Here is a 101,448-nt window from a genome sequence, read left to right on the forward strand (position 1 = left end):
GTGATTTAATCACTCCTTTTCACTTCAACTTTCGTTATCGATAATCTTCACTTTAGTCGTCTTTATTTGGACTTAATATAGTTGGGCCTGAGTTCTCAACTCTGTCAGGATAGTCGAGTGTATAGTGCAATCCTCGGCTTTCTTTACGTTGCATGGCGCAACGAACCATCAATTCAGCCACTTGCAGTAGATTTCTCATCTCAAGTAAGTTATTCGATACTCTGAAATTGCTGTAATAGTCGTGCGTCTCTTGTTGCAACATTTGGATTCGTCGCATAGCACGCTCCAGGCGTTTATCTGTTCGAACTATTCCCATGTAATCCCACATGAATAATCTTAGTTCGTGCCAGTTATGTTGAATTACCACTTCTTCGTCTGAATTACATACTTGGCTCTCATCCCAAGCAGGCACTTCTGGAGGTAATTTAGCACCATTTATATTGGCTAGAATGTCTTTTGCTGCTGACCAAGCATACACAACGCATTCAAGTAGAGAATTCGACGCCATTCGGTTGGCTCCGTGGAGCCCAGTATAGCTAACTTCCCCAATCGCATATAACTGTTTAAGATCGGTTTGTCCCTGTTGATTAACCATCACTCCACCACAGGTATAGTGCGCAGCAGGAACAATCGGAATTGGCTCTTTGGTCATATCAATACCAAGATCTTGTAATCGTAGATGAATTGTCGGGAAATGTTTTTCGATAAAATCAGCCGGTTTATGGCTGATATCTAAAAACATACAATCCGCACCCAGACGTTTCATTTCAAAGTCGATTGCTCGGGCAACTACGTCTCTTGGTGCTAGTTCTCCTCTTTTATCGAAATCGGGCATAAAACGAGTGCCGTCAGGACGAAGAAGAAAGGCACCTTCACCTCTTAATGCTTCTGTAAGCAAAAAGTTACGAGCTTCAGGATGGTATAAACAAGTTGGATGAAATTGATTAAATTCCAAGTTAGCGACTCGACAACCTGCACGCCATGCCATGGCGATACCATCACCAGATGAAACATCCGGATTAGAAGTATATTGATACACTTTAGAGGCGCCGCCGGTTGCCAATACCACAAATTTAGCGCGTACAGATTCAACGTGTTCATCATTACGATTCCAGATGTAGGCTCCGATAACTTTATCTTTGTCACCGCCAACTTTATCTTCGGTAATAAGATCTAACGCGTTATAACGTTCGAATATGGTAATGTTTGGATGGTTAAGTACATTATCTTGCAGCGATGTTTGCATTGCCATTCCAGTCGCATCTGCTGCATGCAAAATGCGGCGATGGCTATGCCCACCTTCGCGAGTTAAATGGTAGCGAGGTTTTTCATCGGAATAATTTTCATCACGGTCAAAGGGCAGTCCGCCATCAATTAGCCACTGTACGCACTCTTTTGCGTTTTGAGCAATAAATTGAACGGTTTCTTTTTCGCAAAGATCCCCACCGGCAATAAGAGTGTCCTCCACATGCGATTCAATACTATCCGACTCATCAAATACTGCTGCAATTCCACCTTGAGCATAAAAGGTTGAACCCTCACTTCTAGGGCCCTTGCTTAATACGATGACTTTTGCATGTTCTGCTATACGCAGAGCTAATGAAAGACCGGCAGCTCCACTACCAACAACTAATACATCACACTGGTGATCTCTATTCGTGTCCATAAATTTATACAGTTCCTGTTTAGAGGCGAAAACGTCGCCCCCTCAAAATACCTCAGCTACATCACTGATTATGTGACTAAAAGGCTTTACCTTCAAATTTCTTTCATCAATTGAAGCTAAGAATAGTTGCATTTACTTATTTTCGCCCTCACTATCCTCATGAAATGGAACGTAGAGTTTTTGATAAGAGCAGTAACAATTTGTCTGTAATTATAACTCAGTTCCTTCCAAGCGAGTAAATTCATCACTAAGTTCAATAAAGTTGATATTATATTCAGAATTATTGAACTTTTTAAATTTGCTAGAGTCACAATAGTGCTCATGTAAGTGGTGGTGTCAACACTACATTTTGCATAATAAAAGCTCATATCTGAGAAGATAAGGCCGATAACATAGGAGTATGTGCTCGAATGAACGAGCAGTTGACAGATCAAGTACTCATTGAGCGAGTTCAGAATGGAGATAAACAAGCTTTTAATCTTTTGGTCATAAAATACCAAAATAAAGTATGTAATCTTATCTCTAGGTATGTAGGTAATTCTGGTGATGTACAAGACGTAGCACAAGAAGCGTTTATTAAAGCTTATCGTGCCATCCCTAACTTTAGAGGGGAAAGTGCGTTTTATACGTGGCTCTATAGAATTGCCGTTAATACTGCGAAGAATCACATCGTTGCACAAGGTCGAAGACCTCCTGCTAGTGATGTGGACGCTGATGACGCTGAATATTACGAAACAGGCAGTGCGTTAAAAGAAATATCGAACCCTGAGAACTTAGCGTTGTCCAAGGAACTGAAACGCGTCGTTTTTAATGCGATAGAAGCACTGCCGGAAGATTTAAAAACAGCAATGACGTTACGAGAGCTCGATGGTTTAAGTTATGAAGATATTGCTGAAGTTATGGATTGCCCTGTTGGGACAGTCCGTTCACGAATTTTTCGCGCAAGGGAAGCGGTAGAAAAGAAAATTCAACCGCTTTTGCAACATTAATGTTTTTTCTGGTATCAACCAGAATACTAATATGGTGAATCGAATGGCTGACAAAGAACTACTTTCAGCACTCATGGATGGACATACTGTTGATCAAGCTCTAATTGAAGAGCTAGAACAAAATGTTGAAAGTCAGGATACTTGGAAAAATTATCACCTCATTGGCGATGTTATGAGAGGTGAGTCTCCTGAAACAGTAAATTGGAATATTGCTGAAAGTGTCGCGGCCGCGTTAGATGCTGAACCTGCACATCGTTCCGACTCTTCTCGTGTCAGTGTTACCGACTCTACTATCAAACAGATACAATCTGATGAGGTCGGTGCTACGCCACATATAGAATCACAACCAACACCAGTTGAAGTAAGACGACAACTACCTGCATGGTTAACACAAATTGGTCAGGTCGGCGTTGCTGCTTGTGTCTCTTTAGTGGTTATAGTGGGTGTTCAGCAATACGGTGATTCAGAATCATCGAGTCGTGCTATCGCATCTCAACCGGTATTACAAACTATACCGTTAACAGGTAGTGTGGAGCCAGTTAGTTTAACTCGAGAATCTGTGTCAGTAGACAAGAATAATGATGCTCAGTTAACTGAACAACGACGTCGAATTAATGCTATGTTGCAAGATTATGAATTACAGCTTCGCTTATCATCTGAAAAATCGAGCGTAGATAAAACAGAAATAGAATCGGTAATTGAATGAACAAACTTCTGATCAGTGCTTTGACACTGTTCAGTTTGATTCCAACCCAAGCCTCCGCTGAGGAGATCTCAGCTGAGGCTTTGTTGCATCAAATGAACCATGCAAGTCAGCACTTAAATTATGAATTGTCGTATATCTTAATTAAGAAAAATAGCATTGAGCCATTGCGATATATGCATGCGCTAAATCAAGAGACTGAATATGCGCATTTAGTTTATCTAAGTGGACCGATTAGAGAAGTAATACGTCGCGATAACGAAGTAAGCTATATTGAACCAGGTGTCGAACCTTTTTCGATCGAATCAGGTAATATGATTGCTCCTCTAATTCCAATGATTGATAGTGACATAAATGCTTTGAGCGAGTTTTACGATTTCGTTCTTGTTGGTCGCTCAAGGGAAGCGGGTGCTGCCACTCAAGTGGTTCGTGTTGTACCTAAAGACGGCCAACGATATTCTTATGTAATGTGGATTGACGAAAAATCTAAATTACCTCTTAGAGCGGACTTACTGGATCGTGACGGAGAAATTATCGAGCAATATCGGACGATTTCTTATACAGTTAACCAACGTATTGCAGCTGTTCTCGAACAGTTAGACAGTGTCAAACTACCTGATGTGATTTCTATGCCTAAACAGCAATCTACAGAGTCATTTTGGTCTGTAAAATGGATTCCTGCTGGATTTGAATCGCACAGTTTAAATCGCTATAACATGGTTATTACACACAAAACTGTGGAAAGCCAAATGTATAGTGATGGTTTGTTTAGTTTTTCAGTGTACGTTTCTGATAGCGATGATCTATCGTTAAAGAGTCAATTAATTCGTCAGGGACGTAGGACGTTACATAGCGTTGTTAAAGGTGAACGAGAAATTACAGTGGTAGGTGATATTCCACCTGCTACGGCTGCTAAAATAGCAACGTCAGTTGTCTTTAGTATTGAAACCAAAGATCCAGACCAAGCAGCCTCTCCAGTTAAAGAGGAATAAATAAAATGATGACAGCACTCGCTACCGTTGTGTCCGTTTCAGAGACAAATAACGGGTACAAAATTGACTTGTCTTGTGAACAACAAACAAGCTGTAGTAGTTGTGCGTCTAAAAAAAGTTGCGGAACGGGGATGGTGTCTAAAGCCATTGGTAGTAAAAATCATAAATGGCAGCTCACTTCTTCGGTTGCAGTAAAACCTGGACAGGTAATAGAGATTGGTTTACCGGAAAAAGACTTAATTCAATTTGCTTCACTTGTATATCTATTGCCATTGTTCATGCTCATGCTTGGCGCTTTGTTCGGTGAGCAAGTGGTTAGACCAATGATAAGTGGAGGAGAAGGTTGGACTATTCTAGCATCTGCTTTGTTTATGTTTGCTGGTATATGGCTTGCGAAGGCGTTATCCACTAGACTTAAATCTGAATCAGAGCAGGTAATCACTTTACTCCGTGTTTTAGGTGAAACAATCACGCTGAGTGAATCAAAAAAATAAGCATTTTCTGCGACAAAAGAATCGCCTTTTTTCTAACGTTTATTGTTTGAAATTGTTTTATCTAATCAGGTTATTTTGAATGAAAATAACTTCAATTGACTATTTGCAGGTAAATGAAGATAGCGACAAAGACCGAAATTCGGTAGAATCGCCCAACTTGATCGAAATACCATCAAAGATGTGTATTTTTCCCATTCAATTTTACAAAGAGTTAACTCACGCCAACCTATGAAGCACATTCGCAATTTTTCGATTATCGCCCATATCGACCATGGTAAGTCGACACTATCTGACCGTTTAATCCAAGTTTGTGGAGGATTAAGTGAACGGGAAATGGATGTACAAGTTCTTGATTCTATGGATATAGAACGCGAACGCGGTATAACCATTAAGGCTCAAAGTGTCACATTAGACTATACTGCGCAAGATGGTGAAACCTATCAGCTTAATTTCATCGATACTCCTGGTCACGTAGATTTTTCTTATGAAGTTTCTCGTTCGCTTGCTGCTTGTGAAGGTGCACTACTGGTGGTTGATGCTGGCCAAGGTGTTGAGGCACAGACCGTAGCAAATTGCTATACAGCGATTGATATGGACTTAGAAGTCGTTCCAATTCTAAATAAAATAGATTTACCTGCTGCTGATCCAGAGCGCGTTTCTGAAGAAATAGAAGAAATTGTTGGTATTGATTCACTTGAAGCGACTCGCTGTTCCGCTAAAACAGGTATTGGCGTTGATCTGGTATTAGAAAATATTGTTCGAGCAATTCCTGCCCCAGAAGGGGATCCAAACGCACCACTACAAGCGTTAATTATTGACTCTTGGTTTGATAATTATCTTGGCGTTGTTTCTTTAGTGCGTATTAAAAATGGCGTATTGAAGAAAAATGATAAAATAAAAGTGATGAGTACTGGTCAAGATTGGGGGGTAGATCGAATTGGTATATTTACACCTAAGCGATTAGATACTGAACAGTTGAGTACTGGTGAAGTTGGTTGGGTAGTTTGTGGTATAAAAGATATCTTAGGGGCTCCTGTTGGTGATACGCTAACACACGCGAAAAAAGGTTGCGAAGAAGCATTACCTGGCTTCCAACGAGTTAAACCTCAGGTTTATGCTGGTCTTTTCCCTGTGTCGTCAGATGATTATGAAAATTTCCGTGATGCATTAGGTAAATTAAGCTTAAACGATGCGTCATTATTCTATGAGCCAGAAAGTTCCGCAGCTCTTGGCTTTGGTTTCCGTTGTGGATTTTTGGGTATGCTCCACATGGAAATTATCCAAGAACGTTTAGAGCGTGAATATGACCTCGATCTGATCACTACAGCACCAACCGTTGTGTACGAAGTGAAGACCAATAGCGGTGATATTCTGTATGTTGATAGCCCAGCGAAGCTTCCTGCAATTAACGATATTGACGAAATTCGTGAACCAATCGCACGTTGTAATATTCTAGTACCATCAGAATATCTCGGTAATGTAATTACACTGTGTGTTGAAAAACGTGGTGTTCAGGTTGATATGGTTTATCACGGTAATCAAGTGGCCGTGACTTATGATGTGCCAATGGCAGAAGTGGTTTTAGACTTCTTTGACCGTTTGAAGTCAACATCTCGTGGTTACGCTTCTCTAGATTATAATTTTCAACGTTTTGAAGCATCAAATATGGTTCGAGTTGATGTATTACTTAATGGTGAAACGGTTGATGCTCTTGCGATTATTACTCATAAAGACATCGCTCAATCTAGAGGACGTTTGTTAGTTGAGAAAATGAAGGAATTTATTCCTCGTCAAATGTTTGATATTGCCATTCAAGCTGCAATTGGTAGTCATATTATTGCTCGTTCAACAGTAAAACAGCTGCGCAAAAACGTAATTGCTAAGTGTTATGGTGGTGATATTAGCCGTAAGAAAAAATTGTTGAAGAAACAGAAAGAGGGTAAGAAGCGCATGAAACAGATTGGTAACGTAGAGTTACCACAAGAAGCGTTTTTAGCTATTCTTCACGTAGGTAAAGATTAATCCTACATCGATAAATAAATAGTAATAAAGAAAGGGTATTGAATTGAATGCCCTTTCTTCTTTTTGGAAATAAAGGGAAACCCATGGCTAATACATTTTCACTCATCTTGGTTCTGGTTACTTTGGTTACCGGTGTTATTTGGTTGCTAGAAAAATTAGTATGGGGAAAAAAGCGACAATTAAAAGCATCAGAAGTACAAGCGCAAACTAGCGGGCTATCTGATGATGTAGCAAATAAGATCACTGCACAACCTTGGTGGGTAGAGAACAGCGTTTCTATTTTTCCTGTTATCGGGTTTGTACTGATTCTTCGCTCTTTTATCTATGAACCTTTCCAAATTCCATCTGGTTCTATGATGCCAACTTTACTAGTTGGTGATTTTATCCTAGTGGAAAAATTTTCCTACGGTATTAAAGATCCTGTGTTTCGTTCTAAATTGATTGAAACAGGTAAACCAGAGCGTGGTGATGTGGTGGTATTCAAATATCCCCCTCAACCTAATATTGATTATATAAAGCGCGTAGTTGGTATGCCAGGTGATACTGTGCGTTATAATAGTAAAAAAGAAATATGTATTCAGCCTCAGGGAGAGACAAGCTGCACACAAGTTGCACTATCTAACGTTGTAAAAAGTCAGTTTCAGCAACAAGGTGTTCCGCTTATTCAATTGGATGAGAAACTTGGTAGTGTAGAGCATCAAATTTTGGTTAATCCACTACGTCAAGATCAGACTGCGGCTTATCATCCGCGCAGTGGTGTTGGTGAGTGGGTTGTGCCTAAAGAACAGTACTTTGTGATGGGGGATAACCGTGACAATAGTGCAGATAGCCGCTTTTGGGGCTTTGTACCTGAAGCGAATTTAGTTGGTAAAGCTGTCGGTATTTGGATTAGCTTTGAGTTTGAACGTAGTGCAAGCAGTGTACTGCCTTCATGGATCCCTACCGGTGTGCGTTTTAGTCGCGTCGGTGGCATAGATTAATAGAGAGAGCATGGTTACTATTCCTATCTCCAAGTTAGAGAACAAGATCGGTTATCATTTTAATGATGCTGGTCTTCTTCATTTGGCGTTAACACATCGTAGCGCCAATGGAACACATAATGAACGTCTTGAATTCTTGGGCGATTCAATTTTAAGTTTTGTCATTGCAGATGATCTCTATCATCGTTTCCCTAAAATAGACGAAGGGGACATGAGCCGCATGCGTGCCACTCTAGTCCGAGGAAAAACCCTAGCCGAGCTTGGGCGAGAATTTGTCTTAGGAGATTACTTAAAATTAGGTCCAGGTGAGTTAAAAAGTGGTGGTTTTCGCCGTGATTCAATTCTTGCTGATGCAGTAGAAGCAATTATTGGTTCAATCTACCTTGATAGTGATATTGAGGTAGTAAGAGGAATCATTCTCGCTTGGTACAAATCTCGTCTTGATTCGATTGAACCAGGTGTGTCACAAAAAGATCCGAAAACACGGCTGCAAGAATTTTTACAAGGGCGTAAAAAACCTTTACCCGTTTACACTGTGACGAATATAAAAGGTGAAGCTCATAATCAAGAGTTTACCGTATCTTGTAACTTATCCGGTGTAGATAGACCGGTTATTGGAGTAGGGACTAGTCGTCGCAAAGCAGAGCAAGCCGCTGCGCAACTTGCTCTGGAGAAAATATCCAATGTCTGATGATAATAACGAATTCGATTTAGATGCTTATTTTGCTAAAAATGAGCAAGAGACGGTATCTACAGAAAACCAACATTGCGGTTTTATCGCCATTGTTGGTCGTCCTAACGTGGGCAAGTCAACGTTACTTAATCATTTGTTAGGGCAAAAAATATCGATAACATCTCGTAAGCCACAAACGACTCGTCATCGAATTATGGGTGTTGAAACCGAAGGTGATTTTCAAGCGATTTATGTCGATACGCCAGGACTGCATATTGAAGAAAAACGAGCGATAAACCGGTTAATGAACCGTGCTGCGAACAGCTCATTAAGTGATGTTAATTTGGTGTTATTCTTGGTTGACGGAACGCATTGGACTGATGACGATGAAATGGTGTTAACGAAGCTGAACAAAGCTAACTTTCCTGTTGTTTTGTGCGTGAATAAAGTCGATAACGTCAAAGATCCGAATGATGTTATGCGCCATATGCACGAACTTTCTAGCAAAATGGAATTTGTCGACGTTGTGCCTATTTCTGCCAAAAATGGTAAAAATACTGATGTATTGCGTAAACATGTACGAGAGCATTTACCTAAAGCTGAACATCATTTTCCTGAAGAGTATGTAACTGACCGTTCACAACGCTTTATGGCTTCGGAAATAGTACGAGAAAAATTAATGCGTTTTACCGGTGACGAGCTTCCGTATTCGGTAACAGTGGAAATAGAGCTATTTGACTACAACCCTGATACGGATGGCTTCCACATTAATGCTCTGATTTTGGTTGAGCGTAGTGGTCAGAAGAAGATGGTTATTGGTAAAGGTGGCGAAAAAATAAAAACGATTGGTCGTGAAGCTAGACTGGATATGGAAGAATTATTTGGTCGTAAAGTGTATTTAGAAACATGGGTAAAAGTGAAATCTGGATGGGCAGACGACGAGAGAGCACTTCGTTCTCTTGGCTATATGGATGATGTTTAATCAGTTACGTATCTATTAGTTAGACTTGGCCTCTGTTTTATGAGGCCAAATATCTAAAGTTAGGGCGATTCTATGAGTGATAATTTACAACGATGCTTTGTTCTTCACCGACGTCCTTACAGTGAGTCCAGTTTAATTTTAGACGTGTTTAGCGAAGAATATGGACGTGTCACTTTGATGTCGAAAGGTGCTCGTGGTAAGCGCTCAAACCTCAAAGGTGCACTGCAACCCTTTACTCCTTTATTGATGAAATGGTCTGGCAAAAGTGGAATGAAGACACTTCGCCAGGCTGAACCGATAAGTTTGGGGCTTCCTATACATGGAATAAATCTCTATTCTGCATTATATGTCAATGAGTTACTTGGCCGTGTTATAGAAAATGAAACACCATATCCTGCCCTTTTTCATGATTATCTACACGCATTAACAGAGCTTGCCCAAGCAGAGAACCCAGAACCCGCCCTTCGACGTTTTGAATTATCATTGTTATCTGCATTAGGTTACGGTGTTGATTTTATGCACTGTGCAGGCAGTGGTGAACCGGTTGATCCCGATATGACTTATCGATTTCGTGAGCAAAAAGGATTTATTGCCAGCGTTCGTTATGACAACCTTACCTTTTATGGTAACGAACTGATTGCTATAGCAGAAAGACGTTTTTTGACTAGAGATCAGTTAAAAGCGGCAAAACGCTTTACACGAATAGCCTTAAAGCCTTATCTTGGCGGAAAACCATTAAAGAGTAGGGAACTATTTGTTGTTAGAGCAGCAAATCCCAAATTACGGAGTATAGAAAAATGAGCTCTATTTTATTAGGGGTCAATATTGACCATATTGCGACTTTACGAAATGCACGCGGTACGAAGTACCCTGATCCTATTCATGCCGCAGAAATAGCTGAAAGAGCAGGAGCGGACGGCATAACTATTCACTTACGTGAAGATCGTCGTCATATATTAGATCGTGATGTTCGAATTCTAAGAGAGACAATTCAAACGCGCATGAACTTAGAAATGGCCGTAACAGATGAAATGGTCGATATTGCCGTTCAAACTCAGCCTGAATTTGTTTGTTTAGTACCAGAAAAACGTGAAGAGTTAACCACAGAAGGTGGTTTAGACGTAAAAGGCCAGCTTGAAAAAATTAAAACCGCTACCGAAAAATTAACTGCAGCAGGTATTAAAGTTTCATTGTTTATTGATGCTGATCGTGAACAAATCGATGCTGCAAAAGCGTGCCAAGCACCATTTATCGAACTTCATACCGGTCATTATGCTGATGCAAGCACAGAACAAGATCAACAAGATGAACTTAAGAAAATTGCAGCGGCCGCAAGTTACGCTGATGATCTAGGTATAACAGTGAATGCGGGTCATGGCCTGACTTATCATAATGTCGCCGCTATTGCTGCTCTGCCTGAAGTGTATGAGTTAAACATTGGTCACTCTATTATGGGAAGAGCAGTGTTTGATGGCCTAGACAAGGCTGTCGCAGATATGAAATCAATTATGATAGAAGCTAGACGATAAGCTAATGGCGATTGTTGGGCTGGGTACAGATATAGCAGAAATTGAGCGAATAGAAAAAGCGCTGGCTAGAAATAGCCATGCTTTTGCTGAACGAATTTTATCGGTATCTGAATTGCAGACTTATTCCACGCACAAGCAGCAAGGTCGCTATTTAGCTAAACGCTTTGCTGCAAAAGAAGCCGCTGCAAAAGCTCTGGGAACTGGTATTGCCCATGGTGTAACATTCCATGATTTCGTTGTGAGCAATGATGACAATGGCAAGCCGATTCTGGTACTTTGTAACAAAGCGCAGCAAATCGCACAAAGTAAACAGGTAGCAAGTATCCATCTTTCTATTTCAGATGAAAGGCATTATGCGGTAGCCACAGTAGTTATGGAGTCAAAAGCATAATTGCCTCAAAGATATAATTGTTAACGAGATAACCATATAATTCAAATCGCGTAATCTAGGTACGTTATAACTAACGTAAATAATAACTAACGCAAATAATAACTAACGCAAATAAAGTTGCGCTGTTGTGGTCACTTTATGCATCTCATCTTGTAATTCAAACAGTTCAGGTTCAATTTCTTCTAAACTGCTTCCTGAACGTAACAGTCTTTCTATTTCCGCACATACCGCTTTAAGTTTTGGTACACCACTGTATGAACAGCTACCATGAAGTTTGTGTATATGGTGCAATAGATCTTCTATCGGATAATTACTATCGTCTAATGCTTGTTGTGCCACGATTGTTACCTCAGCGATATAATCCATCAGCATCTGCAACATTTCTTTGGCTAGATCAGCTTTATTAGCGGCTTGTTTTAATGCCATTTGCCAATCAATAATGATGTCATATTCTGCATCTACTGACTGGGTGTCTGTGATGACTTCATCAGGAATATCTAGTTTATTTACCGTTTCATTTTCATTAGGGTTCCAGTGAACTAACACTTGCTGCAATATGTGTTCTTCGATCGGCTTGGTTAAGTAATCGTCCATTCCTGCATTGAGTAAACGATCGCGTTCACCGCTCATTGCATGCGCTGTTACTGCGATAACAGGTGTTTGACTGTTGAGTTCGGTTTGTTTGATTTTTTTGCTTGCTGTCACACCATCCATATGTGGCATTTGGATATCCATTAGTACCATGTCAAATTTTTGTTTCTCTGCTTCTTCAACGGCTTGTTGGCCACTTGAACATGAAGTGACATGTTTTACTCGTTCACTCAGTAAGGCGGTAATCAGTTTCAAGTTAGCTGGATTATCATCGACAGCCATCACATTAAGCTCTAACTGATGGTTTATGGTTGGTTGTGCTATGACTGATTGTTCTAATAGCGCGCCTGTTTGTTGTTGATGCTTCGCTAGAGAGCTGAGTAGTTTTCTGCGCGATAAAGGCTTAGTCATACATTGAACTTGATAAGTCGCGGAAATTTTTTCAGCCAATGCTAGCTCTGTACTTGGTATTGCTACGATAACTTGATCTGTATAAGTTTGAGTGATAGCCACCCATTGGCTGACTTCTTCAAAGCTATTTTCTTTTTTTGGAGAAAGACTAATAAGAACACAATCTTGCTTTTCAAAATTATCTGGCACACTAGTTTGGTAGGTCACTAGTAAGCCTTCCAGACCTAATTGTTGCTGAACAATAGAGGCAGCTTGCATATTGGGTTCTATTAGTAGAACGCGTTTATTGCGTAAATATTGGCTTTCTACTTGATGCAGTTGAGGCAGATCTGTACTGGCTAAGCGAAGAGTAAACCAAAAGGTTGATCCTTGATGTAATCGACTGGTTAAGCTTATTTCACCGCCCATTTGACCAACCAGTTTTTGGGTAATAACCAAACCTAATCCAGTACCACCATAGCGTCTTGAAATACTGGCGTCAGCTTGGCTAAATGCCTGAAATAACTGAGCTTGTTGTCTTTCTGATATACCTATTCCCGTGTCTCTAACCATAAATTGCAATTCGACAATGTCATCTTTTTGCGCTCGCAATTCAACACTAATGTCGATATTGCCTCGTTCAGTAAACTTAATGGAGTTGCCCATTAAGTTTGTTAGAACTTGTTGAATCCTTAATGGATCGCCTATCAGTCCAGCTGGGATTTTAGGATCAACTTTTAAGGTGATTTCTAAGCCTTTTTCATGTGCGCTTGTGGCTTGTAAACTCACCACTTCTTCTAAGCTTTCTTGGAATTCAAAAGGAATGTTTTCTAACAGTAGTTTGCCAGCTTCGAGTTTAGAAAAATCTAAAATATCATTGATGATATTCAGTAGATTATTAGCTGAACGTTCAATGGTTTGTAAATAATCGGTTTGACTGGAAGTAAGTTGAGTTTTCAACATTTGTCGAGTAAAACCAATCACCCCATTTAGTGGTGTTCTTAGCTCATGTGACATATTTGCTAAAAATTCTGATTTTACCCTTGCCGCTTCTTGGGCGCGTTTTTTTGCAATATCTAATTCAACATTTTGTATCTCTAATTGTTCTAAGGTTTCTCTTAAATCTGATGTGGCTTGATCGATACTATGTTGCATTTCAACATGATATTCAGATAACGACATCGCCATGGCGTTAATACCATTTTTAAGCGAATCTAGTTCACCATGCATAGTGCCTTCAATACGAGAATCGAGGTGTCCTCGACGTATACGATCCACGGTTTCTTGCATGTTGGTTATTGGTTTCGTGACATCATGCATTAATCGATAAGCAAAAACACTGGAAAGTCCTAGCCCCAAGGCTAATACAACCAACGCAGTAAAGATCTCTTGGTATTGTTGCAGACGCAATGAAGAAAGATCCAACTCCATAGAAATATAACCGAGCGGTAAATTAGGGTCAGTTGCGGTTTCATTTTGTAAAGAAAACTTCCCTTCAGCAATAATTGGAGCACGTAAGATTAAATGAGAATCGACCAATTCTATATTAGTTAAAAGCGGAATAGGTTTATCATTGGGAAAAGTTAAAGAGTCAAAATTTGGATGGAAGTTTGAGGTCACGAATAGTTGATGGTTGGCATCGAATACCGCGATACTGCGTACTATGTTTGAGTTTTTCCTATGAGCATAACTGATGATGCGTCGAACGGCTTCATGGCTTTGTTCTGTCATGCCATACTCACTAGCAATAGCTAATGGTTCTAAAATACTGGTTCCAGACGATATTAATTGTGTTTCCAAGTCGTTGTAACGATTGGACGTAAAAAAAGTACTCAACAGCAAGCCTACGATGAGAGTAGGGGCTAAAGTTAGAGTGATTACACGGGCACGCAAGCCATATCTTGTCATTTTTACCTGATTACTTATTCTCTGATTACAATAGAGTCTGGATATGGGAAAATATCTTAATAGCTTAAACAAAGCATTAATATTCCACAATCACGCAGCGTTAGAATAGTGATACTAGGACAAAAGAGACCCACATGGCACGTTTTTATCAACCAAAAAAGAAAATTGTACTGGATACTAAGCATCAACAGTTTGATGTAGAAAGGTTAGATCACCACGGAGCGGGGATAGCTTGGTTAAAAAATAAACCAGTATTTATTGAAGGTACATTGCCTGGTGAAAAAGTGTTGGCTCAGTTGACCGAAAATAAAAGTAAATTTTCTCGAGCTAAATTAATTAAAATTTTAACGCCAAGTCCACAAAGAATAGAGCCGTTTTGTCCTCACTACCAAGATTGTGGTGGCTGCAATATGCAGCATTTGAGCTATGACGCGCAAATTGAATATAAACAACAATCATTAAGTCAGCTAATTACTCAGTTTTCTACTAAAAAAAATGAACCTAGAGAACAAGTGCCTTTTATCTCAGGTGATCCGCTAGGTTATCGCAGAAGAGCTAGGATCAGTCTGTATCTAAATAAAAAAAATGCTCAACTTGAATTTGGTTTTCGGAAAAAGCAAAGTAAACAGATTGTGCAAGTTAGCCAGTGTGCTGCGTTAGAGCCTAAATTAAATCAACTGCTTCCTGAACTTTACACGTTACTGTCACTTTTTAAAAAGCCAGGAGAGTTAGGGCATGTTGAACTGGCCTTAGGTGACAACCAACCTGTTGTTACTTTACGAGTAATGAAAACCTTGCCAGAACAAGATTTGTCCGCATTAATCCAGTTCGCCAAAACCCATCAGTTGAGCATGTATTTATTGGTAGAAAAAGAGCCATTGCAGCTTATTTTCGGTGAAAAACCGTCCTACAGTGAAGGGGGTTTTACTATTCCTTTTTTACCGACTAATTTTATTCAGGTGAATAGGAAAGTGAATCAACAGATGGTTGAACAAGCGATAAAATGGTTAAGTCTTGAACCGAAAGATCGAGTGCTCGACTTATTCTGTGGTCTTGGTAATTTTAGCTTACCTATTGCATTAAAAGCACATTCAGTGGTGGGAGTAGAAGGTGTTCAGGAAATGGTTGAGCAGGCTGAAGATAATGCTAAGCTCAACAATATTGATAATATTCAGTTTTACCATGCTAATTTAGAAAACGACATAATTGAAAATGATTGGGCGCAATCAAAGTTTGATAAAGTGTTGTTAGACCCAGCGAGAGCGGGTGCGGCAAGTGTTGTTGAACAACTGTCAAAGTTAGGAGTACATAGAGTAGTGTACGTTTCTTGTAATCCTGCTACGCTTGCCAGAGATAGTAAAGTTTTACTTGAACAAGGTTTCAAATTGATTCGACTAGGGATGTTGGATATGTTTCCTCATACTAGCCATTTCGAATCGATGGCTTTATTTGAACAACAGAAGGTTAAACGAACTCGCTGAATAAATGAATTTTAAACTAAGTCTAAAAATCGAGTAGTAAATACATAAAATATTTAGTGTTGTCGATATTGTGCAGGTTTTAGGTAATTAACAAACATGGCGGGTGACAATAGATACAGCGGTAATGCCTGTCTTGAATTGAAAAGTTGGGAAATGACATGGTTGCGGTACGCAGTGCGCACTTAAATAAAGATGAAAAGTTTGAACTAGAAGCTTGGGTGACCAGCTTAGAGCAAGATCAAAAAACCAGCAAACGACTAGTAGAAGTCTATAAGCAGTGCCAAGCTCATTTAGAAGGACGAGAACAAGCACCGTTATTGCTTTGGCGTGGTCGTGAAATGATCGAAATTTTGATCACTTTATCTATGGATAGAGCGACCCTGATTGCCGCACAGTTATTTCCTGTCGTCTCTAGTGGTTTTTTCGAAAAAGAAGAACTAGAAGAGGTTTACGGTAAAGAGATCATTAAGCTCATCGATGGTGTGGAAGAAATGGCGGCTATCGGTCAGCTGAATGTAACATTTGAAGGTGCAGCAGCATCTGGCCAAATAGATAATGTGCGCAGAATGTTGCTGGCAATGGTAGATGATTTTCGCTGCGTGATTATTAAATTAGCGGAACGTATTTGTAATCTACGTGAAGTAAAAGATAAACCAGAAGAAGTTCGTCAAATAGCCGCTAAAGAGTGCGCTAATATATATGCTCCTCTTGCTAATCGTTTAGGTATAGGTCAGTTGAAATGGGAGATTGAAGATTACGCTTTCCGTTATCAGCAATCTGATATTTACAAGCAAATAGCAAAACAGCTCTCAGAACGACGAATTGTGCGTGAAAAATATATCGATGACTTTGTTACCGATTTAATGTCTGAGATGAAAGCGACCAATATCAACGCGGAAGTAAGTGGACGGCCAAAACATATTTACAGTATTTGGCGCAAGATGCAGAAAAAAAATCTCGCTTTTGATGAACTATTTGATGTCCGTGCAGTGCGTATCATTGCTGATCAGATACAAGATTGTTATGCCGCTTTAGGAATTGTACATACAAAATACAAGCACCTTCCTAGCGAGTTTGACGACTATGTTGCTAACCCTAAACCTAATGGTTATCAATCTATTCATACCGTTATTCTTGGGCCTGAAGGAAAAACGATAGAAATTCAGATTAGAACCAAGCAAATGCATGAAGATTCTGAACTGGGTGTTGCTGCGCACTGGAAATACAAAGAAGGAGCGTCAAGTGGTGGACGTAGTGGCTACGACGAGAAAATCACTTGGCTCCGTAAGCTGATTGATTGGCAAGAAGAAATGTCAGATTCTGGTGAGATGCTAGATGAACTGCGTAGCCAAGTATTCGATGATAGAGTATATGCCTTTACGCCAAGAGGGGATGTGGTTGATTTGCCAATGGGTGCAACACCCCTTGATTTTGCTTACCACATTCACTCTGAAGTTGGACATCGTTGTATCGGAACCAAAGTCGGTGGACGAATTGTTCCATTTACGCACAAATTAGAAATGGGCGATCAGGTTGAAATTATTACCCAAAAAGAACCCAATCCATCGCGAGATTGGTTGAACTCATCTTTAGGTTTTGTCCATTCAAGTCGAGCTAGAGCGAAGATTAATGCTTGGTTTAGAAAAGAAAGTCGCGAGAAAAATATTGAAGCGGGTCGAGAAATTTTAGAGCTAGAGCTTACCAAAATAGGGGCAACATTAAAACATGCTGATGATTACGCCCTCAAGCGTTTTAATGTTAATACACCCGATGAGCTCTATGCAGGTATTGGTAGTGGTGATTTACGAATTAACCAAGTCATTAATCATATTAATGCATTAGTCAATAAGCCAACTGCCGAAGAGGAAGATAAGCAAGCTTTAGAGAAACTGCAAGAGCAAGGGGCTAAATCGTCTGTTCAAAATCGACCTCATAAAGATGCCATTGTAGTTGAAGGGGTTGATAACTTAATGTCGCATTTAGCAAGATGCTGTCAGCCAATTCCAGGAGATATCATTGCTGGGTATATTACCCAAGGTAGAGGTATTTCTGTGCATAGAAGTGATTGTGAGCAATTGGCTGAGCTACGATTACATGCTCCGGAGCGTATTATTGATACTGTTTGGGGGGGCTCTTATTCGGGGAACTTTATTCTCACTCTTCGAGTGGATGCGCTAGAACGCGGTGGATTACTTAAGGATATAACGACACTGTTAGCCAATGAGAAGCTAACAGTGTCGAGTATGAAAAGTCGGCATGATTATAAACGTCAGATGCTTATTATGGACTTCAATTTAGAAGTGAAAAATGTAGAGCTTCTTAGCCGGGTTATTTCTCGCATCGAACAAATTCGAGACGTTATTTCGGTAAGACGCTTACGTTAAAGCTCTTAAACTTAAATGCTAGTGATTTGAATAGAAAAAATAACCAGAATATAAAGTGAGAAACGAGTAAATGGCGGATAGCGTACAGCAACTTTTAAATATTATGTCTCAATTGCGTGACCCTGAAAAAGGCTGTCCTTGGGATTTAAAACAAAACTTCGACTCTATTATTCCACATACAATCGAAGAGACATTCGAAGTGGTAGATGCTATCAATAATAAAGATTGGCTCAACTTAAAAGAAGAACTTGGTGACGTGTTGTTTCAAGTGATTTTTTACAGTCAATTAGCGAAAGAACAACAGCTTTTTGAGTTTCACGATGTTGTGGAAACAGTGAATGAAAAGCTCATTCGTCGCCATCCTCATGTGTTTTCTGATCTAACACTTACCTCTGAACAAGAGATAAATGCCAATTGGGAGCGAGAAAAAGTGAAAGAAAAGGCCAAGTTGGGCAAAGTGGAACAGAGTATATTAGATTCTGTTCCTAAATCCCTTCCTGCTCTTGCTAAAGCTAATAAAATACAAAAGCGTTGTGCTAAGCATGGTTTTGATTGGGATACGATTGGACCTGTTGTGGATAAAGTAAAAGAAGAGTTAGATGAAGTGCTTGATGAAGTTCTCCAAGTCACTCCTGATGAAAAAGCGATTGAAGAAGAATTAGGCGACCTTCTTTTTGCTACCGTAAATTTAGTTCGTCACTTAGGCAAAGATCCAGAAGTCGCTTTGCGTAAAGCAAACGATAAATTTGAAACTCGCTTCAAAGGTGTTGAGCGTTTAGTTCGTGCGCAAGGAAAGCAATTGGATGATTTCAATCTAGACCAGTTAGATGCAATGTGGGACGAAGTTAAAAAAGGTCAATAATATTGATGTAATTATCATTATTATCAGAACAATTAGGAAAGTATCATCTGAAATTTTGTGAATAACATCTATAAACCATCAAATCGAATACTAAAATAACCGCGTAATTGTTTAACTTGTTTTAAATTTTAGACTGGTCGAAAGTTATACTCGGACCAGTTATCGATTACTTGCTTGTTTTACTCAACGGTAGCTATACTTCGTAACATAAGATAGTTGATTTGTATGCTTTAAATTAAGTAGGGATAAGCATCGACTAGTGATAGGCATAGGTTAATGACTTGTTGAATTGATTTGAAGCAAAAAATAAATTAACCAAGTGTGATAAGTTTCACGTTGTGGCGTTAAAGGGCTTCTGGTATATTTGCATCCCGTCCAGACAGCACCAATTTCCCTCATTCAACCAATTTCAGGTTAAACATGACGACAAATTACATTTTTGTTACTGGCGGGGTGGTATCCTCACTAGGTAAAGGTATTGCAGCCGCATCTCTTGCGGCTATTTTAGAAGCTCGTGGTCTCAAAGTGACCATGATGAAGCTTGACCCTTATATCAACGTTGATCCCGGCACTATGAGCCCAATTCAACATGGTGAAGTATTTGTTACCGAAGACGGTGCAGAAACCGATCTCGATCTTGGTCATTATGAACGATTCATTCGTACCAAAATGAGCAAGCGCAACAACTTTACTGCTGGCCGTGTTTATGCTGACGTACTTAGAAAAGAGCGTCGTGGTGATTACTTGGGTGCAACAATTCAAGTTATACCTCACATTACTAATGCGATTAAAGATCGTGTTTACGATGGCGCTGAAGGCCATGACATTGCTATAGTTGAGGTTGGCGGTACGGTTGGTGATATCGAATCTCTGCCATTTATGGAAGCTATTCGTCAGTTAGCAGCAGAAGTAGGTCGTGAACGAGCTATGTTTATGCACTTGACTTTAGTACCTTATTTAGCCGCTGCCGGTGAAGTGAAAACTAAGCCAACTCAGCATTCTGTAAAAGAATTACTTTCTATTGGTATCCAGCCAGATATTTTAGTTTGTCGTAGTGATCGTATGATCCCTGCAAATGAACGTAAAAAAATAGCACTTTTCTGTAACGTCCCAGAAAAAGCTGTTATCTCAATGAAAGACGTAGATTCTATCTACAAAATCCCTCAATTGATCAAAGCTCAAGCATTAGATGATCTTGTCTGTGCTCGTTTTGGAATTCAAGCACCAGAAGCGGATCTGTCAGAGTGGGAACAAGTTATCTATGAAGAAGCAAATCCTACCGCGGATGTAACCGTTGGAATGGTTGGTAAATATATAGAACTTCCAGATGCTTATAAATCGGTTAACGAAGCACTTAAACATGCAGGGTTGAAAAACCGCTTAAATGTCACCATTAAATATGTCGACTCACAAGATGTAGAGAACAAAGGTGAAGAAATGTTCGCAGATTTAGATGCGATTCTTGTACCTGGTGGTTTTGGTGATCGTGGCATCGAAGGTAAAATCCTTGCCGCTAAATATGCGCGTGAAAATAACGTGCCTTATTTAGGGATTTGTTTAGGTATGCAAGTGGCTCTAATCGAATTTGCAAGAAATGTTGCTGGCCTTGAAGGCGCGCATTCAACAGAATTTAACAAAGACACAAAGTATCCCGTGGTAGGATTAATTACCGAATGGGTCGATGGTGAAGGTAAGGTTGAAGAACGTACTGAGCAATCTGACTTAGGTGGTACTATGCGTCTCGGCTCTCAGCTTTGTCATCTTGAAAAAGGCACACTAGCTAAAGAGTTATACGGTAGCGCGACAATTCATGAACGTCACCGTCACCGTTATGAAGTAAACAACAATCTTCGTCCTCAGATTGAAAAAGCCGGTTTAAAAGTATCAGGCTTGTCTGCAGATAAAAAGCTTGTTGAGGTAATTGAGAACCCAAATCATCCATGGTTTGTTGCCTCTCAGTTCCACCCTGAATTCACGTCTACGCCTCGCGATGGACATCCGTTGTTCGCTGGCTTTATTAAAGCAGCTGGTCAATATCAACGTGGTGAATTCGATACAGAACAGAGTAAGTAATACAAGAATCCGGATAACGACACATGAAGTGTGGTTATTCTTAGTTTTGACATAAAAATTGAACGAGAGGAAACATCAATGTCTAAGATCGTTAAAGTTCTAGGTCGTGAAATCATCGACTCACGTGGTAACCCAACAGTAGAAGCTGAAGTACACCTAGAAGGCGGTTTCGTCGGTATGGCTGCAGCTCCATCTGGTGCATCTACTGGTTCTCGCGAAGCTCTTGAGTTACGTGACGGTGATAAAGCACGTTTCCTAGGTAAAGGTGTTCTTAAAGCGGTTGAAGCAGTAAACGGTACAATTGCTGAAGCTCTAGTTGGTAAAGATGCTAAAGCTCAAGCTGAAGTTGATCAAATTATGATCGATTTGGATGGTACAGAAAACAAAGCTAAATTTGGTGCTAACGCAATCCTAGCGGTTTCTCTTGCAAACGCAAAAGCAGCAGCAGCGGCTAAAGGTATGCCTTTATTCGAGCACATTGCAGAACTTAATGGTACTGCTGGTCAGTTCTCTATGCCTCTTCCAATGATGAACATCATCAATGGTGGTGAGCACGCTGATAACAACGTTGATATCCAAGAATTCATGATTCAACCTGTTGGTGCTTCAACTCTTAAAGAAGCTTTACGTATCGGTGCTGAAGTATTCCACAACCTAGCGAAAGTACTTAAAGCTAAAGGCCTAAGCACAGCAGTTGGTGATGAAGGTGGTTTTGCTCCTAACCTAGAATCTAATGCTGCGGCTCTAGCTGCAATCAAAGAAGCAGTAGAACTTGCAGGTTACGAGTTAGGTAAAGACGTAACACTTGCGATGGATTGTGCTGCATCTGAGTTCTATGACAAAGAAGCTGGAAACTACAACATGAAAGGTGAAGGTAAAGTCTTCACTTCAGAAGAGTTTAACTTCTACTTGCAAGATCTTGCTAACCAGTACCCAATCGTATCTATTGAAGATGGTCTTGACGAATCAGATTGGGATGGCTTTAAGCATCAAACTGAACTTCTAGGTGACAAACTTCAACTAGTTGGTGATGATCTATTCGTTACAAACACTAAGATTCTTGCTGAAGGTATTGAGAAAGGCGTTGCTAACTCTATCCTTATCAAGTTTAACCAAATTGGTTCTTTAACAGAAACTTTGGCTGCTATCAAAATGGCTAAAGATGCTGGTTATACTGCTGTTATCTCTCACCGTTCTGGTGAAACAGAAGATGCAACTATTGCTGATTTAGCAGTAGGTACTGCTGCTGGTCAAATCAAAACAGGTTCTATGAGCCGTTCTGACCGTGTTGCTAAGTACAACCAACTTATCCGTATCGAAGAAGCTCTAGGTGCACGTGCACCTTTCAATGGCCTTAAAGAAGTTAAAGGTCAATAATCCTTATTTTTAAGGTGATTTGATTACTAATTAAGTCAAAATTTATGCAATAAGCGCCTCTAATTTTTAGGGGCGCTTTTTTTACTTGTAAGTTCGCCACTATTACATCTGAAGTATTATTTAAGCCAAAAGAACGTTATCTAAATTAAAAGATCATTATCTAGAGAAAAAACGTTGTCTAGATGAATAGTGATTCTGTCAAACCTAGTCTCAATCAAGCATTTATGATATATATACAAGCATATTTCCCTCTAATTAATCCATGAGAACTCTCTAGCGTGCGTTTATTCACTCTTGCCCTTTTACTGTTACTGGCTGTGTTGTTTTATACTCTTGTGTGGGGGAAAAACGGCATACTAGAACATCAACAAGTATTGAACGAAATTGAAGTTCAGCAGTTGGTAAATAAAGAGCTATCTGATAGAAATGCAAAAATGTTTGCAGAGATAGAAGATCTCAAGCAAGGACTCGATGCGATAGAAGAAAGAGCAAGAAACGAATTAGGTATGGTGAAAGAGGGTGAAACGTTTTACCGAATTATTGATGAAAATGCTCAATAGAACGAATGAGTAAGTAAAATAGTGATGCAAATAAATAATAAATTTTATGCCATTGTTCCAGCGGCAGGTATTGGTCGCAGAATGAAGACGGATTGCCCTAAGCAATATCTTCAATTGCATAATAAGACAATCTTACAACATACGGTTGATAAATTATTAGCTCATCCTCTTATTGATAAAGTCATTGTCGCTATCTCAGAAGGTGACGAATATTTTCCTGAACTTTCATTAGCCTCAAATAATAACGTTATTCGAGTTGTTGGTGGTCAAGAGCGCGCAGATTCAGTGTTATCTGGATTGAATTACGTCCTCAAACATATTAACCAGCCCCAATCTTGGGTGTTAGTACATGATGCCGCTAGACCATGTGTTCGTTTAAGTGATATAGACAAGTTAATTACAGAAGTCGTTCAAACCAACATCGGTGGTATTTTAGCCGCTCCTGTGCGTGACACGATGAAACGTGGTAACGGTCAAGATGTGATTCATGAGACAGTGAATAGAGTCGACCTCTGGCATGCGTTAACTCCACAAATGTTCAGAGCTCAACCTTTATATGATGCTTTATCTTTAGCGTTGGAAGCTAAGATTAATATTACTGATGAAGCTTCGGCAATGGAATGGACTGGTGTAAAACCTAAATTAGTTGTAGGAAGGGCGGATAACTTTAAAATAACTCAACCGGAAGACTTAGCATTAGCTGCTTTTTATTTAAGTGAAAATTCAATTTAACCACAACTTATTGAGCATAAAGTATTTGAATTTGTAATAAGGAAAAAGAAATGATCCGAATTGGTCATGGTTTTGATGTCCATAAGTTTGGTGGCACGGGACCTGTTATTATAGGTGGTGTCGAGGTTCCTTATGAGCAAGGTTTACTTGCTCATTCTGATGGCGATGTGGCGTTACATGCTTTAACCGATGCTCTATTAGGCGCAATAGCAGAAGGTGATATTGGTCGTCATTTTCCAGATACGGATCAAAAATGGAAAGGAGCGAATAGTCGCGACTTGATGAAAGAAGTCTATCGATTAGTGCAACAAAAAGGTTATAAAATCGGCAATCTAGATGTCACTATCATTGCTCAAGCACCCAAAATGCTACCGTTTATTCAATCTATGCGTGAAGCTATTGCGTTAGATTTAGAAACGACTATTGACAATGTTAATGTAAAAGCAACAACAACAGAGAAGCTTGGTTTTACCGGACGAAAAGAAGGTATTGCTTGTGAAGCGGTTGTTTTATTAAAGAAGATATAAATTAATGACAGATATTCTTGCCGAATTGGCATATTTACATGGAAAGCCTACTTGTAAAGCGAAGCTAAAAGCTAAGCCCGAGCACTTTGTCGTCAAAGAGCAATTGGGCTTTGACTTTTCAGGCTCAGGCGAACACTTGATGATTAAGGTTCGTAAAACTGGCGAAAATACCAGTTTCGTCGCCAATGAATTAGCAAAAGTATGTGGTGTTAAATCAAAAGACATGGGTTGGGCTGGTCAAAAAGACAGACATGCAGTAACGGAACAATGGTTAAGTGTTTATTTACCTAAAGCTGATACGCCAGATTTTACTGCATTTGAAAAGCAATACCCAAGTATTCAAATCCTTGAAACTACTAGGCATAATAAAAAACTTCGTCCCGGTGATTTAAGTGGTAATCAGTTTCAAGTGACTTTGTCGGAAGTAAGCGATATTTCAAGTTTAGAGTCGAAAATAAAGCAAGTCATAGAAAAAGGCGTGCCGAATTACTTTGGTTCACAACGTTTTGGTCGTGCAGGTAATAACTTAACAGAAGCTCGACGTTGGGGAAAAGAGAACGTTAGAAGTAAAAATCAGAATAAACGCAGTTTATACCTTTCTACGGCTCGCTCTTGGATCTTCAATCAAATAGTATCCAAACGGATAAACGTCAATCAATTATCTAGTTTGATGTTAGGTGATATTGTCCGTCTAAATACTAGTGTTAGTCTAGATGATATAGCTAATAACAATGAGTCGGTTATTGTTATTGATAACGATAATCTAACTGCAATGCAGGCGGAAATAGCTCTTGATAACGTAGTGTTAACGGCTGCTTTGGTAGGGGATAACTCTTTGCCAACCAAACAAGATGCGCTTTGTCTTGAACAAGAATTTATAGATGCAGAACCGGATTTAATGGCTTTAATTCGTAGTAATAGAATGCGTCATGATAGACGAGACGTGTTATTAAAGCCTTCTGATTTTAGCTATACAATAAAAGATGATATGGCGGTACTATGTTTCTCATTGAGCTCTGGTAGTTTTGCAACTTCCATTGTCAGAGAATTGATTGAAGAAATTCCTGTAGAGCGCCACTTCAACGAAGGATAAGTAATGAAGATTCTACTCAGTAATGATGACGGAGTGCATGCCGATGGTATTAAAGCCTTGGCTGACTGTTTAAAAGATATCGCTGATATCATCATTGTTGCCCCCGATAGAAATCGTTCAGGTGCTTCAAATTCGTTAACACTTGAAAATCCATTAAGAGTGATTGAAATTGAACCTAATTGGTATTCGGTTCAAGGTACTCCAACAGATTGTGTTCACTTTGCGCTTAATGAACTACTCAAAGATGATTTACCTGATTTAGTGCTTTCTGGAATTAATCATGGTGCTAATTTAGGTGATGATGTGTTGTATTCTGGAACCGTTGCTGCGGCCATGGAAGGACATTTTTTAGGCGTTCAGTCTATAGCCTTTTCGTTGGTTGGACACCAACATTTTACGACTGCAGCAAGAGTTGTTCGTACAATAGTAGAGCAACATCTTCAGTCGCCAATTCCGACTAATCGTCTGCTTAACGTGAATATACCAGATAGACCTTTTTCAGAACTTACAGGTCAAGTTGTGACTCGTCTTGGTGCTCGTCATCATGCAGAGAATATGATTAAGCAAAAAGATCCTAGAGGACAAGATGTGTACTGGTTAGGCCCCCCAGGTCAACAGCAAGATGCTGGAGAAGGCACAGATTTTCACGCGGTAGAACATGGTATGGTTTCTGTTACTCCACTACAAGTTGATTTAACTGCGCATGAATCGATTAGAAGCATGACATCTTGGTTAGAAGGTGGTAGCAATGAGTAATCCTCAGGCAAATCGCTTAGTTGAATTCCTTTGCTCGAATGGGATTCAATGCCCTAAAGTACTCGATGCAATTAGAAGAGTACCGAGAGAGTATTTTATTTCGGAAGCATTAATGCATCAAGCATATGATAATAATGCCTTACCTATTGGTCATGGACAGACGATTTCACAACCTTATATTGTGGCAAGGATGACAGAGTTACTGCAGCTTGAATCTGGATCAAAACTACTAGAAATTGGGACCGGATCAGGCTACCAGACGGCAGTATTAGCCCAAATGGTAGATAAAGTTTATTCCGTTGAACGTATAAAATCATTGCAGTGGGATGCTAAAAGACGCCTAAAACTATTAGATATCTATAATGTTGTCACCAAACATGCAGATGGTTGGAAAGGTTGGCCGACTCAAGCCCCTTTTGATGCCATTGTTGTTACTGCAGCAGCAGCGCAAGTGCCACAAGATTTGTTAGCTCAATTAGCTGATAATGGTCGTTTAGTTATTCCTGTTGGTGAAGAAAACCAACAGTTATTGAAAATAGTTAGGCAAGGTAATGAATTTGTCTCTTCAGTTATAGAAACAGTTCGTTTTGTTCCCTTAGTTGCAGGTGATTTAGCGTAGAACATGACAAATAATTTGAAGTTGGTATCGATAGTCGCTGTTTATAGCACGTTACTCATAGGGTGTGCTGCAACGACTCCTGCGCCAGTTTCAAGTATTCATAAAGACTATAACTCCATAGAAAGAGGCAGTTATAGAGGGAGTTATTATGAAGTCAAAAAAGGAGATACGCTTTATTTTATAGCCTATGTCACAGATAAGAATGTAAACGATCTTATTCGTTACAATGATTTATCCGCACCTTATACGATTAGACCCGGTGAGAAACTAAAATTATGGCAACCTGTTTATGCCGGTTCTGAGTATGGAAAGTCGAGAACGAAAGCCTCTTCAACCCCTGCTGTATCAGTAACCGCAGTGAATACGGTAAACCCTAGTCCTAAGGTTTCATCAATTCCTGAAGCAAACTCATCCCCTAAAGTTGCAAGTAAATCATCAGTTTCGCCTAAAAAACCAACATCAAATAATTCAAAGGCGACTAAAAATACTAACAGTAAGGCTGTTGATCAGAGCAAATCAAAAGAGTATGTTGAACCTAAGAGTAAACAAAATGTTAATAAAACTGTTAATAAAGTAGAGCCAACTAATAATAAAATCAACGACTGGCTCTGGCCAACTAAAGGGAGGATAATTAAGAAATTTTCTGTGGGAGAACAAGGAAACAAAGGTATTGATATAGCAGGGCAGCGAGGTCAATCTATTGTTTCTACGGCAAGCGGGAAAGTTGTTTACTCTGGAAATGCACTACGAGGTTACGGCAATTTAATTATTGTAAAACATAATGATAACTACTTGAGTGCATATGCTCACAACGAACGTTTGCTAGTAAGTGAAGGACAAAATGTTTCAGCAGGACAAAAAATCGCCACCATGGGGAGTTCTGGCAGCAATAGCGTAAGGTTACATTTTGAAATTCGTTACCAAGGTAAGTCTGTTAATCCAAATAGGTACTTGCCTTAAGATAAAATTAATTCAGCGACATTTATAAAGGAATGTCTTGCTAGCTCGCCAAGGGGAGGCTCTATGAGTATCAGCAATGCAGTAGAAAAAGTCGAAGAGTTTGAGATCAACCAACAGAGTGCAGCAACCTCTAATTCTGATCTTGCTAAATCAACTAAACCCACACAACATTCAACCAAGAAAAAACCACAAGAAGAGTTCGAAGCAACTGCTAAAACACTAGATGCAACTCAACTTTATCTTGGAGAAATTGGTTTTTCACCATTATTAACCGCCGAAGAAGAAGTTCTATACGCTCGCAGAGCATTGCGCGGAGATGAAGCCGCTCGTAAACGTATGATCGAAAGCAACTTGCGTCTTGTCGTGAAAATTTCCCGTCGTTATAGTAATCGTGGACTTGCCTTACTTGATCTTATTGAAGAAGGTAATTTAGGGCTTATACGAGCAGTCGAAAAATTTGATCCTGAGCGCGGATTTAGATTCTCAACTTATGCTACCTGGTGGATACGCCAGACAATAGAAAGAGCACTGATGAATCAAACCAGAACGATCCGTTTACCCATTCATGTTGTTAAAGAACTTAACATATATTTAAGAACTGCCCGTGAACTTTCTCAGAAACTTGATCATGAACCAACAGCGGAAGAGATAGCTGAAAAACTCGACAAGCCAGTCAGTGATGTAAATAAAATGCTTCGGTTAAATGAGAGGGTGAGTTCTGTCGATACGCCTATGGGGGGCGATGGCGAAAAAGCGTTATTAGATATAATCCCTGATACTAACCATTCAGATCCAGAAGTATCAACTCAAGATGATGATATTAAAAGTTCACTTGTTAATTGGTTAGATGAATTGAATTCTAAGCAAAAAGAAGTACTTGCGAGACGATTTGGTTTATTAGGCTATGAGCCATCAACGTTAGAAGAAGTTGGTCGAGAAATAAATCTAACTCGAGAACGAGTACGTCAAATACAAGTGGAAGGTTTGCGTAGACTACGAGAAATTCTTATTAAGCAAGGGCTTAATATGGAGTCACTGTTTGATGTTGAGCAGATATAAGACGTATAGACTCGCTTAACTGTTATAAATAAGGGCGTTGCGATTGTAAAATTCGCAACGCCCTTTTTGTCCACTTAAATAAGCTTTTTTAAACGATACAGTTCATCTAGTGCTTGTCTTGGAGTTAATTCATCAGGGTCAATATTAGCAATGGCTTGTTCCACTTCACTCGGTTCTGGAATTAAACTCAGTTGATTGGCGATATCAACGTTAGTAGGGGTGTTGTTTGGTTGATCGGTGAATTTTTCCAGCTGTTTTAATTTAGCTCGAGCATTTTTAATCACGGTTTTAGGCACGCCAGCTAAACCTGCAACGGCTAACCCGTAAGACTTGCTTGCTGCGCCTTCTTGCACTGCATGCATAAAGGCAATACTCTCACCATGTTCAACCGCATCTAAGTGAACATTGGCCAGATGGTCTACTAGATTCGGCAGTTCGGTTAATTCAAAATAATGCGTTGCGAACAAAGTCATAGAGCCAATTTGATTAGCCAGCCATTCCGCACTCGCCCAAGCAAGCGATAAGCCATCGTAAGTACTTGTTCCTCGACCTATTTCATCCATTAATACTAGGCTATGTGGAGTGGCATTATGCAAAATATTAGCGGTTTCTGTCATTTCGACCATAAAGGTTGAACGGCCAGAAGCAAGATCGTCTGAGGCACCTATTCGGGTGAAAATACGGTCAATAGATCCTATTTCAGCTTGGTCTGCAGGAACATATGAACCAATATGAGCTAATAATACGATAAGTGCAGTTTGGCGCATATAGGTGGATTTACCCCCCATATTAGGCCCTGTAATGATCAACATCTTCCGCTTTGAGTTAAGCTTGATAGGGTTGGCAATAAAAGGTTCATCCATTACCTGCTCGACTACAGGGTGCCGACCATTTTTTATTTCAATGCCAACTGAGTCGGTCATTTGTGGACGACAAAAATTTAAGCTATCTGCGCGTTCGGCTAGATTCTGCAAAACATCTAATTGAGAAACGGCAGAAGCAAGGTTTTGCAATGCTTCTAACCGAGGTAAAAGTAGATCAAATAACTGTTCCCAAAGTCGCTTTTCAATCGCAAGTGCTTTTGATTTAGAGCTTAAAACTTTGTCTTCGTGTTCTTTCAACTCCGGTATAATATAGCGTTCAGCATTTTTTAAGGTTTGACGACGAACATAGTATGGTGGGACTAAATGGCTTTGGCCACGACTTACCTGAATATAAAAACCATGAACATTGTTGAAGCCAACTTTTAACGTATCGATCCCATGTCGCTCTCGTTCTTCGGCTTCCATCTTTTCTAAATACTCAGTTGCTCCGTCTGCCAGTGAGCGCCATTCATCTAGCTCTTCATTGTAACCCTGAGCGATTACTCCACCATCTCTAATCACCACTGGTGGGTTTTCTTTGATCGCTTTCTCTAGTAAAGCACTCATTTCATCCATCGGTTTACAATAAAGGGCTAACTTTGTGAGATAAGAATGAGATAAGTTTTGCATAACTTCGGCAAGTTCGGGAAGCTGCTGTAAAGCATGGCGTAACTTGGCTAAATCTCTTGGTCTTGCTGTTCGAATAGCTAAACGAGCAATAATTCGTTCAATATCGCCGATCTGTTTTAAGATCGGTTTTATCTCTACAAATACAGCTTGATCTTTTATTTCCGTTATTGCGTCAAGACGTTGGTTTAAGGTTTCTTTACAACGAGTCGGTTGATGTAACCAACGCTGTAGCATGCGACTGCCCATTGCGGTCGAGCTATGGTCCATAACTGAGGCTAGAGTATTGTCATAGCCTCCAGATAGGTTTTGAGTTATCTCTAAATTTTTTCTGGTAGCAGCATCAAGAATAACTGAATTGTCTTGATTATCGAACGTCAATGATCGGATATGAGGGAGTGCCGTTTTTTGTGTATCTTTTACATATTGAATTAAGCATCCAGCAGCACATAAGCCGAGTTGAGCGTGCTCTACACCAAAACCAATAAGATCGCGTGTGGCAAATTGTTGATTTAGCTGTTGCTTGGCTGTATCAAGTTCAAACTCCCAAACAGGACGACGTCGGCTTCCTTTAACATTAGCCAGTATATCCATCGGTTCGAAATCTTCAGGGAAGAGAAGTTCTTTTGGTGAAGTGCGTTGAAGTTCGGCTAGCATAGCTTCTTGTGTTTCAGGTTCACAAAGCTGAAAGCGACCAGAGGTAATATCTAGGGTTGCATAACCAAATTTACCTTTAACATGGTAGATAGCGGCAATCAGATTATCAACTCTTTCCGACAACAAGGCTTCATCGGTTACCGTTCCCGGAGTAATGATTCGTATTACTTTACGTTCAACAGGGCCTTTACTGCTTGCTGGATCGCCAACTTGTTCGCAAATCGCCACCGATTCACCCAACTGGACAAGTTTGGCTAAATACCCTTCAACAGCATGAAAAGGAACGCCTGCCATAGGAATAGGTTCACCTGCGGAAGCTCCTCGCTTGGTGAGAGAGATATCTAAAAGTTGTGATGCTCTTTTTGCGTCATCATAGAAAAGTTCGTAAAAGTCACCCATACGATAAAACAATAATATTTCAGGGTTTTCCGCCTTTAACTTCAAATATTGTTGCATCATTGGCGTATGTGTCTGTGTCGCTTTTACCATGGTGGCCTTAGTCTTTTTTCTGGTCTATTTTTAGAAAGATTAAGGATACGTGAATAAAGAACACTGGCAAGATGAAATGTGTCGAATGGATCAAATAATAGTGCTGGAAATAGCTTGTTTTTACCTTATTTACGACTGAAATATATATCCTTTAAATGGCGATTAGAATCGAAACACCGAAATGAGTTCTTTGACATTATTGGTCAACTAGTTAGGATACGCGTTTAAACCATTCTAGTAAGGCTAATTTGAGGTTTTTTAAACGATGTTACAATTAACAGAATTAAGTACCACTGTCGGCAGTTTATTAACTGAAAAAAAACATATTTTAGTTACCGCTGAGTCGTGTACTGGAGGCGGTATCGCTGCAGCAATTACTGATATTTCTGGAAGTTCTGCTTGGTTTGATCGTTCATTTGTTACTTATAGCAATGAAGCAAAAATGGATATGCTTGCGGTTAACCCGAAAACCCTCAATACCTGTGGTGCAGTTAGTCAACAGACAGTAGAAGAGATGGCGGCCGGTGCATTAAGGTTTTCTAATGGCACGATCGCTATTTCTGTCAGTGGTATAGCGGGCCCTAATGGTGGAACTGAGCAAAAACCGGTAGGCACGGTGTGGTTTGGCTGGAAAATCCGCAATGAGGTTGAAATTCAAGAAATGGTCTGTTTTTCTGGTGATAGATCTCAAGTTCGGCAGCAAGCGTGTTGTCATGCACTCAAGCGTTTAATTGAATTGTTAAATTAAGTGCTTACTATATTAAGCTCTTTTCTTATATTAAATCTCTTTTGTTAGCTCAGCTCTAATTGAAAATAGCGTGCTGACTGTGCTTATTTATCGATGAAGAGCAAAAGTAGGTAAAGAAAGGTGCCATTTTATCGCGCCTAAACGAATTATTAAGGTTGAAAGCGCACCAGATAAAAAAGCCATCTTGTTACTGTAATCTAAATACAGAGCAGTAACATGAATGACGCCACCAATAATACACGCAGTCGCATACACTTCACTTCTTAGAACCATAGGGACTTCTCTTGCGAGAACGTCACGAATAATTCCTCCACCACAACCAGTAATAACTCCCATAATGACAGCGATTAAATAAGAATCTTGAAATAGTAGCGATTTTTCAACGCCAATACCGACAAAAGCACCTAAACCTATAGCGTCACAAACGGGTAGAACGAACCAAGGTAAACGACGTGGTCGACGAATGATTAACATAGTGCTTATACAAGTAAAAATAATTACCCATATATAGGTAGTATCGGTGATCCAGAATACAGGCGTTGCTCCCAAAGCCATATCTCTGATTGAGCCTCCACCAATTGCGGTCACACTGCCTAACACAATGACACCAAATGGATCCATTTTTAATCGCCCAGCGAGTAGTACGCCTGAAATGGCAAAAATTGCGGTACCAAATATGTCAATGAAATAGAGTAATGTCGAGTTCATACTTAATTAGAAAATGGCTTTCTGAGTCAATTAAGTGCGATTCTACTTTAATTTATCTGATGATGACGATGTATTTTTTCTAATTCTTGACGCTATGTGTATTTCTCACGATGTTTAAGTACTGGCATACTTGTTCAACCGCTTGTAAAGAGCGAGGAGTAGGGCGGTTTAACCAATCAGCATTTAATGACCATATAAAGTTATTTTCAACTGCTGGGATCTGGTTGTGCCACTGTTGCCATATTTTTGTGTCTTGTATTGTATGAGGTGAGGTGAAAATGACGTCAGGAGCAGAGACGATAACTTGTTCTATGCCTACTTGAGGGTAGGCAACAGGAGACTCTTCAAAGCTATTTTTTCCTCCACATAATGAAAATACTTCACTTGGCCAATGATTGTTTGCAATGGTGTAGATTGGCTTACTACTAAGTTGATAAAAATACTGCACTGAATCTAGGTTAGAATATTTGTTCTGGAGTTGGTGTAACTTATCTCTAAATTGTTGAGCGTTATTCTGGCCTACTGATGGGTCATCCGCATATTGGCTCAAGTCTTCAATTTTGTCGGCAATGTCAGCTAAATGGGTTGTGTCAGAATAATAGATAGTAAAGCCGAGTTGTTTCAATTGATTTAAGGCTTTAATCGAGCCACCTGAACGCCAAGCAACGATAAGCTCGGGATTGAGAGCCACAATGCGTTCTATATTCACACTGTTAAAGCTAGCCACTCTTTCAAGTAATTTAGCGCGTTCTGGATAGTCACTGTAAGCGCTTACTGCAATTAATTTATTTTCTAATCCTGCCGCATAAATCAATTCAGTTGAAGAGGGGGCAAGAGATATGATTCGTTCTATGGAGTAACTAAACAGAGCGATGGATAATAGCAATAGAAAAAGAAGAAAACGCATTTTTACAGCCCTTGATAGAAGAGAAACATCACAATACTTTGAATCACTATCCAAACGTATAATCGCCAAGCTAATAATTTTTGAATTTGTCCAATATGGAGTGCAGAAGGGGCAATACGACCACCTAGTTTTGCTCGAACGGTTTTTTTGTCGTTATAGATAGCAGGGCCACCTAATGAGAGTTCTAGTTTGTTACCTAAGGCAGACAGTAACAAAGCTGGACCTCGACTTGACCATGTTTTGCTTTGATGACCAACTAGAGTGACAATTTTATGCATGTTCTTGCCCACAACGATCATTAAGCTAAACAGACATAGTGGGATAAACTCGAATATTGCTAATATCCGTGCAGCAGGAAGGCCAAACGGTAGAAACTTAGATCGAGAAGGAGACCATGCTCTCGCTAATTCGGACATTAAACGAAACAGTAATGCCCCAATACCTCCTGTGAGTCCATACCAAAATACGACACAAACCACATTGCGTCCATATCCTAATATAATGGTTTCCGCACCCGCTTTACCTAAGCCTAATGCTGATAAGGTGGCGGTGTTTCGATTTAATCTCGGTTTTAAAAGACGACGAGCCAGCACTTTATCTTGTTTGGCTAGCGCATCAGTCAGTTGATGTCCTAATTTTTCACTATTACGCCAATCAATAGCGAGTAATAGTAAAGCCAAATCAAATAACTGCGGTTGCCAGACCAATGGTTTCAATGCGACCAACACTGCCAATGCAGGAATCATCATCAGCATCCAAGATAAGGAGCCTGAAATAAGGCTTTGCGAGTAGTGATTATTGACGTTGACTTTATCGGTAAGAATTTTGGCGAATGCACGCCACAATACTGTTGGATGTGACGAGATAGGAATAGGTACAACTAAATGGAACAACAGAGCGCCCCATAAAACTAATAGGGCGCCATTACTATATAGTTGGTCAAAAACCTGCTGCATAAAAATTATTTAAGTAACCCAACCATATTCATTACCATCTCAGATGAACTTTTGGCTGCAAGAGGTAAAAATTCATCAAAGCTCATTGGTGATTCTTTATCCGCAACGTCGGAAATGGCACGAACCACAACGAAAGGTATGTTAAATTGATGACAAGTTTGAGCAATTGCTGCTGCTTCCATTTCTACTGCTATAACGGAAGGGAAATATTGACGAATGGTTGTTTGTTGATCTTCTGTGCAAACAAACGCATCACCAGTACAGATTAACCCTCTAACCGAGTGTTGATCGGGTTTCATTGCGATAGCTTGTTCTGCTACTTGAATCAATTTTTCGTCGGCAATAAATGCAGCAGGTTGACCAGCCATTTGTCCCATTTCGTAACCAAATGCAGTTACGTTTGCATCGTGATGGCGAACTTCGGTGGAAACTACCACATCACCAAGGTTTAAACTTGAATCAAAGCCACCGGCTGATCCAGTGTTAATAACAATATCAGGCGCATAGTGTTGTAAAAGAATAGTGGTTCCGATAGATGCTGCGACTTTACCAATACCTGATTGAAGCAGAACGACTTCTACTTCATTTATTTGACCAGAAAAAAAGTGACAATTAGCCTTTTTCTCTTCTACGCAGTTAGATAATGCTTGCTTTAAAATAGCAACTTCTTGTTCCATTGCCCCAATAATGCCGATTTTCATGAATATCTCTTAACCATTAGATTCGATAACTTGAATCAGATTGTAGCATATAGATTCAAGCAGAGGACAACGTGATTTATTCTTAACGTGTGGTTGGAATGGGAGTAATACAATGCTTTGACTTACAGATATAAAAAAGGCCAGCTAGAAGCTGGCCAAAACAAAGTTTGGAAGGAAACCTTTGTTATAATTTTCACATCATAAAAATATTAGGCATTTGAAAGCATTAGCGAGTCTGCTTTAGCTTCCAAATTGGTATTGCCCATCAAGAACTCATCAACGGCGCGAGCACATTCGCGACCTTCGTTAATACAACGAACTACTAATGATTGTCCTGTGCGCATATCACCTGCCGCAAAGATACCTTTTTGGTTAGTTGCAAAATCTTCAGTGGCGACATTTCCTCGTTCATCTAATTTAATGTCTAGTTGAGCTAGAACACCGGTTGCTTCAGGATGAAGGAAACCCATCGCTAAGAAGGCTTTGTCACATGGGATAACACGTTCACTGCCTTCAATTTCTTTGAAGTTCGGACGTTCACCTGGTTTTGCCTCTTCCCATTCGATATCAGCTAAACGCAGGCCCGTTACTTTACCTGATTCATCACCAATGAATTCCTTAGTGAGAATATTCCAATGACGTTCACACCCTTCTTCGTGAGAAGTAGAAGTACGAAGAATCATTGGATAGTCAGGCCATGGAGCATTAGCTGGACGTTTTTCTGGAGGCATAGGCATGATTTCAACTTGAGTAATACTCGCAGCACCATGACGGTTAGAAGTACCAACGCAGTCAGAACCTGTATCACCACCTCCGATAACAACAACGTGGCAATCTTTAGCATGAATTTCTTCAGTTTTTAGATCCATGTTATTGGCACGGCGGTTATTTTGTCCAAGGAATTCCATAGCAAAATGAACGCCTTTTAGTTCTCTTCCTGGAATAGGGAGATCACGAGGAACGGTTGAGCCACCTGTTAGCAATATTGCATCAAATTCTTGTCGAAGTTGAAGCGCATTGATATCTACACCCACATGAGAGTTAGTCTCAAAAATGATCCCAGCTTCTTCCATTAAATTGACCTTACGATCAATTACATCCATACCCAGTTTAAAGTCAGGAATACCAAAACGAAGTAAACCACCTACTTTCTCATCTCGTTCATAAACGGTAACGCAGTGACCAGCACTATTTAACTGTTCTGCTGCTGCAAGACCTGCAGGACCAGACCCTATAATTGCAACCGTTTTACCTGAACGAATGCGAGGCTTTTTAGGAACAGCGTAGCCTTCTTTATACGCTCTTTCTACAATCGTTTTTTCTATATTACAGATTGTGATTGGATCTTGGTTAATACCAAGAACACAAGATGTTTCACAAGGCGCAGGACATACTCTTCCTGTAAATTCAGGGAAGTTATTGGTACTGCTAAGAATGTGCCATGCTTCTTCCCAACTATCACGATAAACGGCATCGTTAAATTCGGGAATAATGTTACCTATTGGACAACCGTTGTGACAAAACGGTACGCCACAGTCCATACAACGAGACGCTTGAGTATTGATGTTTTTACCAAACTCCTCGTTTAAAACGAACTCTTTATTATTTTGAATACGAACACTTGGGTCGATCTTCTTTGGCAGTTCACGACCATGCTCTAAAAATCCAGTAGCCTTACCCATTATACTGCCTCCAACTCTTCCGTATTTTCTGCTTGCGCTTGTGCTTTACGTTTTTGTAATACCGCCTTGTAATCGCGAGGCATTACTTTAATCATGTTTGCTAAGTTAGCATCGAAATCATCTAGGAAAGCTTTTGCTACGGTACTTCCAGTAAACTCAACGTGTTTGTTTAGCATATCGATAAGAATGGTTTTATCTTCTTGCTCGATAGGATCAAGATCCACCAGTTCAGGGTTCAGTTTACTTTCGAAGTCACCTGCTTTATCCCAAACATAAGCCGTACCACCACTCATACCAGCTGCAAAGTTGCGACCTGTTGAACCAAGTATGATCGCTGTACCACCTGTCATGTATTCACAACCATGATCACCAATACCTTCAACAACAACTTTAGCACCAGAGTTTCTAACACAGAAACGTTCACCAGCTAGACCACGGATAAAGGATTCACCCGATGTTGCGCCATAGAAACATACGTTACCAACAACGATGTTATCTTCTGCCACAATACTGGTATTAGAATCAGGATAGAGCACTAACGTACCACCTGAAAGACCTTTGCCCCAATAATCGTTGGCGTTACCTTCTACTTCAAATTTCACACCTTTTGATAAGAAAGCACCAAAAGATTGACCAGCAGAACCAGTGAATTTCACATTCATAGGTTGAGGTAGGCCTTGGTCTTTGTAGACCTTCGAAATTTCGTTCGAAAGCATCGTACCTGTACTACGGTCGGTATTAATAATTGGTAATTCAGCAGAAACCGCTTCACCTTTTTCTAGTGCAGGTTTGGCTATTTCAATCAATTTACGGTCAATAACTTCTTCAAGCTGATGATTTTGCTTAATTTGATTATATATACCGTCGGCTTCACGCGGTGCTTCTATATGTAGAACAGGTGAAAGATCAAGATTCTTATATTTCCAATGTTTGATGTCATCACGTACTTTCAGTTTGTGAGATTGCCCAACCATTTCTTCAATTGTGCGGAAGCCAAGTTCAGCCATCACTTCACGTAAACCTTCTGCCATATATTGGAAGAAAGTAACTACGTCTTCAACGCGGCCATCGAAGCGCTCACGCAATGTTTTATTCTGTGTTGCGATACCTACTGGGCACGTGTTTTTATGACACTTACGCATCATAATACAGCCTTCAACCACCAAGGCGGCTGTTGCTACACCCCATTCTTCTGCACCAAGTAAGGTTGCTACCGCAAGATCTCGTGGCGTTTTCATTTGGCCATCAGACTGAACAACGATACGGTTACGCAAACCGTTTTTCAGTAATGTTTGATGCGTTTCTGCCAAACCAAGTTCCCATGGAAGACCTGTATGACGAATAGATGAGATCGGTGAAGCACCTGTACCACCATCAAAACCAGCGATAAGCACCACATCGGCTTTTGCTTTTGCAACACCAGAGGCAATGGTACCCACACCTGCTTCAGATACCAACTTCACGTTGACGCGGCCTTCACGGTTAGCATTCTTCAAATCGTAGATAAGCTGAGCCAAATCTTCGATTGAATAGATGTCGTGGTGTGGTGGAGGGGAAATTAACCCTACTCCAGGTGTTGAGTGACGTGTTGCGCCGATCCAATCATCAACTTTATCACCTGGAAGTTGTCCACCTTCACCTGGTTTTGCTCCTTGAGCCATCTTAATCTGAATTTCGTCGGCGTTAGTCAGATAATAAGACGTTACACCAAAACGACCAGATGCTACTTGCTTAATCGCAGAGCGTTCCCAATCACCATTTTCTTTTCTTTCGAAACGATCTGGGTCTTCACCACCTTCACCTGAGTTCGATTTTGCTCCAATACGGTTCATCGCAACGGCAAGCGTTGAGTGCGCTTCGTAAGAGATGGAACCAAAGCTCATTGCTCCAGTAGCAAAACGTTTCAAAATATTTTCAATTGGTTCTACTTCTTCTAGAGGGATAGAGCCAGTTGGGTTTTTGACAAACTCAAGTTGGCTACGCAATGTCGCTGCATTATCACCTTGTGCGTCTACCGCATTGGTGTATTGCTTAAATTGATTGTAGTCTTTATTTCGTGTTGATTTTTGCAGTAACGAAATCGTTTCTGGGTTAAATAAGTGTTTCTCACCACGTTGTTTCCACTGGTAAACACCACCAACATCAAGAAGCTGTACTGGAATTTCACGAGTAGGGAAACCAATACGGTGACGCACTAACACTTCTTTAGCGATATCATCAATGGTCAAACCTTGGATACGAGTTACCGTACCAGTGAAGTATTTATCAACCACTGATTTGTTAATACCTAATGCTTCAAAAATTTGAGCACCATGGTAAGACTGAAGTGTCGAGATACCCATTTTAGAGAATATTTTCAGTAGACCACCATTCACACCCGCACGGTAGTTATTGAATAACTCTTCCGACGGTATTTCTTGGTCTAGCTTCTTCTTGTTCTGAAGATCAACAATCGACTCCATCACTAGATAAGGGTTAACAGCATTAGCCCCGTAACCAATCAGTGTTGCAAAGTGATGAGTTTCACGTGCATCACCAGTTTCTACTACGATGTCACATTTAGCTCGTAAGCCTTTGCGAATCAAGTGGTGGTGAACCGCACCAACAGCCAACATTGCAGGAATTGCAGCGTGGTTTGAGTTGGTTGAACGGTCAGTAAGAAGAATAATCGAGTAACCATCGTTAACCGCATCTTCAGAATATTGACAGATACGTTTTAGAGCGCGCTCTAATTTACCTTCATCTTCGCTAGCACGGAATACAATATCCAGTGTTTTTGCTTGAAGATATTCGTTATCTATAGCACGTAATTTTTCTAATTCTGAATTCGACAATACAGGCGATTCCAGTTCTACTTTTTGACAATGCTCAGGAGACTCAGTTAATAAGTTCTGATCTTTACCTAAGTAGGTGTTCAAAGACATAACCATACGCTCACGAATCGGGTCGATAGGTGGGTTAGTCACTTGAGCGAACAACTGTTTAAAGTAGTTAGATAAATGTTGTGACTGGTGCGAAAGAATTGCTAATGGCCAGTCAGCCCCCATAGAGCCAAGAGGTTCTTTACCGTCTCTTGCCATAGGCACAATAATTTCGTTAATTTCTTCTGCTGTAATACCAAATGCTTGCTGATTATGTAGCAAACGTTCTGCTGAAGGTTGGTGGTGCATATTGTCAGCTTCAGGTAACTTTTTCAGGCTTAGTAGGTTATCTTTAACCCATTGCTGATAAGGCTGCGCTGACGCAATACTATCTTTTACTTCTTCATCAGAAATAATACGACCTTGTTCAAGGTCTGCAACAAAGATACGTCCTGGCTGTAAGCGGCCATGATATTCCACATTACTAGGGGCAATTTCTACCACACCAGACTCAGAAGCCATCACTAGGAAGTTATCTTTGGTAACTGTATATCGAGAAGGACGTAAACCATTACGGTCTAATGTTGCCCCTACTTGTACACCGTCGGTGAAACACACAGATGCAGGGCCATCCCATGGTTCCATTAGGTTAGCGTGATATTGATAAAATGCGCGACGCGTTTTATCCATATTTTTGTTTTCTTGCCACGCTTCTGGAATCATCATCATTAATGCATGAGGTAATGAACGTCCAGAAAGAACCAATAGTTCTAGAGCCATATCGAAGTTAGATGAATCAGACATTCCTTCCTGACAAATAGGAAGTAGCATGTCAATTTCAGCTTGAGTAAATAGGTCTGATTCAAGAATAGCTTCACGAGCCTTCATCCAGTTTAAGTTACCACGTACGGTGTTAATCTCACCGTTGTGCGCGATATAACGGAAAGGTTGCGCGAGTCGCCATCTTGGGAATGTATTCGTAGAGAAGCGAGAGTGTACCAATGCCAGAGCAGTTACCATGGTTGGGTTACCAAGGTCTAAGAAATACTGCGGTACTTGTTCAGTTGTTAGCTGGCCTTTATAAACTAATGTCTTATAAGACATTGAGTTTATATAAAATTCATCTTTAATGTTGGATACACTTTCAAGACAGACACGTACAGTATAGTTACGTAAAACATACAGCTTTCGCTCTAACTCTTCTGGTGTTGTGCCTGGTCCACCTGAAATAAACACATGCTCAAATTGAGGTTCCGTGCTTAGTGGATCGTCGCCTAACATTGAATTATCCACAGGCAGAATACGATAGCCTAAAATTTCCAGATCTAAGCGACGAGCGTTACGTTCTAAAATATCGCGACACTGTTGACGTTTATATTCATCTTTAGGGAAGAGGACTACACCAACACCGTATTTTTCAAACGAAGGCAATGTAATACCTAGTTTAACCGTTTCTTCCAATAAAAATTCATGAGGTTTTTGAAGCAAGATCCCTGCACCGTCTCCGCTACATGGATCACAACCTTGACCGCCACGATGTTCCATTCTCGCTAGCATATCTAGCGCTTGAGTAACAACTTCGTGCGATTTGCGGTTTTTTAAGTGAGCAACAAAACCGATACCACAAGCGTCATGCTCCAATTCAGGAGTATAAAGACCTTGTGTTTTCTGCTCTCTATCTACCATAGATACATCCTTCCAATTAAATTTCAGGCGAGACATGCCAGAGGCGTTTCGACCCTGTTATTTTATTATTCGTATAGTTCATAGCATCGCTAAGCATAGCAAGCTTGAGTCCATTCCGTTCTTCACAGGAAATTTATTTGTGAAGAAAACAATTCCGTTAGTGATATCCATTGTTATTAGATCACATTATAGTGATTTGTATTGGTGGGGTTGGATAATCACAGAACATTCCACATTTAAGTTGGTCCCTTTCCTAGGGTTTTAAGTGCGGATATTTTTACATCGTACAATTTTGTGTCACTTAATTCCATCAAAAAGTTGACCTAGATTCTGTTTTTTTAATAAGCATATGAATAACAAACAGTAAAAATAGCTAAAATATCTAGTTTGAGGCCAGATGAATGCATTTTTATTGAGTTTATGTCTTTTTATCTTTGTCGATGAGGTGTTTATTGATATGAAATAGCGAACACAATTTCTGCTCTACTTATAATCCTGCCGTTTACGTTGCGAACATAGCTTGATTTAACGTGCAACAACTCATTTATCCCAAGTTGCAAACGTAACACTTTATGTAAGCTATAAACTTTACTTGAGCTATAAACAGTAGGTAATACGGTTTCATTATTCCATGATTTGTTAGGTAGTCAGTCATATGCAGTTACACGAATTAGTCAATACCCTTGGTCAAGATCTACAACGTAGATATGGACAGAAGGTACATAAATTAACTTTGCACGGTGGTTTTAGCTGTCCCAATAGAGATGGTACGTTAGGACGTGGAGGCTGTACATTTTGCAATGTAGCTTCATTTTCAGATGAAGCCACACAACAGCAGAGTATTGTTGAGCAACTTAGCGAACGTGCGGGTGAAGTACAGCGAGCTAAAAAATACTTAGCTTATTTTCAAGCATACACTAGCACTTATGCTGAAGTACAAACACTAAAAAGTATGTATGAACAAGCGTTAAACTCGGTGGACATGGTTGGGTTGTGTGTCGGTACTCGTCCTGATTGTGTACCTGAATCGGTTTTAGAGCTAATGTCAGGTTATGTCGAACAAGGTTATGAAATCTGGTTAGAATTAGGCTTGCAAACCGCTAACAATAAGACATTAAAACGAATTAATAGAGGGCATGATTTCGAGTGTTATGCTGACATTACTAAAAAGGCACGTCAACTAGGTATAAAAGTGTGTACTCACCTTATTATTGGCCTGCCAAAAGAGACCCGAGTTGATTATCTTGAAACACTGGCTAAAGTCCTTACCATAGGCACAGACGGTATAAAGTTGCATCCACTACATATAGTGGAAGGTAGCTCAATGGCAAAAGCATGGAAGGCAGGCCGATTACAAGCACCTGAGATGGAGGACTATGTCAGTATCGCTAGCGAACTGATTCGTCGAACACCTCCGGAAATCATTTATCATCGTGTCTCTGCAGCTGCGAGAAGACCCACACTCCTTTCACCACTTTGGTGTGAAAATCGTTGGTTAGGAATGACTGAAATTGGCCGAGCTCTTGATAGAGAAGGAGCGCAAGGCTCGTTATTGAATCGAGCATTTATTTATACCAAGCCAATTGTAGATGTCACACCATAAATAAGTTATGAGCATAACGTCGTTTGAGTGTAAGCAAGTCTTTGACGATTTTCTTAAAAGATCAATCGCTCATAGACGATCAATAGTTAAAGAACACTGATACACAAGCTGATATATTTAGTTATGGTGGTTAATTTAGGAAACGTCAGGGTTAGAAAATAGCCTCTTTATTCAGAGTTAAGGGTAACTAGTTGAAGGTTAAACATGGCTTTTTATCGGCAAGATTACCGAATAAGGTATGAGGGAATGAATGAAACAAATTAAAAACTTAGCCCAGTATTATGTAGATCTACTCGTCAAACTGGGTATTCTTCGTTTTTCCATACTTTTAGCTTTAGCATTGGTTGCTTTAGCCGTCTTTGTTCAAGTAGGTATTACGCTCGTTTTACAAGGTAATGTTGAACATATTGATATTATTCGTTCGATATTCTTTGGGTTATTAGTCACACCTTGGGCGGTTTATTTTCTATCTGTCGTGGTGGATCAGTTAGAAGAATCTCGCCAACGTTTATCGAAACTAGTGTCTAAACTAAGAGACATGCGTTCACGTGATCAAGAACTAAATAATCAGCTGCAACAAAATATCATTAAGCTGAATCAAGAGATCAAAGAAAGGCAGAAAGCGGAAGATGCGAGACAAGTAGCGATTCGTGATCTAAAAAATGAAGTTTATCAGAGAGAAAAGACCCAGTTAGAATTAGCCGAAAGAACAACACTATTGAGATCGTTTATCGATACCTCACCTGACCTTATTTACTATCGCAATGCTGATGGCATTTTTTCAGGTTGTAACCGCGCCGTTGAAGAATTGACAGGCCGTACAGAGCAAGAATTAGTTGGATTGACACCATGGGATGTATATAGCAAAGAGATCGCACAAGAAGTTGTTAGCACCGACGAAATGGTTTTTACGGATAATGAAGAGATCACTTATGAACAGTGGCTAGAGTATCCAGATGGTAAAAAGGTGTATTTTGAAATTAGAAAAGTACCATTTTACAACAAACAAGGCCGCCACTTAGGTTTAGTCGGTTTTGGTCGAGATATTACCGAACGTAAAAAATACCAAGATGCTTTAGAGAAAGCCAGTCGAGATAAAACTACTTTCGTTTCTACGGTCAGTCATGAATTGCGTACACCACTAAATGGTATCGTAGGGCTGAGCCGCATGTTGTTAGATACTTCTTTAAACGAAGAACAAAGACAACATATGCAAACCATCAATGTTAGTGCCATTACACTAGGTAATATTTTCAATGATATTATCGATATGGATAAATTTGATCGCCGAAAATTAGAGCTGTTGCCAAAGGCAATTAACTTAGAAGACTTTGTTTCAGAAATGGAAAGTATTTCAGCCCTAATGGCAGAACAGAAAGGCTTGCGTTTTGACTTAGAACGACTAACGGATTTTCCTCGTTATATTGAGGTGGATACAACCCGATTACGTCAAGTTTTATGGAATTTGATAGGTAACGCTACCAAGTTTACTAAAGAAGGTGGCGTCGTTATGAGTGTTAGTGTTGATGTAGAAAATGACATAGCAGATATTACGTTTGAAGTGGAAGATACTGGCATAGGTATTCCAGAAGCTGAATTAGAAAAAATATTTGCAATGTATTACCAAGTTAAATCAGGTAAAGATAATTTACATGCCGTTGGAACAGGAATAGGTCTTGCTGTATCTAAACAGTTAGTCAATATGATGGGTGGGGATATCACGGTTAACAGTGAAGAAGGATTTGGTAGCACTTTTACCTTGAATATTCAGGTTCCCGTAGTTGATGATATTGAAGTAAAAGCCAAACCTAACCCGCAACAAGCTCAACGTATATTTATGGTTGAAGATATTCAATTGAATATTACCGTTGCTAGATCGCTGCTCGAAAGTTTAGGGCACTCTGTTGATGTGGCTATGAATGGCGAAGAGGCGATAGCACAATTCTCTCCTGAAAATTATGACCTTGTTTTATTGGATATTCAGCTACCTGATATGACGGGTTTTGACATTGCCACCTGTTTTAGAGAGCAATTTAAACAGTTACCGCCTTTAGTTGCACTTACTGCCAACGTGATGAAAGACAAACGAGACTACATAGACAAAGGTATGGACGATGCTTTGAGTAAACCACTGTCAGTAAAAGCGATTCAGAAAGTGATTGCTAGATGGTGTCTTTCAGCCGAACCTGAACCCGTTGTAGAACAACAAAATCTTGTAAACGAAACGCACTCTGTCAAAGTAGCGTCCAAAATTTTAGATATTGATATGCTGCAGTCTTACGTGGATATTGTTGGCACCGAACCTGTTTTTGATAGTATTCAAATGTTTGAAGACATGATGCCAGGATACATTGATATTCTTGATTCAAACATGGTTGCAGCCGATCAAGATGGCATTGTATCTGAAGCTCATAAAATAAAAGGCGCTGCGGGGTCTATTGGTTTAATGCATATCCAAAAAATAGCGCAAAAAGCTCAATCACCAGATATGCCCGCGTGGTGGGAAAATATAGCCGATTGGGTTGATGAAATTAAAAATGGGTATCAGAGTGATATTAATGTGCTAAAAGAGTGGCTGAAGCAACAATCATAGTTAATTTAATAAACTTTACTAAGTGGTAAATCAATCTGGTTAGATAGCTTATAACCTTGATAGTTTACCACTAGTAAAGTGCAGTATTATTCTTCTAAATCACCGCAAAAACGGTAACCTTCACCATGAATGGTTGCAATAATTTCTGGTGTGTCAGTGATGGATTCAAAATGTTTACGGATACGACGAATCGTAACGTCAACCGTGCGGTCATGTGGTTTTAGTTCACGACCAGTCATTTTTTTCAAAAGATCAGCTCGAGTTTGTATCTTGCCCGGGTTTTCGCAAAAATGAAGAAGCGCTCTAAATTCCGAACGTGGCAATTTATAACTGTCGCCTAGTGGACTGACTAATGAGCGGCTATTAATATCTAAAACCCAGCCATTAAACTCATATTTTTCAACATTACGCTTTTCTTCTGCCACCGGATTTTCACTCATTGAACGAGTAAGAAGATTACGAGCACGTATGGTCAATTCTCGAGGATTAAAAGGTTTAGTAATATAATCATCTGCGCCTATTTCTAGACCTAAAATTTTATCAACTTCATTGTCTCTACCAGTTAAGAACATAAGCGCAACATTTGCTTGTTCGCGTAGCTCTCTGGCTAAAAGTAGCCCATTTTTACCGGGTAGATTAATATCCATGATAACGAGATTAACAGAATTATCCGCGAGTATTTGGTGCATTTCTTCACCATCACTTGCTTCAAATACTGTGTATCCTTCCGCTTCAAATATACTTTTCAGCGTGTTACGAGTAACTTGCTCATCTTCAACGATGAGTATTTGTGGGGTCTGCATTGGCGATACCTAAATTGTAACAAGATTGTATATATTTTTTAGAAACTTTAAGCAAAAAATAACATATGGGTAAAGTGTTTACGATACTTGGTAACGAAAATTGTTACAAAACACTCTAACTAGGCACGCCAGTCCATGGTTGCTACCTATTTTGGGAGAACAACAGTTGTTTTATATGAAAAACAGCCGTGTTGATTATATCTCTTTACATTTTTGCTATATTTTAGTCGGATATTATTATCTTAAACGCACCGCAACAATAACAGTTTGTTAATTCTTTTCACTTTGTTGATTTACATCAATAGAGGTAAAATGACATTTTTTTATTTAATGAGCGGTTTATCAAAGACAAGTAAGGCTCAAGTTCATATTTAAGCTACTCAACTTGCCTGAATGTTTATTCTTTTATAATCAGAATGTTGTTTGGTTATTTATCATTCAGATTGCATTATTTTCGTGACTCGTTAGCGGTCAATTTCTTGCCTTTTGAAAGCAAATTTATCGGTATAGAGAATAAATTATATGATTTTAATGATTGCAAATTACTTGTTGGTGATTTAAAAAGAGTCTCGCTTGAAAAGAACTCCGTTGTAAAAACGCCTCAGAATCGATTTACAAAGCTTGAAAACGTGTCAGTAAAACGCCATGTATGGTGTACATAAAATCAAAATAAATCTGTTTATTCATACAAAAAACATAATGTTATATTTTCATGTTTTGCTACTTACAAGCCAGATTTAATATAAATATCAATAACTAAAAATTATCTAGGCTAATTAAAGCCATCATTTTTATAGAACAGAATTTAAAATCAATCGTAGTTAATGAGTTATAAAAAACTACGAAATCAAGGAGGAAAAATGAACGATATACTTCCAGATATCTGTGACAAGTATGAAGATCAAGTTACTTTGCTAGACCTACCGTTACAAAACTTTGGTCAGCGTGATGCTTTCTTTGGCGAAGTTGTCACTGTGCGTTGTTTCCATGACAACTCGAAAGTAAAAGACGTCTTGGAGCAAGATGGAAAAGGTAAAGTTCTTTTTGTTGATGGAAATGGCTCAACTAAAAAAGCGCTTTTAGGGGACCAACTTGCTATTTTAGCAATTGAGAATGGCTGGGAAGGTATTATTGTTTATGGTGCTATACGCGATGTAGCTGCATTATCAGAACTTGATGTAGGTGTAAAAGCGTTAGCGGCCTGTCCATTTAAAACTGAGAAAAAAGGAGCAGGTGAAATAAACGTGTGTTTAACCATGAATAGGCAAACCGTTCACCCTGGCGACTTTATCTACGCCGATTGGAATGGAATTTTACTGTCAGACAAGTTACTAGAAGTTTAAAAGCAAAACACTTACATTTTCCTATGTAACTAGGTGTTATTACTAGCGGAACTCCAGTATTTAATAGCACTTCAATATATTGCAACCACTGTTATTCAATATTAGTGGTTGCAAATTGAAAATATCAAAATTCCAATACGATTTTTTAGTTTATTAGCTCTCTAAAATTCAAATATCTACCTGAAATTCAAGTGGTCATTTAGAGTTCAGGTTAGTTATATCTGAGCGTGATTGTTTGCTACTTTTATCCCATAAAAAAACAATCAATTTTGAAAAAAAATAAACTTTCAATTGACTCTATCGGTGAAAGTCGGTAAACGTATGGGTAAGCAAAAAATAATGACATAAGCATAGATATAAAAATGAAAACAGTACGCCACTCAATAATGATTACCACAACCATTATTACCGACATTACCAATGTTGGGGCAGGCTGTTAAACGAAAGAAATTTCAAAAAAAGGCCTGTATCCACGAAGATACAGGCCTTTTTTTATACGAATTTTAAACATACTGGAGGTAGGGATGCGAGTTCTCAAGTTTGGTGGATCATCGTTAGCAGATGCTGACCGTTTTCTAAGGGCGGCAGACATTATTGCAAATAATGCGCAACAAGAAGAAGTAGCGGTGGTTTTATCTGCACCGGGGAAAACAACCAATAAATTAGTTGCGGTGATTGAAGGTGCACTTAGAAATGGTGATGCTGACATACAAATAGCTGAGTTAGAGAGCTCTTTTGCTCAACTTTTTTCTGAGATTAAAGCCGTTTTACCAACAATAAACAGCACCAGTTTTGATGAGCAAGTCAGTGTTTCGATGGCTCAATTACGTCAATTTGTTCATGGTATAGCACTTCTAGGTATGTGCCCTAATAACGCTAATGCTCGTATTATCAGCAAGGGTGAAAGAATTTCTATCAAACTGATGCAAGCTGTTCTAGAAGCAAAAGGCCAAGCAGCAAGTCTAATTGACCCAGTGAAATATCTTTATGCTAAAGGGGATCATTTAGAAGCAATGGTTGATGTGGATATATCCACTCAAAACTTTATAAATGACCCGCTTCCTACTGGACATGTGAATATCATGCCTGGGTTTACTGCTGGTAATAAAGCAGGTGAATTGGTTACCTTAGGTCGTAACGGATCTGACTATTCAGCTGCCGTATTAGCGGCTTGCTTAAGAGCGGATTGTTGTGAGATTTGGACCGATGTGGATGGTGTTTACAATTGTGATCCGCGTTTAGTTGATGACGCAAGATTGTTGAAATCGCTGAGCTACCAAGAAGCGATGGAGCTTTCTTATTTTGGTGCATCAGTACTTCATCCCAAGACTATCGCTCCTATCGCTCAATTTCATATCCCTTGTCTTATTAAGAACAGTTTTAACCCTCAAGGTCCAGGTACACTTATTGGCCAAGATACAGGCGAAGATAATTTATCTATCAAAGGAATTACAACGCTCAATAAACTGATTATGGTAAATGTATCAGGCCCTGGTATGAAAGGCATGGTTGGTATGGCAAGTCGCGTGTTTGGTGCGATGTCATCCGCTGGTGTCTCTATTGTTTTAATTACTCAATCATCATCTGAATACAGCATCAGCTTTTGTATTGAAGCTGCAGATAAGCAAAAAGCTGAACAAGCGCTGCATGATTCGTTTGAATTAGAATTAAAAGAAAGTTTGTTAGAACCAGTTGAGTACATTGATGATGTTGCTATCGTTACCCTAGTTGGTGATGGTATGCGTACCTCTAAAGGTGTTGCATCTCAGTTTTTCTCATCGTTAGCGGAAGTAAATGTCAATATTGTTGCTATTGCTCAGGGTTCATCAGAGCGTGCTATTTCTGCTGTCATACCAGAAGTTAAAGTGTCAGAAGCGATTAAAGCCTGCCATGAAAATTTCTTTAATTCTAAACACTTTTTGGATCTGTTCATTGTTGGAGTTGGTGGTGTCGGTGGAGAACTGGTTGATCAAGTCCAGCGTCAACAAGCCAAATTAGCGCAAAAAGGTATTATTATTCGCGTATGCGGATTAGCCAACAGTAAAGGTGTGTTATTGGACGCGAAAGGCTTACCACTTAATGACTGGCGTGATCGTATGGGCCATGTATCAGAAGAGTTCTCGCTTGCTACCTTGATCTCTACCGTGCAGCGCAATCATATAATTAACCCTGTTTTGGTTGATTGTACTTCCAGTGAAACCATTGCAGAGCAATATGCAGATTTCTTAGCGGCTGGTTTTCATGTCGTAACACCAAATAAAAAAGCTAACACAGCTAGCATGGCCTATTATCATCAATTGCGTCAGGTTGCCCGTAGTTCTCGTCGTAAGCTTTTGTATGAAACAACGGTTGGTGCAGGTTTACCGGTTATTGAAAACCTACAAAATCTAATTTCTGCTGGCGATGAATTAGAGAAATTTAACGGTATTTTGTCTGGTTCATTGTCATTTATCTTTGGTAAGTTAGATGAAGGCTTAACACTTAGCCAAGCCACTAATATCGCCAAAGACAATGGATTTACAGAGCCCGATCCCCGTGATGATTTATCTGGGATGGATGTAGCGCGTAAACTGCTTATTCTGGCTCGTGAAGCTGGCATGGCTATAGAACTTGAAGACGTTGTTGTTGAGCAAGCATTACCACCAGGTTTTGATGATTCTGGTTCTGTGGATGAGTTTATGGCTCGGTTACCGGAAGCAGATGCTTACTTCTCTGAGTTGGTAGAAAAAGCGTCTCAAGAAGGTAAAGTTCTGCGTTATGTTGGAGAAATCGATGAAGGTAAGTGCCGAGTAAGGATCCTTGCGGTTGATGAAAATGATCCAATGAACAAAATTAAAGATGGTGAGAATGCTCTAGCCTTCTATAGCCGTTATTATCAACCTATTCCACTAGTACTTCGTGGTTACGGGGCAGGTACAGAAGTGACCGCTGCGGGTGTATTTGCTGATGTGATGCGTACCCTAGGCTGGAAATTAGGAGTTTAACAAATGAATTCAAGTGATATGGATGTTGTGGTTTACGCTCCGGCTTCTATCGGAAATGTTAGCGTTGGCTTCGATGTGTTGGGAGCGGCGGTTTCGCCTATTGATGGCACATTGTTAGGTGATAGAGTTTTAGTCAAGGCTGGTAACACACCATTTGAATTAAAAACCTCAGGCAATTTTGTTTCCAAATTGCCTACCGAGGCAAAAGAAAATATTGTTTATGACTGTTGGTTAGTTTTCGCCCGAGAATTAGACAAAAAAGGCGTTGAAATTAAACCATTAGAAATGACGTTAGAGAAAAATATGCCGATCGGCTCGGGTTTAGGATCAAGTGCTTGCTCTATTACCGCTGCACTTGATGCACTGAATCGTTTCCATGCTCAACCATTAAATGAAATGGAATTATTAGCTTTAATGGGGGAGATGGAAGGAAAAATATCAGGTGGTGTTCACTACGATAATGTTGCTCCATGTTATTTAGGTGGTTTGCAATTGATGCTAGAAGAACTGGGGATTATTAGCCAAGAAGTTCCTTGTTTTGACGATTGGTTTTGGGTAATGGCTTATCCAGGCATAAAAGTGTCTACAGCAGAAGCTCGCTCTATTTTACCGTCACAGTATCGCCGCCAAGACGTTATTGCTCATGGACGTAACCTTGCCGGGTTTATTCATGCTTGCCATTCTGGTCAGCCTGAACTGGCGGCAAAAATGATCAAAGACGTGATCGCAGAACCATATCGTGAGAAACTATTGCCCGGTTTTGCCAATGCTCGTCAATATGCCACTTCTGCAGGGGCATTAGCGACAGGCATTTCTGGTTCAGGCCCGACACTGTTTAGTATCTGCAAAGAGAAAAGTGTTGCTGAGCGAGTTGCTCGCTGGTTAGAACAAAATTACATACAAAATGAAGAAGGATTCGTCCATATTTGTCGCTTAGACAAACAAGGATCGGTCGTGACAGGAAGTGAGCTATGAAGCTTTACAACATCAAAGAAAATGACGAACAAGTATCCTTTGGCCAAGCCGTGCGCCAAGGATTAGGCCGTAATCAAGGTCTATTTTTTCCATCAGAATTACCAACATTTAACGACATAGATGCACTGCTAGCAGAAGACTTTATACCGCGTAGTAGTAAAATTCTATCAGCCTTAATTGGAGATGAGCTCAGCGAAGCGCAAGTACTTGAACTTGTCGGCAATGCTTTTCAATTTCCAGCACCAATCAAAAGTGTCAAAGACGGTGTTTACGCACTGGAACTGTTTCATGGTCCAACCTTAGCGTTTAAAGACTTTGGTGGCCGTTTTATGGCGCAATCACTAGCCGCGGTAACTAACGGCGGTAAAATCACCATTCTAACTGCCACCTCTGGTGATACTGGTGCAGCAGTTGCTCATGCTTTCTATGGCATGGAAGACATTAACGTGGTTATCCTTTATCCAAAAGGAAAGATTAGCCACCTACAAGAGCAACTCTTTTGTACTCTTGGCAAAAACATCCATACAGTATCGATTAGCAGTGATTTTGATGCTTGCCAGTCGTTAGTTAAACAAGCCTTTGACGATCAAGCTTTACGTGAAGAGATCGGCTTAAACTCAGCCAACTCTATCAACATCAGCCGTTTAATGGCGCAAATTTGTTATTACTTCGAAGCGGTAGCTCAAATGAGCGCAGCTGAACGTGAAAATCTAGTTATTTCTGTACCAAGCGGTAATTTTGGTAATTTAACGGCAGGGTTGTTAGCCAAAGCAATGGGCTTACCAATTAAACGCTTTATTGCGGCAACTAACGTTAACGATACCGTTCCGCGTTACCTTGAAACGGGTGAGTGGGATCCAAAACCGACTATCGCAACAACGTCTAATGCTATGGACGTAAGTCAACCGAATAACTGGCCTCGCATTGAAGAGTTATGTCGGATTAAAGGTTGGGGTTTAGATACTTTAGGCAAAGGTGCTGTAACGGACGAGCAAAGCGCAGAATCAGTCAAAGAGTTGAATGATCTTGGCTACTTATGTGAACCTCATGGTGCCATTGCTTATCGTACGTTAAATGAGCAACTTCAAGAAGGCGAAACCGGCTTATTCTTGTGCACCGCTCATCCTGCAAAATTCAAAGAAGTAGTCGATGAGATTCTAGATAAAGATATTGACGTTCCTGCACCACTTGCAAAACATGCAGTAATGGAAAATTTATCGGAAGAGTTAGATGCCGATTTTGAAGCCCTAAAAGCGGTACTGAGAAAAGCCCACAAATAACGTAACGCTTACTCAACCGAACAGAAACGGATGACTCATTAGAGTTATCCGTTTTTTAATAGGAAATTTTTCTGTCTCTCGCCGCTAAAGCAGCAAAACACGTGCAAATAACGCCGACACAAGCAATAAGTAAGATAGGCGTCGACCATGAGTCACTTTGTACGTGAATTTGTCCTACCATCGTTGGGCCAGTTGCCGCTAAGGCATATCCAATGCCTTGAGACATGCCTGAAAGTGACGTCGCTTGGCTTCCGTTTGATGTCCTTAAACCAATAAAAGAGAGCACAATAATAAAGGTAGAGCAGTTAGCTAACCCAAATAAACCAACCCAAAAAATGGCAAACTGAGGTAAGTAAAGCAAGCCTATTAAGCTAGTGGGCACACAAAATGCGCAAAGGCTAACAAGAAGTTGCTGATTGTTTTTTCTGCTTAATATTGGTAGCAACAATATACCGGGAAGCATAGTGGAAAATTGCAGAAATCCGTAAATATAACCGGCATTAATTTCGCTATAACCGAGCGAACCTAATATTTTGGGTAGCCAACCAGCCAAAGAATAAAAAGTAAATGAATTAAGGCCTAATGCTAAAGTTACTTGCCATGCGATGCTACTTTTAAGCATGCTGCGCATAGATATGGCATGTTCATTTTGTGGAGCGTGACTTATTTTTGATGTTTTATTTCGTATCCTCGGTAGCCAAATTGTTAGTGCAAGGATAGGAAAAATAACGTTGCCGAAGAGGGCCAGTTGCCAACCATTAAACCCTTGTGAAAATAGATCCGATTGAGTAATAGAAAGGTTAGAAATTGGAACCATTAGGCTAGAGCTCATTGTTGAACCAATACCCATGGTAAAAATATATAATGATGTTACGGTGGCAATACGGGTTGGGAAATTGATTTTAACCACAACAGGCAAAAGAACATTACCGGTAGCAATCCCTATACCTAGTAAAACAGTGCCGCAATACAGTGTAGGTATTGTTCCCCAAGACCGAAGAATAACCCCAAGCGAAATGAGAATTAAAGCCAGAATTAAGCTCGGCTCTACTCCTATTCTTCGAGATACATTGCTGACCATCGGCGAAAAAATAGCAAAAGAAAGTAAAGGTAATGCGGTTAGAAAACCTGCTGCAGCGGAGGCTAAGTTTAAACTTTCCATAACTTGCGTCAGTACAGGAGCAAGGCTAGTAAATGGGGCTCGGAGATTTAGCGCTAGAAAAAGAACACCCAGCATAACTAAGATGTTTACGCGTGAAGGAGCTGTCATGTGATGGTCTGCTTCGATATTAGATAAGTTGTATAGCCTACAGAGGATTGCACAAGTAAACAATTGTTGAGGGTAAAACGTAGACAAAATAATTGATGATTAATGAGAAAAATAAAAGGCGCTAAAAGCGCCTTTCTAATCGAGTGGTTAATGAATAGGGCCTAACTCTGTTCTGGTAGATATGCTAACCACCTATTAATTAAACCTAATCGTTATATAGAACGATTATAGCGACTCAGTAAAAGTACGAGCAACAACATCAGCTTGTTGTTCTGGAGTCAATGAATTGAAACGCACTGCGTAACCAGAAACACGAATTGTTAACTGAGGGTATTTCTCAGGATTTTTGATTGCGTCTTCTAACGTTTCACGTTTTAGAACATTAACATTTAGATGTTGACCACCTTCAACGCGAGGAGCAGTTTCAATCGCTACTTCACGGCTTTCGAATTCGCCTAAATCAGATGATGCAACAACTTGGTCAGCTTCAAAACCAGCTACAGCAGCAACACAACGAGCTTCATTTTTCTCTGAATCTAATAGCCAGATTGAGTTTAATAGATCATCATTTGCAGCTTTAGTAATTTGAATACCTTGGATCATGATTGTCTCCTAGTTCACTTAGAATTTGATTCAATTAATAATTTTTTTTGGGTGTATCGTTTAACTTGTTGGGACTATGATAATATTGATTTAAGTCAAAAGACAACTAAAAACCTTATTTTTTTTGTGTAAATTTTATTGATGTATATCAAAAAACCTTATTTTTCATATGGTTTAGGTAAAATATTGTTCTGTATGATAATTTTGTCATTAATAGGAGTGTAGTAGACTTACTACATTCTGCTATCAAGTCGTTAACGGGTGGTTACTTTTATTTAACTAAATGGAAATTTTATTGTTTAATTGGTAACAATAAAATTGTGAATAATTCGCTAAAAAAAGAGTCGAAATTGTGAGTAATAAATTTATAGGGGCGCATGTATCTGCTGCTGGTGGAGTGGAAAATGCACCAATTCGAGCGAAAGAGATTGGTGCGAATGCTTTTGCACTATTCACTAAAAATCAAAGGCAATGGGTAGCCAAACCATTAACAGAACAGAGTATCAATGCGTTTAAAAATAACTGTGAAAAATTTTCTTTTGGTCCAGAACAAATTTTGCCGCATGATTCTTATCTAATTAATCTCGGTGCGCCTGAAGAAGAAAAGTTAGTAAAATCTCGAGCTGCGTTTATTGATGAAATGGAACGGTGTCATCAACTGGGGCTCAATTTGTTGAATTTTCATCCAGGGAGTCATTTGAAGAAAATTTCAGAGCAAGATTGCTTGGCATTGATTGCTGAATCTATCAATTTGGCTCATAGAGCGGTTCCTGATGTCATTGCGGTGATTGAAAATACGGCAGGACAAGGAACCAATTTAGGTTGGCGGTTTGAACATCTGGCTGAAATTATAGAGCGGGTTGAAGATAAGCAAAGGGTCGGGGTTTGCCTAGATACGTGCCACACTTTTACCGCCGGATATGACTTACGAACAAAAGAGGCATGTGATGAAACATTTGCCGAGTTTGATCGTGTGGTAGGTATGCACTATTTGAGAGCGATGCATCTTAATGATTCAAAAGTTGATTTTGATAGCCATGTTGATCGCCATCACTCGTTGGGTAAAGGAAAAATTGGTTGGGACTGTTTTGAATATATCGCTCAAGATGATCGTTTTGACGCTATCCCATTGATATTAGAAACAATTGAACCAGAGATTTGGCAAGATGAGATTCAAGCTCTTCGTCATTTAGAGTCGATGAAATAAAGTTTATTTTTAGCTAGTTTACTAATTTTTTGCGATTGTAAAAAGTTGGCACTTTTTTTTCATGGTTATTATAGACAAGGATCTTTCTGATCTTTGTCAGTGATAATATTCGCCATAAGAGGATGCCAATATGTATTTATCATCGATTTCACCTAGTCGCCCTAGAACTCCAGTTCCATATCGTCATGTGCAAGGTCGCGGTCATTTTAGAACCCCTCAAAAACATGCTTAATAGCGGAGTAGGTTGTACTACTGAATTGACTATGTGTTGTTCCCGTGAAAACGGGAATGACGAACTGACTGAGATTGTTATCCGACAAATAGCTAGCTACACTTACTTACCTACAATTGACACTTACTTACCTATAATTACTTCTACCTGTTAATGGGTAAACTTACATTCGTAGCATTTTGATGTACTGCAATGTGCTCTTTCTGATTTCCTTTTACTTGGTTATGATACGCCCTTAGGTTTAACCTTACTGGGCGGAAAAATGAGTAATAACGTGACTTGGCAGAGTCTGATTGAACAAGAAAAACAGAAACCTTATCTAAAGCAGACTCTAGAGTTTATTCAATCTGAGCGAGATAATGGTAAAGAAATATACCCTGCTGATGCTGATGTGTTTAGTGCTTTTCAATTGACTCAACTTACTGATGTTAAAGTCGTGATTATAGGTCAAGATCCTTATCATGGTCCGAATCAAGCCCATGGGTTGTCCTTTTCTGTTTTACCTGGAATAAAAATACCCCCTTCCTTGGCTAATATTTATAAGGAGTTAAGCCAAGATATAGAAGGATTTGAAGCGCCGAAGCATGGTTATTTAAAACACTGGGCAGAACAAGGTGTATTGCTAATTAATACGGTTTTAACGGTTGAAAGAGGCAAAGCACACTCACATTCAAAAACAGGATGGGAATCGTTTACCGATATCATTATTTCGCTAATCGATGAACATTGCCAAGATGTGGTTTTTTTGTTGTGGGGCACACATGCTCAAAACAAAGGTAAAAAAATAGATAGAAGTAAGCATTATATTTTAACGGCACCTCATCCGTCACCTCTTTCTGCTTACCGAGGATTTTTTGGCTGTCAGCATTTTTCAAAAACCAATCAGATTTTGTTGGACACCAAACGTCAGCCAATTGACTGGCAGCTGCCAAAATTACCAATGTAGAATCTAATGCTCATTAATTGCCCGAATATCGACTAGAATCAAAGCATGCATCTTATTCTTTCGTTAGACTAGAACGGTACTCTGTACAATAAAAGGAGCTTAGATAATCATGATGATGGAACAAATTCACCGCGAACACGGCTATATGGTTCGCCTATTAGCCATTTTGAAGAGTAACTGGAATGCACTTAATGATGAAAAATCGATTAATTACAGTTTATTAAAAGAAATTGTTGATTATTTATCTACTCATTCTGAAAGCGTGCATCATCCGAAAGAAGACATCCTTTACCGTTATTTTTCCGAGCGTTATCCTGATAGTGCCAAGGTGAAAGATCTGCAAATTGAGCATCAAGAGTTGTCTGAGAAAACCCAAGATTTTATAGTAACAGTGGAGATGATCCTACAAGACGCCGTTGTGCCTCAAGATGTTTTCATAGCTCAGTTAGAAGCATTTATACAAAATCAGAAACAGCATTTAGATTACGAAGAGAAAGAAATATTTCCGCTAATTAAAAGTACTTTTACCACACAAGATTGGCAAGAAGTTGAGAGTCAATGGCAACGGAGTGATGATGATCCTGTATTTGGCGACAATATAGCAGATCGGTATAAGCAACTTGCAGAAATAGTAAGGCAAGTAAAAAAAGAGTAAGCAAATTAATTTATCGGATATAAAACAGGCACTGAGGTGCCTGTTTTATTGTGATGTATGAATAGGTTAAACATGCGTACTGCATCTATGCTCAATTGTTTATTTTATCGACTGAGCATAAAATCAATGGGTCCTGTTAAAAATCAATGTCGTCTAAATTGTAATCATTACAAACATCGAGTTCCATTAACTCCTTCTGTAAACGTCGACGATCTTTTATCGCTTCAATTTCACGCCATTTGCGTTTGGCTGGTTTTGCACGGCTAGAACGAATCGAGTGTGAATCCGTTTCCATTATATCTTCGAGTAGAAAGCCTTCCATTTTGACCTCACTTGTATTTAATGTACTCCTAACGGAGCTTTTTAAGTACCATAAACACGATAAGAATAGCTATGATGTATTTCTCATTTGTTTCTCTTAGATGAAGCTTTTGTTAGAGAATCCACTGTAATTCACAATTTATATATTTTTAATGGACAAAATATTAGCTCAAACTAGAGATCAGGGAGGTTGACATCTGTTCTCGTTGAATCAGAATGAAGTGAATTAGCTGTTCTAGCTATCCGCCATTATCCACGGAGAGGACCTTGTGGCAGAAACGATAAGTTTACTTAATGATCTTTTATGGGGCTCGATTCTTGTTTATATTTTGGCTGGTGTAGGAATTTACTTTACCGTCAAATTAGATTTTATCCAGTTCAGGCATTTTACCCATTTATTTTCTGTTCTTAGAAATAGTCGGCGTTTTGAAGGAGAAGGAATTTCCTCTTTCCAAGCGTTATGTACCAGCCTTGCCGCTCGCGTCGGCACAGGAAATATGGCGGGAGTGGCGATTGCTTTAACCGCCGGAGGGCCCGGTGCTATTTTTTGGATGTGGTTGATTGCCATGTTTGGTATGGCAACCTCTTTTGCAGAAAGTACCTTAGCTCAGTTATATAAAATCAAAGATGATAATGGTCAATTTCGTGGTGGGCCAGCTTACTATATGCATAAAGGGTTAGGTATGCGTTGGTTAGGGGCATTATTCTCTGTGCTACTCATTATTACCTTTGGGTTAGTGTTTAATGCGGTTCAAGCGAACGCTATTGTTCATGCTATGGAAACGGCTTTCGGCTGGGATTCTTTATACGTTGGCGTATTTGTGGTTTTATTAGCGGCTTTTATTATTTTTGGTGGTATTCGTACGGTTGCTAAAACGGCTGAAATAATTGTTCCTGTCATGGCGCTAGCTTATTTATTGTTGGCATCGGTAGTGATTATTTTTAATTTAGATAAAGTACCAGGGGCGCTTGGTTTAATCTTTAAGAGTGCGTTCGGAGTTCAAGAAGCTATTGCTGGTGGAGTCGGCTATTCTATTTCTCAAGCCGTTATTAATGGAGCAGAACGCGGTCTTTTTTCTAATGAGGCGGGAATGGGATCGGCACCTAATGCGGCGGCAACCGCAACACCTTATCCACCTCATCCTGTTTCGCAAGGTTATGTACAGATGCTTGGTGTATTTCTTGATACGATTGTCATATGTACTGCAACCGTCGCTATCATATTGCTTTCTGGAGAGTATCAACAAGGTGGACCGGTCACAGGTATTGAGTTAACTCAAAATGCCTTGAGCTCTCAGGTAGGCGATTGGGGAAGTATATTTGTTGCTATTGCTATCTTCTTTTTCGCTTTTACTTCTATTATCGCTAATTATTCTTATGCGGAAACCAATCTGACGTTTTTAAAGCGAGACCAAAAAATAAATAAGATTATTTTACGAATTCTAGTTCTTGTTATGGTGTTGTATGGAGCAATGGATTCTTTACCTACTATTTGGGCATTAGCAGGGCTCTCTATGGGCTTGATGTCTATGGTGAACCTTATGACCATTATGTTGCTCTCAAGCATCGTGATCAAATTAGCTAAGGATTACAACAGGCAAATTAATATGGGGCGAGTACCTAAATTTAAATCGAATGAATACCCGGAACTCATCGCTCAGTTAGAAAAAGAGGTTTGGCGAGACTAGTACTTATGAATCGTTTGTAATATATGAACTGACAGCACGCAGATTTCATTGGCTTAGACTATTGAACAAATTGAAAAAGTCGTACTGACTAAGTGGTGTTTTTTATATATTCTAGTTATAAATCAATCGAACTCCGATGGAATAAAATTATGCTCATTATTGTTTCTCCAGCAAAAACTCTGGATTATGAATCGCCACTTGCTATTGAAAAATATACGCAACCAGAATTAATTGATCAGTCGAAATTGCTAATTAAAGAGTGTCGTAAGTTAACTCCGGTTGATATTGCTACTTTAATGAAAGTTAGCGATAAGATTGCAGGGTTGAATGTGGCTAGATTTGAGCAATGGAGTGAAACATTTACTACTGAAAACTCTCGTCAGGCGATATTGGCGTTCAAAGGCGACGTTTATACCGGTCTTGAAGCACAAAGTATGAGTGAAGAAGATTTCGATTATGCTCAATCTCATCTTCGTATGCTTTCGGGACTGTATGGATTGCTAAGACCGCTTGATCTTATGCAACCTTACCGTTTAGAAATGGGCAGTAGATTAGCTAACGAGCGTGGTAGTAACTTGTATCACTTTTGGGGCGATATTATTACCAATAAACTGAATGATGCACTCAGTGAACAAGAAGATAATATTGTGGTTAACTTGGCTTCTAATGAGTACTTTAAATCAGTTAAAACCAAACAGCTCAACGGTAAAGTTGTTACGCCAATCTTTAAAGATTGTAAAAATGGTCAATATAAAGTCATTAGCTTTTATGCCAAAAAGGCGCGAGGAATGATGGCTCGATATATTATCGATAACCGTATATCTTCTATTGAATCATTAACCAAGTTCGATGTGGCTGGATATTATTTTGTAGAACAAGAGTCTAGCGCAACAGAGTTGGTGTTTAAAAGAGAAGAGCAGAAATAGCTTTCAATGATTAGTGGGGAAATACAATTAGCACGAGTAAAGTGTGTGATTTGAAAATAATAAAGGGCATGAGCCCTTTATTATTTTAATGACTGGCAGTTTTACACTTCATTGGTGTTATTTTTTCTTCTTCTTTTTCTTTGGTGATGCTTTAGTTGCCACTTTGGCTTTCGCCTTCACTTTTTTCTTCTTTTTGATGCTCGGCTTTTTATGCGTTGGACGCATATCTTTAACAAAGCGTTCTTTTACATCTTCCTGTACGTAACGTGCAATCCGAGACATCATACCTTGATCATGTGCTTCTACTAAGGATATTGCATTACCTTTTTTACCCGCACGAGCTGTACGGCCAATACGATGTAAATAGACATCCGCAGTGCGTGGAAGATCATAGTTAATCACATGAGATACATTGGGAAGGTCAATCCCACGAGCTGCAACATCAGTTGCTATCAGTACATTGACTTCACCATCATGAAAACGACGAATCGCGTTATTACGGCGATCTTGTTGCATTTCGCCTTGTATCCAACTGCAAGGAATTTGCGCACTTTCTAACAATGAACGTACTTCGGCTAAACGTTCACGTGTTTTTACAAACACAATAGAACGCTCGGCTTGTTCAGTTAGAATATGCTTAAGCAAGTCATTTTTATGCTTTAGTGTATCGGCACGATGGTACCATTGGGTGATTTTTTTACGCTCACGACGAGATGGATCGGCTTCAATTTTAGCAGGATCTGTTAACAGATCCGCGGTAAAGCCTTCTACCCCCTTTCCTTCTAATGTGGCAGAAAAGAGCAGTGTTTGCTTTCTCCAGCGACATTCTCCAGCCAAACGGTCGACAACAGGCGCAAAACCCATATCAAGCATACGATCTGCTTCATCTAAAATCAGCCATTCTATAGCACGACAATCAAAACGTTCCGCTTCAATATATTCCATTAATCGACCCGGCGTCGCTACAACAATATCTTGAGTTTGAGCTAATATATCGGCGTGTTCTTGATACATGACGCCACCAGTGATGGTGAAAATATTTAAGTTAGTATTTTTCGCTAGTTCACGAGCTTGGTCGGCTACCTGCATGGCAAGCTCACGCGTTGGCGTTAAAATTAGTACGCGAGCAGGACCCGCTCTTTTGCGTGGAAAATCTTGTAAGTACTGTAAAGCAGGAAGAGCAAATGCTGCCGTTTTCCCCGTACCTGTTGGCGCAGAAGCTAAGATATCTCGGCCATCTAATGCCAGTGGTATCGCCTCGGCCTGAATTTGAGTTGGGCGCTCAAACCCCATATCGGTTATTGCTCTAACGAGGTTATCGTCTAGCTCAAGGTCAGCAAAATTATTGATCACAATAGGATCTCCACAAGCAGTAGTTAAAAGTTTGGTGGTGCATATATTGAATGATGCAGTATATGCGGTCGCGCATTATAGAGGAATAATGCTTATATCTACATCATTATATTATTACATCTTTAAATAAAACGCTTTTGTCAGCGCAACAAAATTGTCTGAGTACTTTCCGGATTGATTAATCATTAACTTTGAGTGCTCTGTTTCAAGTTGTTTTGAATTAATGGTCTCATCTTGTCGGCATAGTTCTATTAGTAAACGATTGACCGCTTTAAACTCTGTTGGTGATACTTGGCAAAGTCGGGACACCCTCCAGCCTAAAGTACTCGCTACAGTGATGAATGCCTCTCCTTCTACTCGCGGCAGAATAAAGTTTGCTTTGCCCTGTAGCTTCAATACTTTTTGGCAACTTTGCAATAAATCCCGATGAGGCAATGAATCGGTGTGTCGTGCGGTTGCTCTTTGTTTTAGTTTGGAGGGTTGACCTTGATTAAAATAAGGAGGATTACAGATTATGGTATCGAAAAGGTTATTCGACAGTTTGAATAATTCAGTCCAACTTAAAATATCCGCATGGGTTAATTGGAGTCGTTTATGCCAAGGTGATTGTGAAAAATTATGTGACGCCGCTTCATAGGCGTCTTTATCTATTTCTATGGCATGAATATCCGCTTGGTAAAAGCGTTGCGCGCACATTAACGACAGTAAACCTGTCCCTGTTCCAATATCAAGAATGGTGGCATTGTGAGCTGCTTGAATCCAACTTCCGAGCAACACGCCATCAGTACTCACAGGCATACCAGAAAATCCACCGTGCACAGTGAATTGCTTAAACGAAAAATCTTTGGTGGCAGTTCTATCGGAAACCATCATCTCTCTGCGCTGTATCGGTGACAAGTTAGTAAAGTTTAAAAACTAAAGCGTGTTTTGATATTCGGTAAGCACTTGTTCACACCAGGTGGCAATACGTTCATCACTGAGTTCGTATTGAGAGTCTTCATCTAGCGCTAAACCGACAAACTTCTTTCCATCTTCGGTTAGTGCTTTAGAAGCCTCAAATGTATATCCATCAGTAGGCCAATACCCTAAAAATTGTGTTTGAGTCGGTTTGAGTTCATCGTGTAACAGCCCCATCGCGTCGAGAAACCACTCGCCATACCCTTCTTGATCGCCCAGACCAAATAAAGCGACGTGTTTACCTTTTAGTGAGATAGGGGCAATACTCTGCCAAATTGCACTCCAATCTTCTTGCAGTTCACCAAAGTCCCAAGTAGAAATACCAAGAATGAGCAAGTCATAATCTTTCATTAAATCCAATGGTGTTTCTTTAACGTTATAAATATCAACGAGTTCTTCGCCAATTATTGCTTGTATTTTTTCTGCTGCTATTTCGGTATAAAAGGTTGTTGATCCGTAGAAAAGTCCAATTTTCATATGATATTGATTCGCGTATGACTGTTTAATAAGGATTTTACCTATAAACAAGGTATGATTGCAGTCATTAGTTGCTTTTTAAGTTAATTTAGTTAGTAATTTAGTTTTTATTAATTTAATTATAACTAATTTATGTTAACAACGGTTTTGAGTGATAACTGAAAATGAATGACCAAGCTTTTGTAGAACAGTTTCTAGATGCAGTGTGGATGGAAAAGGGATTATCTGAGAATACGTTGTCTTCTTATCGACATGATTTAATTAAACTAATTAAGTGGATGCAAGCTGAAAACCTATCTTTTACTGCTATGTCTATTACTGATCTGCAAGATTATCAGGCGTGGTTGACTGATAAAGGTTATAAGCAAGCATCTAGAGCAAGAATGTTATCTGCGATACGCCGATTGTTTCAGTACGCTTATCGAGAAAAAGTACGCAGTGATGACCCGAGCGCACTTTTAATCAGCCCTAAATTACCTAAAAGGTTACCCAAAGACCTCTCTGAGCAACAAGTCGATGATCTTTTAGATGCTCCTGATCCTAACGACCCTTTACAGCTAAGAGATAAAGCCATGTTAGAGCTTCTGTATGCAACAGGATTACGTGTAACAGAATTGGTGAGCTTGACGATGGAAAATATGAGTCTTCGCCAAGGCGTAGTTCGCGTAATAGGTAAAGGTAATAAAGAACGATTAGTACCAATGGGTGAAAATGCGGTAGATTGGATTGAAACCTTCTTACAAGATGGTAGGTCTATCCTATTAGGTGAGCAGAGTTCTGATGTGGTCTTTCCTAGCAAAAGGGCTAAACAGATGACTCGACAAACCTTTTGGCATCGTATCAAACACTATGCGGTTATTGCGGGTATCGACACTGATTTGCTTTCTCCTCATGTGTTACGGCACGCATTTGCAACTCATTTACTTAATCACGGAGCCGATCTCCGAGTAGTACAAATGTTATTAGGTCATAGTGACTTATCAACGACACAAATTTATACTCATGTTGCTACTGAGCGATTAAAGCTTATTCACTCGCAGCATCATCCTAGAGCATAAATCCACTACAGCAGCTATACAAATAAAGGTGATATTAATGAGCGTGTTACGCAACCTATTGATTTTAAGTTTTCCATTCTTCATCGCGGCATGTGATGCAGATGAAGTAAGCGAGGCAGAAAAAACCGGCAGTGAAGCTGGAACAACGATGGTTACTGAAAGTGAATCCACGCCTACAGCTGCTACTTTTGATAAGTCGGTAATAAAAGCTCAGTTTGAAAAAATGGGGGTAGAAGTCATTTCTATTATACCTGCAAGTATTGATGGATTATTTGAAGTTGATACCAGTGGCGGAATGGTTTTTTCTAATGTACAAGGCGATCAGTTTATTGCGGGTACGTTGTATGCTCTAGATGATAACGGTGAATATGTTGACGTTATTGCTGAGAGAAAAGCTCCCTTAAATGCAGCCAAAATTGAACAATATGTCGACGACATGATTGTTTATCCGGCAAAAAATGAAAAATACGTTATCACAGTATTTACCGATACAACCTGTGGCTACTGTGTAAGACTGCATGGTCAAATGGATCAATATAATGATTTAGGCATTACGGTTCGCTATTTAGCGTATCCACGCCAAGGACCTAACGGGCCAGTTGCCCAACAAATGGCAGAAGTTTGGTGTTCCGATGATCCGGCCAAAGCGATGACAAGCGCTAAATCGGGTCAAACCTTGAATAATCACGTAGATAATTTAGCGCAATGTTCGCAAAAAATAGTCGAGCAATATAGTCTTGGGCGCGAGTTAGGGATACAAGGAACACCGGCAGTCTTTCTTCCAAATGGTGCGCTATTGGCAGGTTACATGCCTCCTGCTGGTATGCTTCAGCGTATAGAACAAGAGATGGCTAATTAGTCTTTATATTCGCTACTAAATAATAAACCTGCTTTATAGCAAGCAGGTTTATTTACATACCGTTACCAAACGTCATTCGCTAGCATTGGACCTTCAGTATCATAATGATTGAAATTAAACGTCGTCCCCAAGTTGATTTATCTATTCTACCTGACACCATTCCAGAGTTGCTTCGGCGTATTTATATTAATCGCGGTATCGACAATATTAGTCAGTTAGAAAAAGCCGTTAAAGGATTACATTCTTATCAATCGTTAGCCGGAATCGATAAAGCAGTTGAGCTTTTATTTGCGGCTATTGAGCAAGGAAAACGAATAATTATCGTAGGAGATTTTGATGTTGATGGCGCCACCAGTTCTGCATTGTCGGTATTAGCACTCCGTTCTCTTGGTTGTCGAAATGTCGATTATTTAGTGCCAAATCGCTTTGAAGATGGTTACGGTTTAAGTCCAGATGTGGTTAAACAAGCCATTGAATTGCAAGCCGAAGTCATTATGACGGTTGATAATGGAGTGTCGTCTATTGAGGGCGTTCAATTTGCTAAACAACATGATCTTCAGGTTATCGTAACCGATCATCATTTACCGGGTAATCAACTTCCGCAAGCTGATGCTATGGTGAATCCTAATTTAGAATCTTGCCAATTTCCTTCTAAAGTTCTTGCTGGCGTTGGGGTCGCATTTTATCTTATGTTAGCGCTTAGAGCATTTATGCGAGAGCGTAATTGGTTTGCAGCCAATAATTTGTTAGAACCGAATTTGGCGGAGTTATTGGATCTAGTCGCACTGGGCACCGTTGCCGATGTAGTGGCATTGGATGAGAACAATAGAATTTTGGTTCACCAAGGGTTACAGAGAATTCGAGCAGGTAAAGTTCGGCCCGGAATCCAAGCATTAATTGAAGTATCTAAGCGCGATGCTAAGCGTTTAGTCGCCTCTGATTTTGGTTTTGCTTTAGGGCCTAGAATCAATGCCGCAGGGCGTTTAGACGACATGTCGTTTGGTGTTGAATTGTTGATGAGTAACAATATTCATGCGGCAAGAAGAATGGCCAGTGAACTTGATAGCCTTAATCAGACTCGAAGAGAAATTGAAGATGGCATGAAGCAAGAGGCGATGGCTTTTTGTGAGCGGTTAAAGTTTGGTGAAAATGCTCAGTTACCTTATGGTCTTGCTTTATTTCAACGTGATTGGCACCAAGGTGTTATTGGTATTGTCGCTTCACGTATTAAAGATCAATTTCATCGGCCTGTGATTGCTTTTGCAGATGGTGGTGATGGATATATCAAAGGCTCATGTCGCTCCATTCCGGGGCTACATATTCGTGATACACTCGATTTATTAGATACTCGAAATCCAGGTCTGATCCTTAAGTTTGGTGGTCACGCCATGGCGGCAGGCTTGACGATTAAAGAACGTGATTTTGAGACTTTCTCGGCTTTATTTGATCAGCTCGTACGTGACCAATTAGATGAATCGGCTTTACAAGGGGTTATTTTGTCCGATGGAGAACTGCAACCAGAGCAGTTTTCCATGCATACTGCCATTGAGCTGAGAGATGGCGGGCCATGGGGACAAAATTTCCCAGAACCTATTTTTGACGGTGAATTTAAGTTATTACATCAAAAATTGGTGGGTGAAAAGCATTTAAAAATGATGGTGGAGCCATTGTTCAAAGGCCACCCTACTAATATATTATTAGATGCAATCGCATTTAATGTCGATTTACGCCGCTGGCCAGATGCCGCTGCAAAAACGGTGAAGTTAGCGTTTAAGCTGGATATAAATGAGTTTAGAGGAAATCAATCATTGCAATTGATGATCGATCATATTGATAGCTAATAGCGCGCTTTTAGTTGTATTTTTTCCTGTATCTTCATCACATTTTTGAGTAGAATTCCTCGGTTAAATTCTACTCATAAATGTTGAGCAAACATGTTTGAAATCAATCCAATTAAAAACCGCTTACAGGACGTGACACAACGCACGAATATCCTGAGGGGGTACCTTTGACTATGACGCCAAGAAAGAGCGTCTAGAAGAAGTCAATGCAGAACTAGAACAACCCGATATTTGGAACGAACCTGAACGTGCGCAAGCGTTTGGTAAAGAACGTTCTGCGTTAGAAGCGGTTGTTGAAACTATCGATATTCTTGACCAAGGTGTGGATGACGTAGAAGGCTTATTAGAGCTCGCCGTTGAAGCAGAAGATCAAGAAACGTTTGATGAAATAGAACCTGAACTTGCCGAGTTGGAAGCTAAGTTAGAAAAACTTGAGTTTCGCCGTATGTTCTCTGGTGATCATGATAGCTCCGATTGTTATATTGATCTTCAGTCTGGTTCAGGTGGTACAGAAGCGCAAGATTGGACTTCCATGTTGCTGCGAATGTATCTTCGTTGGGCTGAATCGAAAGGTTTTAAAACCGAAGTTATCGAAGTTTCTGAAGGCGAAGTTGCTGGATTAAAATCTGCCACGATACGTGTTTCAGGTGAATACGCTTATGGTTGGTTGCGAACGGAAACCGGCGTACATCGCTTGGTTCGTAAGTCGCCATTTGATTCAGGTGGTCGTCGCCACACTTCATTTGCTTCTGCATTTATCTATCCAGAGATTGATGACAATATTGCTATCGATATTAATCCAGCAGAATTACGTATTGACGTATATCGAGCCTCTGGCGCGGGTGGTCAGCACGTTAACACTACTGAATCAGCGGTGCGTATTACTCACTTGCCAACCAATACAGTTGTTCAGTGTCAAAACGATCGCTCACAGCATAAAAACAAAGATCAAGCGATGAAGCAGTTGAAAGCGAAACTGTTTGAGCTTGAGTTGCAAAAACAAAATGCAGAGAAACAAGCGAGTGAAGATTTAAAATCTGATATCGGCTGGGGAAGTCAAATTCGCTCATACGTATTAGATGATTCACGTATAAAAGATTTACGTACCGGCATTGAAAACCGTAATACTCAAGCGGTTCTTGACGGTGACTTAGACAAATTTATCGAAGCCAGCCTGAAATCAGGTTTGTAAGCGTACTATAAAGGGCAAATAAAATGACTGAACAGGTACAACAGCCAAATGCAGAAGAGAATAAGCTGATTGCTGAACGTCGTGCGAAATTAGAGAATATTCGCGCCAATTGTAAGGCAAATGGTCATCCTAATGATTTTCGTCGTGATAGTTTAGCCGGTGATCTTCAGGCGCAGTTCGGTGAGAAAACCAAACAAGAATTAGAAGAGTTAAACCATATCGTTGCAATTGCGGGTCGCATCATGGCGAAACGCGGTCCTTTCTTAGTTATTCAAGAAACCTCTGGCCGTATTCAAGCGTACGCAGCTAAGCCAGTACAAAATGAATTAAAAGAAAAATACCAAGGTCTAGATATAGGCGATATTATTGGTGTTAAAGGTGCTTTACATAAATCAGGTAAAGGCGATCTTTACGTGAATATGGAAGAGTACGTATTGCTAACTAAAGCACTTCGTCCGTTACCAGAAAAATTCCATGGTTTAACCGATCAGGAAATGCGTTATCGTCAACGTTATGTTGATCTTATTGTGAATGAAGATTCACGCAACGCTTTTATTATTCGTTCTAAATTGGTTACTGCTATCCGTAATTTCATGGTTTCTAAGCAATTCATGGAAGTAGAAACTCCAATGATGCATGTTATTCCTGGTGGCGCAACGGCGCGCCCATTTATTACGCATCATAATGCTTTAGACATTGATATGTATTTGCGAGTCGCCCCTGAGCTTTACTTAAAACGTTTAGTGGTAGGTGGGTTTGATCGTGTATTTGAAGTGAACCGTAACTTCCGAAACGAAGGACTTTCACCTCGCCATAATCCTGAGTTTACCATGATGGAATTCTATATGGCTTACGCGGATTATAATGACTTGATGGATTTGACCGAAGAGATGTTACGTACGGTTGCGATTGAGGTGCTTGGCTCAAGCTCTATGCCTTATGGTGAAGAGACGGTTGAGTTTGGCGGTCGTTATCCACGTTTAAGCATGTTAGATGCAATTAAACAATACAATCCTGATCGTGAAGATATTCAAGCGATGACTTATGAGCACGTTCAAGATCGTGACTTTATGGTCGGCATTGCTAAATCTTTACATATTAATGTCGAACCATTTTGGACCTGTGGTCAATTACTCGAAGAGATCTTCGGTGAAACCGCTGAACCAAAATTAATTCAGCCAACCTTTATTACCGAATACCCAGCGGATATCTCGCCATTAGCTCGTCGTAATGATAATAATGATTTCATTACCGATCGATTTGAGTTCTTTATTGGTGGCCGTGAAGTAGCGAATGGTTTCTCTGAGCTGAATGATGCAGAAGATCAAGATGCACGCTTTAAAGCTCAAGTTGATGCTAAAGATGCCGGTGATGATGAAGCGATGTACTATGACGCCGATTACATTACAGCTCTTGAGCATGGCTTACCGCCAACCGCAGGGCAAGGCATTGGTATTGATCGTTTAGCTATGCTGTTTACTAATACACATACTATCCGAGACGTTATCTTGTTCCCTGCGATGCGTCCACAAGCCTAGTCAGAATAGCATATTGCCTAATAAGACCATCGCCAAGGCGGTGGTCTTATTTTTTTGTGTATTGGCTAATGTGTTGTTATTGAGAAAGCATCGTTATTGAGAAACGAATAGCGATAGACTAATTATTGCTACTGAGAATAAAAAATGGAATATCAATTTGTTAAAAGTATTACAGGTGAATATCGTATCAAGTGTAGTATGGGGCATGAAGTTGTTGGTCGTTGGTTAGAGCAAGAAATATACACCGATAAGCAACGTATTCAAGCTATCTTAACCGCTATTGAACAGATAAAAGCAGAACAATCTCAAGAGTATTCTTTAGTCGGTAAAGAAATCAGTATTTCAATAAGACGCGATGATGTGGTTATCCAAGAAAATGCATTAAATTATGTTGATGATTCGTTGCAAGAGAGTGAATTTGATTTTTATGATTGTGAAAGTGACTCAGGTTGTGGGTTCGAAGATTTCGAACAGTTAATTCATTCTTGGTGTGCTTTTATTGGTTATAAGTAGTTTATCGTCTTGAGTATCTCGTTCTAGTTAATTGTTCGCTTTTAGTCTCTTCTTTTTTCATGTCATTTTTCCATTTTGCACAATCTTGGGGCTTTGTTGTTTCTTGCTTCATTTTAGTGATCGTTATGCACCATTATAGTGCTTTAATTTTAATTGTATTTAACATTTTTTAAAAAATTAAAATTAAAACAATAGCTTATAAAACTGGCATGGCTCTTGATTGTTATTTCCCTGTTAAAGGAATATATGCTCAGAGAGGATGCAATGAAACTTATTAACGCCATTATTAAACCATTTAAACTAGACGATGTTCGTGAAGCTCTATCGGATGTTGGTATAGAAGGTATGACTGTTGCTGAAGTAAAAGGCTTTGGACGTCAAAAAGGTCACACTGAACTTTATCGCGGTGCAGAATACCAAGTTGATTTTTTACCTAAAGTGAAACTTGAAATAGCAACGCAAGCTGAAAATGTTGATCGCGTTATTGAAGCAATAAGTAAAGCAGCACATACAGGCAAAATCGGTGACGGAAAAATATTTGTTTACGATTTAAGCCAGGTTGTACGTATTCGTACTGGTGAAATGGATAACGAAGCACTTTAAGGGATTGGAGAACATATAATGGAACTATTAACAACAGTAACAGAATTACGTTACGCACTAGATACTTTTTTCTTCCTAATTTCAGGTGCGTTGGTAATGTGGATGGCAGCAGGTTTTGCCATGTTAGAAGCGGGTCTTGTTCGCTCGAAAAACACAACAGAAATCTTAACTAAGAACTTCGTACTTTATGCTATCGCTTGTACTATGTACTTGTTGATTGGTTACAACATCATGTATGTAGACAATGCTGAAGGCGGTATTATCCCTTCTATTGGCGCATTAATTGGCTCTCAAGGTGAAGGCGCTGATCACTCACTAGAATCTGATTTCTTCTTCCAAGTAGTATTCGTAGCAACAGCAATGTCAGTTGTATCTGGTGCGGTTGCTGAGCGTATGAAACTTTGGGCATTCTTAATCTTTGCCGTTGTATTAACAGGCGTTATCTACCCAGTTGAAGGTTATTGGACTTGGGGTGGCGGTTTCCTTGCAGAAGCTGGTTTCAGTGATTTTGCTGGCTCAGGTATTGTGCATATGGCTGGTGCAGCTGCAGCTTTAGCAGGTGTTTTATTGCTTGGTGCTCGTAAGGGTAAATATGGTAAAAACGGTGAAGTTCACCCGATTCCAGGTTCAAACATGCCACTTGCTACATTAGGTACGTTTATCCTTTGGTTTGGTTGGTTCGGCTTCAACGGTGGTTCTCAGCTAATGGTTTCAGATTTTGAAAACGCAACAGCGGTTGGTCAAATCTTCCTAAATACTAACGCAGCAGCAGCAGCAGGTGCTATTGCTTCTCTAATCGTATGTAAGACCACTTGGGGTAAAGGTGACCTTACTATGGTATTAAATGGCGCGTTGGCTGGCTTAGTTGCTATCACAGCTGATCCACTATCTCCATCACCAGTTGCTGCCGTTATTATCGGTGCTGTTGCTGGCGTACTAGTTGTATTCGCTATCATCGGTATGGATAAAATCAAGGTTGATGATCCAGTAGGTGCTATCTCTGTACACGGTGTGTGTGGTTTCTTTGGTCTAATGGTTGTTCCAGTATGTAACAGCGATGCATCATTTGGTGCTCAGCTTCTTGGCGCAGCAGTTATCTTTGCATGGGTGTTTGCAGCAAGCCTAGCAGTTTGGGCTGTACTGAAAGCAACAGCAGGTATCCGAGTTTCTGAAGATGAAGAAATGGAAGGTATGGATATGCACGATTGTGGTGTAGCCGCTTACCCAGAGTTTGTTTCTTCTAAGTAATTTATGTCAGATGAGTTGTCTAAAGTAATAGGTACTCAATAACATTTAGTTACATATATTTGTCTAAACCCGCTCATTGAGCGGGTTTTTTTATGCTTTTAGTTAATATTAACCATTGCACAAACATTGTATTTCAATATAATAACGAACGATAACTATTATCATTTGCATCTATATTTAAGGACATATAATGAAAAAAGTGCTATCTCTATCAATGCTTGCTTTGGCGTCTATCAGTTCTACTTCTTTTGCCGCAGAAGAAGTGAATGTCTATTCGTACCGCCAACCATTCCTTGTTGAGCCTATGTTTACAGAATTTACCAAGGAAACGGGTATTAAAGTAAACGTTAAATTTGCCAATAAAGGGTTAGCTGAAAAACTCAAGCAAGAAGGTGAATATAGCCCTGCAGATGTTATTTTGACTACCGATATTAGTCGATTAGCAGAGTTGGTTGATAAAGGCGTTGTTCAACCAGTACAAAGTGAAACCATTGAACAAAATGTACCTAGTCAATATAGAGACAGTAATGGTGAGTGGTTTGCTTTAACATTACGTGCGCGTAATGTTTACTCGTCTCGTGACAGAGTTGGAAAACTGGGTGACGACTTTAACTATGCTGATCTTGCTTTACCAAAGTATAAAGGCAAAATTTGCACACGCTCAGGAAAACACCCATATAATGTTTCTCTTGTTTCTTCTATGATTAGTCATAAAGGCGAAGCCGAAACTAAAGCATGGTTAGAAGGCGTTAAAGCTAACTTAGCTCGTAAACCACAAGGTAATGACCGCGCACAAGTTAAGGCCATTAAAGAAGGTCTTTGTGACGTTTCACTTGGTAACAGTTATTACCTTGGTAAAATGCTAAATGATGAAGAGCAAAAAGCGTGGGCTGAAGCTGTTTATATTAACTTCCCTAACCAAAATTCGGTTGGTACGCATGTTAACGTAAGTGGCATGGCTATGGCTAAGTACTCTCCAAATAAAGACAATGCAATGAAACTTATGGAGTTTTTAACTGATGATGTTGCCCAGCAATTATATGCTGAGGTAAACTTTGAATACCCAGTTAAAGTCGACGCGAAACCTTCAGAGCTTGTTGCTTCTTGGGGTGAATTTAAAGCGGATGAACTTGCATTAGAAGATATAGCCGCCAACCACAGTAAAGCAGTAGAATTGCTGGATGAAGTTAAATTCGACCTGTAATTAAACGGTAGACTTATTACTTTTTTGAAAACGAGATCTTAGTTAATAAGATTCTCGTTTTCTTAGTAATGACAATGGCATAAATAACGTGCATTAATTTTAAATGTTGTATTAATGAAAGAAAAAAACCAAATCTGGAAAACCAGTAGTGGAAGCTTTGCTTTGCTGCTGGTTTTGCCGATCTTAGCTATTTTTTATTTAGCCTTGGGCGATTCTGGTGATTTATTCGAGCACCTGCTGTCAACGGTTATGCCTACCTATATTTATAATACAGTTGTTTTAGTTATCGGTGTATTGATACTGTCGCTGTTATTTGGCGTACCAAGTGCTTGGTTGATGGCAATGTGTCGCGTGCCGGGTGAAAAAATATTGCAATGGATGTTAGTGCTGCCCTTAGCGATGCCTGGTTATATTGCCGGTTATATTTTTACCGATTGGTTTGATTTTGCCGGCCCAATACAAGTGCTAATTCGAGATTTGACGGGATGGTCAGGAGGCGAGTATTGGTTTCCTGATATGCGCACTCTTGGTGGGGCAACCGTAGTACTTGCTTTGGTTTTTTATCCATACGTTTATTTAATGGCACGAGCTGCATTTATGGAGCAGAATGCCAGTTTATTACAATCAGCAAGACTACTGCGTTGTTCGCCATTTCAAAGTTTCAGAAGAATTTCCTTGCCGCTTGCTCGGCCTTCAATTGCGGTTGGCTTATCTCTTGTTGCCATGGAAACAATAGGCGATTTTGGAACAGTAAGCTACTTTGCTGTCAATACGCTCACCACCGCGGTTTATGACACGTGGCTCGGGTATTCTAATTTAAATGCCGCAGCTAAAATTTCTGCCATTATGTTGTTGGTGGTGATTTTATTACTCAGTACAGAACGATACAGTCGTAGAAAACAAAAATTATTCCAAAGCAGTTTTAATAGCCATGAAGATATGAAATATCCGTTAGCTGGCTGGAAAAAATACGCTGCGCTGATTTGGTGTTGGGGGTTAGTTTCTGTTGCTTTCATTTTACCTCTTGGCCAATTACTTATTTATGCTTATAAGTATTTTTCACAAAGTTGGACTGAAGAATTTAGACAATATGCGCTAAACAGCTTACAGGTGTCTATAAGTGCAGCTTTGATCGCGATTTTAGTTGCGCTAACCGTCAATTTTCACCATAGATTACAGAGTAATCGTTTAAGTATCAGTTTCTTGCGCTTGGCTTCTTTGGGGTATGCCGTACCAGGAACGGTATTAGCAATAGGTGTTATGGCTCCAGTGTTGACTATGGATCATTGGATTAATGATCTCGCTAAAATGATGGATTGGGGACGTCCTGGGTTGCTGTTATCTGGTTCAATGTTTGCGATGATTTTTGCAATGGTAGTTCGTTTTTCAGCGGTAGCAATCGGCAGCATTGAGAGCAGTTTAAATAAAATTTCTCCATCAATGGATATGGCCAGCAGAACCATGGGTTGTAATCCAAACCAGATGTTGAAAAGAGTCCACTTTCCTCTAGTGAGAAGGGGAATCTTAGTTGCGGGACTGTTAGTTTTTATTGAATCAATGAAAGAGTTAAATGCCGCTTTGTTATTAAGGCCGTTTAACTTTGAAACGTTGGCGACTTATGTTTATAACTTTGTTTCAGATGAGCACCTTGAGCTGGGTGCGCTTCCTGCCATCTTACTTATTCTAGTTGGTTTAATTCCCCTTATTGTTATCAACCGTTCTTTGGAGCAGTCACATTAATGAGTAGTACTTTAACCATCCAAAACTTGACCTGCCAATATGATAACCAAAATGTATTGGAGTCACTTTCTCTTGAAGTAGAGCAAGGTGAAATTGTTTGTTTGCTTGGTGCAAGTGGGTGCGGTAAAACAACGCTTTTAAAAGCGATTGCTGGTTTATTGCCATTGAGTCATGGTCACTTGAGTTTGAATCAACGCTTACTTGATGATGGCGTAACGTGGGTACCGCCTGAACAGCGCAATATAGGTATGATTTTTCAAGACTACGCGCTGTTTCCACATTTAACCGTTGCAGAAAATATTGCTTTTGGCTTACAGAATAAAACAGCCATTGAAAAAAAACACATAGTTGAAGAGATGTTAGCGCTAGTACATCTTGCTGATTATGGAACTCGTTATCCGCATCAACTTTCTGGCGGGCAACAACAACGCATTGCTATTGCTCGTTCTCTTGCTTACAAACCGAGTCTGCTCTTGTTAGATGAACCATTCTCTAATATTGATACCCAAGTTAGACATGATCTTATTTTGCAAATTCGTAAGATATTTAAGCAACAGGGTGTTACGGCAATCTTTGTTACTCATAGTCGTGAAGAGGCTTTTGCTTTTTCCGATAAGATGGCCGTAATGAATAACGGTGTAATTGAACAATTTGGTGAAGCTGCTGAACTTTATAATCAACCTTCTAGTCAATTTGTAGCCAACTTCCTTGGTGGCGGTAGCTATTTACCTGCCAAGAAATTGAATGAGTCGGAATTTAGTACCATGTTTGGCAAAGTGTTAGCTCAATCTAAAAATCAAATACAAGTGGGTGAACGCTGCCAATTATTGATGCGTCCTCAGCATATTCGAATTAAACAAGATATTACCTGTTCCAATAAGGTGATTGAACGCTTGTTTATGGGCGATCAGTGTCGCTACGTTATTCAGGCTGATGAAACTAAATTGATTGCTACTGCCGATGAGTTACTTAGCATTGGTGATCCAGTCGAGATCACGATAGAAAAACAGGGTTTATTAGCATTTAAGTAAAATAAAACTTTGCTTTCGGGTTAGTGTGAGCTAAAAGATCATACTAACCCCTACTATTGATTTTATAGAATATTTTGAATATAAAATGCCTTTCTTATCTATTTTTTCGTTCTATTTTCCAGAGATCTTTTACCTAACACCATTCACTAACTTTTTTTGATTCACCATTTTTGCAATTTAATTTTTCGCTGTTATTGAGTATTTTGAACCTGTTTTTATTGGTTCCTAAAGAGTATGTTGGTGGATAATCGCTCAGTAAAAAAAAGTCGATTGTATGAATATTTACTATTCATACAAGCAATGCCTCAGTGCAAAGGATGTTGTGCGTGCAAACGGTCTTATCTTTGTAAACAAGGTCGATAGAAGAGTGCATAGCATCGAATTCATTTTGCGCCGAGAGTTGGTTTACTTGGTATCATTTTTAAAGGTGAGTTAGGGAGTGTAGAGATGAGCAAATCAAAAATATTCTTAAGAGATCTTTTAGGGCTAGTTTTAATTCTATCTTCTATTTCAGTGACTATTGCTGTATTGCTCGATGTACTGGCCGTACTGACGCATTTTTCACATGAAGATATGATTTCGAGTACTTTCTTCCATGAATCTCTCCCGCTGTTTCTGTTTGTTATTCCAGCCATTGCTATCGGCAAATATATCAATCGTCCAGACTGGGTCGAGGCAGTAAAAAATTACCGTTTAAACGCAGCTAAAAATATAAGTGACAACCTTTAATTAATATAAATCAATACTTTAATAGAGTGGTTGGTCTAAGATTAATGATGTTTTTTTCGATCTGATAGAGTTATTAAGTTTACTCGATGGATAGCTTTGTATATTAATAAATAGCACTACAAGTTCTTGGTATAGCTAGCGACGATTAACGCTTTCTAGCCCCTTTTTTAGCATGGTATATAGCAAATTTAGTGGTTTTATTTATGGTCGCACAGTTAGAAAATGCTTCCTCAATGATAGGTGGGTATTTTAAGAAACTGTTCGCCACAATAAAAAGTTCACCTCGTTTTGTTAAAAACTGCGGAGCATTGGCTAGTAGGGATTCAGTCACGTTGTAGCTGGTTTCTAGTCCAGAATGAAAAGGAGGATTACTGATAATAAAATCGTAATCATTGTCGGTGTCTGAATAAACGTCCGAAGCGAAGACTTTACCTGTTAATCCGTTTGCTTGTAAGGTTTGTATTGAAGAGGCAATAGCAAAAGCATTTATGTCACACATTTGTAATTCAATATCTGGATTGATTAGAGCGAGTGTCGCTCCAATCACACCTGCACCACAGCCAAAGTCGAGTACTTTACCTCTCATTTTTGGTAATGAATCAAGTAATAGTTTACTCCCATCATCAAACTGACCATGACTAAATACGCCGGGTAAACTTTTCACTATTAAGTCTTTACCGAATAACGTTAAGGTGTACGTTTTATACCATTGTTGAATATCAAAAGGTTCGGCAAGGTGGTCGCATCGTCCCCAATAAAAAGAGCAACGACGAGCTGAATCATATTTGCTAATAGGACCGTATTGAGCAAACATTTTCTCAATGCTTTTTACTCCTGACCGATTCTCACCAACAACAACAATTTCGGTTCCCGTACCCAAATGCGCGAGCAACATGGCAAGTAGATACTCAGCTTCAGCTTTTGCTTTTGGCCAATAAAGTAAAATCATATCCACTGGAGTTTCTTGTTTGAATTCCGTACCAAAGTAACTGGTAATGGTTGAACTGGATTGTAAAGTTCGGTGATAACTGTAATTGGATGTAAACACGCAAACTGATTCGCAATGCTTGGTTAACTCTATCGGAAATTGGTCTTCAACTTCTCCTGCAACCAAAACGTGCTTACCTTTAAAGTAAGCGAGTTGACGTTGTGCTATTTGGCTAGGGGCAATATAAGACATAAATTTTCTCAATAGTGTTTAAAATACAGTAAGTTATCATCATGAATTCGAATGAAACCATCAGAATGCTGTCGTGAGCAGTAAAGAGGGCAGATTTTCGCACAATCTGCCCACGGGATGAAGTGATTTATAAGGTTCTAACTTTGATCTTGGTCGCGCAGAAAACCATGGAACTCTTTTTCATAAATATTGAAAAGCACAATAGAAATGGCAAAGATAATTGGTCCATATATTAAGCCTATTAAGCCGAATAACTGAATACCGCCTAGTAATGAGAAAAAGATCATTAAGGTGTTCATTCCTGAACTGCCTTGCATGAGCAAGGGGCGTAAAATATTGTCGATGGAGCCAACAAAGCCAATCGACCATACAGCAAGGAAAATAGCCCAATTGCTATCACCGGTGACAAATAAATAAAAGGTAGCCGGTATCCAAATAAGAGCAGTGCCAACAATAGGGATAAAGGAGGCAAAGCCAAACATGGTTCCCCAGAATAAGCCAGGGAAACCGCAAATCCACATCCCAATACCACCAGCAATACCTTGCGCGATAGCCGTCAGAAACGAACCTAACACCGCTGATTTTGCGACTTTTTCAACTTCTTCTAATAATCTATCTTCTTGGCTACGCGACAATGGCAAGATATGACGTAGCGCAAGAATAATTTTGTCGTGATCTCTTAAAAGGAAAAAAAGAACGAAAAGCATCAGCATGAAATCCATTAGGAAATTGGTCGCATCACCTAAAATTTTAGCGCTTATTGCTACTAGGTTACTGCCAAAGGTGGTGGCGAATTTTCCTATTCTTTCCGCAATTTGTTGTGGTTCGATGGTATCGAATGGTAAATATTCATTCGCTAATGAGAGCACTTTTACCACTAAAGGAAGTTGGAAAAAGTCCTGTATTCCTCCCCCCGTTACCCACTGATAAATCTGTTGTGTCGCAACGGAGCCTTGTTGAACAATGGCAGCGAATACTGCTAATAAAGGAATAACAATAATAAACGTTAAAGTAACACAAGATAAAACGGAGGCGAGATTGTTGTGTTTGGGGATTTTTTTGTCGATCCATTCATGTAAAGGAAACATGAGTAATGAAATAATAAACGCCATTACAATAGAGTTAATATAAGGCTCGAGTAATAGAAAACAAGCATAACCAGCGCCGGTGAGCGCGGCAATTAATACCCAGTGACTTGATGATATTTTAAGTTTTTCTGGCATTAGGACGTTCCTTTTTATGTCAGATTGATTAGCGCTTTTCGATTAGTTATAACTTGGTGATTAATGAGCTCCTCGCGATTACATGGCTGTCACGAGTTGATTATTTATAATGGGGCTTAACGGTCTTTATTACAAATAAATTGTATTTTAAAGGGCGATGAATATCGCCCTTTATGATGAGTTACCTTTATCGAGTCGCTTGTTACCTACTATGATGCGCTCTGTTTCGTTGTGTGATTAAGCCAACTTTGCAAAACATTTTTCTGCTGCTGCTAATGTTGCTTCAATCTCTTTATCGCCATGAGCGAGAGATGTAAAGCTAGCTTCAAACGCAGATGGTGCTAAATAGATACCTTCTTCCAGCATTAGATGGAAAAAGGTTTTAAAACGCTCTACATCACATTTGGCGACTTCTTCGTAACAGGTTACTTTTTCTTGATCCGTAAAGAAGAATCCAAACATCCCACCCACTTGAGAAACAAGCAGTGGGATATCATGTTTATCCGCGCGTTGTTTCAAACCTTCTGCCAATTTTTTGGTTTTACTGGCTAATGCCGCTTCATTACCTTCAGCGATGAGTGTTTTTAAACAAGCTAAACCAGCTGCCATTGCTATCGGATTACCAGAAAGAGTACCGGCTTGGTAAACTGGACCAGTAGGGGCAACATGCTGCATTACCTCTTTTCGACCACCAAATGCACCAACAGGCATGCCACCACCAATTACTTTACCTAAGCAAGTTAGATCGGGTTTTATGTTGTAATAAGCTTGGGCGCAACCTTGTGCTACACGAAATCCTGTCATGACTTCATCAAATATTAGTAGAGCGCCTTCTTTATCACAGATTTCACGCAGTCCTTCATGAAAGCCGTCAATAGGTGGGATACAGTTCATATTTCCGGCAACCGGTTCCACAATAATACAGGCAATATCGCCTTTATTAGCATCAAAGAGTGCTTGAACGGATTCTAGGTTATTAAAGGTGGCCGTTAGCGTATATTTTGCAAAATCGGCAGGAACACCGGGTGAACTAGGTTGACCTAGGGTTAATGCACCAGAACCTGCTTTTACTAATAAGCTATCTGCATGGCCATGATAACAACCTTCGAACTTCACTATTTTATCTCGACCAGTAAAACCACGCGCTAAACGTATTGCACTCATCGTAGCTTCAGTACCTGAGTTTACCATGCGAAGTTGTTCCATTGACGGTACGATAGATGACACTAATTCTGCCATTTCGACTTCTACTTCTGTTGGCGCACCAAAACTTAAGCCTCTGTGTGCCGCTTCAATAACCGCATCACGAATGACCGGGTGGTTATGGCCAAGAATCATAGGTCCCCACGAACCTACATAGTCAATGTAAGATTTTCCATCGGCATCAATTATCATAGGGCCGTCGGCATTTTGAATGAAGATAGGTGTGCCACCGACACCATTAAATGCGCGAACGGGAGAGTTCACGCCTCCTGGAATTGTTTGTTGCGCCTTTTGATAAAGTTCGGCTGATCTGGTCATCAATGTTATCCTCGTTATTCTAACTTGAAGCAATAGCTATGCATTGTAACTAACTTGGGCACGATAGGTTTATAAAATTGTCTAAATTGGTCAAATAATTAAGTTAATACCAAAATTATCCAGTCGTTATAAGAATGTGCTGTTTTACTGGCGATATGTTTTTTCTAATAATGAGTTTTTTAGTAATACAGTTTCTTTTTGCTTTACATAGTCATCTATCTTATAAATATAAATGCTTACAATAATGACGTTCGACAGAGAAGAATACTTGAATGATTTAGTCGGGTATTGGATAATTACCAAATATTGAAATAACACGCATCGCCTCATATAAGATGAACAATAATTAAAGAGTCGATACGATACGAAAAAGAGAGGTCCTTGTGAGTGAAGTAAACGTACCATTGTCTTTTTCTGATGCGGCAGCAACTCGAGTTAAAACGCTGATCGAAGAAGAAGAAAATTCCGAGCTTAAGTTAAGAGTCTATATTACTGGCGGTGGTTGTAGTGGCTTCCAATATGGCTTCACCTTTGACGAAAAAGTAAATGATGGCGATACAACTATTGTCAATAATGACGTAACACTGGTTGTTGATCCTATGAGCTTACAGTATTTGATCGGCGGAATTGTGGATTATACTGAAGGATTAGAAGGGGCACGTTTTTTTGTGAATAACCCGAATGCAACTACAACATGCGGCTGCGGAGCATCGTTTAGCGTTTGATCTAAACCACATTAATATTTCAAAAATCAGTATTATTTTAAAAATCAGTTATAGTCTTGTATAAAATTGAAAGCAAAGCCTTATGTTTTAATCTGTTACATCAGGTGTATATTACTTCTCTTACCCAAGTCTCTATGCGTTAAGATAATAAGACTAGATTATCAGATGCCTTAATTGGGTGACTAAAAGGAACTCAGTTATGGCATTTGCTCGCACAAGTCGATTTTTTTCACAACGCCCATGGCTAATATCATTACTACTTCTTATCTGTTTGTCTTTTTGGCTAGCAATAGGAATGCTTAATGCTGACGAATCTCAAGGTCACCTTCAGTCTCAAAATAGCAGTGTACAATCCGCAAATAGCAGCCCGTCTAACGATACACATTCTTCAGAAAAGCTTGCTATCCCTTTAGCAAAAGTGCGTTACCAAACTTTTTCGGCTGTGCTTACGGCAAAAAAAATTGATCTTTATGGAAGAACCGCCCCCAATAGACAAGCTCAGTTGAGTGCTGAAGTCGCGGGTCGTGTTGTTACTTTGATGGTACAAAAAGGCGATCAAGTAAAGAAGAACCAACCGATTGCACAAATAGATCAAGCCGACCTAGAAATTCAATTAGAGCGAGCGAAAGCTAATCTGTCTGTTCGTGATAAAGAATTCAAAGCATCGCAATCTTTAAAAAAGAAAGGATTACAAGGTGAAGTGGCTTATAGCACTGCGCAAGCTAATCTTGTCGAAGCGAAAGCGTTAGTTAAAAAAGCGCAATTAAATCTTCGTAATACACAAATTACTGCACCTTTTGATGGTTTTGTTGACGATTTGGCGATTGAATTAGGCGATTTCGTGAGTATTGGCGACCCAGTCGCAACGGTCATTGATTTGGATGTTTTGTTGATTGAAGCCGATGTGAGTGAACGTCATATACAAAGCCTGAAGTTGAATCAAAAAGCAAAAATTCGCTTACTTGATGGTGACAAAATTGAAGGGATACTCAGATATATATCGAGGCTATCTTCACCTGCAACAAATACGTTTCCGATAGAAATAGAGATAGCCAATCCAGAGAAGAAAATTTCAGCAGGAGTGAGTGCTGAGGTTGAGCTTGAGTTAGGTATAAGTCAGGCAATTAAAATATCTCCAGCTATGTTAGCTTTGGATGAAAGTGGCAACTTAGGTGTAAAAACAGTGGAAGATGATACGGTTAAATTCAGGCCTATTCAATTAGTTAAAGCTGAACAAGATGGGATTTGGCTAACCGGTTTAGGGCAGAGTGCGAATATTATTACCGTTGGTCAAGGTTTTGTTCGGGAAGGGGATACGGTTATTGCGACGTCTGTTGAGGCCACTTCTGATACAGAGACCGCTTCTGATATTAATAGCAAACGTGCAGCAGAACATAATTAGAGTCGGAGACACACTATGTTAGCGATTATTAACGCGGCTTTATCTCGTTCTCGAACCATGCTTACATTGTTACTGTTAATATTAGTTTCAGGCACAATCACTTATCTTTCCATTCCTAAAGAATCCAGCCCAGATATCACCATCCCTGTTATCTATGTCAGCCTTTCTCATGAAGGCATTTCTCCTGCTGATGCCGAACGATTATTGGTTCGCCCTGTGGAACAAGAATTACGTTCCATTGAAGGGGTTAAAGAGATGAGTTCTACCGCATCTGAAGGGCATGCTTCAGTCACCCTAGAATTCAATATCGGTACCGATCTAGATAAAGCCATGGCAGATGTTAGAGATGCGGTCGATCAAGCTAAGCCCAGGTTGCCAGCCGATAGTGATGAGCCATCGGTAAATGAAGTGACTCTAGCTTCGTTTCAGCCCGTACTTTCGGTTGTTCTTTATGGCACCGTTCCAGAGCGATCGATAGTACAGATAGCCAGACAATTGAGTGACAAGTTAGAAAGTTATAAGCAAGTATTAGAAGTCGATATAGCAGGAGACAGAGAAGACATCGTTGAGATCATCGTCGATCCTCTGCTGATGGAAAGTTACAATTTAGATCAAAGTGATATTTACAACCTCATTGCATTAAATAATCGTGTTGTTGCCGCAGGATTTGTCGATACAGGTTATGGACGATTCTCGGTCAAAGTCCCTTCTGTATTTGAGTCATTGAAAGATGTACTCGAAATGCCCATTAAGATTGAAGGCAAACAAGTGATTACCTTTGGAGATATTGCGACAGTTAGACGTTCGTTTCGAGACCCAGAAAGTTATGCTCGTTTAGATGGTGAATCTGCAATTGTTTTAGATGTAAAAAAGCGAGCGGGTGAAAATATAATAGAAACGGTTGAATTGGTTAAACAGGTTATCGTTGGCGCTCAAGAGCTAGACAGTTGGCCGGACAATTTGATGGTTGAATATACTTGGGATGAATCTAACGATGTGAAGTTGATGCTTAGTGATTTACAGAACAATATCCTTTCAGCGATTATTCTGGTGGTCATTGTCATTATTGCCATCTTAGGTGTCCGTACCGCATTATTAGTTGGCGTGTCTATCCCTGGTTCGTTTTTGACGGGTATCTTAGTTCTCGCTGTATTCGGACTAACGATTAATATCATGGTGTTATTTGGCCTGATTATGGCAGTAGGAATGTTGGTTGATGGTGCCATTGTGGTAACTGAATTTGCCGACAGACGAATGCATGAAGGAATGCCTCGAGCGACGGCTTATCAAGAGGCGGCAAAAAGAATGGCTTGGCCAATTATTGCTTCAACAGCAACAACTTTAGCGGCGTTTGCTCCCTTATTATTTTGGCCAGATGTGACTGGCGAGTTTATGAAATATCTACCCATCACTCTGATTGCAACCTTGTCAGCATCGCTTGTTATGGCGTTACTTTTTGTGCCTGTTTTAGGCAGTTTAATTGGTAAAGCACAGTATATTAACCCTCAGCGTAAACAAGAAATGGTGGCATTACAAAATGGCGATTTTTCCAAGGCTACAGGGTTAACTAAATTATATTATCGAACACTAGCGATAGCGGTTAATCATCCATGGAAGATATTATTGAGTGCAATTTTACTCTCTATTGGTGTTGGAATTACTTATGCGAAAGCCGGTTTAGGTGCTGAATTTTTTCCGGAAGTTGATCCTCCATCGTTCACGATTAAAGTTCGCTCTTATGGTGATCTTTCCATCGATGAAAAAGACAAGTTGATGCGAGAAGTCGAATCAGTAGTGCTAGGAGGCAAAGAGTTTCAAAGTGTCTATACAAAGACTGGAGGAGATGATGACGCTATTGGTCAGATACAAATAACGCCAGTAGATTGGCAGTTTCGGCGGCCTGTGAAAGAGATCATTGCAGAATTACAACAGCGAACATCTGAGTTTTCAGGAGTTGAAATTGAAATCAAAGAGCCTCAAGCCGGGCCTCCCAGTGAGCATGATTTGGTTATTCAGTTGTCTGCGCTTGAATTCGATAAGCTTAATAATGCGGCTGTGATTGTGAGACATTGGGCCGACACTTATCCAGCATTTATGAATTTGAGTGATACATCAGCAAAACCTGGTATCGATTGGCAAATAGATATTAAGCGTGACGATGCAGGACGTTTTGCTGCGGATGCCACTTTAGTTGGCAATACGGTTCAATTAGTGACGAATGGTTTAAAAATTGGCGATTATTTGCCCGATGATGCATCAGAAGAAGTGGATATTTTGGTGCGTTTTCCTCAAGATAAGCGCGATATCGGTAAGTTCGATCAATTAAGAGTTAAAACTCCGAATGGCTTGATTCCACTAACCAATTTTGCTCAGATTAAACCTCAGCCGAAACAAGATACTATTCAACGTATTGATGGGCAGCGAGTACTCGAAATTAAAGCTGATATTAAACAAGGTTACAACTTAGCCTTAGAATTACCCAAGATAGAGTCACAATTAAAACAATTGGGGCTTAATGGCGTAGAGTTTACGCTTCGTGGTACAAATGAAGACCAGCAAAAATCATCGGAATTTTTGGTCAAAGCTTTTATGGTGGCTTTAGCCGTGATGGCTTTGATTTTGATTACTCAATTTAATAGTTTTTATCAAGCATTTCTAATTCTTAGTGCGGTCTTATTTTCAACGGTAGGGGTGTTTGCTGGCTTACTTATCTTTCAGAAACCTTTTGGTATTGTGATGTCAGGTATTGGTGTGATCGCATTAGCAGGTATTGTCGTGAATAATAATATCGTATTGATTGATACTTTTAATCAACTGGTTAATCGAGGTTTGAGTCGTAAAGACGCCATACTAAGAACAGGAGTACAACGCCTTAGACCGGTTATGCTAACCACAGTGACAACGATTTTAGGTTTACTGCCTATGGTACTGGAAATGAACATTGATCTTATTAACCAAAAAATTGAATTTGGCGCGCCAAGTACTCAATGGTGGTCTCAGTTAGCGACAGCGGTTGCAGGTGGGCTGGCCTTTGCCACAGTGCTGACTCTAGTACTAACCCCTTGTTTACTAATGCTTGGCCGAGGCAAAAAGTCGGCGGTTAAACCAAGCGAAATATAGCAATGTATTAATGAAAGCGGAGCGATAAATGCCATTACTGAAAATTGTCAGCGATGGCATTTATGTATCAATGTATTTGAGGGGAAGTAGTCATTGGTAATGAATCACTTTGAGCGGTGTTCAGTCCATTTTCTGTGTTGACAGAATTAGTTAGTTGTACTTGTAAACGTACTACGTTATCAATGATTTTGACTAACGGTGCCCATTTGATTTTGCTTTCTTGCTCAAATAAAGAGTCAAAATTTTCTGGTGTCCATTCCATCAAATATTTGGGATTGAGAGAGCGACCAAGGAAACGTATTTCATAGTGTAAATGCGGTCCAGTCGAATTACCTGAGTTCCCACATTTCGCTATAGTTTCGCCTTTACTAATAAATTGACCACTTTTGACTTTGAATTTTTGTAAGTGAGCATAAGAACTCACAAAACCAAAAGAATGCCTTACGATAAGAAAATTACCAAATCCCTTTTTACTTGGTCTTACCGTTTCTACTACCCCGTCCGCTGGGGCAATAATATCCTCACCCATATTACAAGTTAGATCAATTCCAGTATGTTTGTGATGCTTACCTGTTATAGGGTTTAGTCTACTGCCGTATTGAGAGGAGATACGGTTATAAGATAATGGAGCATCATTAGGGATTAAACGGAACATGGTTGCACGTACTGCGGAATTTACGGCAGCAACATCAACTCTTTGAGCTAGGTCTAAGTTATCTGTTTCTACATTTTCGTCACTTAGTCCAAGGACAGATTCAACATCATAGATGCGTTGGCTCAATGTTGCCAATTGATTACTTTTTTGGGCTAACTCTTGATTCAATAAGTGATTAGTGGATTCGAGTTGAAGAAGTGCTAACGATTTCTCTTGAATCGATAAATTTGCTTTCTCAATAGTTTGATTAGTTATGTTCAGCTCTGAGCTAAGATGTTTTATTTGAGACTGTGCTTGAAGCGCTGCAAGCTGGGCATTGTTGCGCGTTACTTTATGGTTATTAATCGAAAGACCAAGTAAAAGTAGCGCAGCGATTAAAACAGATAAAAAGGTTACAGTTGTCTTTTTACCGATAAAAAAAGTTTCTTCCCCACCAGCGGTGGGAATCGTTATAGTTATTTTCTTTGTCATATCACTAAGAATGAACACCTAAATCAGATAACTGTTCAATCTCTCTATGTAAAAGTTGGTCATCACCCACATTAAGCGCTACTAAGCGTTTTAGGTGGCTAATACTGTCTATGTCAATGTGTTCAATGCTGACCCTTGTGAAACTATTAGTGGTTTCCACTACCTGTGCTTGAAGAGAAATATCGACATCACTGTCTGGTAAGTGAAACGTAATATCAACAGATTGTGAAGAATTAATTGACTCAGTTAATGTGTTTAGTAGTAATCCATGTAGTGAAAGGTCAATTATTGAACCGCTAATACTACTCTTACCTTGCTGTAATTTTGCAGGCACGTTATAGACTATTCGAGAAAAACGTCGACGTTCATCCATACTTCCTCTCTTATGTTCATGTAGATTATTAATGACTATATAGCTGTTAAAACTCTTCATACTTGACGTTGTTTGTTTATCTATGGCTTTGGCTTACCCCATTAGCATAGTTAACTTATGCTAATGGGGGGCACTTGGCGCTAAAATACAAATTCGCTATTTAGTAATGCGTTTGTATTTTATTCGATGTGGTTCTGCAGCTTGTGCACCTAGAGTCTGTTTTAACCATTCAGTATATTCAGTATAGTTACCTTCATAAAAGTTGACCTGCCCTTCATCACGGTAATCAAGGATATGTGTAGCAATACGGTCTAAGAACCAACGGTCATGCGAAATTACCATAGCACAACCAGGAAACTCTAATAATGCTTCTTCTAACGCTCGTAGAGTTTCAACATCAAGGTCATTGGTTGGTTCATCGAGTAGTAATACATTACCACCAGTTTTTAGGAGCTTAGCCAAGTGGACACGATTTCTCTCACCACCGGATAATTCACCGATGATTTTTTGTTGGTCATTACCTTTAAAATTAAAGCGTGAGCAGTAGGCACGTGCTGGAATTTCAAAGTTATTGATCTTAATAATGTCCGCACCTTCAGAAATTTCTTGGAACACCGTTTTTTTGTCGTCCATACTGTCTCGGAATTGATCAACAGAGGCTAAATGAACGGTGTCACCAAGCTCAATACTGCCAGAGTCGGGTTGCTCTGTGCCACTTAGCATTTTAAATAGTGTTGATTTACCTGCACCATTGGCCCCGACGATGCCTAAAATGGCGCCTTTGGGCATACTGAAGGAAAGATCGTCGATAAGCACTCGATCACCAAAAGATTTGGTTATATTTTTTACTTCAATCACTTTATCGCCCAAACGCTCGCCTGGTGGGATAAATAGTTCATTGGTCTCATTACGTTTTTGATGATCGGTATTATTTAACTCTTCAAAACGTGCCATTCGTGCTTTTGATTTAGCTTGGCGACCTTTAGGGTTTTGACGAACCCATTCTAATTCTTTCTCAATGGTTTTTTGACGAGCATTTTCTTGGGCAGACTCTTGTTTCAGACGCTCATCTTTTTGCTCTAACCATGAAGTATAGTTGCCTTCCCAAGGGATACCTTCTCCTCGGTCAAGTTCGAGTATCCATCCAGCCGCATTGTCGAGGAAATAACGATCGTGCGTAATAGCTACAACGGTTCCATTATAATCGACTAAGAAACGTTCTAACCATCCTACCGATTCTGCATCTAAGTGGTTAGTTGGTTCATCCAGTAGCAACATATCTGGTTTTTCTAATAAAAGTCGGCAAATAGCAACACGACGCCTTTCACCACCAGAAAGAAACTCAATTTTTGCATCCCACTCCGGTAAACGCAGTGCATCAGCAGCACGCTCAAGTGCGTTTTCTAGGTTGTGGCCATCTTTAGCTTGTATCAATGCTTCCAGTTCACCTTGTTCTTTAGCTAAAGCATCAAAATCTGCATCTGGTTCAGCGTAAGCCGCATAAACTTGATCAATGCGTTTAAGTGCATCGGCTACATCTGATACCGCTTCTTCAACCACTTCTCTTACGGTTTTAGATTCATCTAGCTTAGGCTCTTGAGGTAAGTAGCCAACGTTTAATCCTGGTTGAGCACGTGCTTCTCCGTCAATATCGGTATCGATACCTGCCATGATCCGGAGTAATGTTGATTTACCTGCGCCATTAAGGCCTAGAACACCGATTTTTGCACCTGGAAAAAAACTAAGAGAGATATCTTTTAATATTGTGCGCTTAGGTGGAACAACTTTACTCACCCGTGACATGGTATAAACGTATTCAGCCATTGCCGATATTACCTACAGTTTTAGAAAATGTGGGAAGTATTTTAACTTAATTTTCTACCTCTGAGAATGATAGATAATTTAACAAATTAAAGCTTGCGTAAATCCTTGATAGTTTTCTAACATGAGAGCAACAGGTTCTTCACGTTAAGTCTGTATACCTATTTATCATATCTGCAATTCATGGATAGTTTTTTTATAATAAGGATGTGTAAATCAAATGCATAAGTTCAAAAAATTTGTTTTTGCTGTGCTACCACTTGTTTCTGTTGAATTCACCTTAGTGGGTTTTTCTTCTGGCGCTCAAGCAGCGTTAGCTTCTATCGATCAACAACGCATTATTTATCAGCAAGCACAAGATTATTTAGATAATAAAAAGGTAAACGAATACCTAAAAATTCGCGATAAAATAGTCGATTATCCTTTAACACCTTATGTGGATTACAGACAGTTTTTGCTTGAAATTGATCATAAAACGCCACAAGAAGTTGAAGATTTCATTGAACAATATCGTGAACTACCATTTTCTAATCGAATTAGAGCTAAATATTTAGATGCATTAATTAAAAAGCACGACTGGACCAACTTTTATCAATTTCAACCTGATGAACCTCGAATGGAGAAGTACCGGTGTAGTTACCACTATGCGCAGCTAAAAAATGGACAGAAAGAGAAAGCGTTCCAAGGAGCGGCCAAACTTTGGCTAAGTGGTAAAAGTGTTTCAGATAACTGCGATATTTTGTTCGAAGAATGGCAACAAGCTGGATTGAGGACCGATGATCTAGTACTAAGAAGAATGTTATTAAGTTACGAAAAAAATAGTATTAATTTGCTCAACTATTTAGCCAAAATACCATCTGAACAAGAGAGTGTTAGGCAAGCTAATGAAATTAAGATGTTGGCTAAAGAACCTGAAAACGTTATTCAATTTTCACAAAAGTATCCTGCTACAGATTTTAATCGAAAAAAATCTGCAATAGCCTTAAAAAAATTAGCCAGAAAAGATATTGCATTAGCACAACGTGCATTACCAATTGTTTTTAAAGCGCAGCAATTTTCACCGCTTGAGCAACAAAGTATTTCTGATTACTTAGCGGTTCGTCTTATCAATACCAATCAACAATATTTAGCCGTTTGGCGAGATCAAGTATTAGAAAGATCAGTTAATGTGTCAGCCATTGAACAAAGGGTACGTTTAGCTATCCGCGAAGCGAACTGGCCTTCTATATCTGAATGGATTAAGCAATTGCCAGAAGAAGAAATGAACTCTTTGCGTTGGCAGTTTTGGCTTGGGAGAACAGAACTAGAGTTAGGTGCAAGAAATCAAGGTATTACAAGACTCCAATCTATTTTAGGTCAGCGGAATTTTTATAGTGTCGCTGCGGCACAAATATTAGATACCCCTGTGCGTTATCAAATTAGTAAACAAAAAGCAGATACTACTATTTTGAAACCTTACCAATCTAGTTTAACGCGAATAAATGAACTGATAGAAGTAGATAAAATTACTGCTGCAAAAAGTGAATGGAACTGGTTACTTGGGCAAGTCAACGAGGAAGAACAGCAAGCGCTTGCGGTTTATGCTGCAAATAATAACTGGCATCATTTATCGGTGAAAGCCACTATTGCTGCAAAAATGTGGGATAACACTGAACTGCGTTTTCCGCTTGCTCATCAGTGGTGGTTTAATTTTTATGCTGATAAGCACAATATCGATCCCATCACTTTAATGTCTATCGCTCGCCAAGAAAGTGCTTTAGACGTGGAAGCTCGGTCGCCAGTTGGTGCAAGAGGGATAATGCAAATAATGCCTACTACAGCGAAGTATACCGCGAAAAAATATAAGATTGATTATACTGAAAGTGGTCAGTTGTATGACGTAAGTAAAAATATTGAAATCGGCAGCCAGTACTTAAATGGGCTTTTAGAGCAATATGATAATAACCGTATTTTTGCTTTTGCCGCTTATAATGCTGGACCTAATAGGGTTAAATTATGGCGAAAAAGAGCCAATCAACAACTGGACGTTTTTGCTTTTATTGAAGCAATACCATTTCGAGAAACTCGAGGTTATGTCCAGAATATTTTGATGTTTGAGACATACTATCGAGATATTTTAAACGTTGAGGGGGATTTTTTACATTCTAATGAGCTTTCTATTAAATATTAATTCAATCTAGCGCAGAACCCTTTACAATGATGGTTCTGTTTTGCAACGTGAGTATGTATAAATGTCGTTAACTTCTGATATACCTGATTGGCAACATGTAATGAAATTAGTTAAATCGGCTGCTGAGACTGATCAACATGACATGTTGTTAACCATTCTTATGACAGCCGATGAACGAGAAGCATTGATTGCGAGAGTAAACATTGTTAATGAGCTTTTGAAAGGCGAAATATCGCAACGTCAGATAAGTCAAATGTTAGGGGTTGGTTTAGCAACGATTACTCGAGGATCTAATGAGTTAAAAGCTCATTCAGAACAACAACGGAAAGTATTATTTGAATTGTTAAATTCATTAGAAAATGACAATACTTTAATTAAATAATCTACTGATTTTGTTTTGTAACGACGATTATTTTGATTACACAGAATAATCGTCGTTTTTAATTGTATCGCTATAAAAGGATCTAGCTCTGTTAGTTCACCTGACTAGAGAGTGCTCATGTATAACACCAATTAGATTTTATTTGGGAAGTGTTCTTCATTCATAAAGGGAATTAGGGCAAGTATAAGCGCTTGATGGTACACAGAGCTTCTGGTGAGCAGATGATTTGTTAATAACCCTATCGCTCCGCCTTTCTGTTTTATATTTTCAGTGCAAAAAACCGTATCCATAACGTGACCTAGTTCTTTACCTGTTTGTAATTGTTCTAATACGAGTGGAGGTAACATTAAACTAGCAGATCGAGATTCACCGCGCTGACAAGATGATTCAATAATCATCCAAGCAAAGGTAAATTCAGCTGCATTTCCTGCTTCTAAACCAACATAAAAATCAGCATTAGCAATTGCTGCTTTCGCATTTTTTACTCGATTTAAAGCGCCTAATTTTGTTTCTGGATCGGACATGGGTTGATCTGGTACTTCACTATCAACACTAACCCCTTCAAATTGAAAGTTTTGCTCTGGAAAAACATCCAAAAAAGCCGCTTGTACCGCCTTTATTTTGGCTGGGTTAAGAGAAGCTACGATAACTTTTTTCATGATATATTCTTATGTTAGTTTTATTTGAGTTGGTTTTACATTTTCAGTTGGGTAGCAACCAAGAACTTTAAGGTGTTGGGTTATTTTGATTAATTCACTTATGGCTTGTTGCATCTCTGTAGAATCCAGATGGGCTTCTAAATCGACATAAAACATCTCCTCCCATGGATTTCCCATGATCGGTCGATTTTCTAGTTTGGTCATGTTGATACCGTAACGTTGTAGTACTAGTAAGGTTTCTACTAACGAACCTGCGGTTTGTGATGTCGACATTATTAAGGTGGTTTTAGCCGGTATCTGCATGGATACTTCAACTGGTTTTCTGGCGACCAAAATAAACCGAGTATGATTTTCAGTTTGATTAGCAATATTATTTTTTATCGGCTGTAATCCATACAATTTTCCGCTAGAAGCATTACCGATCGCCGCGACATTATTATTTCCAATTTCTTTCACTTTCAACATTGCGTCAGCAGTACTGGCGCAAGATTCTAATGCTACCCCTTTTAAGTGACTCAAAAATTCACTGCATTGTTGATGGGGTTGGGGGTGTGAATAGAGGGTTTTAATATCTTCTATATTAATATCTGAGTTGGCTAAAATGCAGTGTTCAATCGGTAAGGTTATCTCACCAACAATGTAGAGTGTAGTATGCTGCAGAAGATCATAAACTTCATTGATGGAACCTGAGCTAGTATTTTCAATTGGTAACATGCCAAAATCAGCATGACCTGATTCCACTGTTTTAGTCACTTCTTTAAAGTGTTCACAACTTAGCTCGACCAGTTCCGTATTCTTACGACTAAAATATTCACGACTTGCCAAGTGTGAATAAGAGCCCTTTGACCCTAAAAAAGCCACTCTAGCAAGAGGTTTTCGGCTTTGAGACGGGTTAGCTAGGTTTTGTAAATAAGACTGTTGGAGTAGGACCGAATCTTCAATAATGCTATGAAACAGCTTAGTAATATATTGAGCATCTAAGTTGTATTTGTTTTTACCATTTTCAATCAATTTAACTAATAGTTGTTGTTCTCTCTTAGCGTCTCTTACTGGTTTTGATGTTTCGATTTTACTTTTTGCTACTTCAATGCTCAGAGTTCGCCTTTCTGAAAGCAACTGTAAAAGTTGGTCATCTAGATCATTTAGGCGAATTCGAATCTCATCAAGAGAATATTTACTATCTGTCATGCTAAGTGAGTCCATTTAGGTTATAAAAAAGCCCCCCGTCTGGGAGGCTTCCTATTCGTTTTTAACTTACTTTTCTTAAACGATATCAGCCTCTACAATTAAGTTCGATAAAAAAGAGAGATGAAAAAAAGTCAAAAAAGAATAGCGGATATTGAGTCATAATTAGATTATTAATCCTGTCTGTGTACTGACACCATAAGCAAGGTACACAAACCCGTCAAGGAAAAAATAGCGCCATTAAGGCGCTATACTATTGATATTTTAAAAGCCCTCATTTAATCCGCTTCACTTGGTTCAATTTGCTCTGCTAGTTTTTCTGCATGGCTTGCTCTGCGAGCTTCGGGTTTGTGGCGCAATTTATTGAGTTGCCGTTCTAGCTTTTGCTCTACTTCGATAATAGCTTTATATAAATCTTCATTGCTTGAAGACGCGATTAGTTTTCCTTTCGGGACGGTAATACTGGCTTCAAATTTCATCTGTTTGTTCGGTTGTTCACTTATTACTGTCTGGCAACTAATAATATCTACTTGCCATTTTTCAAGTTTCTCAAACTTGGACTCTATATGCGTACGGATTGCAGAGGTGATTTCTAGGTTTTTAGCGGTAATATTAACTTTCATATAGTATGTTCCTCTGAAACTTCCCTTATGGGATGATTTCAGAGTACCTTGTTAGTAAGAAAATATTGTGATTTAGATCACCGTAAATAGAGTGTATTGATGATTGATCATTAAATGTGATCTGCTACAAATATAACTCAAATATTCTATAATAAAACTTGTGATGTTATAAAAAATCGATAACGTGGGAAGAAGTAACATACTAGAAATAAACACATTTTTAGGGCTTTAGCTCAACTGTAAGCCACTGCTGGTGGATTTGTGTTCAATATTAAAATGTGACCTGATACGAGGCTTGTTGTTGATGATCTGGTCAGTCAAAATTGAAGTTAAAAAAACCGCTGTATTCAGCGGTTTTTTATGTCTATCTTTTTACACTGGATTTAGTTCCATTAATTGTTTTGTCCTTTCTGCTGACTCAGTAAGCCCGAGTTGCTGATACGCTTCTAACTGAATTTCTAGTGACTGTCTAGCCGCTTTAGTGTCTGGATAGGTCTTTTGCAATTCTTGGCAGCGATTAATCGCCGCAATCCATGCTTCTTTACGTAAATAAAAATCTGCACTGGCTAAATCGTAGTTTGCGAGTCGGTTTTTTAGGGCGTACATGCGCTTTTGTGAATCGGCAGAAAAAGCACTATTTGGATAACGTTGTAATAACCTTTTGAAGTCAGTAAATGCTGCTTTGACAGGTTCTGGATCACGATCAGAACGGTCAATATTTAACACGCTGTGCATATAATTTTGATCTTGTGCCATGTGAGAAAGTCCTCGCATGTACAGTACCCAATCCATTCGGTTATGAGTTGGATTTAAGCGAGTAAACCTTTCTATGGTCGCAAGAGCGAGAGGGAGATCATCATTTTTGTAATAAGCAAAGATTAAATCGAGTTGCACTTGTTCTGAGTAAGGGCCAAATGGGTATCTCGAGTCCAGTGCTTCTAGTTTTTCGATAGCGGTTAACCAGTTGCCACTCTGAAGAGAGCTTTGCGCATCAATATAAAGTTCTGATGCAGGTACATCGGGAACTATTTCGTCACTACTTGAACAGCCAAAAAGGAGTGATAATGCCAGTAAACTCGATAAAGTACGGTAATTCATGTCAGGATTTTCTTTCCTTAAATTAAAAAAAACGGTTGCTTCCGTTACTTCTGATCCTATAACGGATAGAATGATGACTATAACAGATGAATATTTCCAAATTTGAGCGTTATATAATAAGTTGACTACAAAATACAGTAGAACGCAGTAGCGCATTTTTTCACAGTCATGAGCATTAGTCTCATAGTTTTTAAAAAAGTTCGATATGGCTCAGCAGATAGAATTAACCGATACAGTAAAAGATAGCCAACTTGGTCAACGATTGGACCAAGCCATAGCAGAATTATTTTCTGATTTCTCTCGTTCTCGTTTAAAGGAATGGGTGATGAATGGCAAAGTTCAAGTAGATGGTGAAGTGGTAACTAAACCTCGCATCAAAGTGATGGGAGGAGAAAAAATTATAATTCAGGGTGAACTTGAAGATGAAGAACGTTGGCTTGCTCAGGATATACCGCTAAATATTGTCTATGAAGATGATGACATTATTGTTATCAATAAACCTCGTGATTTGGTTGTTCATCCAGGAGCAGGTACTCCTGATGGCACTATTCTAAATGCCTTGCTATTTCACTTTCCTGATATTGCACAAGTACCAAGAGCCGGTATCGTTCATCGTTTAGATAAAGATACAACAGGTTTGATGGTAGTGGCGAAAACGGTTCCTTCACAAACCCGTTTAGTTAGAGCTTTGCAAAAACGTAAAATTACTCGTGAATATGAAGCGATAGCTATTGGTAAAATGACGGCTGGTGGCATGGTTGAAAAACCGATTGGACGTCATTCAACTAAGCGAACTTTAATGGCAGTTGCTGAATTGGGTAAACCTGCGGTTACTCATTACCGAGTCGCGGAACATTTTCGTGAGCACACGCGATTGCGTCTTCGTTTAGAAACAGGGCGAACTCATCAGATCCGTGTTCATATGTCTTATCTTCAACACCCGTTGTTAGGTGATGTTGCTTATGGTGGCAGAGCGCGAATTCCTAAAGGCGCGTCTGAAGAACTCACCCAAATGATTCGAGGATTTGATCGTCAAGCACTTCATGCCGCTATGCTACGTTTTGATCACCCCGTCACCAAAGAACAGATGGAGTTTCATGCACCGATCCCTACGGATATGGTTGTTATGACTGAAGCATTACGAGCGGATATGAAAGAGAACCAAGAGTACGATATATAAATGGAATTAATTACCCCAAACTGGATAGTGCCTGACAATATTCGTGCTTACAGCTCTACTCGTTTGGGGGGAATTTCGACTGGTGCATACCGCGGACTGAATTTAGGTATGCATGTTGAAGATGATCCTTTACTTGTTACAAAGAATCGTCAGTTTCTACATAAATATGCTGCTATTCCCAGTAAGCAAATATGGCTCAATCAGACTCATTCTAGTTATGTGGCAGATTTTGATGCCTTTTCAGCTTTAGATAAAAGTACCGAATTAGATGATTCGACCACCGATATTGTTGATGCTGATGGTGCCATGACATCTCTATCCAATATTGTTTGCACGGTGATGACGGCTGATTGTTTACCTGTATTGTTGACAGATACTGAGGGTTCGACAGTTGCCGCGGTTCATGCTGGCTGGCGAGGTTTGGCAAATGGTATTTTAGAAAATGCAGCGACACAGTTTACTAAACCAGTGATCGCATGGTTAGGACCAGCAATTGGTGCTAATGTATTTGAAGTAGGGCAAGATGTATATGATGTTTTTGTTACTCATGATCCTATTGCCAGTGAAGCTTTTAGAATCAAAAGTGATGGGAAATATCTAGCGGATATGAATAGGTTAGCGACACAGCGACTCAATAGTGTTGGTGTTGAGAGTATTTTCAGCAGCAATATGTGTACGTTTGCAAATAGCGATAAATTTTATTCATATCGCAGAGATGGCGTAACTGGCCGTCAAGCTACGTTTATTTGGATTGAATAAGTTTATTTTTCTTCATTATCATCGTTCCTCTCCCTTGAAAAAAGCCCTCCTTGTATCCATCTTGTTAGCGTAGAGAATTTATTTTTTGGAGGCTGCTATGCGTTTAGATAGATTCACAAGCAAGTTTCAAGTCGCGATATCTGATGCTCAATCATTAGCCCTTGGACGAGATCACCAATACATCGAACCAGTACACCTTATGGTTTCACTTCTGAACCAAGAAGGCAGTGCGATTCGCCCATTACTTACCATGATCGATGTCGATATTGTTCAATTGCGTTCAAAATTATCTGAAATGATGGAACGCTTGCCCAAAGTTAGTGGTATTGGTGGCGATGTGCAGTTGTCTAATAGCATGGGCTTTTTATTTAACTTGTGTGACAAAATTGCACAAAAACGACAAGATGCTTATATCTCATCCGAAGTTTTCCTTCTTGCTGCTCTGGAAGATAAAGGACCATTAGGTCAACTCCTTAAAGAATTAGGTATTACCGAAAAAACGTTATCGACTGCTATTGAAAAAATTCGCGGAGGGCAAAAAGTGGATGATCCCGACGCAGAAGAAAAGAGACAAGCTTTAGAAAAATTCACCATTGATTTAACTGAGCGAGCTGAACAGGGCAAACTCGATCCTGTTATTGGCCGTGATGATGAAATACGTCGAACAATTCAAGTATTACAACGCCGAACCAAAAATAACCCAGTTATTATAGGTGAACCCGGGGTAGGTAAAACGGCAATTGTAGAAGGACTAGCCCAGCGAATCATTAATAATGAAGTGCCGGAAGGTTTACGAGGACGTAGAGTTCTATCCCTAGATATGGGGTCTTTAGTGGCAGGCGCTAAATATAGAGGTGAGTTTGAAGAACGACTTAAATCGGTTCTTAGCGAACTATCAAAAGAAGAAGGCAATATAATCCTCTTTATTGATGAGCTTCACACTATGGTTGGAGCGGGTAAAGGCGAAGGATCTATGGATGCAGGTAATATGTTAAAACCTGCATTGGCGAGAGGTGAGCTTCATTGTGTCGGTGCCACAACACTTGATGAATATCGTCAATATCTAGAAAAAGATCCTGCTTTAGAGCGTCGTTTTCAAAAAGTATTAGTAGACGAACCAACCGTTGAAGACACTATTGCTATCTTACGTGGTTTAAAAGAGCGTTATGAACTTCATCATCATGTCGAAATTACGGATCCAGCTATAGTCGCAGCGGCTAGGTTATCACATCGTTATGTTTCAGATAGACAACTACCGGATAAAGCCATTGATTTAATCGATGAAGCAGCGTCGAGTATACGAATGCAAATAGATTCAAAACCTGAATCGTTGGATAAACTTGAGCGAAAAATAATTCAATTAAAAATAGAGCAACAAGCACTGAATAACGAAATAGATGAAGCCAGTTCAAAACGCTTGAAAGCAATCAACGAAGAGCTGGACGTAAAAGAAAGAGAATACGCAGAACTAGAAGAAGTATGGAATGCAGAAAAAGCAGCGCTGTCCGGTACTCAACATATTAAAACTGAATTAGAACAGGCAAGAATGGATATGGACTTTGCTCGACGAGCTGGGGACTTAAACCGAATGTCTGAACTTCAATATGGGCGCATTCCAGAACTAGAGAAACAGCTTGATCTTGCCGCACAAGCAGAAATGCAAGAAATGACCTTACTCAAAAATAAGGTAACGGATGAAGAGATAGCCGAAGTACTTTCGAGACAAACAGGTATACCAGTATCAAAAATGCTAGAGGCCGAGCGAAGTAAACTGCTTTCCATGGAAGATGTATTGCATAACAGAGTCATTGGCCAAGAAGAAGCGGTTAATGTAGTGTCTGACGCTATTCGTCGAAGTAGGGCTGGTTTATCTGATGCTAATCGTCCTATTGGTTCTTTCCTATTTTTGGGACCAACCGGGGTAGGTAAGACAGAACTATGTAAAACACTCGCTAACTTTATGTTTGATAGTGAAGACGCCATCGTTAGGATAGACATGTCCGAATTTATGGAGAAACATTCTGTTGCTCGCCTTGTTGGTGCTCCTCCTGGTTACGTCGGGTATGAAGAAGGGGGGTATTTAACCGAAGCAGTAAGAAGAAAACCGTATTCTGTTATTTTACTTGATGAAGTGGAAAAAGCGCATCCTGACGTGTTCAATATTCTTCTACAAGTTCTTGATGATGGTCGCTTAACTGACGGGCAAGGTAGAACAGTAGATTTTCGAAATACAGTGGTGATAATGACATCTAATCTGGGTTCTGACAGAATCCAGGACAACTTTAGCACATTAGATTATAAAGGGATCAAACAAGAAGTAATGAATGAAGTGACACAGCACTTCAGACCTGAGTTTTTAAATAGAGTCGATGAAATTGTTGTTTTCCATCCGTTGAAACAAGAGCACATCAAATCTATTGCTGGGATACAATTAGGCAGGCTAGCGAATCGTATGGCGGATAGCGGTTATGAGTTAGATGTATCAGAAAAAGCTTTGGAATTAATTGCTCATGTTGGGTTTGATCCTGTCTATGGAGCAAGACCTCTCAAAAGAGCGATACAACAAAGTGTGGAAAATCCACTCGCTAAAGCGATATTAGCTGGGAAAATAGATCCAGATAAGAAAGTTCAACTGCGAGTAGACAAAGATCGCATCATTGCGCATCAATAAAGTTAGTAATTACAATCTATTTAAGAGAATAAAAAAGGGATTATGTCCCTTTTTTATTCGTTTTGATTGAAAAGTAATCGAACGATAGTTTTTTTTGCAAAAAATATTCGGTAGCTATTGTGCTCCTGTAAATTCTCCCTATAATGCGCCTCCGTTGTCAGGGAATAGTTACTAACTAAATGACCTGATAATGTCGGTACTATTAAGTAGTTGTGAGAAATTTATTTCTCTTTATTTGTTTCAGATCACTTAAAAAAGCAAAAAGTAATTTGAAAGAAAATAAATAGCAAAAAGTGTTTGACACTAGAAGCTATATCGCTAAAATGGCCGTCCGCTTGAGAGATAGCTCACAAGCAGCCTAACGGCAACGCTCTTTAACAATTTAAACCTATATCAATCTGTGTGGGCACTTGTTGATGATAATCGACACGATTTTGTATCTTAGGATATACAATCACAACGGTATCAATGAACCACGTGACCTAATTTGATCACAGATACTTTAGCTTTTAAGTTAACGCGTCTTAAGTATCGAGCACAGTTATTTAACTATCATTCTGTTGGAATGATAGGAACTTTAAATACCATTTACGACTTGGTTTTTATCAAGCAGTAAAGGCAATTTGAAGTCAGTATTCATTGAGACCCGTTTTTCTTTTTTAGGAAAGAAAAACACATCAAAATCTTAAATTGAAGAGTTTGATCATGGCTCAGATTGAACGCTGGCGGCAGGCTTAACACATGCAAGTCGAGCGGAAACGAAAATAGCTTGCTATTTGA

The 101,448-nt window shown here is 39.5% G+C and carries 82 protein-coding genes, 1 rRNA gene and 2 other annotated features; of the genes, 57 read left to right on the plus strand and 26 right to left on the minus strand.

From position 1 onward, the window contains the following. Positions 1-52: 52 nt before the first annotated feature. Positions 53-1,666 carry an L-aspartate oxidase gene (gene nadB, locus R3X26_RS12210; RefSeq protein WP_317717603.1) on the minus strand — a complete coding sequence of 538 codons (1,614 nt, stop codon included), beginning with the start codon at positions 1,664-1,666 and terminating at the stop codon, positions 53-55. A gap of 410 nt (positions 1,667-2,076) precedes the next feature. Between nadB and rpoE the strand changes: the two genes are divergently transcribed. The 11 genes from rpoE (at position 2,077) to acpS (ending at position 11,421) form a co-directional block, all read left to right on the plus strand. After that, entirely contained in the window at positions 2,077-2,655 is a 579-nt protein-coding gene (rpoE, locus tag R3X26_RS12215; RefSeq protein ID WP_317717604.1) for an RNA polymerase sigma factor RpoE, read from the plus strand. Positions 2,656-2,698: 43 nt separating this feature from the next. Beyond that, entirely contained in the window at positions 2,699-3,361 is a 663-nt protein-coding gene (locus R3X26_RS12220) for an RseA family anti-sigma factor (protein ID WP_317717605.1), read from the plus strand. After that, positions 3,358-4,350: a sigma-E factor regulatory protein RseB gene (gene rseB / locus R3X26_RS12225; protein WP_317717606.1), complete on the plus strand. Its 993-nt coding sequence runs from the start codon at positions 3,358-3,360 to the stop codon at positions 4,348-4,350. Before R3X26_RS12220 ends, rseB begins: the two co-directional genes overlap by 4 nt. A gap of 5 nt (positions 4,351-4,355) precedes the next feature. Further along, on the plus strand, positions 4,356-4,844 hold the full coding sequence (locus tag R3X26_RS12230; protein ID WP_317717607.1) for a SoxR reducing system RseC family protein: 489 nt from the start codon (positions 4,356-4,358) through the stop codon (positions 4,842-4,844). A gap of 228 nt (positions 4,845-5,072) precedes the next feature. After that, the gene (lepA, locus tag R3X26_RS12235) at positions 5,073-6,866 is read left to right on the plus strand and encodes a translation elongation factor 4 (protein ID WP_317717608.1); all 1,794 of its coding nucleotides are present in this window, start codon (positions 5,073-5,075) and stop codon (positions 6,864-6,866) included. Between the two features lie 83 nt (positions 6,867-6,949). Next, positions 6,950-7,846, plus strand: a complete 897-nt coding sequence (lepB, locus tag R3X26_RS12240; RefSeq protein WP_317717609.1) for a signal peptidase I — start codon at positions 6,950-6,952, stop codon at positions 7,844-7,846. Between the two features lie 10 nt (positions 7,847-7,856). Further along, complete coding sequence (gene rnc / locus R3X26_RS12245) at positions 7,857-8,537, plus strand: ribonuclease III (protein ID WP_317717610.1); 681 nt, start codon at positions 7,857-7,859, stop codon at positions 8,535-8,537. Beyond that, a complete protein-coding gene (era, locus tag R3X26_RS12250) occupies positions 8,530-9,501 on the plus strand; it encodes a GTPase Era (protein ID WP_317717611.1) in 972 nt (323 codons plus the stop codon). The genes rnc and era overlap by 8 nt, the downstream gene beginning before the upstream one ends. Before the next feature lie 72 nt (positions 9,502-9,573). Next, entirely contained in the window at positions 9,574-10,302 is a 729-nt protein-coding gene (gene recO / locus R3X26_RS12255; protein ID WP_317717612.1) for a DNA repair protein RecO, read from the plus strand. Beyond that, positions 10,299-11,030 (plus strand): pyridoxine 5'-phosphate synthase, encoded by a 732-nt coding sequence (pdxJ, locus tag R3X26_RS12260; RefSeq protein ID WP_317717613.1) that lies wholly within the window; start codon positions 10,299-10,301, stop codon positions 11,028-11,030. Before recO ends, pdxJ begins: the two co-directional genes overlap by 4 nt. 4 nt (positions 11,031-11,034) lie before the next feature. Further along, entirely contained in the window at positions 11,035-11,421 is a 387-nt protein-coding gene (acpS, locus tag R3X26_RS12265; RefSeq protein ID WP_317717614.1) for a holo-ACP synthase, read from the plus strand. A gap of 102 nt (positions 11,422-11,523) precedes the next feature. Here acpS and barA read toward each other — a convergent pair whose 3' ends face one another. Then, positions 11,524-14,310, minus strand: a complete 2,787-nt coding sequence (gene barA / locus R3X26_RS12270; RefSeq protein WP_317717615.1) for a two-component sensor histidine kinase BarA — start codon at positions 14,308-14,310, stop codon at positions 11,524-11,526. 134 nt (positions 14,311-14,444) lie between these two features. Here barA and rlmD point away from each other — a divergent pair, with 134 nt between their 5' ends. The 13 genes from rlmD (at position 14,445) to rpoS (ending at position 28,793) form a co-directional block, all read left to right on the plus strand. Beyond that, complete coding sequence (gene rlmD, locus R3X26_RS12275; RefSeq protein ID WP_317717616.1) at positions 14,445-15,791, plus strand: 23S rRNA (uracil(1939)-C(5))-methyltransferase RlmD; 1,347 nt, start codon at positions 14,445-14,447, stop codon at positions 15,789-15,791. Between the two features lie 158 nt (positions 15,792-15,949). Continuing rightward, positions 15,950-18,175: a GTP diphosphokinase gene (gene relA, locus R3X26_RS12280; protein ID WP_317717617.1), complete on the plus strand. Its 2,226-nt coding sequence runs from the start codon at positions 15,950-15,952 to the stop codon at positions 18,173-18,175. A gap of 70 nt (positions 18,176-18,245) precedes the next feature. Continuing rightward, complete coding sequence (gene mazG / locus R3X26_RS12285) at positions 18,246-19,037, plus strand: nucleoside triphosphate pyrophosphohydrolase (protein WP_317717618.1); 792 nt, start codon at positions 18,246-18,248, stop codon at positions 19,035-19,037. 420 nt (positions 19,038-19,457) lie between these two features. After that, positions 19,458-21,110: a CTP synthase gene (locus tag R3X26_RS12290; protein WP_317717619.1), complete on the plus strand. Its 1,653-nt coding sequence runs from the start codon at positions 19,458-19,460 to the stop codon at positions 21,108-21,110. Between the two features lie 78 nt (positions 21,111-21,188). Next, positions 21,189-22,487, plus strand: a complete 1,299-nt coding sequence (gene eno / locus R3X26_RS12295) for a phosphopyruvate hydratase (RefSeq protein WP_317717620.1) — start codon at positions 21,189-21,191, stop codon at positions 22,485-22,487. 278 nt (positions 22,488-22,765) lie between these two features. Then, entirely contained in the window at positions 22,766-23,047 is a 282-nt protein-coding gene (ftsB, locus tag R3X26_RS12300) for a cell division protein FtsB (RefSeq protein ID WP_317717621.1), read from the plus strand. A gap of 24 nt (positions 23,048-23,071) precedes the next feature. Then, entirely contained in the window at positions 23,072-23,779 is a 708-nt protein-coding gene (gene ispD, locus R3X26_RS12305; RefSeq protein ID WP_317717622.1) for a 2-C-methyl-D-erythritol 4-phosphate cytidylyltransferase, read from the plus strand. A gap of 50 nt (positions 23,780-23,829) precedes the next feature. After that, positions 23,830-24,306 carry a 2-C-methyl-D-erythritol 2,4-cyclodiphosphate synthase gene (gene ispF / locus R3X26_RS12310; protein ID WP_317717623.1) on the plus strand — a complete coding sequence of 159 codons (477 nt, stop codon included), beginning with the start codon at positions 23,830-23,832 and terminating at the stop codon, positions 24,304-24,306. 4 nt (positions 24,307-24,310) lie between these two features. Beyond that, the gene (gene truD, locus R3X26_RS12315) at positions 24,311-25,399 is read left to right on the plus strand and encodes a tRNA pseudouridine(13) synthase TruD (protein ID WP_317717624.1); all 1,089 of its coding nucleotides are present in this window, start codon (positions 24,311-24,313) and stop codon (positions 25,397-25,399) included. Between the two features lie 3 nt (positions 25,400-25,402). Continuing rightward, the gene (surE, locus tag R3X26_RS12320; protein WP_317717625.1) at positions 25,403-26,155 is read left to right on the plus strand and encodes a 5'/3'-nucleotidase SurE; all 753 of its coding nucleotides are present in this window, start codon (positions 25,403-25,405) and stop codon (positions 26,153-26,155) included. Continuing rightward, the gene (locus R3X26_RS12325; protein WP_317717626.1) at positions 26,148-26,774 is read left to right on the plus strand and encodes a protein-L-isoaspartate(D-aspartate) O-methyltransferase; all 627 of its coding nucleotides are present in this window, start codon (positions 26,148-26,150) and stop codon (positions 26,772-26,774) included. The genes surE and R3X26_RS12325 overlap by 8 nt, the downstream gene beginning before the upstream one ends. A gap of 3 nt (positions 26,775-26,777) precedes the next feature. Beyond that, complete coding sequence (locus R3X26_RS12330) at positions 26,778-27,734, plus strand: peptidoglycan DD-metalloendopeptidase family protein (RefSeq protein WP_317717627.1); 957 nt, start codon at positions 26,778-26,780, stop codon at positions 27,732-27,734. 63 nt (positions 27,735-27,797) lie between these two features. Continuing rightward, positions 27,798-28,793, plus strand: coding sequence for an RNA polymerase sigma factor RpoS (gene rpoS / locus R3X26_RS12335; RefSeq protein WP_317717628.1), 996 nt, complete (start codon positions 27,798-27,800; stop codon positions 28,791-28,793). A 74-nt stretch (positions 28,794-28,867) separates the two neighbouring features. Here the strand turns inward: rpoS and mutS are convergent, their stop codons facing one another. Next, positions 28,868-31,429, minus strand: a complete 2,562-nt coding sequence (gene mutS, locus R3X26_RS12340) for a DNA mismatch repair protein MutS (protein ID WP_317717629.1) — start codon at positions 31,427-31,429, stop codon at positions 28,868-28,870. A 265-nt stretch (positions 31,430-31,694) separates the two neighbouring features. On the opposite strand from mutS, the gene pncC reads away from it, so the two are divergent. Next, positions 31,695-32,177, plus strand: coding sequence for a nicotinamide-nucleotide amidase (pncC, locus tag R3X26_RS12345; protein WP_317717630.1), 483 nt, complete (start codon positions 31,695-31,697; stop codon positions 32,175-32,177). A gap of 87 nt (positions 32,178-32,264) precedes the next feature. Here pncC and R3X26_RS12350 read toward each other — a convergent pair whose 3' ends face one another. The 6 genes from R3X26_RS12350 to gltB form a co-directional block, all read right to left on the minus strand. Continuing rightward, complete coding sequence (locus R3X26_RS12350; RefSeq protein WP_317717631.1) at positions 32,265-32,885, minus strand: TRIC cation channel family protein; 621 nt, start codon at positions 32,883-32,885, stop codon at positions 32,265-32,267. 79 nt (positions 32,886-32,964) lie between these two features. Further along, positions 32,965-33,792, minus strand: a complete 828-nt coding sequence (gene btuF, locus R3X26_RS12355; RefSeq protein ID WP_317717632.1) for a vitamin B12 ABC transporter substrate-binding protein BtuF — start codon at positions 33,790-33,792, stop codon at positions 32,965-32,967. A gap of 2 nt (positions 33,793-33,794) precedes the next feature. Beyond that, on the minus strand, positions 33,795-34,748 hold the full coding sequence (locus R3X26_RS12360; RefSeq protein WP_317717633.1) for a cobalamin biosynthesis family protein: 954 nt from the start codon (positions 34,746-34,748) through the stop codon (positions 33,795-33,797). A gap of 5 nt (positions 34,749-34,753) precedes the next feature. Further along, on the minus strand, positions 34,754-35,449 hold the full coding sequence (gene mtnN, locus R3X26_RS12365; RefSeq protein WP_317717634.1) for a 5'-methylthioadenosine/S-adenosylhomocysteine nucleosidase: 696 nt from the start codon (positions 35,447-35,449) through the stop codon (positions 34,754-34,756). Positions 35,450-35,658: 209 nt separating this feature from the next. After that, positions 35,659-37,131, minus strand: a complete 1,473-nt coding sequence (locus R3X26_RS12370) for a glutamate synthase subunit beta (RefSeq protein ID WP_317717635.1) — start codon at positions 37,129-37,131, stop codon at positions 35,659-35,661. Beyond that, complete coding sequence (gene gltB / locus R3X26_RS12375) at positions 37,131-41,678, minus strand: glutamate synthase large subunit (protein WP_317717636.1); 4,548 nt, start codon at positions 41,676-41,678, stop codon at positions 37,131-37,133. Before gltB ends, R3X26_RS12370 begins: the two co-directional genes overlap by 1 nt. Positions 41,679-42,333: 655 nt before the next feature. Here gltB and R3X26_RS12380 point away from each other — a divergent pair. Both R3X26_RS12380 and arcB read left to right on the plus strand, forming a co-directional pair. Further along, positions 42,334-43,281, plus strand: a complete 948-nt coding sequence (locus R3X26_RS12380) for a TIGR01212 family radical SAM protein (protein ID WP_317717637.1) — start codon at positions 42,334-42,336, stop codon at positions 43,279-43,281. A 250-nt stretch (positions 43,282-43,531) separates the two neighbouring features. Next, on the plus strand, positions 43,532-45,874 hold the full coding sequence (gene arcB / locus R3X26_RS12385; protein ID WP_317717638.1) for an aerobic respiration two-component sensor histidine kinase ArcB: 2,343 nt from the start codon (positions 43,532-43,534) through the stop codon (positions 45,872-45,874). 86 nt (positions 45,875-45,960) lie between these two features. Here arcB and arcA read toward each other — a convergent pair whose 3' ends face one another. Beyond that, positions 45,961-46,677 carry a two-component system response regulator ArcA gene (gene arcA / locus R3X26_RS12390; RefSeq protein ID WP_317717639.1) on the minus strand — a complete coding sequence of 239 codons (717 nt, stop codon included), beginning with the start codon at positions 46,675-46,677 and terminating at the stop codon, positions 45,961-45,963. An 860-nt stretch (positions 46,678-47,537) separates the two neighbouring features. On the opposite strand from arcA, the gene R3X26_RS12395 reads away from it, so the two are divergent. From R3X26_RS12395 to thrC, 4 genes are all read left to right on the plus strand, one after another. After that, complete coding sequence (locus tag R3X26_RS12395) at positions 47,538-48,020, plus strand: putative 4-hydroxy-4-methyl-2-oxoglutarate aldolase (RefSeq protein ID WP_317717640.1); 483 nt, start codon at positions 47,538-47,540, stop codon at positions 48,018-48,020. Between the two features lie 377 nt (positions 48,021-48,397). Further along, positions 48,398-48,515: a sequence feature (Thr leader region), on the plus strand. 29 nt (positions 48,516-48,544) lie between these two features. Beyond that, positions 48,545-51,004: a bifunctional aspartate kinase/homoserine dehydrogenase I gene (gene thrA, locus R3X26_RS12400; RefSeq protein WP_317717641.1), complete on the plus strand. Its 2,460-nt coding sequence runs from the start codon at positions 48,545-48,547 to the stop codon at positions 51,002-51,004. Between the two features lie 18 nt (positions 51,005-51,022). Continuing rightward, the gene (gene thrB / locus R3X26_RS12405; RefSeq protein WP_317717683.1) at positions 51,023-51,979 is read left to right on the plus strand and encodes a homoserine kinase; all 957 of its coding nucleotides are present in this window, start codon (positions 51,023-51,025) and stop codon (positions 51,977-51,979) included. Further along, complete coding sequence (gene thrC, locus R3X26_RS12410; protein ID WP_317717642.1) at positions 51,976-53,259, plus strand: threonine synthase; 1,284 nt, start codon at positions 51,976-51,978, stop codon at positions 53,257-53,259. The genes thrB and thrC overlap by 4 nt, the downstream gene beginning before the upstream one ends. 55 nt (positions 53,260-53,314) lie before the next feature. Here the strand turns inward: thrC and R3X26_RS12415 are convergent, their stop codons facing one another. Next, the gene (locus R3X26_RS12415; RefSeq protein ID WP_317717643.1) at positions 53,315-54,529 is read right to left on the minus strand and encodes an MFS transporter; all 1,215 of its coding nucleotides are present in this window, start codon (positions 54,527-54,529) and stop codon (positions 53,315-53,317) included. 225 nt (positions 54,530-54,754) lie between these two features. Then, positions 54,755-55,132, minus strand: a complete 378-nt coding sequence (gene grcA, locus R3X26_RS12420; protein ID WP_317717644.1) for an autonomous glycyl radical cofactor GrcA — start codon at positions 55,130-55,132, stop codon at positions 54,755-54,757. A gap of 349 nt (positions 55,133-55,481) precedes the next feature. Between grcA and nfo the strand changes: the two genes are divergently transcribed. From nfo to R3X26_RS12435, 3 genes are all read left to right on the plus strand, one after another. Next, complete coding sequence (gene nfo, locus R3X26_RS12425) at positions 55,482-56,339, plus strand: deoxyribonuclease IV (protein ID WP_317717684.1); 858 nt, start codon at positions 55,482-55,484, stop codon at positions 56,337-56,339. Between the two features lie 494 nt (positions 56,340-56,833). After that, positions 56,834-57,517 (plus strand): uracil-DNA glycosylase, encoded by a 684-nt coding sequence (gene ung / locus R3X26_RS12430; RefSeq protein WP_317717645.1) that lies wholly within the window; start codon positions 56,834-56,836, stop codon positions 57,515-57,517. Between the two features lie 109 nt (positions 57,518-57,626). Then, positions 57,627-58,172, plus strand: coding sequence for a hemerythrin domain-containing protein (locus R3X26_RS12435; RefSeq protein WP_317717646.1), 546 nt, complete (start codon positions 57,627-57,629; stop codon positions 58,170-58,172). 136 nt (positions 58,173-58,308) lie between these two features. Here R3X26_RS12435 and R3X26_RS12440 read toward each other — a convergent pair whose 3' ends face one another. After that, positions 58,309-58,494, minus strand: coding sequence for a DUF3545 family protein (locus R3X26_RS12440; RefSeq protein ID WP_317717647.1), 186 nt, complete (start codon positions 58,492-58,494; stop codon positions 58,309-58,311). Positions 58,495-58,762: 268 nt separating this feature from the next. Here R3X26_RS12440 and R3X26_RS12445 point away from each other — a divergent pair, with 268 nt between their 5' ends. Together R3X26_RS12445 and yaaA are read left to right on the plus strand one after the other, a co-directional pair. Then, positions 58,763-60,181, plus strand: coding sequence for a sodium:alanine symporter family protein (locus tag R3X26_RS12445; protein ID WP_317717648.1), 1,419 nt, complete (start codon positions 58,763-58,765; stop codon positions 60,179-60,181). Positions 60,182-60,330: 149 nt separating this feature from the next. Continuing rightward, positions 60,331-61,107 (plus strand): peroxide stress protein YaaA, encoded by a 777-nt coding sequence (yaaA, locus tag R3X26_RS12450; RefSeq protein WP_317717649.1) that lies wholly within the window; start codon positions 60,331-60,333, stop codon positions 61,105-61,107. Between the two features lie 117 nt (positions 61,108-61,224). On the opposite strand, the gene srmB is transcribed toward yaaA, so the two are convergent. From srmB to fldB, 3 genes are all read right to left on the minus strand, one after another. Then, positions 61,225-62,460 carry an ATP-dependent RNA helicase SrmB gene (gene srmB / locus R3X26_RS12455; RefSeq protein ID WP_317717650.1) on the minus strand — a complete coding sequence of 412 codons (1,236 nt, stop codon included), beginning with the start codon at positions 62,458-62,460 and terminating at the stop codon, positions 61,225-61,227. Positions 62,461-62,574: 114 nt separating this feature from the next. After that, positions 62,575-63,330: a tRNA1(Val) (adenine(37)-N6)-methyltransferase gene (locus R3X26_RS12460; protein ID WP_317717685.1), complete on the minus strand. Its 756-nt coding sequence runs from the start codon at positions 63,328-63,330 to the stop codon at positions 62,575-62,577. Positions 63,331-63,375: 45 nt separating this feature from the next. Beyond that, a complete protein-coding gene (gene fldB, locus R3X26_RS12465) occupies positions 63,376-63,894 on the minus strand; it encodes a flavodoxin FldB (protein ID WP_317717651.1) in 519 nt (172 codons plus the stop codon). A gap of 164 nt (positions 63,895-64,058) precedes the next feature. Here fldB and xerD point away from each other — a divergent pair, with 164 nt between their 5' ends. The 12 genes from xerD to R3X26_RS12525 all read left to right on the plus strand — a co-directional run bounded on the left by xerD (position 64,059) and on the right by R3X26_RS12525 (position 77,450). Next, positions 64,059-64,952, plus strand: coding sequence for a site-specific tyrosine recombinase XerD (gene xerD / locus R3X26_RS12470; RefSeq protein ID WP_317717652.1), 894 nt, complete (start codon positions 64,059-64,061; stop codon positions 64,950-64,952). Between the two features lie 37 nt (positions 64,953-64,989). Continuing rightward, the gene (locus R3X26_RS12475) at positions 64,990-65,811 is read left to right on the plus strand and encodes a thioredoxin fold domain-containing protein (protein ID WP_317717653.1); all 822 of its coding nucleotides are present in this window, start codon (positions 64,990-64,992) and stop codon (positions 65,809-65,811) included. A gap of 104 nt (positions 65,812-65,915) precedes the next feature. Then, entirely contained in the window at positions 65,916-67,652 is a 1,737-nt protein-coding gene (gene recJ, locus R3X26_RS12480; protein WP_317717654.1) for a single-stranded-DNA-specific exonuclease RecJ, read from the plus strand. 93 nt (positions 67,653-67,745) lie between these two features. Continuing rightward, positions 67,746-68,844, plus strand: a protein-coding gene (gene prfB / locus R3X26_RS12485) for a peptide chain release factor 2 (RefSeq protein WP_317717656.1) whose coding sequence is annotated in 2 segments (ribosomal slippage) — positions 67,746-67,820 and positions 67,822-68,844 — 1,098 coding nt in all. Because the reading frame shifts where the segments join, the coding sequence is not laid out codon by codon here. Between the two features lie 23 nt (positions 68,845-68,867). After that, a complete protein-coding gene (gene lysS, locus R3X26_RS12490; RefSeq protein WP_317717657.1) occupies positions 68,868-70,382 on the plus strand; it encodes a lysine--tRNA ligase in 1,515 nt (504 codons plus the stop codon). Between the two features lie 144 nt (positions 70,383-70,526). Beyond that, positions 70,527-70,895, plus strand: coding sequence for a YacL family protein (locus R3X26_RS12495; RefSeq protein ID WP_317717658.1), 369 nt, complete (start codon positions 70,527-70,529; stop codon positions 70,893-70,895). A gap of 264 nt (positions 70,896-71,159) precedes the next feature. Then, a complete protein-coding gene (gene glnK / locus R3X26_RS12500) occupies positions 71,160-71,498 on the plus strand; it encodes a P-II family nitrogen regulator (protein ID WP_317717659.1) in 339 nt (112 codons plus the stop codon). Positions 71,499-71,516: 18 nt separating this feature from the next. Next, on the plus strand, positions 71,517-72,746 hold the full coding sequence (locus R3X26_RS12505) for an ammonium transporter (protein ID WP_317717660.1): 1,230 nt from the start codon (positions 71,517-71,519) through the stop codon (positions 72,744-72,746). A gap of 190 nt (positions 72,747-72,936) precedes the next feature. Beyond that, positions 72,937-73,950 carry a Fe(3+) ABC transporter substrate-binding protein gene (locus R3X26_RS12510; protein WP_317717661.1) on the plus strand — a complete coding sequence of 338 codons (1,014 nt, stop codon included), beginning with the start codon at positions 72,937-72,939 and terminating at the stop codon, positions 73,948-73,950. 114 nt (positions 73,951-74,064) lie between these two features. Beyond that, a complete protein-coding gene (locus R3X26_RS12515; protein ID WP_317717662.1) occupies positions 74,065-75,690 on the plus strand; it encodes an iron ABC transporter permease in 1,626 nt (541 codons plus the stop codon). Then, the gene (locus tag R3X26_RS12520; RefSeq protein ID WP_317717663.1) at positions 75,690-76,721 is read left to right on the plus strand and encodes an ABC transporter ATP-binding protein; all 1,032 of its coding nucleotides are present in this window, start codon (positions 75,690-75,692) and stop codon (positions 76,719-76,721) included. Before R3X26_RS12515 ends, R3X26_RS12520 begins: the two co-directional genes overlap by 1 nt. A 447-nt stretch (positions 76,722-77,168) precedes the next feature. Beyond that, positions 77,169-77,450, plus strand: a complete 282-nt coding sequence (locus R3X26_RS12525) for a D-fructose-6-phosphate amidotransferase (RefSeq protein ID WP_317717664.1) — start codon at positions 77,169-77,171, stop codon at positions 77,448-77,450. A gap of 145 nt (positions 77,451-77,595) precedes the next feature. Here the strand turns inward: R3X26_RS12525 and rsmC are convergent, their stop codons facing one another. The 3 genes from rsmC to hemL form a co-directional block, all read right to left on the minus strand. Next, a complete protein-coding gene (gene rsmC / locus R3X26_RS12530; protein WP_317717665.1) occupies positions 77,596-78,630 on the minus strand; it encodes a 16S rRNA (guanine(1207)-N(2))-methyltransferase RsmC in 1,035 nt (344 codons plus the stop codon). Between the two features lie 137 nt (positions 78,631-78,767). Then, positions 78,768-79,853, minus strand: coding sequence for an AI-2E family transporter (locus R3X26_RS12535; RefSeq protein WP_317717666.1), 1,086 nt, complete (start codon positions 79,851-79,853; stop codon positions 78,768-78,770). A gap of 237 nt (positions 79,854-80,090) precedes the next feature. After that, entirely contained in the window at positions 80,091-81,374 is a 1,284-nt protein-coding gene (gene hemL / locus R3X26_RS12540) for a glutamate-1-semialdehyde 2,1-aminomutase (protein WP_317717667.1), read from the minus strand. A gap of 383 nt (positions 81,375-81,757) precedes the next feature. Between hemL and erpA the strand changes: the two genes are divergently transcribed. The 3 genes from erpA to R3X26_RS12555 all read left to right on the plus strand — a co-directional run bounded on the left by erpA (position 81,758) and on the right by R3X26_RS12555 (position 86,621). After that, on the plus strand, positions 81,758-82,099 hold the full coding sequence (gene erpA / locus R3X26_RS12545; RefSeq protein ID WP_317717668.1) for an iron-sulfur cluster insertion protein ErpA: 342 nt from the start codon (positions 81,758-81,760) through the stop codon (positions 82,097-82,099). A gap of 199 nt (positions 82,100-82,298) precedes the next feature. Beyond that, the gene (locus tag R3X26_RS12550; protein ID WP_317717669.1) at positions 82,299-83,501 is read left to right on the plus strand and encodes an efflux RND transporter periplasmic adaptor subunit; all 1,203 of its coding nucleotides are present in this window, start codon (positions 82,299-82,301) and stop codon (positions 83,499-83,501) included. A gap of 15 nt (positions 83,502-83,516) precedes the next feature. Further along, positions 83,517-86,621 (plus strand): efflux RND transporter permease subunit, encoded by a 3,105-nt coding sequence (locus tag R3X26_RS12555; protein ID WP_317717670.1) that lies wholly within the window; start codon positions 83,517-83,519, stop codon positions 86,619-86,621. A 67-nt stretch (positions 86,622-86,688) separates the two neighbouring features. Here the strand turns inward: R3X26_RS12555 and R3X26_RS12560 are convergent, their stop codons facing one another. The 3 genes from R3X26_RS12560 to ettA all read right to left on the minus strand — a co-directional run bounded on the left by R3X26_RS12560 (position 86,689) and on the right by ettA (position 89,944). Further along, positions 86,689-87,747 (minus strand): M23 family metallopeptidase, encoded by a 1,059-nt coding sequence (locus R3X26_RS12560; RefSeq protein WP_317717671.1) that lies wholly within the window; start codon positions 87,745-87,747, stop codon positions 86,689-86,691. A gap of 4 nt (positions 87,748-87,751) precedes the next feature. Further along, positions 87,752-88,120 (minus strand): PilZ domain-containing protein, encoded by a 369-nt coding sequence (locus R3X26_RS12565; protein ID WP_317717672.1) that lies wholly within the window; start codon positions 88,118-88,120, stop codon positions 87,752-87,754. 156 nt (positions 88,121-88,276) lie between these two features. Further along, positions 88,277-89,944, minus strand: coding sequence for an energy-dependent translational throttle protein EttA (gene ettA, locus R3X26_RS12570; RefSeq protein ID WP_317717673.1), 1,668 nt, complete (start codon positions 89,942-89,944; stop codon positions 88,277-88,279). A gap of 217 nt (positions 89,945-90,161) precedes the next feature. On the opposite strand from ettA, the gene sltY reads away from it, so the two are divergent. Both sltY and trpR read left to right on the plus strand, forming a co-directional pair. Next, complete coding sequence (sltY, locus tag R3X26_RS12575) at positions 90,162-92,111, plus strand: murein transglycosylase (protein WP_317717674.1); 1,950 nt, start codon at positions 90,162-90,164, stop codon at positions 92,109-92,111. A gap of 61 nt (positions 92,112-92,172) precedes the next feature. Further along, on the plus strand, positions 92,173-92,493 hold the full coding sequence (trpR, locus tag R3X26_RS12580; protein WP_317717675.1) for a trp operon repressor: 321 nt from the start codon (positions 92,173-92,175) through the stop codon (positions 92,491-92,493). Positions 92,494-92,624: 131 nt separating this feature from the next. On the opposite strand, the gene yjjX is transcribed toward trpR, so the two are convergent. From yjjX to R3X26_RS12600, 4 genes are all read right to left on the minus strand, one after another. Continuing rightward, positions 92,625-93,152: an inosine/xanthosine triphosphatase gene (gene yjjX, locus R3X26_RS12585; RefSeq protein WP_317717676.1), complete on the minus strand. Its 528-nt coding sequence runs from the start codon at positions 93,150-93,152 to the stop codon at positions 92,625-92,627. A 9-nt stretch (positions 93,153-93,161) separates the two neighbouring features. Next, positions 93,162-94,340: a prephenate dehydratase gene (gene pheA / locus R3X26_RS12590; RefSeq protein ID WP_317717677.1), complete on the minus strand. Its 1,179-nt coding sequence runs from the start codon at positions 94,338-94,340 to the stop codon at positions 93,162-93,164. A 21-nt stretch (positions 94,341-94,361) separates the two neighbouring features. After that, positions 94,362-94,498, minus strand: a sequence feature (Phe leader region). Positions 94,499-94,615: 117 nt separating this feature from the next. Then, a complete protein-coding gene (gene hpf, locus R3X26_RS12595) occupies positions 94,616-94,960 on the minus strand; it encodes a ribosome hibernation-promoting factor, HPF/YfiA family (RefSeq protein WP_317717678.1) in 345 nt (114 codons plus the stop codon). A gap of 372 nt (positions 94,961-95,332) precedes the next feature. Further along, on the minus strand, positions 95,333-96,058 hold the full coding sequence (locus tag R3X26_RS12600) for an outer membrane protein assembly factor BamD (protein WP_317717679.1): 726 nt from the start codon (positions 96,056-96,058) through the stop codon (positions 95,333-95,335). A 205-nt stretch (positions 96,059-96,263) separates the two neighbouring features. Here R3X26_RS12600 and rluD point away from each other — a divergent pair, with 205 nt between their 5' ends. The 4 genes from rluD to R3X26_RS12620 form a co-directional block, all read left to right on the plus strand. Beyond that, complete coding sequence (gene rluD, locus R3X26_RS12605) at positions 96,264-97,238, plus strand: 23S rRNA pseudouridine(1911/1915/1917) synthase RluD (RefSeq protein WP_317717680.1); 975 nt, start codon at positions 96,264-96,266, stop codon at positions 97,236-97,238. Beyond that, positions 97,239-97,997, plus strand: coding sequence for a peptidoglycan editing factor PgeF (gene pgeF, locus R3X26_RS12610; protein WP_317717681.1), 759 nt, complete (start codon positions 97,239-97,241; stop codon positions 97,995-97,997). Between the two features lie 97 nt (positions 97,998-98,094). After that, positions 98,095-100,668, plus strand: coding sequence for an ATP-dependent chaperone ClpB (gene clpB / locus R3X26_RS12615; RefSeq protein ID WP_317717682.1), 2,574 nt, complete (start codon positions 98,095-98,097; stop codon positions 100,666-100,668). A gap of 687 nt (positions 100,669-101,355) precedes the next feature. Next, a 16S ribosomal RNA gene (locus R3X26_RS12620) occupies positions 101,356-101,448 on the plus strand; the annotation flags it as partial.

The sequence above is a fragment of the Vibrio sp. TH_r3 genome (assembly GCF_033101115.1).
Classification (GTDB): domain Bacteria; phylum Pseudomonadota; class Gammaproteobacteria; order Enterobacterales; family Vibrionaceae; genus Vibrio.

What these genes read in the sequence shown, in the direction of transcription:
- ung (WP_317717645.1), top strand. Translation starts at nt 56,834, where the DNA reads ATGAGTAATAACGTGACTTGGCAGAGTCTGATTGAACAAGAAAAACAG.
- pheA (WP_317717677.1), bottom strand. Translation starts at nt 94,340, where the DNA reads ATGACAGATAGTAAATATTCTCTTGATGAGATTCGAATTCGCCTAAAT.
- R3X26_RS12565 (WP_317717672.1), bottom strand. Translation starts at nt 88,120, where the DNA reads ATGGATGAACGTCGACGTTTTTCTCGAATAGTCTATAACGTGCCTGCA.
- R3X26_RS12435 (WP_317717646.1), top strand. Translation starts at nt 57,627, where the DNA reads ATGATGATGGAACAAATTCACCGCGAACACGGCTATATGGTTCGCCTA.
- hemL (WP_317717667.1), bottom strand. Translation starts at nt 81,374, where the DNA reads ATGACCAGATCAGCCGAACTTTATCAAAAGGCGCAACAAACAATTCCA.
- thrB (WP_317717683.1), top strand. Translation starts at nt 51,023, where the DNA reads ATGGATGTTGTGGTTTACGCTCCGGCTTCTATCGGAAATGTTAGCGTT.
- lysS (WP_317717657.1), top strand. Translation starts at nt 68,868, where the DNA reads ATGACTGAACAGGTACAACAGCCAAATGCAGAAGAGAATAAGCTGATT.
- mutS (WP_317717629.1), bottom strand. Translation starts at nt 31,429, where the DNA reads ATGGTAAAAGCGACACAGACACATACGCCAATGATGCAACAATATTTG.
- R3X26_RS12520 (WP_317717663.1), top strand. Translation starts at nt 75,690, where the DNA reads ATGAGTAGTACTTTAACCATCCAAAACTTGACCTGCCAATATGATAAC.
- grcA (WP_317717644.1), bottom strand. Translation starts at nt 55,132, where the DNA reads ATGATCCAAGGTATTCAAATTACTAAAGCTGCAAATGATGATCTATTA.
- ispF (WP_317717623.1), top strand. Translation starts at nt 23,830, where the DNA reads ATGATCCGAATTGGTCATGGTTTTGATGTCCATAAGTTTGGTGGCACG.
- R3X26_RS12475 (WP_317717653.1), top strand. Translation starts at nt 64,990, where the DNA reads ATGAGCGTGTTACGCAACCTATTGATTTTAAGTTTTCCATTCTTCATC.
- nadB (WP_317717603.1), bottom strand. Translation starts at nt 1,666, where the DNA reads ATGGACACGAATAGAGATCACCAGTGTGATGTATTAGTTGTTGGTAGT.
- mazG (WP_317717618.1), top strand. Translation starts at nt 18,246, where the DNA reads ATGGCGGATAGCGTACAGCAACTTTTAAATATTATGTCTCAATTGCGT.
- rsmC (WP_317717665.1), bottom strand. Translation starts at nt 78,630, where the DNA reads ATGTCTTATATTGCCCCTAGCCAAATAGCACAACGTCAACTCGCTTAC.
- arcA (WP_317717639.1), bottom strand. Translation starts at nt 46,677, where the DNA reads ATGCAGACCCCACAAATACTCATCGTTGAAGATGAGCAAGTTACTCGT.
- rlmD (WP_317717616.1), top strand. Translation starts at nt 14,445, where the DNA reads ATGGCACGTTTTTATCAACCAAAAAAGAAAATTGTACTGGATACTAAG.
- R3X26_RS12525 (WP_317717664.1), top strand. Translation starts at nt 77,169, where the DNA reads ATGAGCAAATCAAAAATATTCTTAAGAGATCTTTTAGGGCTAGTTTTA.
- lepA (WP_317717608.1), top strand. Translation starts at nt 5,073, where the DNA reads ATGAAGCACATTCGCAATTTTTCGATTATCGCCCATATCGACCATGGT.
- lepB (WP_317717609.1), top strand. Translation starts at nt 6,950, where the DNA reads ATGGCTAATACATTTTCACTCATCTTGGTTCTGGTTACTTTGGTTACC.
- R3X26_RS12370 (WP_317717635.1), bottom strand. Translation starts at nt 37,131, where the DNA reads ATGGGTAAGGCTACTGGATTTTTAGAGCATGGTCGTGAACTGCCAAAG.
- xerD (WP_317717652.1), top strand. Translation starts at nt 64,059, where the DNA reads ATGAATGACCAAGCTTTTGTAGAACAGTTTCTAGATGCAGTGTGGATG.
- barA (WP_317717615.1), bottom strand. Translation starts at nt 14,310, where the DNA reads ATGACAAGATATGGCTTGCGTGCCCGTGTAATCACTCTAACTTTAGCC.
- rluD (WP_317717680.1), top strand. Translation starts at nt 96,264, where the DNA reads ATGGCTCAGCAGATAGAATTAACCGATACAGTAAAAGATAGCCAACTT.
- hpf (WP_317717678.1), bottom strand. Translation starts at nt 94,960, where the DNA reads ATGAAAGTTAATATTACCGCTAAAAACCTAGAAATCACCTCTGCAATC.
- R3X26_RS12380 (WP_317717637.1), top strand. Translation starts at nt 42,334, where the DNA reads ATGCAGTTACACGAATTAGTCAATACCCTTGGTCAAGATCTACAACGT.
- rpoS (WP_317717628.1), top strand. Translation starts at nt 27,798, where the DNA reads ATGAGTATCAGCAATGCAGTAGAAAAAGTCGAAGAGTTTGAGATCAAC.
- R3X26_RS12360 (WP_317717633.1), bottom strand. Translation starts at nt 34,748, where the DNA reads ATGCAGCAGGTTTTTGACCAACTATATAGTAATGGCGCCCTATTAGTT.
- yjjX (WP_317717676.1), bottom strand. Translation starts at nt 93,152, where the DNA reads ATGAAAAAAGTTATCGTAGCTTCTCTTAACCCAGCCAAAATAAAGGCG.
- pdxJ (WP_317717613.1), top strand. Translation starts at nt 10,299, where the DNA reads ATGAGCTCTATTTTATTAGGGGTCAATATTGACCATATTGCGACTTTA.
- R3X26_RS12510 (WP_317717661.1), top strand. Translation starts at nt 72,937, where the DNA reads ATGAAAAAAGTGCTATCTCTATCAATGCTTGCTTTGGCGTCTATCAGT.
- rseB (WP_317717606.1), top strand. Translation starts at nt 3,358, where the DNA reads ATGAACAAACTTCTGATCAGTGCTTTGACACTGTTCAGTTTGATTCCA.
- R3X26_RS12600 (WP_317717679.1), bottom strand. Translation starts at nt 96,058, where the DNA reads ATGAATTACCGTACTTTATCGAGTTTACTGGCATTATCACTCCTTTTT.
- R3X26_RS12550 (WP_317717669.1), top strand. Translation starts at nt 82,299, where the DNA reads ATGGCATTTGCTCGCACAAGTCGATTTTTTTCACAACGCCCATGGCTA.
- R3X26_RS12495 (WP_317717658.1), top strand. Translation starts at nt 70,527, where the DNA reads ATGGAATATCAATTTGTTAAAAGTATTACAGGTGAATATCGTATCAAG.
- clpB (WP_317717682.1), top strand. Translation starts at nt 98,095, where the DNA reads ATGCGTTTAGATAGATTCACAAGCAAGTTTCAAGTCGCGATATCTGAT.
- glnK (WP_317717659.1), top strand. Translation starts at nt 71,160, where the DNA reads ATGAAACTTATTAACGCCATTATTAAACCATTTAAACTAGACGATGTT.
- R3X26_RS12515 (WP_317717662.1), top strand. Translation starts at nt 74,065, where the DNA reads ATGAAAGAAAAAAACCAAATCTGGAAAACCAGTAGTGGAAGCTTTGCT.
- R3X26_RS12350 (WP_317717631.1), bottom strand. Translation starts at nt 32,885, where the DNA reads ATGAACTCGACATTACTCTATTTCATTGACATATTTGGTACCGCAATT.
- gltB (WP_317717636.1), bottom strand. Translation starts at nt 41,678, where the DNA reads ATGGTAGATAGAGAGCAGAAAACACAAGGTCTTTATACTCCTGAATTG.
- thrA (WP_317717641.1), top strand. Translation starts at nt 48,545, where the DNA reads ATGCGAGTTCTCAAGTTTGGTGGATCATCGTTAGCAGATGCTGACCGT.
- R3X26_RS12555 (WP_317717670.1), top strand. Translation starts at nt 83,517, where the DNA reads ATGTTAGCGATTATTAACGCGGCTTTATCTCGTTCTCGAACCATGCTT.
- eno (WP_317717620.1), top strand. Translation starts at nt 21,189, where the DNA reads ATGTCTAAGATCGTTAAAGTTCTAGGTCGTGAAATCATCGACTCACGT.
- sltY (WP_317717674.1), top strand. Translation starts at nt 90,162, where the DNA reads ATGCATAAGTTCAAAAAATTTGTTTTTGCTGTGCTACCACTTGTTTCT.
- R3X26_RS12505 (WP_317717660.1), top strand. Translation starts at nt 71,517, where the DNA reads ATGGAACTATTAACAACAGTAACAGAATTACGTTACGCACTAGATACT.
- relA (WP_317717617.1), top strand. Translation starts at nt 15,950, where the DNA reads ATGGTTGCGGTACGCAGTGCGCACTTAAATAAAGATGAAAAGTTTGAA.
- R3X26_RS12325 (WP_317717626.1), top strand. Translation starts at nt 26,148, where the DNA reads ATGAGTAATCCTCAGGCAAATCGCTTAGTTGAATTCCTTTGCTCGAAT.
- R3X26_RS12330 (WP_317717627.1), top strand. Translation starts at nt 26,778, where the DNA reads ATGACAAATAATTTGAAGTTGGTATCGATAGTCGCTGTTTATAGCACG.
- pncC (WP_317717630.1), top strand. Translation starts at nt 31,695, where the DNA reads ATGTTACAATTAACAGAATTAAGTACCACTGTCGGCAGTTTATTAACT.
- recO (WP_317717612.1), top strand. Translation starts at nt 9,574, where the DNA reads ATGAGTGATAATTTACAACGATGCTTTGTTCTTCACCGACGTCCTTAC.
- acpS (WP_317717614.1), top strand. Translation starts at nt 11,035, where the DNA reads ATGGCGATTGTTGGGCTGGGTACAGATATAGCAGAAATTGAGCGAATA.
- rpoE (WP_317717604.1), top strand. Translation starts at nt 2,077, where the DNA reads ATGAACGAGCAGTTGACAGATCAAGTACTCATTGAGCGAGTTCAGAAT.
- ispD (WP_317717622.1), top strand. Translation starts at nt 23,072, where the DNA reads ATGCAAATAAATAATAAATTTTATGCCATTGTTCCAGCGGCAGGTATT.
- era (WP_317717611.1), top strand. Translation starts at nt 8,530, where the DNA reads ATGTCTGATGATAATAACGAATTCGATTTAGATGCTTATTTTGCTAAA.
- trpR (WP_317717675.1), top strand. Translation starts at nt 92,173, where the DNA reads ATGTCGTTAACTTCTGATATACCTGATTGGCAACATGTAATGAAATTA.
- R3X26_RS12290 (WP_317717619.1), top strand. Translation starts at nt 19,458, where the DNA reads ATGACGACAAATTACATTTTTGTTACTGGCGGGGTGGTATCCTCACTA.
- R3X26_RS12395 (WP_317717640.1), top strand. Translation starts at nt 47,538, where the DNA reads ATGAACGATATACTTCCAGATATCTGTGACAAGTATGAAGATCAAGTT.
- btuF (WP_317717632.1), bottom strand. Translation starts at nt 33,792, where the DNA reads ATGCGTTTTCTTCTTTTTCTATTGCTATTATCCATCGCTCTGTTTAGT.
- arcB (WP_317717638.1), top strand. Translation starts at nt 43,532, where the DNA reads ATGAAACAAATTAAAAACTTAGCCCAGTATTATGTAGATCTACTCGTC.
- fldB (WP_317717651.1), bottom strand. Translation starts at nt 63,894, where the DNA reads ATGAAAATTGGACTTTTCTACGGATCAACAACCTTTTATACCGAAATA.
- R3X26_RS12535 (WP_317717666.1), bottom strand. Translation starts at nt 79,853, where the DNA reads ATGCCAGAAAAACTTAAAATATCATCAAGTCACTGGGTATTAATTGCC.
- R3X26_RS12440 (WP_317717647.1), bottom strand. Translation starts at nt 58,494, where the DNA reads ATGGAAGGCTTTCTACTCGAAGATATAATGGAAACGGATTCACACTCG.
- R3X26_RS12230 (WP_317717607.1), top strand. Translation starts at nt 4,356, where the DNA reads ATGATGACAGCACTCGCTACCGTTGTGTCCGTTTCAGAGACAAATAAC.
- mtnN (WP_317717634.1), bottom strand. Translation starts at nt 35,449, where the DNA reads ATGAAAATCGGCATTATTGGGGCAATGGAACAAGAAGTTGCTATTTTA.
- surE (WP_317717625.1), top strand. Translation starts at nt 25,403, where the DNA reads ATGAAGATTCTACTCAGTAATGATGACGGAGTGCATGCCGATGGTATT.
- R3X26_RS12415 (WP_317717643.1), bottom strand. Translation starts at nt 54,529, where the DNA reads ATGACAGCTCCTTCACGCGTAAACATCTTAGTTATGCTGGGTGTTCTT.
- R3X26_RS12560 (WP_317717671.1), bottom strand. Translation starts at nt 87,747, where the DNA reads ATGACAAAGAAAATAACTATAACGATTCCCACCGCTGGTGGGGAAGAA.
- rnc (WP_317717610.1), top strand. Translation starts at nt 7,857, where the DNA reads ATGGTTACTATTCCTATCTCCAAGTTAGAGAACAAGATCGGTTATCAT.
- yaaA (WP_317717649.1), top strand. Translation starts at nt 60,331, where the DNA reads ATGCTCATTATTGTTTCTCCAGCAAAAACTCTGGATTATGAATCGCCA.
- ettA (WP_317717673.1), bottom strand. Translation starts at nt 89,944, where the DNA reads ATGGCTGAATACGTTTATACCATGTCACGGGTGAGTAAAGTTGTTCCA.
- truD (WP_317717624.1), top strand. Translation starts at nt 24,311, where the DNA reads ATGACAGATATTCTTGCCGAATTGGCATATTTACATGGAAAGCCTACT.
- R3X26_RS12220 (WP_317717605.1), top strand. Translation starts at nt 2,699, where the DNA reads ATGGCTGACAAAGAACTACTTTCAGCACTCATGGATGGACATACTGTT.
- pgeF (WP_317717681.1), top strand. Translation starts at nt 97,239, where the DNA reads ATGGAATTAATTACCCCAAACTGGATAGTGCCTGACAATATTCGTGCT.
- thrC (WP_317717642.1), top strand. Translation starts at nt 51,976, where the DNA reads ATGAAGCTTTACAACATCAAAGAAAATGACGAACAAGTATCCTTTGGC.
- R3X26_RS12460 (WP_317717685.1), bottom strand. Translation starts at nt 63,330, where the DNA reads ATGGTTTCCGATAGAACTGCCACCAAAGATTTTTCGTTTAAGCAATTC.
- recJ (WP_317717654.1), top strand. Translation starts at nt 65,916, where the DNA reads ATGATTGAAATTAAACGTCGTCCCCAAGTTGATTTATCTATTCTACCT.